This is a genomic window from Stenotrophomonas sp. (assembly GCF_035634915.1).
GTDB lineage: Bacteria > Pseudomonadota > Gammaproteobacteria > Xanthomonadales > Xanthomonadaceae > Stenotrophomonas.
On sequence record NZ_DASQCB010000001.1, the window covers coordinates 114,105 to 225,501 of the forward strand.

Here is a 111,397-nt window from a genome sequence, read left to right on the forward strand (position 1 = left end):
GCCACAAGGAGTCATCCATGTCCCGTACTGTTTCCGCCCGTGGCGCACTGGTCGCCTGGGCCTGCCTGACCGTGGCGATCCTCGCCGAAGTGGTCGGCACCTCGTTCATGGCCCATGCCGCCCGTGATGGGGGCTGGGTCGGCTATGCGGTGATGGCCGTCGCACTGGCGCTGTCCTATTACTTTCTGGCGCTGTCGGTGCGCCGCATCGCGGTGGGCGTGGCCTACGCCGTCTGGGAAGGCCTGGGCCTGACCCTGCTGACCGTGGTGGGCGTGTGGGTGTTTGGCGAACACCTGTCGCTGCAGCAGCTGGCAGGCCTGATGCTGGCGGTGGCCGGCATCGTCTGTGTCACCCTCGGGGAGGCGCACTGATGAACATGACCGCGCTGTTTTTCGTGATCGGTTCGGCCCTGCTGGATGTGGCCGCCAACATGATGGTGGCCCGCTCCGATGGCTTCCGCCGCTGGCGCTGGGGCGCAGGCGCCATCGTGCTGGTGTGGCTGGCCTTCGCGCTGCTGGGCCAGGCCGTGCGCCATATCGATCTGGCGACGGCGTACGCCTTGTGGGGCGCGATCGGTGTGATCGGTACGGCCACCTGCGGCCGCCTACTGTTCGGCAACCGCCTGCGTCCGATCGGTTGGGTCGGCATTGCCCTGGTCACGGCGGCAGTGCTGCTGCTCAGCACCGCCTGACCCACAAAAAGGGGACGGAGGGGATTAAGTCGCAATCGGCTTGGTTTGGGGGTTTGCTGCAGAAAGCGACTTAATCCCCTCCGTCCCCTTCTTGCGGTTGAGCGCGCGCGTGATAGCACGGGGACACTGTCCGTGGGCTGTCATCGCCACAGGGCACTTCATCCTGTGTCCACTGCCAGTCACGGAAAATCGGTAGGCTTATCCCTGAACGACCGGAGATGGCTGCCAATGGAAGCACTGGAGCCTCAACACACCCCGGTGCGCACCCTCCGGCCCGTCTTCGCCTTCGCGGCGATCGTCGTCGTTGCCTTCGCACTGTTCGTCAGCCTGTTCCCGCTTGGTGCGGGGCGTGTGCTGGTCAAAGCGCAGGACTGGGCCGCGCTCAACGTGGGTTGGTACTACCTGCTGGCGATGACCCTGTACCTGGTGTTCGTGGTCGGCGTGGCCCTGTCCAGGTATGGCGGCATCAAGCTGGGGGCCGATCATGACGAGCCGGAATTCAGCTATCTGTCGTGGGCCGGCATGCTGTTTGCCGCTGGCATCAGCATCACCCTCTTCTTCTTCTGTGTCTCCGAACCGCTCACCCATTACCTGCAGCCACCACAGGGCGATGCGGCCGCCGGCGAGGCGGGTGCGCGCCAGGCCATGCAGCTGCTGTTCCTGCACTGGGGCCTGCATGGCTGGGGCGTCTTCGCGCTGGCGGCAATGGCGATGGCCTACTTCGCCTACCGGCACAACCTGCCGCTGGCGCTGCGTTCGGCGCTGTACCCGCTCATCGGCAAGCGCATCAACGGGCCCATCGGTTACACGGTGGATGCGCTGGGCATCGTCGCCACCGTGTTCGGCATCGGTGCCGACATGGGCTTTGGCGTGCTGCACCTCAACGCGGGCCTGACCCATCTGTTCAACGTGCCGCACTCCAACCTGGTGCAGATCCTGCTGGTGGCCAGCATGATGGGAGCCGCCGTGGTCGTGGCCGTGTCCGGCGTGGAAAAGGGCGTGCGCTGGATGGCCAACATCAACATGCTGCTGGCCATCGCGCTGGTGCTGTTCATGCTGTTTGCCGGCCCCACCCAGTACCTGCTCGGCACGCTGATGCAGAACCTGGGCGACTACCTGGGCAGCGTGGTCGGCAAGAGTTTCGATGTCTACGCCTACGGCGGCCGCCCGGAATGGCTGGGTGGCTGGACGGTGTTCTACTGGGCCTGGTGGATCGGCTGGGCGCCGTTCGTGGGCCTGTTCATCGCGCGCATCTCGCGCGGCCGCACCATCCGCGAATTCGTATTCGGCGTACTGCTCATCCCGCTCGGCTTCACCCTGGCGTGGCTGTCGATCTTCGGCAACAGCGCGCTGGACCAGGTGCTGCACCACGGCCAGCAGCAGCTGGCACAGCTGGCGGTGGATGATCCGCCCACGGTGCTGTACGCACTGCTCGATGGCTATCCGTGGAGCAGGGGGGTGATCGCGGTGACCGTGATGGTCAGCTTCATCTTCTTCGTGACCTCGGCCGATTCAGGCGCGGTGGTGCTGTCCACGCTGTCCTCGCATGGCGGTTCGCCCGAGGATGATGGCCCGCGCTGGCTGCGGGTGTTCTGGGGCACGGTCATCGCGGTGCTGACCGCCGGCCTGCTGCTGGCCGGCAGTATCGATGCATTGAAGTCGGCGGTGGTGCTGGCCTCGCTGCCGTTCTCGGCGGTACTGCTGTTGATGATGTGGGGCCTGACCCGAGCGTTCAGCGATGAATCGCACCGCGAGCGTGCGCAGCAGTTCCGGCCCTCACCCCTGATCGGCGACGACCGTCACCACCAGGGCTGGCGCCAGCGCCTGAGCCAGGCCATGCACTTCCCGGTGCGCGACCAGGTCTACCGCTTCATGGATGACACCGTGAAGCCGGCCATGGAAGACGTGGCCGAGCAGCTGCGCGGGCAGGGCTGGGAAGTGGCCACGCGTTTTGAAGCCGGTGACATGGAACTGTCGGTCAACCACGGCGAGCAGCAGGACTTCCTGTACCGGGTGATCCTCAGCGGCTACCTGACCCCGTCGTTCGCCGCCCAGCAGCTGCGCAACCAGCGTTATTACCGTGCGGAAGTGCATCTGTTCGAAGGCAGCCAGGATTACGATCTGGTGGGCTACAGCCGCAAGCAGATCATCAACGACATCATCAGCCAGTACGAACGGCACCTGCAGTTCCTGCACCTGAGCCGGTGATGGCCGGGAGCCGAGCCCACGCTCGGCTCCACCCTCTGGCGATCAGGCCCGCAGCAGCACCTTGCCGCCACGGCCGGACTGCGCCGCCGCTGCCACCGCCGCTGCCACGTCATCCAGCGCGAAGATGCCGTCCACTGGCAAAGTGAGTTCACCGCTGGCCGCGCGCTGCAGCAGTTCGCCCACCAGGCGGCGCTTGTCTTCCACCGCCATCGCCTGGCTGACCTTGCTGCCCCAGAAGCCCTTCACCGTGGCTTCCTTGTAGATCAGGCCACTGGCCGGGATGCGCATCGCCTCGCCACTCATCACGCCGAACGACACCAGCGTGCCGTGCACGCCGAGCAGGTCGACCAGATCGGCGCTGGCTTCGCCGCCGATGGAATCGACGGCGGCCGCTGCCTGCGCTTCACCGGTGGCTTCGCGCACGCGGTCCTTCCAGCCGTCCTGCGAGGTGTCGAACACATGCTCGATGCCCAGCGCCTGCAGCTGCGCCACGGCCTTGGCATTGCGCACCAGGTTGGCCACCTTGACACCGCGCGCACGGGCCAGCATCGCCAGCGACTTGCCCACCGCGCCATTGGCCGTGTTCTGTACGATCCATTGGCCGGCGTCCACCTCCAGGAATTCCAGCAGCATCAGGGCGCTCAGCGGCATCGCGATCAGCTGTGCCGCGGTTTCGTCGGCGATGGCGTCGGGCATCGGGATGACCATGCGTGCCGGCGCGATGAAGGCCTCGGCCCAGGTGGCATGCACCGAAGCGGCGGCAACGCGCTGGCCGACCTGCAGGCCTTCAACCCCTTCACCGAGGGCATCGACCACGCCCAGGGCTTCGCTGCCGCCGACGGCCGGCAGGGTCGGCTTGTAGCCGTACAGGCCGCGCACGGTCAGCAGGTCGTGGTTGTGGATCGAGGCGAGCGTGGTGCGGATGCGCACTTCGCCCGGGCCGGGTTCGGGCAGGGCGACATCGGCGATGGCAAGGACGGTGGCGGGATCGCCGAAGGCGGAATAGAGGGCGGCGCGCATGGAAGCATCCATGAGTTGGGAATGTGCACTCGATCTGGGGATGGGCGCGCGCTCGACAAGGCACTGGTGGTGCAACACGGCATCCTGCGACGGATCGTCGCGGAATCTGTTCATCACCGCATCTTGTGTTGACGATCTGCAACATCCCCACTATGTTGTGGCCGTCACTCCCGGTCAGCCGCCGCCGCCGGACATGCAGCAAACGTCCCGCGGCCCGCCCCTGAAGGCTTGCCGTGTCGACGCGGCCGCCATCGTGCGGACGCAGATCGCCCCCACGGCCCGGATACCGGCCGCAGGCGCAGGCGCATTGCCGACGGTCTGACGTTCCCGCGCAATGGCACACCACCCGACCGCCCCGTGTGCCGGTATCGCGCGCAGGGCCGCCATGGCATCGACGCTTCGAGGCGTGCGTGCCTGGAGACGCAGGACAATGACCGACAGTACCTACCGCGCGGCCGATCTGGCCGGCGCCGGCGACGCCATGCGCGCCGGTGGCGAACGTGTGCCCACCTGGATCACCAAGGAAGCCGGCAACCGCCGCCTGCCGTTCGAGGCGGAGCGCCTGCAGCGCAGCATCGACGGCGTGCATGCCGAGTTCCCACAGCTGGACGTCAGCGACTACCGCCGCGTGGTGCAGGCGATGGTCGAGCGCAAGCCCAGCATCAGCGCCGATGACCTGGTCGACCTGCTGATCCGTGAGGCGGAATCGCGCGTGGACCTGGTGGCCCCGGAATGGGAGCAGTTTGCTGCACGGCTGTACCTGCGCCGGCTGTACAAGCGCGCCAGCCGCAACCGCTTCTACGATGTCAGCCTGAAGTACGGTTCCTATGTGGGCCTGCAGGAAAGCCTGGCCGACCGCGGCGTGTACAGCAACGACATCCTGCGCTGCTATTCGAAGGATGAACTGCAGCAGGCCGGGCAGATGATCGACCCCGAGCGCGACCGGCTGTTCGCCTACAACGGCCTGTACCTGCTGGCCACGCGCTACCTCGCCACTGATGGCAGCCGCGAGGTGTACGAACTGCCGCAGGAGCGCTGGCTGACCATCGCCCTGTACCTGATGCAGGACGAGGGCGGGCCTGGTGAAAGCGGGCGCGTCCGCCGCATGCAGCTGGTGGGCGAGGCCTATTGGGCGCTGTCCAACCTGTACATGACCGTGGCTACGCCCACGCTGGCCAACGCCGGCAAGGTCGGCGGCCAGCTCTCCAGCTGCTTCATCGACACGGTGGATGACAGCCTGCAGGGCATCTATGACTCCAATACCGATATCGCCCGCGTGTCCAAGCATGGCGGCGGCGTCGGTGCGTATCTGGGCTACGTGCGCAGCAGCGGCGCGCCGATCCGTGGCGTGCCCAATTCCTCCGGCGGCGTGGTGCCATGGATCAAGCAGCTCAACAACACCGCCGTGTCGGTCGACCAGCTCGGCCAGCGCAAGGGCGCGGTGGCGGTGTACCTGGACATCTGGCACCGCGACATCGAGGCCTTCCTCGATCTGCGCCTGAACAATGGCGACCAGCGGCTGCGCGCGCATGACGTGTTCACGGCGGTGTGCGTGCCGGACCTGTTCATGGAGGCGGTGGAGCGCCGCGCCGACTGGTACCTGTTCGACCCGCACGAGGTGAAGCAGGCCAAGGGCTGGTACCTGCAGGACTTCTACGACGAGACGCGGGGCGCGGGCAGCTTCCGTGACCGCTATGCCGAACTGGTGGGTGACGAGCGCATCAGCCGCCGCACCGTGCGGGCCATCGACCTGTTCAAGCGGATCATGGTCAGCCAGCTGGAAACCGGCAACCCGTTCCTGTTCTACCGCGATGAAGTGAACCGCAGGAACCCGAACAAGCATGCGGGCATGGTGTACTCCAGCAACCTGTGTACCGAGATCCTGCAGAACATGAGCCCGACGCGGATGATCCAGGAGATCGTCAGCGGCGACCAGATCGTCACCACGCGCCGCGCCGGTGATTTCGTGGTCTGCAACCTGTCCTCGATCAACCTCGGCCGGGCGATCACCGCGCCGGACGATCTGCTGGCCAAGGACGTGCTGGAGCGCCTGATCCCGATCCAGGTGCGCATGCTCGACAACGTGATCGACCTCAACGCGCTGCCGGTGCCGCAGGCCACCATCACCAATCGCAAGTACCGCGCCATCGGTCTGGGTACCTTCGGCTGGCACCACCTGCTGGCCCAGCAGGGCATCCACTGGGAAACGCCCGAAGCCGAGGCGCTGTCGGACACGCTGTTCGAGCGCATCAACTTCCTGACCATCCAGGCCAGCGCGCAGCTGGCGAAGGAGAAGGGCAGCTACCCGATGTTCGCTGGCAGCGACTGGCAGACCGGCGCCTACTTCCGTGACCGCCGCTACGAGGCCGCGGGCTGGGACAGCCTGGCCCGCGAGGTCGCAACGCATGGCCTGCGCAATGGCTGGCTGCTGGCGGTGGCGCCGAACATGAGCACCGCGCAGATCGCTGGTTCCACCGCATCGATCGACCCGATCTACAGCGCGTTCTACTACGAGGAGAAGAAGGACTTCCGCAGGCCTGTCGCTGCACCGGGGCTGTCGCTGGAGACGTGGCCCTACTACGAGAAGGGTGCCTACAAGGTCGACCAGTTCGCCAGCGTGCGGCAGAACGCCCGCCGCCAGCGCCACGTCGACCAGGCGATCAGCTTCAACCTCTACGTGCCCAGCACCATCCGCGCCAGCACGCTGCTGGAGCTGCACCTGAGCGCCTGGCGCGAGGGCCTGAAGACCACCTACTACGTACGCTCCAACGACATCGACATCAGCGAATGCGAGTGGTGCTCCAGCTGACCGCTGCGAATCCTGTAGAGCCGGGCCCACGCTCGGCTCAAGCGCAACGCAGCCGAGCATGGGCTCGGCTCTACAGATGCAACGCATGTAATCCGAAGGCAGACCACCATGGCAACCCCCCTCGACCGCATCAAGATCCTCGAACCGCGCCACCCCAACCGCAGCACCGGCATCATCAACGGCCGCACCAGCGGCATCCTCAACTGGAACGACATCCCATACCCGTCGTTCTATCGGGCCTACAAGGAACTATCGACCAACTTCTGGATCCCCGACGAGGTGGACATGAAGCTGGACGCGCGCCAGTACGGTGAGCTGTCCGGTCGCGAGAAGAACGCCTACGACTCGATCATCGGCCTGCTGGCCACGCTCGATTCGCCGCAGACCCGCTTCATCTACAACGTGGCCGAGTACATCACCGACCCGGCCGCGCATGCCAACGCGGCGATCATCGGCCAGCAGGAAGTGATCCACAACGAGAGCTACAGCTACGTGCTGGCCTCGATCACCGACCTGCCCAACCAGAACCGCATCTTCGAGATCGCGCGCACGCACCCGACCATCATCAAGCGCAACGCACCGATCATGGGGGCCTATGACGATTTCATGCGCGAGAAGACCGCCGAGACCCTGTTGAAGTCGCTGATCCAGTCGTCGATCCTGGAGGGGATCAACTTCTATTCCGGCTTTGCGTACTTCTACAACATGGTGCGGCAGAACCGCATGACCGGTACCGGCAAGATCATCAGCTTCATCAACCGCGACGAGCTGGCCCACACCAAGTTCATCAGTGAACTGATCCGCGCCATCATCGGCGAGAACCCGGAGCTGCAGACCAACGAGCTGACCGCGTACGTGCATGAAGCGTTCGAGCATGCGATCGCGCTGGAAACCCAATGGTCGTCGGAGGTGCTCGACGGCATCGACGGCATCGACGTGGAGGAAATGGTGCGCTACGTGAAGTACCGCGCCAACAAGATGGCCGGCATGCTCGGCATCGAGCGGCTGTACAGCGATACCACCGACAACGTGATGCCGTGGATCAAGGCCTACGCTGACAACTTCACCGAGACCAAGACTGACTTCTTTGAGATGCGCAATGCCAGCTACAAGAAGACCAACGTCGACAACGGTTTCGACGACCTCTGAGCGCGGCGTGGCGCTGCGCATCCTGCTGGTGGTGGCCTCGCTCAGTGGCAATACCCGCGAACTGGGTCGTCACATCCGCGCGCGCTGCCAGACGGCCGGGCATTCGGTGTACTGGCAGGAGGTTGACGACCTGCGATCGGTCGAAACCCTGGCCGCCGATGAGGCCGACCTGGTGCTGCTGGGCAGCTGGACCGACAACGCCGGGCGCACGCCTGCGGAGATGAAGGCCTGGGTGGCCGGCATTGCCGAGCGTGGCCAGCGTCCGCGCCAGCTGGCGGTGTTCGGCACCGGTGAGACGCAGTGGGGGCAGGAGTACTACTGCGGCGCCGTGCACCGGCTGACCCGCTACTTCAACAGCGGCTACCCACCGCTGGAGATCGAACAGATGCCGCATGGCGCACGCGATGCCGCGGCCATCGACGCCTGGACTGATGCGGTCCTGGCCCATTACTGGAGCAATCACGATGCAGATCATCGACGCCACCACGCCTGAGCAGTTCCAGCAGCTGCTGGCCGAACACCCGCGGGTGCTGGTGGATTTCCACAAGGACCAGTGTCCGGGCTGCCGGATGCTGGAAATGTCGCTGCACCGCGTGGCCAACAGCGTGGCAGGACAGGGTACGACCCTCCTGCGCGTGCAGCTGGAGGTGCTGGGCGAAGCCTTCTTCCGCGAGCTGGGGCTGCGGCAGACGCCGACCTTGTCGTTGTTCCGCGATGGCGACGAGCGGCAGCGGTTGGCCGGGTTCCAGTCGCCGCAGCAGATTGAAGCCGCGATCGCGTTGCACTTGTAGAGCCGAGCCCATGCTCGGCTGCCGTTCGCGCGGTGCGTGATAAAAGGCATCCACGCATGGCGTGGATCTACTGGCCGGCGAAGGTATCCACCAGCAGCTTCACGTTCAGCGCCACGATCACCAGGGCGATCACCCAGGCGACACTGCCCAGCCAGCGGGGCGCCACCAGTGCGCCCATCGTCGCCTTGTCGGTCACCAGCCGCACCAGCGGAATGATGGCAAACGGCAGCTGCATGGACAGCACCACCTGGCTCAGCACCAGCAGCTTCACCGCGCCCTGGTCGCCGAACAGCAGGATCACCACCACCACCGGAATGATTGCCAGCGCACGGGTGATCAGGCGCCGCAGCCACGGCGGCAGCCGCAGATGCAGGAAACCTTCCATCACGATCTGCCCGGCCAGAGTGGCGGTCACCGTGGAATTCAGGCCCGAGGCGAGCAGGGCAACCGCGAACAGGGTCGAGGCCAGGCCCACGCCCAGCATCGGTGCCAGCAGCTGGTGCGCCTGCTCGATGTCCTCCACATCCAAGCGCCCGTTGGCGTGGAATACCGCCGCTGCCAGGATCAGGATGCTGGCGTTGATGAACAGCGCCAGGGTCAGCGCGATGGTGCTGTCGGTCACCGCCCAGCGCAGCGCACTGCGGCGGCCTTCATCGGTGCGCGGGTAGGCGCGGGTCTGCACGATGGACGAATGCAGGTACAGGTTATGTGGCATCACCGTGGCGCCAATGATGCCGATGGCGATGTACAGCGCGTGCGGATCGGTGACCACCTGCGCACGCGGAATGAACCCGCCCAGCACCTCCATCACCGGCGGTGCGGCCAGCGCGATCTGCACCATGAAACAGCCGAAGATGATCATCAGCAGGGCGATGACGAAGGCTTCCAATGCACGGAAGCCGCGGTTCATCAGCAGCAGCACCAGCAGCGTGTCCAGCGCGGTGATCACCGCACCCCACAGCAGCGGCAGGTCGAACAGCAGCTTCAGGGCGATGGCGGTGCCGATCACCTCGGCCAGGTCACAGGCGATGATTGCTGCCTCGCACAGTGCCCACAGCGCCAGGTTGACCGGTTTCGGATAGCGGGCGCGGCAGGCCTGGGCCAGGTCCATGCCGGTGGCGATGCCCAGCCGCGCCGACAGCGCCTGCAGGATCACCGCCATCAGGTTGGAAATGAGGATGACCGAGAGCAGCAGGTAGCCAAAGCGCGAACCACCCGCGAGGTCGGTCGCCCAGTTGCCCGGGTCCATGTAGCCCACCGAGACCATGTAGCCGGGGCCGAGGAAGGCCAGCAGGCGGAACCACCAGTGGCCCTTGTCGGGCACGGCCACCGAGGCGTTGAGCGCGCCCAGGCTGGCTGCGGGGGCGGCCGGGGAGTCGGAAGGCGCGACGGTGTTCATGGCTGTAATATAGCCACGGCTATATCCATTAGCAATGTGAAACAATCGTCTTTGCTGCGTCACTGGTCCAGAATTCAGGTTCAGATCCGGAAGTCATCGGCAGGACAGGCACTCGCGTGGGCAAGACAGGCGCTTCGACATCGGCAAAGAATCCCCCCTTGATCGAGGCCGAGCGCCAGGTCGAGAGCTTCCGGCAGGTGCGCGAAGCCCACAGGATGGAGCTGGTCGAGGACTACGTGGAGCTGATTTCCGACCTGCTGGCCGACGGCGGTGAAGCACGCCAGGTCGATATCGCCACCCGGCTGGGCGTGGCCCAGCCGACGGTGGCGAAGATGCTGCGGCGCCTGGCGCGGGATGGCTGGGTGGTGCAGCGTCCCTACCGGGGTGTGTTCCTGACGCCGGAAGGCGAGGCGCTGGCCCATGCCAGCCGCGAGCGGCACCAGACCGTGGAGCGCTTTCTGTTGGCGCTGGGCGTGGATCCGGATACGGCGCGGCGTGATGCCGAGGGCATCGAGCATCATGTAAGCGAGCAGACGCTGGCGCTGTTCGAGGCGTTCGTGCGCAAGGCTGAGGGCGGGGCTTCTAAGTAGATCCACGCCATGCGTGGATGAATTCGTTCGATATCTGACAGATTTCATCCACGCATGGCGTGGATCTACTGGCCGCCGGCCGACCGCTGGTCGGCATGGGGTCAGAGCCGTTTCCCGTGGCAACGGATCCGACCCCGGCGCTTACCTGCCGCGGCGGAAGGCGGCGGGGGTGCGGGCGCCGACGATGATCATGCGGATCATCGTGGAAATCTGTTCGACCAGCTCCGGGTCTTTCTCCGGCGGCTGGTCCATCGCGGTGGCACCCATGGCGAACACCAGCCGGGTGATGGCGGTGGCCACCAGCTCCGGCTTGTAGAGCTTGGCGCCGTCCAGTGCGGCCAGGCGCACCAGGTCGTGCTGCAGTTCTTCTTCGAAGTAGTGCAGTTCGCGTTCGACGGCGTGCTTGAAGTCATCCGAGCCCACCGCGCCTTCGCGCAGCAGCACGTGCAGCAGCTTGTCGTCGGCGCGCAGCTGTTCCATGAAGGTCTCCATCGACACGCGCACCACGCTGGTCGCGCTGGAGGTGGCGCGCTGGCGGGCCTCGCCGATGATCGTGCGCAACGAGCGGCCGGCCACATCGATCAGGGCCACGGCCAGTTCGTCCATGTCGCGGAACTGCCGGTAGAAACTGTTCGGGGCAATGCCTGCTTCGCGCGCGACTTCGCGCAGGCTCAGCGTGGACAGGCTGCGGTGCGGGCCGATCAGTTTCAGGGCAGCGGCCAGCAGGTCCTCGCGGCTCACCGTACGGCGGGCCGGGCTGTTGGCATCTTCGGGCGGCGTCAGGGCGGTGGCGGCGGCCATGGGACTTCCGGGGGGACGAGGCTGAATCATACCCAATCCGGTTCAATATACACATGTATACACAGGTGTATGTGCGGCCGTATAGTGCGCCCATGAGCGCTGTGATCCGTCCGTCCCTGTTTTCCCCGTACCGCTGGCTCTCGCCGTCGCTGTTCGATTTCTGGGCGGGCCAGCTGAATCCGTTGTGGACCCTGCGCGAGCCCCTGGCCCGCCTGGTCCGGCGCGAGCCGGCCGGCGAGGGTGCCGCTACCCTGGTCCTGCGCTGCAACCGGCACTGGGCCGGCATGCGCGCCGGCCAGCACATCACCCTGGGTGTGGAGCTTGAAGGGCGCGTATTGCGCCGCAGCTACAGCCCGACCGCGCTGGGCCGCCGCGAGCTGGCCATCACTGTCAAGGCGGTGGAGGGCGGCACCATCAGCCAGCACCTGGTCCACCATGCCAAGCCGGGCGATCTGTTCCGCCTGGACGCGGCCTTCGGCGATTTCCATATGCCGGCCGCCGCGCCGGTGCTGTTGCTGGCCGCAGGCAGTGGCATCACCCCGATGCGCAGCCTGCTGCGCGAGGCCTGCCAGCGACCGCTGGCCGCGCCGGTGGACCTGTTCTACTGGGAACGCAACGCGGCCGCCTTCCAGTTCCGTGATGAACTGCAGGCGCTGGCCGCAGCGAACCCGAACCTGCGCGTGCACCTGCTGACCACCCGCGAAGGCGAGGTTCCGGCCGCGCGCATCGATACCCATTCGCTGGCCGTGGCCGGCGATGACACGCCGCTGGCGCAGCGCCACGTGCTGGCCTGTGGCCCGGATGGCTTCGTTGCCGCCGCGCGCCAACGCCTGGTGCACCAGGTGGCCGGCTTCCAGGCCGAGGCGTTTACCCCGCCGGCACCGCTCAACGATGCCGACAGCGCCGGTGAGATCGCCCTGACCCTGGCCCGCAGCGGCCGCCAGTTGAAGGTTGCCCGTGGCCGTTCGCTGCTGGAAAGCCTGGAAGCCCAGAGCATCAAGCCCAGGCACGGCTGCCGCATGGGGATCTGCAATACCTGCACCTGCGATCGCGTCAGTGGCACCACCCGTCACCTGCGCACCGGTGAAATGCAGTCCGAGACGGCGCAGCCGGTGCGGATCTGCGTGAGCGCACCGACCACCGACCTGACTTTGGATCTCTGAGGACCTGCTGCCATGACCCGCGCTTCCGACCGTGCCCTGAGCCCCGCCGAGATGAACGCCTTCGGTGCCGAGCTCGACGCGATCCGCGATCGTATCTTGGGCAGCCTCGGCGCCTCCGACACCCGCTACATCCGCCGCGTGGCCGCCGCCGTGCGCTGGTCTGGCGTGCTGGGCCGTGGCCTGCTGTTCCTTGGCGCGTTTTCGCCGCTGTTCTGGGCGCCGCTGCTGTGGCCGGCCTGCATCGCCGGCACCCTGCTGCTGGCGCTGGCCAAGATCCTGGAAAACATGGAGCTGGGCCATAACGTGATGCACGGCCAGTACGACTGGACCGGCGATCCCAAGCTCAACGGCAACACCTATGAGTGGGACATCGTTGCCACCGGCGACAACTGGCGCAAGACCCACAATTTCCGCCACCACACCTACACCAACGTGCGTGGCATGGACGATGACATCGGCTACGGCCTGCTGCGCATCTTCCCGGAACAGCGCTGGTCGCCGTTCTACCTGATGCAGCCGATCATCGCGCCGATCTTCGCGCTGCTGTTCCAGTGGGGCGTGGCCGCGCAGGACCTGCGCCTGGGCCGCTGGTTCAAGGGGCGCATCAGCAGCCGCGCGATGTGGCTGCAGACCCGCCCGGTGGCACGCAAGATGGTCCGTCAGGTGCTGAAGGATTACGTGTTCTTCCCGCTGCTGGCCGGTCCGTTCTTCCTGCCGGTGATGCTGGGCAACCTGGTTGCCAACGGCATGCGCAATGTCTGGACCTACGTGATCATCTTCTGCGGCCACTTCACCGCCGAATCGGAAACCTTCCCGAAGGAATGCCTGCGCAATGAATCGCGCGGCCACTGGTACCTGCGCCAGCTGCGCGGTTCTTCGAACATCAGCGGCGGCTTCATCATCAACGTGCTGTCGGGCAACCTCAGCCACCAGATCGAGCACCACTTCTACCCGGACCTGCCGGCCAACCGCTATGCAGCCATCGCCAAGGAAGTGAAGGAGATCTGCCGCCGCTACGGCCAGCACTACAACAACGGCTCGCTGCCGCGCCAGTTCGCGCAGGTGGTCTGGCGCATCCTGCGCCACGCTTTCCCGAGCAAACCGCGCCGCCTGCCGATGCCGGACATCCTGCCGGCACCGGCGCCCGCCAACGCGGGCTGAGGGTTTCAGCTGGCTTTGGCCAGCACAACCGGCGGATCGCCGTCCTGCGGGGCGCGGTCCAGCCGGCGCAGGAACACCTGCATTTCCCGGCGCGCCTGCTGGTCGCCCTTGCTGCCGGCCACGCTGAGCCCGCGCTGCCACGCCGCACGCGCCGCCTGCGGCTGGCCACCGGCCAACCAGGCCTTGCCGAGCAGCTTCCACGCCGCTGAGTAATCCGGATCCAGCGCCACGCAGCGCGCCAGGTGGGTGGCGGCGTGCACGGGCTGGCCGGCGTCCAGCCAGCTCTTGCCCAGGCCGAAGCGCAGCAGCGCGCTGTCCTTGCCGCTGGCGAGCATGGCCTCCAGTGCTTCGATGTTCATGGCTGTACCTCATGCAGGTGTTCAAGTGGCCCGGGCAGGAAGCGGCCGCGATGGAACAGCAGGGGTGCGCCGCCGGTTTCGTGCACCTCGATGATGCGACCGGCCAGCAGCAGGTGGTCGCCCACCGGCCACTGCGCGTGGCGGCTGCAGGACAGGTGTGCGACCGCACCGGCGATGCGCGGCGGTGTAGCTTCTTCGCCTTCCAGCAACGGCACGCCGTTGAAACGATCACGCACGCTCGGATCGGCGAAGCGTCGTGCCAGGGCTTCCTGCCTGGCTCCCAGTACGCTGAGAGTGAAACGGGGCGCATGCTGGAACACGCGCAGGCTCTTCGCGTGCAGGGCCAGGTTCCACAGCACCAGCGGCGGCTGCAGCGAGACCGGCACGAACGAGTTGATGGTCAGCCCGTGCGGGTGTCCCTGCGCGTCGCGTGCGGTGACGATGGCCACGCCGGTCGGGTAGTGGCCGAGCAACCGGCGCAGGGCGCGCGGCGGCAGGTCCACCGAGGGCGCCGGCGCCGGGGCAGGGAAGATCCCCGCCCATGGCCCGGCATAGGCACTGCCGCCGGCGTCCATCAGGCGAGCGCCTGGCGGTAGCGGCGGCCGACCTCGGCCCAGTCGATGATGTTGAAGAACGCACCGATGTAGTCGGGGCGACGGTTCTGGTAGTGCAGGTAGTAGGCGTGCTCCCAGACATCCAACGCCAGGATCGGTGTATTGCCGGACAGGCCGACCGCAGCTCCCATCAATGGGCTGTCCTGGTTGGCGCTGCTCTCGACCCGAAGGTGTCCGCCGTCATCGGTGGTCAGCCATGCCCAGCCGCTGCCGAAGCGGGTCTGCGCGGCCTTGCTGAAGGCGTCCTTGAAGGCTGCGAAACCGCCGAGATCGCGGTCGATGGCGGCTGCCAGTCCGGCATCCGGCGCGCCGCCGGCCGGGCTGAGCACGGTCCAGAACAGGCTGTGATTGGCGTGGCCGCCACCGTTGTTGCGCACCGCGCCGCGCACGGACTCGGGAAGCGCATCCAGGTCGGCGATCAGCGATTCCACCGGGGTGTCGGCGATGCCGGCCTGTTCCAGTGCGGCGTTGAGGTTGTTGATGTAGGTCTGGTGGTGCTTGCCGTGGTGGATCTCCATGGTGCGCGCATCGAAGTGCGGTTCCAGGGCGTCGTAGGCGTAGGGCAGGGCGGGAAGCGAGTAGGGCATTGCAACAGTCTCCGTGGGGTTGGCCAGGGGGTTGGCCTCGTGGAGACTGTTGTCGCACCTCAACTTTGGTTGAGGTCAAGGGTGGATTGGAAAGCGTGCGCTGATGGCGCTTTGATTCTTTTCGTGGTGCAGGGGCGGATGGGTCAGCGCAGGACACGCCGTAAACCCATCCTTGGGGGCTCGATGGCGCCATCCATGGCGCCAACGGTCCTGCGCTGACCCATCCGCCCCTGCCGGACAGTTTCACGCGCCGGCGCGGAGGTGGATTCAAAGGCAAATGCAAAAGCAAATGCAAAAGCAAAGCGGATTGGTAGTGCCGGCCGCTGGCCGGGAATCAGGGAGGGTCGGATTGCCGGCCAGCGGCCGGCACTACCCGAATCCTCACCGGCGCGGTGATGCGCTGCCCGCGCTCGCAGGAAACTGTCTGGAGGGGGCGGGGGCCGCTGGGCAGGACCGTTGGCGCCATGGATGGCGCCATCGAGCACCATGGAGGGGCTTTTGCGTGTCCTGACCAGCGGCCCCCGCCCCCTCCCACACGTATCAACAAAAGCGCCGGGCATCGCACCAACCCGCCAGCGCTTTCAAATCAAACTCAGCTCAACCAACCGCGGCACGCGCCGTCGCTCTGCTCGCCACACGCCTGCTGCATCCGCTGCTGCAACCGCGCCAGCGTCTCAGCGCCCTGGTGCTTGCCACCCCAGGCCTTCAACTGCACCGCCAGCCGCTCGAAACGTTGCTTCGTGCGCTGGTGGTAGCCCGACGGCTGCGCCTGCAGCTCGGCAATCAAGGCATCGGTGGCCTGTTCGATGCGCGGGGCATCGTCCGGGGCCAGCCGCAGCAGGCCTTCAACGTACAGCACGCCCCACTGCACGCGGGTGGCCGGGCCCTGCGCGCCTTCGTAGGCGCGCTTCAGCCATTCCAGCGCACCGGCGGTATCGCCGCGCTGTTCGGCCAGTTCGGACAGCTCCGGCATGTAGTAGTACGGCTGATCGCTGCGCTTCAGCTCGGCCAGCAGCAGTGCCTCGGCAGCGGCGTCATCGCCCACTTCGCGCAGGGCATAGGCCGCGCTGCTGATGGTCGCCTGGCGCGCGTGCGCATCCGTGGCCGCGGCATCGGCGGCGGCCACCCGCTGCTTCACCCGCTGCACCAGTGCCGCCGGCAGTGCACCTTCGGGCTGCTGCTGGCGGGCCAGCGAGACTTCGGTCAGTGCGCGCGACAACGCATCGTCAGCGCGATTGCCACGCTCGGCATCCGCGCGCTCCAGGGCCACCAGCAACTGCTGGCCCAGCGCGTTGCTGCTGGCCGGGCCTGCACTGGCCTGCTTGACCAGACCAGCACCGGCATAGCCCAGCAAGTCGCGGTTGCGGCGCACTTCGGTGGGCTGCGCCAGTGCAGCCTGCAGCAGTTCGCGTACCTCGGTCGGTGCCGTGGTTGGGCGCTCGGCAGTTGCCAACGCCAGCAGGGCGAAGCGACGCTGCAGGGCGGCATCCGGGGCGGCCGTGGCCAGCTGGCGCAGCACTTCATCTGTCCTGCGCTCACCGGCCAGGCGATTGGCGTCCACTTCCCAGCCGTAGTCGCCCAGCACCTGCCAGTCTTCGGCGCCCAGCGTCGCCGGCGTCGACAGGGCAGTTGCCAGGGTCTCGGCCACGGCGCTGCGGCGGCTGGCGGCCACGGTCAGGGTGCGGGTGAGTTCGGCGGCATCGTTGCCGCCGGCCACGCGGGTGATTTCGTTGCGCTGCGGGTCGAGCACGATCAGGGTCGGGTAGCCGCGTACACCGAAGCGCTCGCCCCAGGCCTGCGCCCCTTCCTCATCGCCATCCAGGTACACCGGCACGAACTTGCCGGTCAGCGCGATGAAGGCCGGATCCTTGAACAGGCCCGCTTTCAACTGGTTGCACGGCGGGCACCACACCGCGCCCCAGTACAGCAGCACCGGCTTGCCGGTCTCGGCGGCTTCGTTGAAGGCATCGTCGACATCGCCCTGGCGCCAGGCGATGGCCGCAGCCGGCGCGGCCTCGGCGGCCTTCGCGCTCGCCACCGGCGCCTGTGCGGGAGAACAGGCGGTCAGTGCCGTGGCCAGCAGCAACAAGGGGAAGGCAGCGCGCATCGGCAGCATCTCGAAGGGAGGGAAACGAAGGGCCATTGTAGGAACGCCGCCTGCCCGCGCTGATGCAGTTTGCTTATGTCCGGCATGCCCTGCGGAATATGCCGGGGGCGGTGCGGGGGATGCCGGCCAGCGGCCGGCACTACCCCTGCAGCTGCGCCGCCAGCAGGCCGGCCAGCCAGGTCATGAACGCTTCGACGCGGCGCGGCAGATGGCGGCGCTGCGCATAGACCAGGTTGACCGGCATCGGCTCGGCCGGGTAGTCAGGCAGCACTTCCACCAGGCGGCCGTCGCGCAGCGCCTGGCGTGCACCCATTTCCGGCACCTGGATGATGCCCAGCCCCGCCAGCGCGGCGGCACTGTAGCTCTCGGCGCTGTTGACCGTCAGTGCGCCGCGCATCGGCCAGCTGCGGTAGTGCTGGCCATCGAAATACTCAAAGCCGGGCGAACGCTGTCCCAGCGTGCCCACGTAGTGCACCAGCCGGTGCTGGTCGAGGTCGGCCAGCTGCCGGGGCGTGCCGTGCTCGGCCAGATAGGCCGGGCTGGCCACGTTGAGGATGCGCATCTGCCCCAGCGTACGCGCGATCAGGCTGCTGTCGTCCAGGGTGCCCACGCGCAGCACGCAGTCGAAGCCTTCGCGCACCACGTCCACGCGGCGGTCGGTGGCACTCAGCTCGACTTCCAGCCCCGGGTGCAGGGCAAGGAAGGCAGGCAGCTGCGGAATCACCAGGTTGCGGGCCATGCCACCGGGCATGTCCACCCGCAGTCGGCCGCTCAGTTCGCTGGTTTCGCGCCGGAACAGGTTCTGCAGCTCGTCCATGTCATCGAGCAGGTCATGCGCGCGTTGCTGCAGCTGGGCGCCGTCGGCGGTGAGGTGGACGCGGCGGGTGGTCCGGTGCAGCAGCTGGGTGCCCAGCTCGGCTTCCAGGCGGGCGATGGCCTGCGAAACGCTGGCCTTGGGCAGGCCCAGGCTGTCGGCGGCACGGGTGAAGGAGCCCAGTTCGGTGACGCGCAGGAAAACCCGCAGAGTGTCGAGGCGGTCCATTGATTGTTCGTCTGGAATGAACAGTAAAATCAGGATCGCGCGATTTATGTGCGCAGGCAATCCCAATAGTCTGGCCACACTTCCTCCCAGACAGGTGCGTGCCATGACTACTTCTTCCCGTGTCGTCCTCATCACCGGTGGCAGCCGCGGCCTGGGCCGCAATGCCGCACTGGCCCTGGCGGCCGATGGTGCCGATATCGTCATCACCTACCGCTCGCAGGCCGACGCCGCCACGCAGGTCGTGCAGCAGGTGCAGGCGCTGGGCCGCCGTGCGCTGGCACTGCCGCTTGACGTGGCCGACAGCTCGGCGTTTCCGGCCTTCGCCACGCAGCTGCGCGATGCGCTGCAGCAGTGGGGCGTCAGCGGCCTGCAGGGCCTGCTCAACAATGCCGGTGAAGGCCTGTATGCGCCCATCGCCGAAACCACCGAAGCGCAGTTCGACCATGCCGTGGCCGTGCACCTGAAGGGGCCGTACTTCCTGACCCAGGCACTGCTGCCGCTGATCGCCGATGGTGGCCGCATCCTCAACGTGTCCAGCGGCCTGGCCCGCTTCTCGCTGCCGGGCAGTTCGGCCTACGCGATGATGAAGGGCGGCATCGAAGTGTTCACCCGTTACCTGGCCAAGGAACTGGGCGCGCGCGGGATCAGCGCAAACACGCTGGCCCCGGGCGCGATCGAGACCGATTTCGGCGGCGGCCGCGTGCGAGACGATGCGCAGATGAACGCCATGGTCTCGTCGATCACTGCGCTGGGCCGCGCTGGCCTGCCTGACGACATCGGTCCGGTGGTGGTGGCGCTGCTGTCGCCGTCCACCGGCTGGGTCAATGGCCAGCGCGTGGAAGCCTCTGGCGGCATGTTCGTCTGACGCAGGACGCCGGTTACGGGGCGGCGAGGGTTAAGGGCTGGTAGACCAGTCCGTTGTACTCGCCGACCTCGCCATCGATCACGAAGCCATAGCGCTGGTAGGTCGGCACCGCATTCAACGAGGCACGCACGCTCATGGCCGGTGCGCGCAGCTGCGGCAGTACTGCCTGGAACAGGGCGTGGCCGATGCCCTGGCCCTGGCAGGCCGGGTCGACGAACAGCATCGCCAGGTGCCGGCCTTCCTTCAGTTCGACCACGCCGACGATCTCGCTGTCCTGCTCGGCGACCAGGATGTGGTTGTCACCGGGCAGCCGCCCGGCAAACGCACTGGCCGATGCCACCTGCATGAACGTGGCCACGCCCTGCGCGCTCAGTGAGGCCGCGACGGCTTCGTTGAAGGCGGCGATGCAGATCGCGCTGATGGCAGGCAGATCGTCGGGGCGGGCGGGGCGGATGGAATGCATGCAGTGTTCTTTCCATGGTGACGTGCAGGTGCGTTGCACACGATAAGCTCGGCGCATGAACCACTTCAATGCGGCCCATGCACGGGTATTCCCGCAACACGGCCTGAGTCTGGGCCTGATGACGCCGGTCGCTGCACACGGTCTTGCCGACGTTGCCGAAGCGCAACGCATCGCGCGCTTGGCTGACGATCTTGGTTTTGCTGCGCTGTGGACACGCGATGTGCCGTTGATGGTCCCGCAGGGCCCGGAAGCGACATCCAGTGCACTTGATGATCCTTTCCTCTGGCTTGCGCTGCTGGCCGGTGCCACCACGCGCATTGCGGTGGGCACGGCCGCCATCGTGCTGCCGCTGCGGCACCCGCTGCACGTGGCCAAGGCCGCCTTGAGCCTGGACCGGATCAGTGGCGGCCGCCTCGTGCTGGGCCTGGGTTCGGGCGACCGCCCGGAAGAATTCGCGGCGTTCGGGGAAGACCTTGAGGGCAGGGCAGCGACCTTCCGTGAGCGCTGGTCATTGCTGCGCGCGGCGCTGTCGCCGGATGAGACAGAACGCTCGCGGCTGCGTGACGCCACGGGCGGCTTCGACGTGCTGCCGGCACCGCCGACGCGTATCCCGATGCTGGTGGTCGGCACGGCGCGACAGAGTCTGCAGTGGATCGCCCGCGAAGCGGAAGGTTGGGCCACCTACCATCGCGAAGAGGCGGCGCAGGAAGGCCGCATCGGCCTGTGGCAGCAGGCGCAGGGCGCGGGTGTGGCCAAGCCGTTCGTGCAGTCGATGCTGCTGGACCTGCAGGCCGATCCGCAGGCACCGGCCGAAGCGCTGCCGTTGGGCCTGAAGGTGGGCCGCGATGGGCTGCAGGCCTATCTGCACCGGGTGCACGCGCAGGGCGTGGCGCACGTGATGTTCAACCTGGTGGACAACGGGCGGCCGGTGGATGAGGTGTTGCGGGAGATTGCTCTGGTAAGTGTCCACCTTGGTGGACACAGCGCTTGATGTGGCATCCGCCGACAGCAGTCGAGCATGGCTCGACTCTACAGGGCGCGTGCATCTGCGTATCATTCGCGTTTGATCCTGTTACCGGAGCCGCACGTGACCCGACGTAACCCCATGCATCCGACCGGGCGGCTGTTCGCCGTGGTCGCCTTCATCGAAGCGCTGACCTGGGCGGGTCTGCTCATCGGCATGTGGCTCAAGTACGGCCCTTACGGCAATGTTGCCCTGGTCAAGGTGTTCGGCCCGCTGCATGGCGCGGCCTTCCTGGTCTACGTGGCGGTGACCCTGTTCGCCGCCATCCGCCTGCGCTGGCCGTGGTGGGCCAGTGCACTGGCGCTGCTGGCGGCCATTCCCCCCCTGGTCACCCTGCCGCTGGAGTGGTGGTTCCGTCGGCGTGGCCTGCTGGAACTGCGCTCGCCGCGCTGAAGTGCTCCATTACTGGCCCGTTCAAGTGAATGGGTATCAAATGCAAATACGAGCCGTTATCATTTGAGGATGCCATCACTCCTGCCGGGGTGGGCTCCTTCATTGAAACGGCTGGTGTTCCATGCATGCACGTCCCGTCGTCGCCGGTCTGCCGGCTCTGGTCCTTGCCGCCCTGATCGGCACCATGGCGATGATGTCGTTCGTGGCGGTGATCGGGCCGGTGGTGCGCCTGCTTGGACTGTCCGAATGGCATGCCGGATTGTCGGTCACCGCGGCCGGCGTACTGTGGATGCTGGCCGCGCGCCCCTGGGGCCTGCTCAGTGACCGCATCGGGCGCAAGCGCGTGCTGCTGCTGGCGATGGCGGCCTACACCGTGGTCTACATCGGCCTGGCGGTGTTCATCGACGTTGCCCTGCAGGTGGTGCCGCCGGTGCTGGTCTCGGTGCTGGTGCTGGTGGGCACGCGCGGCTTGATCGGCCTGTTCTATGCGGCCGTGCCGCCCACCGCCGCCGCGCTGATCGCCGACCAGGCGCCCAGCGGCCAGCGTGCGCAGTTCCTGGCGCGACTGGGCAGCGCCAATGCGCTGGGCATGGTGCTGGGCCCAGCGGCCGCCGGTTGGCTGGCCTACCGCAATCTCCCGCTGGCCCTGTACGTGGCCGCATTGCTGCCGCTGGTCGCGCTGGCGCTGATCGCCTGGCGGCTGCCGGCCACGCCGCCGGTGGCGGCCGCGCAACCGCGCAACCGCGCACCGATGTCGCGGTTGGATGCCCGTCTGCGCCTGCCGCAGTTGGCCGCCTTCCTCGGCATGGTCTCGGTGACCATCGCGCAGGTCACCGTGGGCTTCTTTGCCATTGATCGGTTCGGCCTGGACGCCGCCGCTGGTGCGCGCATGGCCGGCATCGCCCTGACCGCCGTTGGCGTTGGCCTGATCCTGGCGCAGGTGCTGGTGATGAAACTGACGGTGCATCCGCGCCGCTGGATCATCATCGGTGCGCTGATCTCCGGACTCGGCTTTGCCTCGGTCGCCGCTGTGCAGCAGCCCTGGCAGCTGCCGCTGACCTACGCGGTGGCCGCCTTCGGCATGGGCTTCGTGTTCCCGTCCTTCCAGGCACTGGCTGCCGATGCGGTGGAGGCGCACGAACAGGGCGCCGCTGCCGGCACCGTCGCTGCCGCGCAGGGGCTGGGCATGGTGGCCGGCCCGATGCTGGGCACGGTGCTGTATCGCACAGGTGCCAGCCTGCCGTATCTGCTGGTGGGCGTGCTGCTGTTGCTGCTGTGTGGCCTTGCCCTGGCCCACCGGGAAAAGGAGACCACATGACTGATTCCCTGATGCAGGGTGCGTGGGCGGAGGCTGCACCACCCCCGGCCCATGCTGCTGACGAAGCGAACGTTTTCGTGCTGCAGCATGCCGACCAGCAGCTGCATGCGCGCGGCTGCCGGGCAGGCCTGCCCAGCGGCGCGTTGGCGAGCCTGGCCGAGCGGGTGGAAGCATTCTTCGCCCAGCAGCGCGGCGGACCGGGCCTGCTGGTGGGCGCGGTGCCGTTCGAACCGCGCGCAGACGATGCGCTGTACCAGCCCGAGCGTGTGCTGCCCGGCCTGATTCCGCAGCCTGTGCCCGCACCGTCCCTGCGAGGTGCGCTGCAGGCCCAGCCCACGGCGCAGGCCTATGCCACCGCCGTGGCCAGCGCCGTGCAGGCCATGCGTGGGCCCGATGCCACGCTGCACAAGGTGGTGCTGGCGCGCAGCCTGCTGGCGCAGACCGAACTGCCGCTGGCGCCCGATGCGCTGTTGGCACGCCTGGGGGTGGACCCCTCGGTGGCAACCTATGCGGTGCCACTGCCGGTCGAGCCGGGCCAGGCGCCGGCATGGCTGGTCGGCGCAACGCCGGAACTGCTGCTGCGCAAGCGCGGCGCGCAGGTGCTGTCGCATCCGTTGGCCGGCTCTGCCCGCCGCCACCGCGACCCGGTCGAAGACCAGCGCGTGGCGCAGGCGCTGCTGGCCTCGCGCAAGGACCATGACGAACATCGCCACGTGGTTGAGGCCATCGTCGAAGGCCTGGCGCCGTGGTGCCGCCGCGTCGAAGCGCAGGCACAGCCGGTGCTGCACGCCACGGCCAGCATGTGGCACCTCGGCACCCGCATCCACGCCACGCTGAAGGACACATCGACGCCGGCCGCAGCGCTGCTGGCCGAACTGCACCCTACGCCTGCGGTCTGCGGTACGCCGCGACAGGCCGCACTGCAGCGCATCCGTGAACTGGAACCGGTACCGCGCGGCTTCTACGCCGGTGCCGTGGGGTGGTTGGACGCGCAGGGCGATGGCGACTGGTACGTGGCCATCCGCTGCGCCCGCCTGCAGGGCACGCAGCTGCGCCTGTTCGCCGGCGCCGGCATCGTGGCCGACTCGCAGCCGGAGGCCGAGGCGGCCGAAACCGGCGCCAAATTCACTGCCTTGTTGAACGCCCTGGGTGTGCATGACCCGGCGGCCCTGATCGAGCCCATGCCATGAACAACGCTATCTCCCCGCGGCTGCCGCTGCAGCAGGTCTGGCCCGAAGACCGGGCCGCGCGCTACCGCGCTGCCGGCCATTGGCGCGGCGAGACCTTCCCGGCTTTCCTGCGTGACCGGGCAGAGCAGTACGCCGATGAGATCGCGGTGGTGGCCGGTGACGTGCGCCTGAGCTATGCGCAGCTGTGGCACGAGGCCGGGCGTATCGGTGCCGGCCTGCTGGGCCAGGGTCTGCAGCCGGGTGACCGCGTGCTGGTGCAGCTGGGCAACACCGCCGGCTTCATCACCACGGTGTGCGGGCTGTTCCGGGCCGGCCTGGTGCCGGTGTACGTGCTGCCGGCGCATCGCCTCACCGAACTGGTGCACTTCGCGCGCAAGGCCGAAGCCAGTGCCTACATCACCGCCGATGTGCATGAGAACTTCGACCACCGCGGACTGGCGCATGCGTTGCAGGCGCAAGTGCCGGGCATCGCGCATGTGGTGATCGATGGCGAGGCGGACGGGTTCATTGCCCTGGATGCGCTGCAGGGTGACCGCAGCGCATTGCCGCCCGATCCGGACCCGCAGTCGGTCGCCTTCCTGCAGATTTCCGGTGGCAGCACCGGGCTGTCCAAGCTGATCCCGCGCACCCACGACGACTACATCTATTCGTTCCGTGCCAGCAATGCGATCTGCGGCATCGACCGCGACAGCGTCTACCTGGTTGCTCTGCCGGCGGCGCACAACTTCCCGATGAGTTCGCCGGGCTTCTTCGGCGCGCTGTATGCCGGCGCCCGCGTGGTGCTCAGCCCCGGCCCCGGCCCGGACGCTGCCTTCCCGCTGATCGCCCGCGAGCGGGTGACCTGCTGCGGCCTGGTGCCGCCGCTGGCCCTGTTGTGGGCGCAGGCCGCGGCAACCAGCAAGCACGATCTGTCCAGCCTGCAGGTGCTGCAGGTGGGCGGTGCCAAGCTGGTGCCGGAAGCCGCGCGGCGGGTGATCGATGGCCTGGGCTGCACCCTGCAGCAGGTGTTCGGCATGGCCGAGGGCCTGGTCAACTACACCCGGCTGGATGACCCTGAAGACCTGATCGTTGCCTGCCAGGGGCGGCCGATCAGCCCGGATGACGAGGTGCGCGTGGTCGATGACCATGACCAGCCGGTGGCCGAGGGCGAGGTGGGGCATCTGCTGACCCGTGGCCCGTACACCATCGGCGCGTACCACAACGATGCGGTGGCCAACGCGCGCGCCTTCACCGACGACGGCTTCTATCGCACCGGCGATCGTGTGCAGCAGCTGCCGGGTGGCTACCTGGTGGTGCAGGGCCGCGCGGGCGACCACATCAACCGTGCCGGCGAGAAGATCTCCGCCGAGGAGATCGAAGATCATCTGCTGGCCCATCCCGCCGTGTTCGACGCGGCGGTGGTGTCCATTCCCGATGATTACCTGGGCGAGCGCAGCTGCGCCTTCGTCATCGCGCAGGGCGAGCCGATCAAGGGGCCTGCATTGAAGAACTGGATGCGTGGCCGCGGCCTGGCCGCGTTCAAGGTGCCCGACCAGGTGGTGTTCGTGGACAGTTTCGATACCACGGCGGTCGGCAAGATCAGCCGCCGTGAACTGCGTGCGCAGCTGCGCGCGCGTCATCTGCAACAGACAGGAGGAACGCGCTGATGGCGCTGCCCCGCATTACCCCATACCCCTTGCCGACCGCTGCCGAACTGCCGGCTCCGCGCGGCCCGTGGCGCCCGCAGCGTGATCGCATCGCCCTGCTGGTGCATGACATGCAGCGCTATTTCCTGGCAGCGTTCGACGCCGGTGCCGAGCCACTGCAGCCGGCGGAGGCCAACATCGCACGCCTGCTGGCGCATTGCCGTGCACACGGCATTCCGGTGTTCTATACCGCCCAGCATGGCGACCAGGACCGGCGTGACCGCGGGTTGCAGGCCGACCTGTGGGGGCCGGGCATGCGCCGCGGCGAGGAACATGAGCCGATCATCGATACACTTGTCCCGCAGGCGGGTGAGCACGTGCTGGTCAAGCATCGTTACAGCGCCTTCCAGCGCAGCAACCTGGAAACCCTGATGCGGGTGCGGGGCCGTGACCAGCTGCTGGTCACCGGCGTGTATGCGCATATTGGCTGCACGGCCACCGTGGTCGAGGCATTCCAGCGCGATATCGAAGCGTTCATCGCCGCCGACGCCGTGGCTGATTTCTCGCGCGCCGACCATGACCAGGCCCTGCACTGGATCGCCCGCACCAGTGGCGTGCCGATGACCACCGCGCAGCTGCTGGAGGTGCTCTGATGGCCACGACCCACGATGTGCTCGACCTTGAGCGCATGCGCGCCGACGTGGCGCGCGTGCTCGACTGCGCGCCGGCTGATATCGGAGACGACGACAATCTGATCGACCTGGACCTGGATTCGATGCGCATGCTCGGCCTGGTCCTCGCCTGGGGTAGCACGGGCCTGCCGCTGGAATTCTCGCAGCTGGCCGAATACAGCACGCTGCGCCAGTGGTGGGCGGTGGTGCAGAAGCTGCAGGCGGCACAGCAGGCATGAATGCCGCAGGGCTGGCCACGCCGGTGGCGCTGACCGAGGCCCAGTCGGGCCTGTGGTTCGCCCAGTGCCTGGCCCCGGACAATCCTTCGTTCAATACGGCCCATGCCGTGTGGATCGAGGGTGCGCTGGACGTCGACGCGTTCGTGGCGGCCGCAAACCAGGCCGCCGCAGAAGCGCAGGCGTTCGCACTGCGGTTTGCCGCAGGCAATGATGGCCAGCCGCTGCAGTGGCATGATCCGGCCCATGTGCCGCTGTTGTCGCTGCGCGATCTGACGACGGAAGCCGCCCCCGACGCAGTGGCACGCGCCGCGATGCAGGCCGACCGCCTGTCGCCAGTGGATCCCAGCCGCGATCGCATCAGCCAGCAGGTGCTGTTCGATCTGGGTGGGCAACGCTGGGTCTGGTACCTGCGCGTGCACCACCTGGCCGCCGATGGCTACGGCATGGCGCTGTTCAGTGATCGGGTCTGTGCCCTGTATGCCGGCCGTGGCGGCGAGCCGCTGCCGCCCTTGGCAGGCGTGCTGGCCGATGATGCTGCCTATCGTGAAGATCCCCGTCGCGGCTTGGCGGGCCAATGGTGGCGCGGACAACTGCAGGGTGCACCCGCCGGTGCGGGGCTGGCCGGGACGGTAGCGGCCAGCGACGATGCGCTGCGTTTCGTGCAGCCGCTCGACGCCTCTTTCCGCGACCTGCTGCTGCAGACCGCGGTGCGCTGGCTGCAGCCCTGGCCGGACGTGCTGGCCGCACTGTCGGCCGAATACCTTCGCAGGATGAGCGCGGCCGAGGAAGTCGTGCTGGGCGTGCCCTACATGGGGCGACTGGGCAATGCCTCGGCGCGGGTGCCGGCGATGGTGATGAACGTACTGCCGCTGCGGGTGGCAGCAGGCGAGGGCAGCGTCGAGGATTTCGCGCGCGGCATCGGGCGGCAGTTGAGCCAGGGCCGCAAGCACGGTCGTTACCGGGGCGAGCAGCTGCGTCGCGATCTGGGCCTGGCCGGTGCGCAGCAGCGCCTGCACGGCCCGCTGGTGAACGTGCAGCCGTTCTACAGGCCGCTGGCGCTGCCCGGCGCCGCGGCCATGCTGGAGGTGCTGTGCACCGGCCCGGTGGATGACCTGACCCTGGGCTTCCGTGGCGACGGCCAGGCCCTGCTGGACCTGGAGATCGAGGCCAATCCCGCGTTGTACAGCCGCGACGACGTGCAGGCGCACGCCACGAGGCTGCTGCATTTCGTGGCGGCCGCGCTGCAGGCGCCCTGTATGGCCGACGTGCCGTTGGCTACGCCTGAGGAGGCGCAGCGCACGGTGCACGGTTTCAATGCCACTGCCCATGCGCTGCCCGACACCACCCTGGTGGAGCTGCTGCAGCAGGGCATGGACCGGGATCCGCAGGCGACGGCGCTGGTCTTCGGCGATGCCTCGCTGGACCACGCGACACTGGAGGCGCGCAGTTTCGCGCTGGCCGCGCAGCTGCGCGCGATGGGCATCGGTGCAGGCAGCGTGGTCGCGGTGGCGTTGCCGCGCTCGCTGGAGCTGGTGGTCGCGCTGGTGGCCGTGTTGCGTGCCGGTGCCGCCTACCTGCCGCTGGATCTTGCCCATCCAGAAGAGCGACTGGCGCGCATCCTCGCCTCGGCCCGACCGGCCTGCGTACTGGCCGAGGCCGAGGTGCAGGCGCGGCTGGGCGAGGTGCCGGTGCTGGCGCCCGCGCAGTGGACCTCACTGAGCTTCGCCGCACGGTGGGCCCCACCATCGCCGGACGATGCCGCCTATGTCATCTACACCTCCGGCTCGACCGGTGAGCCGAAGGGTGTGGTCATTGAACACCGCGCCATCGTCAACCGCCTGCTGTGGATGTGGGCGCACCATGGGTTCGGCGCAGATGACCGCGTACTGCAGAAGACCCCGGCTACGTTCGATGTGTCGGTCTGGGAATTCTTCCTGCCGCTGCTGTGTGGTGCCACGCTGGTATTGGCCGGTCCGGATGCGCATCGCGACCCCATTGAACTGGCGCGGCTGATCCGCAGCCACGGCATCACCACGGCGCATTTCGTGCCGTCCATGCTCGACGTCTTCCTTGCCGCGCCGGCGTCTGAGGGTCTGCAGCTGCGGCGGGTATTCACCAGTGGTGAGGCGCTGGACGCCGCGCTGCGTGATCGTTTCCACGCCCGGGTGCAGGCAGAACTGCACAATCTGTATGGGCCGACCGAAGCGGCGGTGGATGTCAGCGGGTGGCCGGCCTCGGCCGAGGATCGCTCACGGCCGGTGCCGATCGGCTTCCCCGTGTGGAATACCCGCCTGTACGTGCTGGATGCGCGCATGCAGCCGCTGCCGGTCGGTGTGGCCGGCGATCTGTATCTGGGTGGTGTGCAGTTGGCGCGTGGCTATCTGGGTCGCGATGACCTGACCGCCGAGCGCTTCCTGCCCGATCCTTTCCTGCCCGGGGAACGCATCTACCGCACCGGCGACGTCGCACGCTGGCGCGCCGATGGCGCGGTGGAATACCTGGGTCGCAGCGATCACCAGGTGAAGCTGCGCGGCCTGCGTATCGAGCTGGGCGAGATCGAGGCCGCACTGCGCGAGCTGCCGGGCATGGACCGGGTGGAAGTGCTGCTGCGCCATGACGCACCGGGCGATGCGCGGCTGGTCGCGTACGTGCCCTCGTCGTGCGCCGATGCCGCGGTGCTGCGCAGCCATCTGGCCACGCGCGTACCGGACTACATGCTGCCTTCGGCCTTCGTCGGCGTGGACCACTGGCCAGTGACGGCCAACGGCAAGCTCGACCGAACGGCATTGCCGAAGCCGCCTCAGCAGGATGTCGTCGGGCTTGCGCCGCGTACGCCGCTGGAACAGGAACTGGCGGGGCTGTTCGCTCGCGCGCTGGGCCGCGAACTGCCCGTCGCCGTGGACGCGGACTTCTTCAGCCTCGGTGGTGATTCTCTGTCGGCCGTGCATCTGCTGCTGGCCATTGAACAGCGCTGGCGCTGCGATCTTGGTCTGGGCGCACTGTTTGCGCAGCCGACGGTCGCCGCGCTGGCCGCACGCATTGCCGAGCCTCCGGCGCTGGCCGACCACGCGCTGGGTCCGGTGATTGCACTGGCCACGGCGGAAACTGCCGCGCCGCCGCTGTTCGTGGTGCATCCGGCCGGTGGCATTGCCTGGAACTACCGGACGCTGGCACGCGCGCTGCAGCCGGCGCGCACCGTCTACGGCCTGCAGTCGCCGGCGCTGGACCCGCAGCAGGCGATGCCGTCCAGCATCGAGGTGCTGGCCAACGACTACGTGCGCCGCATCGCCACGCTGCAACCGCAGGGGCCGGTGCATCTGCTGGGCTGGTCAGTGGGTGGCATCCTGGCCCAGGCCATGGCGGTGCGCCTGCACGAGATCGGCCGCGAGGTGGGTGAGCTGGTGCTGCTGGATGCCTATCCCAGCGAGTGCTGGCGGGCCGAGCCGGAACCCGATGCCATCGCGGCGCTGCGCGCGCTGCTGGCCATCGCCGGCCATGATCCCGATGCCCACCCGGAACTGGACAGCCGCGAGCGCATCCTGGCCTTCCTGCGCCGTGGTGGCAGCGCATTGGGCAGCCTGCCCGATGCGGTGCTGGAGGGGGTGGTGCGTGCCGTCACGGGTACCAATCGCCTCATCCGTGAGCACCATCATCGACCCTTCGACGGCACCCTGGTGCATGTGCGCGCGGGGCGTGACCACCAGGCGCGGCCGCAGCTGCAATCGGCGCTGTGGATGGCGCATGCGCGCAAGGTGCAGGCGCTGGAACTGCCGTTCCTGCACGCCGAGCTGACGGGTCGCGATGCGGTGGCACAACTGGGCCCGTGGCTGTCGGCGCGGCTGCGTCAATGGGATGAAGAACAGGAGCGTGCAGCATGCAGCTGACCGGATTTGCAGGGCGCGTGGCGCTGGTGACCGGCGCCGCCGGTGGGATCGGCGCGGCGCTGGTACAACTGCTGGCTGACGCCGGCTGCACCGTGGTGGCCACTGACCGGGAATGTCCGGTGGTGGACGATGCGCGCGTGCGGGCGTTCGCGCTGGACGTGACCGACAGCACGGCGGTCGATGCGCTGGTGGACCGGGTGGAAGCAGAGGTGGGGCCGATTGCATTGGCGGCCAGCGTGGCCGGCGTGCTGCATGTGGGTGAGGTGGCCGGCACCGGCGATGATGACTGGCGACGTGTGTTCGCGGTCAACGCCGATGGCGTGTTCCATGTCGGTCGCGCGCTGGCGCGGGTGATGTCACCGCGACGGGAGGGCGCGATCGTCACCGTCAGTTCCAATGCCGCCGGCGTGCCGCGCCATGGCATGGCGGCCTACGCAGCCTCGAAGGCCGCCGCCACCATGTTCACCCGTTGCCTTGGCCTGGAACTGGCCCCGCTGGGCATCCGCTGCAACATCGTCGCCCCGGGTTCTACGCTGACCCCGATGCAGACCGGCATGTGGGAGGACGCGGGGGGCGCCGAGCGGGTGATTGCCGGCAACCTGGACACCTACAAAGCTGGCATTCCCCTGCGCAAGCTGGCCACACCGGAAGACATCGCCCACTCGGTGATGTTCCTGCTCTCCGAACAGGCCGGCCATGTGGCCATGAGCGACCTGTACGTGGATGGCGGCGCCACCCTGCGCGGCTGATGCCTGGGATTGCCGATTTCCGGTAGGTGCCAACCTTGGTTGGCACGCTCAAGGGTTGTCGATTTCAGGTACGTGCCAACCTTGGTTGGCACACAGAGCGTCGGCGTGCCAACCAAGGTTGGCACCTACCAAAGGTCCGGGCGGGATCAACCGGCGCTGCGGGGCTTGCGCGTGCGCTTGGGCTTCGTGCTTTCCGCCGCACTGGTCGCACCATCCTGCAACGCCTGCAGCCAGGACAGCGTATCGATGTAATCGATGAAATGCCGCAGGTAGCCGGGGCTGGTGGCCTGCATAGTGTCGAGCATGCGCTGCACCAGCACCGCGGAATTCAACGGGCCGCCATCGGCCGGTGCCTCGGTGCGCAGCGAGCGCCGCACCTGCAGTTCGCTGCGCAGCTCGGCCCACTCGCGGCGGACCTGGTCCAGCATCGGTACCTGCGGGTAATGCGGCAGGCTGCGCGAACCGGCATCCAGGTCCCGCACCAGTGCGCGCAGGTCTTCCCGCGGCGAGGGCGGTTTACTTGCCATCCGTGGCCTTCGGCTTGGGAATCGGTGCGATCTCCACGCGGCGGTTGCGCGCGCGGCCGGCTTCATCGGCATTGGAACTGACCGGCTGCTCGCTGCCGAACGCGGCGGCAAACACCGCATCAGCCGGAACGCCATCGGCAATCAGCGTGCGGGTCACTGTCAGCGAACGCTGCGCGGACAGCTCCCAGTTGTCGGCAAAGCGGCGGTTGCCATCGCGGATCGGCGCGTCATCGGTGAAGCCGCTGACCATCAGGATCTCTTCGCGCGAGCCCAGGTAGGCCGCCAGCGGCGCGGCCAGGCTGCGCAACAGCGCCTGGCCCTCAGGCTGCAGCTGGTCGGAATTCAGTGCGAACAGCACCTTGCCACTGATGCCGATGCGGCCATCGACCAGGGTTACCCGGCCGGCGGCCAGGGGGCCGGCCAGCGCTTGTTCCAGGGTCTGCAGGCGTTTGGCTTCGGCCTGGCGCTGCTTCACTTCCTGGTCCAGCCGCTGCGAGAGCTCCAGCTGCACGGCGACCACGCCGACCAGGATCAGCACGAATGCGCCCAGAAGCACCGACATCAGGTCGCCGAATGCGGCCCAGATCGGGGCGTGCGAGCCGCCGTCGACCTCCAGTTCATCGCTCATGCGGTGCCGGCCTTGCCACGGCGCGTGGCCAGCTGCTGCAGCTCTTCCATCACCTGCTTCTGCGACAGCAGGCTGAGGTCGACCACCTCACGCGCCTGTGCCACGTAATAGGCCAGCTGCTCATCGCTGCGCGCCAGCGACGCGTCCAGCGCGCCGCCGATCTGCTCCAGGCGCCCGGACAGTTCGGTGGAGGCCGCGCCGAACTGCTCGACCGCCGCGCCGAAGGTGCCGGCCAGCTGGCCGACCTCCGCTGCGCTGCCAGTGAGGTGCTCGGCGATGCCATCAAGCTTGCCGGTTTCGGCGGCAATGTGGTCGGTGAAGCGGCTGCCGACGCGTTCCAGCAGCTCGGCCGAGCCCCCCACCAGCGCGTCCACGGCGGTGCGCTGTTCGTGCGAGGCGTGGTTGATCGCTTCCAGCAGCGTCTGCACGGTGGCCAGCAGGTGGCCACGTTCTTCCAGCATCTTGTTGTCGCGCACCAGACTCTCGGACAGGGTGCTGCGCAGTTCGTTGATGACTTCGGCCGCGGCCCTGGGTGCGTCGGCGGCGGTCTGCAGCAGGGTGGAGACTTCGGCGAGCGTGGCACTGGCCTGTGCGCGGCCGTTCTCGCCGATCTGCTGGGCGGTGCTGGCCAAGGTCTCGCAGACCTGCTGCTGGCGCTCGGCCAGGCCCTGCGCAATGGCATCGAGAGCCGCACTCCACTGCTGCAGGCGCTGCTCGTCACCCGCCTGGAGCTGCGCCTGTAGTGCGGCGTGCGCCTGCTGCAGCTCGGCGGCCACTGCATCCCAGCGCGCCTGGCGCTGCTGCTCGCGTGCATCCAGGCCCGCCTGCAGTTCCGCATGCGCGCTGGCGGCGAGCGCCTGTGCGGCCTGCCAGTCCTGCGAACGCTGCGCTTCGTGATCCTGCAGCAGCGACTGGCCTGCGGCATGGCGCTCGTCCAGTGCCTGCAGCAGGGCCTGTGCCTGCGAATCCAGCTGTGCGCCGACCGCCTGCAGTGCCTGCTGCTGGCGCTCCACCAGCGCGGCGTTCACGGCCTGCTGCTGCTCGGCGGCAGCACGCCACGCCTCGGTGTTGCCGGCGGCATCGGCCTGCAGGCGCTCGCCGATGCGTGCGAGCACCGTCTCAGCCTGTGCGCCCTGGCCCTCGCTAAAGGCCTGCAGGTGCTGGCGCAGATCGGCCACCAGCGTCTGCTGGGCCTGGGTCTGCTCGGCCACGACCTTGGCCCAGCTCGCTTCAGTCGCAAGACGGCTGCGCTCGAAGCCTTCGCTGAGGCCGGCCAGCTGCTGCTGCACGGCGCTTTCGACACGCGCATGCAGTGCCTGGCCGTGGGTGGCCAGGCCTGCCAGCGTGGTCTCCGCCATCGGCTGCAGCGCGCCGGCAATGGCGGCGGCACTGGCCTCGGCGCCTTCGCGCAGCGATTGCTGCAGCGATACGGCCAGCCGTTCCTGCAATGCCTGGCTGTGGGTGAGGAAGTCGGACTGGCCGGTCAGCAGGCGCTCGTTGGCGGCGGTGCTGTGCTGTTCAAAGGCCCTGGTCATCGCCTGCAGGCGGTCCACCAGCGCGGGCAGGGCGGCCGACTGCGCCTGCAGCAGGCGCAGCGACTCGGCGCGCTGCCAGGCCTGCGAATACGGGTGCAGCTCGCCGGCGATGGCGCGGTCCAGCTGCTGCACGACCTGCAGGCGGTCGCGGCGCAGCAGCGCGGACAGCAGGCCGAGCATCGCCGAACTGGCCACACCGGCAATCGAGGTGCCGAAGGCCACGGCCAGGCCCTGTACCGGCGAAGCCAGCGAGCCGCGGATGGCGGCCATGTCGGTGGCGCTCTGCAGCGCGAGGCCGGTGCCGCGCAGCGTATCCATCATGCCCAGCAGGGTGCCGAGCATGCCCAGCAGCACCAGCAGGCCGACCAGGTACGGTGTCAGCACCGGCCCGGGCAGGGCGATGCGCTCGCCTTCCACGCGCAGGCGCACGGCATTGCGCAGGCTTACCGGTACACGCTCCAGCCACGGCGCCAGGGCGTCCTGTGCCGCACCCAGATCGTTCAATGCGGCGCGCAGTCCGTTGCTGGCTTGGCGGTAGCGGTACAGCTCCACGCCGCCGGCCAGGTAGCAGACTGCAATGATGGCCGCCACCGCCGCACCCAGAGGATGCACCGTCACGTAGCCGATGCCGATCCAGCACACGGCCAGCAGGCCGACAAGGAAAACAACGACATGGAATGCAGTTCTGGACATGGTGTTCCGGTCAGTGGGAGCGCAGGGCTGCAAGCAGCCCGTGGATCGGGTGGAAGCGCAGTTCAAGCTCGGCCAGCAGCAGGCTGCGCATGTCATTGCGGAAGGAGGCGCGCCAGCCGGGCTGGCCGTGCACGCGCTCGAAACGGGCGGCCAGCACCGTCGGCGCGGTGGCCAGCAGGCTGTGCTCGCGTGGGGTCAGGGTCTGTTCCATCACCGCGTCGACCTCGGCCAGCCGCGCCAGTTCCGGCGAGGCCTGCACCAGTTGGTCGCGCAGGCGGCCGCGCAGGCGTCCGGTGGCGGTCTGGATGGCCTGCTGCAGCACGCGGTAACGCTGGCGCAGCGAGGCGAAGTTGGCCTGCGCGGCGGCCTCGGCCAGGTCCAGCAGGCGCTCGGCCTCGGCATCCTCGCGGATCGAGGCCAGCAGGCTGGACTCGGCCTGGGCGCAGTCGGCCAGCAGGTCCTCCATCGCTTCGGCGGCCTCGCCCGGTTCGGGCAGGCGGCCGTCCAGCGCCCCGGACAGGGCCACGGCGCGGCTCCAGTCCACCCACTGGCCGAGGCGGTCGGTCAGGGCGGGACTGCTGGCCGGCATCGCGCCGTCGCTGAGACGGGCAAGCAGGCGGAGGAACTCCGGTCCACCCAGGACCGGCTGCGCGGCGTTCGCCATCAAGGAGCCAGGGGCCAAAAACCGTTGATTTTACAACCAGATGACCGCCTCTGGATGAAGGGGGCGGGCGGCCCGTGGCGGGCATGGCAGAGGAGGGTCTCGGCCGGGGCGGGCAGACGGCTTAGAATGGTCGGCTGCACTAACGCAACTGGACCTTCTGGAGCTCCTGCATGACCCTCGCGCCGTTCTATCCCATCGGTACCCCCGGCCAGCCCTGGGGCGATGCTGAACGCGCGAAGTGGCGGGCCGCCCAGCACCGCCAGCGCAGCTACCACGATGATGTGGTGGCCGCCCTGGAGCGCCTGGATGACGGTTTCGACGTGATCCAGTACGGCCAGCTCGACTATGCCCCCGACCACTACCCGTTGTTCGCGGTGGTCAACCATGACTGGAACCCGGCCCTGCCGACGGCCCTGGTGACCGGTGGCGTGCATGGCTATGAAACCAGCGGCGTGCATGGCGCCCTGCAGTTCCTGGAACAGCAGGCCGAGCGCTACCTGGGCCGGATGAACCTGATCGTGGCGCCGTGCGTCAGCCCCTGGGGCTACGAGCGGATCCAGCGCTGGAACCCGGATGCGATCGACCCCAACCGCAGCTTCCGTGACGGCGGCCTGATCGAGGAAGCCGCCTCGCTGATGCGCTGGGTGGCCGAGCGCAAGGCCGACATCCGCGTCCATCTGGACCTGCACGAAACCACCGACAGCGACCTGCACGAATTCGACCCGGCGCGCTGCGCCCGCGACGGCAAGCCGTTCGAGCGTGACACCATTCCCGATGGCTTCTACGTGATCGGCAACAGCGAAGACCCGCAGCATGAATTCCAGAAGGCGTTGATCGAGGCCGTTGCGCCGATCACCCACATTGCCCCGGCCGACGCCGAGGGCAACCTGGTGGGCCTGCCGCTACAGTCGCCGGGCGTGGTCTGGGGCGAATCGCGTTCGATCGGCGCCTGCGCCGGATTCACCGACGCACGCTATGCCACCACAACCGAGGTCTACCCGGACAGCCCGCGTACCCACCCGCAGGAATGCAACGACGCCCAGGTGGCGGCGGTGTGTGCGGGGTTGGATTACGCGCTGGCGTAGAGTCGAGCTTGCTCGACTGCTGGTGGCACGTAGAGTCGAGCAAGCTCGACTCTACGACGGCAGGGCGCAGCCGTCGCGCCGGATCACCCCTTCTGGCGCTGCTCCTGGATGGCCTTGTCCAGTGCGTCCAGGTCGTCGGTCGACGACTGCAGCCACTGCGGGTACTCGGCGGTTTCAACGAAACCTTCGCCACGCAGGACATCGTCCAGGTCCGGATCGTCCTTGCCGCTGTGCTGCAGGAAGCCTGCCATCAGGCCGGACAGGCGGTGCGCGGCCTCGAAGGCAGCCTGCAGCGAACCGGCCGGCTCCACGATGGTGCCGAGGAAGGCCGCGTAGGCGGCGTGGTCGACCTCGAAGTCGTCACGGTTCTTGAAGGCCTCGGCACCCAGCTGCGCTTCGCCGGAGTTGTGACGGGCGAAGCCCCACGTCCAGATGTCGAGGAAATGCAGCGCTTCCAGCTTCTGGCGTTCCTCCGGATCCAGATCGATCGCGCCGGAAAGGGCATATTCCATGGTGGCGGCCGAGAAGGCTTCGGTGCCGGAGTTCGCGTGGAAATCGCTGAGGCTGCGCAGCGCATCGGGCTGATGCGGGTCGAGCTGCAGCGCACGGTAGATCACGCGCGCGCCCTCGATGTGGCGGCCCTCGGCGATGAAGATGTTGAGGGCGTGGTTGGCCAGCTGGGCGGCGTTGAGTTCGGCGTAGGTCGTCATCGGAGGCTTGAAAGGAAAGGGCCGTCCGATGGTAGGTGCAGTATTCCGCCGCAACAAGGGTTTGCAGGGCATGGCTTGGCGCTACAACGGGCGCGTGCAACGCGTTGGTCCAGTAGATCCACGCCATGCGTGGATGCGTTCGCAACCCCTCGAGGCCAAACACTTCACAACCCACAAGCACGGCAACCGCGACCATGGGGCACCCCACGCCGGCGAGTTCCATCGAGGATGCTGCAGAACCTGCTCCATTTCGCTCCGCTGCTGACCGCGGTGATGACCTGCGTGACCGCCCTGATCTGGGTGGTCTACCTCAACTTCTTCCTGCGCAGCTACCGCCGCCAGCAGCGGCCCTCGATCCTCATCACCTCCGGTGCCGGGCGTAACCTGGACGCGCACTGTTTCGTGACCAACCTCGGCCTTGAGCCTGTGTACCTGCTGGACGTGGTGATCGACCTGATCGAGCCGGACGGCACGGTCGTGCGTGCGGTCATTCCCGAGCGCACCGAGCACTGGAGCAAGGCCGCGCCCAGCGAAGACGACGACATCCGCCGCGCCACCAATGTCGGCCCGCTCAGCAGTGGTGGCGAGCGCGACCTTGGCCGGTTCCGCACCCTCATCGAGCGCGCCGGCACCGAGAACCCGGATATCAAGACCGGCAACGCCTTCACCAGCCTGGAAATCACCGTGGTCATCGTTACTGCCAGCCAGGCCGAGCTGTGCGGTGCGTCGCGCTGCTATCGCATTGAATATGGCGACGATGGCGCGCCGAGGTTGAAGGCGCGGACCATCAAGGCCGCACAGCTGCAGGGGTATTTCGCACGCCGGAACCTGACGCGGCTGTTGACCACGCAGCTGGAAAGTTCGCGCCAGTAACGCCGGGCCATGCTGGACTGGTTCGCGCAGACCGCAGCCGAGCATGGCTCGGCTCTACAGAAGAGCGGACCGCAGCCGAGCATGGCTCGGCTTTACAGAAGATCGAAACGCAGCCGAGCATGGCTCGGATTTACACCTCACTCTGCGGCCGGGCTGCGCTCGTCACGTACCGAATAGATCACCGAAAAGATCTTCCAGCCCTGTTCGGTGCGGATCAGCTGCCACATTTCCTTGCCCCAGTTCTGCTTCACGCCATCGGACAGGAACGTGTAGTCGAAGGTCAGCGAGGCGGCGTCGCCATCGGTTTCGATCCTCGGGTTGGAGAAGATCTCTTCCTTCGGCGTGGGCGACGCAACCGCGCTGTCGATGAGCGAGATGAAATTGTTCGAGGGAATCTGCCGCGCCTTGATCGCGTCGGGCTTGGTCCTGCGGATGTCCTGCAGGCGCACGTCCTCGGAGACGAACTGCCAGCCGATGTCCTCGGGTTTGTCCGAGAAGAACAGGCTCATATAGGTGGGCTTGTCCTTGTTGACCAGCGCAGTGCGGAAGGTTTCCAGCACCTGTTCGATGGCCTTGATGTCCTCCGCGTGCGCGGTTGCCTGTGCACCGGAATGGCCGGCGGCGAGCAGGCCTGCACACAACAGCAGGGTGGCCGTGCGGGGGAAGCGTCCGACGGGGAGGCGCGCGCGCATCAGCGGGCGGGTGGTGCAGTCTTCCATGGCATCCGATCCTCACGTGCCTCCTGGCACCGGCGCCAATCTAGCATGCGGCTGAGCGCAGGCTGTGGTCGGTTCACCGCAGGCAGCATGTCGAACGCCTCGGGCGGCAGTTCGACGGCACTCACCCCGTGCGGGGGTTCCCGCCCCGTCCGCGCCGGGCCAGATACACACGGAAGAGCAGCAGCGCTGCAAAGGCGATGACCGCCGCCTGCGCTGCAGGCGAAGGGCTGGCCGCGCCTTGCGGCCAGAAGCACAGCCAGCCGGCGAATACGGCCAGCGCGGTCATTGCCAGCAACAGAAGCCCTTTTGCCAGCGGACGGGAAAAGGTCAGCGCGATCAGGGGGGCCGACACCAACAGCAGGCCGCCACCCGTGAGGCCAGCGCCGACGCGGCCCAGGCCCATCTGCCCGAAGACCGCGATGGCGATCATGCACAAGGCCATCAGTGCGGCGCAGCCACCGATGGTCAATGCCAGCGCGTTGCCAATCCTGCCGAGCGCACGGGGTGGCTTTGGATCCGTTGGGTCCTGTTCGAGCGGAGCGCGTCCGTCCATGAGATCCATCGTGCGCGGGGGTGTCGTGGGCAAGTCTGCCCGGAACGTCGGCCGGTGTCCAAGCTGCCTGAGTGTGCTTCGCGAAAGGCAGCCGAGCATGGCTCGGCTCTACCGAAGAGCGGGGAGCAGTCGAGCAGGCTCGACGCTACTCGACCGGTCGTGCCCGTGCGGTCACCTGCGCAGTCAGGGCCAGGCTTGCCATCATCAGGCCTTCCATCACCCGGTCGCCGAGGTACTCGCTGTCCGGGCCGTTCTGCCGCACGCGCTCGCACGCCAGGATGAGTTCGCCCACGATGCGCAGCCCGGCCAGAGCGCAATCGGCATCGGCCAGGGCGATGCGGCGGCCCGGCCGCAGGTTGGGCTCGGGCCAGGGCTGGCCGTCCGCCGCCGCGCCCGTACCAATGCGGTGCAGGGTATCGATGAAGCCGGGGCTGCCGTCACTGCGGTCGTCGGCGTTGGCCGGGCCGGGGAAGTGCTGCGGGTGCAGGTGCGGGGTCTTCGAGGTGCTCATGTTGATGGCTCCGTTACAGGACAAGCGGAAGCCGCCACACAAAGGTGGCGGGCGGTACGTGGTTCGAATCCGGGTTGATCCCAAGCCGGTGGGCATGAAGCCCCCACGCACCGCCCGCCATGGAGGCAGGCGAATTGCCAGCCGGCGCCACGCAAGGCGACGCCGGCTGGCAAGCGCTGTTACCAAGGATCAACACGGGATTCGACACCCGGCCACCCGTTTTCGGTGGCACGTCATCTGTACCGCTGCTGCCACGAGGTGCCAATGAGATAAGTTGCAGATTGCCTGCAGATCGCGTCGCTTTCGCAATTCTTGCATTGCGGCTGCGCCGCTCGAACGCCTGCTGCCGCAGGGCCCGCACCGATGCGTGCAAATTGCGACACGCATCGGTGTTTCGCAGTGTCCGTCCACCGCATCGCCGAGGCATTCGCGACAGTGCTTTACCCCTCAGCACAGCGGCCTGCGTTACAGCGGCAGCTCCCACTGCAGCCGCACGCTGGGAACCGAATGCCGTGCGCTGCGCACCACCTGCGTGCCGCCGTCATCGAAGCGCCACTGGCCGCTTTCGCTGTCCCGGCCGAGCAGGGTGCTGCTGGTCAGCCGCAGCGTGCCGTGTGCGCCGGTGCTGTACTGTACCCACGCTTCCAGCTCGCGCCGGTAGGCGGCGATGTCGATTTCACCCAGGCTGTAGCGGATGCGGCCGCCACTGCGCCAGGTAAATGCCAGGCCGCTGCTCCAGCGCGGGGCAATGCGGTAATCCATGGCGGCGCTGGCAGTGAACGGCACCTGGTCCTGGATGCGGTTGTCGGGCCCGGGGACACCGCGCACCCGTGACTGGTTCCAGGTGGCGTTGCCGCGCAGTTCGATTTCAGGTGCATCGGGCAGCACGCGGGCCAATGGCATCTGTCCGTCCAGTTCGATACCCCAGGCGGTGGCGCGGCTGCCGTTGACCGGGGTGGCGACCCAGCGCCCATCACGCAGCAGGGTTTCGGTGCGGATGGGCGAATCGATGCGGCGCAGGTAGCCGCCGATACTGCCCTGGGTGCCTTCGCGGCCGTGCAGTTCCCAGGCCGTGTCCAGGCCCCAGGCCAGTTCCGGGCGCAGCGCCGGGTTGCCGATCTCGTCCGGGTTCAGTGCGCGGTTGTTGGTGGAGGTGTAGGGCCGTGGCACCAGCAGACGCAGCTCCGGCGCGCGGAAGGTGCGGCTGAGCGACACGCGCAGCTGGTCCTTGCCCTTGGCCCGCTTCCACAGCCCCTGCAGCACCGGGGTGAACACGCTGGCGCGGTTGCGCACCGGGGCGAAGCCACGCCCTTCGCTGCTGGTCTGCAGCCGCTCCCAGCGGCCGCCGAGATAGAAGGCGCTGTGCTCGCCCAGGGCGAACTCATCCTGCGCGTAGACCGCAACACGCTGCAGGCGTGCATTGAAGGAGAGATCGCTCGTTGAAGCGGCTGCGCCATCGAAGCCCTGCAGCTGCTGCAGGCGCGATTCGCGACGGTTGTCCAAGCTGCCTTCGGCGCCCACCTGCAGGGTATGGCGGCCGCGCGCAGGCAGGGTCCACTGCGCGCGGCTGCTGCCGCCCAGGACATGCAGTCGGGCATCGGTGTGGTCGATCAGGTTGTCCTGCCCATCCTGCGCCTGGCCCTGCTCGCGGAAGCGATAGTTTTCGCGGTTGCCGTCCACGGCGCCGCGCACCGTGAGGCTGCCGCCGCGCTGCAGCTGGCGGGTCCATTCCGCGCTGGCCTGGCCCTGGTCCAGGCGCAGGCGCGTGCGCTGGCGGTAGTGCGGCGTGCGCAGGGCGGGCCCGTGCACGGTGTCCCAGTCGATCACCATGTCGCGACGGAAGTCGGACGCATCCAGCAGTGCCTGCAGCGAGACCGTATCGTCGGACGTGGCGTTGAGGGTCATCGAGGGTGACAGCGAAACGCTGTCGCGGCGACCGGTGGCGCGCAGCTGGCTGTGCCGCAGCAGCAGTGGCTGCCCATCAGCATCCCAGGCCTGTTCGCTGCCGCGCTCTTCCACCAGGAAGGCGCGTCCGGTGGCCGTGGCCGTGAGTGCGTGGTCGACCCGCGCGCCCTGGTGGGTCTGCCGCCAGCTGGCCGTGGGCGTGCTGCGTGACTGGCTCTCGGCCCAGGACAGGGTGAGGCGTTGGCTGTCCTTGGTTGCGGTCGCACGGGTGATGATGTTGAGGGTGCCGGCGATGGCGCCTGTTCCGTGATCGACCGTGGGCGCACGCAGGATCTCGACGCGTTCGACCTGATCGGTGGCCAGCGAATCGAGGCTGAACCCGGCGGGGGCGCGCTGGCCATCCAGCAGTATCTGGGTGTAACCGCTGCCCAGCCCGCGCAGCGATACCGTGCCCGGGCGTCCAGGTGCGCCGCTGGAGACGCTCACGCCGGGCAGGCGCTTGAGCGCCTCCAGCAGATCGGTATCACCGTGGCGCCGCAGGGTTTCGTGATCGACGACGATGCGGCTGGCCACATCATCACGCCGCGCGTCATAGCGCTGCGTCTGCACCTGCACGGCCTCCAGTTCGGTGGTGGCCGGCGCCGCCGGTGTGGTCTGTGCAGCAGCGGTGGCGGCGGGCCAGAGCAGGCAGCCGATGGCCAGGCGGGTGCCGGCCTGCGGGCGGCGTGGCGGTCGCTGCGTGGAAGAGCCTTGCATGATCGTTGGATTCCTTTCTGATTGCGATGCGGCGGGCAGCAGGGGGGCCTCCCGCGGCCGGGTGTCGAGTCACTGCGCTTCGGTGTGGCAACGCGCGGCGGGCGCGTCAGCGGGTTACTGCAGCCAGGCCTGCGGATCGACGCGCGTGCCGCTGCGCAGCAGTTCCATGTGCAGGTGGGGGCCGGTGGTGCGGCCGGTGTTGCCGGTGCGGGCGATGACCTCGCCTTTGCGCACGCGTTGGCCGACCTCCACCTCGTAATCCTGCAGGTGGGCAAACAGCGTCTGCCAGCCGCCGCCGTGGTCGATCACCACCACGGTGCCGTAGTTGGGGCCATCGGGGTAGGTGCGGGTGGCGGCGATGATCGTGCCATCGGCCGGCGCCTGCACGGCAGTGCCACGGCGCGCTGCAAAGTCCACGCCACGGTGGGCGCGTTGGCGGAAATCCGACGTATGGCCGAACACGCTGGTGACCCGCGCATGGGCAACAGGCGTGGCAAAAGCGGGGGCCGGCGGCACAGTGGCTTCCAGCAGCGTGACCGATGCGGCCTGCAGCGGTACGGCCAGCGATGGCGGGACAGCGGTGGCCGCCGCCTGCACGGCAGCCAGGCAAAGGGTGGCGGTCACACCGGACGCGGCCAGCAGCAGCGTGATGGCCTTGCCGGGGCGGCGGCCTGCATCGCCCTGCAGCATGTGCCGCAGGCGCAGCTGGTGGCCGCCGGGATCGCGGTGTGACAGTGCGCTGGCAGGCCGCAGCGCGGTGGCATGGCGCAGCGTTTCCACGTACGCCTGTGCCAGCAGGCGGCCATCGCCAGCGGCGGGTGCTTCCGCCAGCGCACGGGCATCGCATTGCAGTTCCGCCGCCAGCTGCACGCGCGCGGCGATGCGCTGCACGAACGGGTTGAACCAATACAGCGCAGCGACCAGGCGCATGAGGGTGGCGCGCAGCGGATCACGGCGGTGCAGGTGCGCGGTCTCGTGGCCGATGACCAGGCGCAGTGCGCGGTCCGGCAGGGCGAGACTGGCTGCGGGCAGGAGAATGCGTGCATGGGGCCAGCCGACGGCGAACGGCGTGCCACCGCCTTCAGTGCGGCGGACAGCGATGCCTGAGGCCTGCAGCCGCCGTACCGCCTGCCGTGACTGTGGGCCCGGCAACTGCGAGGCCTGCACGGAACAGCTGCTGCGAAGCACCGCGCGCAGGCGGTGTGTGGCCAGTGCCCAGCGTGCCAGAGAAAGCAGCACGCCAGCGACATACAACGCCCACAGACAGAGCGGCACGACCTCCGCGAGGGACACGTCGATACCGGTTGTTGCGGCCGTGGCAGGCAACAACTCCTGCGGCAGGGAATTCAGCGCGACCGGCAAGGCGCCGGTCAGCTGCGGCAATGGTGCGCGCGGCAGCGGCAACAGCAGTGCCAGCCCCGGTGGCAGCACGGCACACATCCAGGCGACCAGCCAGTAGCGCGACGCTGCGTGGGAAAGCTGCAGCCAGCGCTGCAGGGCCTGCGCGGCGTACCAGGCCAGGCCGGCGCTGAGCACGCTGGTTGCAAGTGCGGTTCCCCAGGCCGCTGCCGGCAGGCTCATGGCTGGCCCTCGTCATGTGCGCGCAGCAGGGCCTCCAACTGCTCGATTTCCTGGCTGCTGAGCAGCCGGCTGTCGGCGAAGGCCTGGCTGGGCAGCGGGCCGTCAATTTCCAGCACGCGGCGCGCGAAGTCCGTGCTGAGGGCAGCCAGCGTGGCCAGCTTGCTGACCTTGGCACTGTAGACATTGAGGCCGTGCTGGCTGCCTTCCTTTACCAGGCCCTTGTCGACCATGCGCTCCAGCGTCTTGCGGGTGGAGGAGTACGACCAATCCAGCGTCGCGACGGCGGCGTTGTGCAGTTCGCGTGCGCTGCAGGCGCCGTCACGCCAGAGGCACTTCAACAGTTCCAGTTCGGCATTGGAGGGCGTCGGTGCGGGCGACATCGTCAGTCCTGGCGTTTGATCGATGTCGCAAGCGTGCGACATTTGTCGCACGCGCGCAAGCCGGCACGTCAATCGGGCGGTGAGTCGCGCATCACGCTGTCGATCCAACCTGCATAGCGCGAGATGCGAACGTTGTGCACGACCTGGCCGTAATACCCGGCATCCAGCGCATGCTCGGGCACGGCTGTTATCCACGAACCGAGGCCGATCAGCTGCCAGCCATCCGGGTCGCCGATCAGCAGGGGACCACCGCTGTCGCCGCTGCCGATCACGCCCTCCAGCGGCAGGCCGCGTTCCGGGCCATCGAAGCGATACCAGAGATAGCGATCGTTGCCGCCGGTCACTCTGTTTTCCGCGCGGCGCAGCACGTCCCGATGTGAAGCGCCCGGCGCCAGCCCGGTGCTACCGGTGCCGGTGGCACCCTTGCCGACCAGGGTGGCGATCATTCCTGCTTCAGCCTGCCCGCGGTAGAGGCGAACCGGTGCAACGTCGCTGACCGGCGTGACCAGCCGGATCAGGGCGATGTCATCGGAAGCGGCAAGAAAGGCATGGATCGGGCCCGGGTTGCCGGAGGCCAGCGCCGCCTGGCCCAGTGCGTCGGGCAGGCGTCGGTAGCCCGGATGCACGACCACGCGTTCGACCCGGTAGGGGCGTCCATTGATCTGCACGTCGGCATCCATGCCCGCCATGGGTGCGGCATGTGCGGCGGTGACCACCCAATGCGGTGCGATGAGCACGCCGTGGCCTTCGCCGGGCATGTCGGCCAGAGCAGGGACTGTGGATGCCGGAATGCGGTAGGCGCTGTCATCGACATCGCTGCGGATGACGATGGCGCCGGCGGCGAAGGGCAGGGTGGCGAGGGCCAGAAGAAGCCAGCGGTGCATGGGTCGGTGCAGTCCTGTGCGGGGCAATCCGCACGGTAGCCCGGTTCCGGCTCACCGAACACCGGTGTGCGACGAAACGGCTCTTCGGTGTGATCAACCGGGCGCAATGAGGAGTGACGACCGCCACTCCGGCAGACCGACCGCGCAGCGGGTACGCGTCACGATCGCGGCGATCTCTGCCTCGAAGCCGCCGCCGGGGTGCAGCAGTGGCGTGAGTTCGGCACAGCGCTGCTTCAGCACATCGACCCATGGCGCCGCGTGGCTTTCCTCAGCGGCCAGGGCCAAGTGCCGGCGACCTTCGTCGTACGCGCCGGCCAGCCCGGCGGTTATGCCGGCATGCATGTGTTCGCGGATGCCCGGTCGAGGGTGGCGGCTCATCAAGGCACGCACCTGCTCCGGGCTGGGGAAGCGGTCACGCAGGGCCAGCACCTCGGCGGCCGCCTGCTCGGCCAGTGCCTGTGCGGCGGAGGTAAATTCGGCGGTATTGGTGAAGGGCTGGAAGGGGGCGACGCGGTAGCCCGCATCGAAGGACAGGAAATCCTTCTCTTCCCAGAGCCAGCACGCGCCGACATTGAGATAGCTGCCTCTGCTCCATGCCGAGGGCTGGAACTCGATCACCCCGACCCACCAGCCCTGGTCATCAAGCCAGGTGCGCGAGCGGCCTTTCTGCACGCAGCCCAACGGGCGCAGTACGGTTCTTGCTGCTGCAGTCAGCAGGCGGGTGTGTTCCGGAGTTGGCATCCCCAGCGTCCTTGCGAGTGGCGTGCCGAGGAGTATCGCAGAGCACCTCGTGAGTGTGGCCCCGGCGCGTGCGAGGGCTGCTGGATGTGGAGGGTCAGGTCGCAGTCGAGGACACCGGCACGCAGGCGGTCGTTGAAGACCAGCAGCAGGCGCGGCGCGGGATGGACCGCAGCTCCTGGCCTTGGACGATGAAGGGTCCAGGACGGATGTTGCAGTAGCGTCGAGCTTGCTCGACTGTTTTTCTGTAGTCGAGCAAGCTCGACCCTACCGGGCCAGCGATTTCCAGTCCCGTTCCGGCTGCATGCCGAGGCTTGTGATGAAGGGCCGCAGATCCTGATACAACGCCTGTGGCACCGGATTCTTTGCACCGTCCCACTGCAGTTCATTGCACTGGAAACAGACCTCCAGCGTATGGGTGCGTTGCTTGCCCGTGTAGAACTCGAAGCGGTGATGGGGCTCGAAGATGCAGGCAGTGGCCCACATGCTCACGTAGGGATCGACGCCTTCCAGCGTGGCAATGAGAGACTGCCTGGCCTGCCCGGCCAGCACCACCTGCCGGTAGGTACGTTCCTGGGGGGGCGTGGCGCTGTGGATGCCCTCGGCCGTGTCGTACTCGCTGGAGTGTTCGATGACCACGATGCGGTCGGCATTCCGGGCGGTGCGCACCAGGTCATCCAGCAGGGGCTTTCCCTCGGCGTTGGGCGGGTTGTCGTCGACGGCGAGCGGGCCTTCACTCGGCATCGTGGTTCCGGGCGCTTGCGGTGACGGCGTGCAGCCGCAGGCAAGCGCCAGCAGGGCAAGGGTGGCTGTCGGGCGCAGCAGGCGCATGATGGGTCACTCCTTGCGGGTGGCAGAGTAGGTGCTGGCACCGCGCTTCAGCGCGAAGCCAGCCACCTTTCCGGCCGTCGCGGGCGGAAACGCGATGGTCATGTCCTGCGCGGTCATGAAGTACTCGCGGCCGGACTGACGGAACAGCTCCATCGGACGTGCGCCGAACAGGTCGCTCTGGAAGTACAGGCGATCCCCTTCGCGGGTGACGCGGGCCGGGGTGTCCATCAGTACATAGTCACCCGCCACCTCGGCGCTCACTGCGGCATCGGGGGCCAGCGCGGTCTTCTCCACGATCTGGAACTCGGGCCAGCCGTACTCGGCGGCCACGCTCACCAGGATCTCATCGACCAGTGCTGCACCGCTGTCGCTGTTGGTCAACACGACGATGCCCTGGCCGGTATGGGTGTAGCCGTAGATCTGGGCGCGGTAGCCATGGGTGCCCCCGGTGTGGGCGAAACTGGTACCGGCGCCGATCGGTTCGACGTACAGCCCCAGCCCGTAGTCGCCCTTGAGGCGGGTCAGCATCTGCCGCGCCATCGCACTGGTCAGCACCTTGCCCTGGGCGCCATGTCCGCTCTGCTGTATGTCCAGCACCACCCTGGCCAGGTCGCTCGCCGTCGTCCACAGACCGGCGGCAGCCGCCTCGGGATAGACCCGCCAGCCGCCCGCGACGGGCTGGCCATCGCTGGGGTGGGCATGGGCCGTACGCGAGCGAAGGGCAGGCGGCAGATCGGTGGCATAGGTGCTGTCGCGCATCTGCAGCGGCCCCAGCACGAGGTGCTGCATCAACTGTGGGTATGGCTGTGCGCCGGCATCGGCCATCATCTGCTGGATGATGGTGTAGCCGCCACCGGAGTAGGTCCAGGCACTGCCGGGTACTGCCTCCACGCGGATCGGATCGGAGTTGGCCGGCGCAGTGCCATCGAGAATCTGCAGCAGCGTGGGCAGGCGCTCGCCCTGCGCATGGCCGAAGAAGCCGTGCACATTGATGCCCGCGCTGTGGTTGAGCAGGGCGCGCAGGGTGACCGGATGCTGTGTGGTGAGCGTGTTGTCGGGGATCTTCCAGTGCTGCAGTTGTGCGTTGGCCGGGGTGTCCAGAGACAGGTGGCCCTGTTCGACCAGGCGCAGCGCGCCCAGTGCCGCGACGGTCTTGCTGACCGAGCCGGCCTGGAACAGGCTGTCGGGCGTGGCCGCGTGGGTGCTGCCCGGTTCGAGCACGCCGTAGGCGCGTGCCCATTCAATGCGCTGGCTGTTGATGAGGGCAATGCTGACCGCCGGCACATCGTGGAAGGCCATGCGCTCGGCCAGGGTCATCTTCTGGTCGGGCCGGTCCTTGACGACGATGCGGCTCGAAAGCCCGTGCTCGACGCGGTCGATGCGTGCCTGGAGGTCGGCCGGTGGAGTCTGCGCGAGCGCGCCGGGAGCGAGCAGCAGGGTGATGAGGGCGGGATAGAGGCGGGTAGCAGGCAATCCGTTGCTGGTGCTGGGCATGGTGGGCGTCTGAAGAGGGAGCGTAGAGTCGAGCCTGCTCGACTGTGGGTGGAAGCAGTCGAGCAGGCTCGACTCTACCGCGCCCGATTGCGGTTTAATGGGGGTTACAACGGTTGTCCGGTACCTGATCCCATGTTCCACGTCTCTGTCGTCCCCCTTGCCTCATCCCGGTTCCTGGAGCCCGCCGCATGAAGGTGCTGCTGCAGGAACAGTACATGCAGGTGGGGGTGCAGAAGGCCGAACTGGCCCAGCTGCTGGCCGGTGAGAGCGTGGAGAACCTGACCCGCTTTGGCGGCAGCGGCGGCTGGGCGCTGGCGCTGTCCCTGCACGACGGTGACCAGGCGGTCCTGCTGGACGGTGGCACCTATTGCAGGCTGGTGCTTCCACGCGCTGCGCTGCAGGCGCTGGGCGATGGGCCCGGGTTCCAGCGCACGCTGGACCTGGATGACGGCACCTTGCTGCACCTGCACGTGGAAGTCGCACCGGGTGAGGGTGGCGGCTGACGACGCGTGCCCACCCATTGGGCCAACCGATCAGCCCATGACATAGCGCAGCACACCTGCCGACGCCACGCCGATCAGTACCGTCGGCAGCATCGACAGCCGCGTGGCGGCCAGCAGGGTAATGGCCAGCGCGGCCAGATCCGCCGGTTGGTGGGAGACGAAATCCGGTGCGATGACCGAGATCAGCACGCAGCCCGGTGCGGCCTCCATCACGGTCACCGCGCGCTTGCTCAGCGTGCGGTTGCGCAGCGCCAGGAAGCCCACGATGCGGGTGAGGTAGGTGACCGCAGCCATCAGCACGATGGTCAGCAGCGAGGCCCAGTGGATCAATCCGCCGAGGATCATGCCGCGTCCTCGGCCAGCAGCCACGCCGCGGCCAGGCCGGCCAGGGCACCGCTGGCCACGTACCAGGCACCGGGCACCAGCAGATAGGTGCCCGCGGCCACCAGCAGGCTGACCAGCCAGGGGCGTGCGGCCTTCATGCCCTGCCACATGCCGCGCAGCAGGACCAGGAACACGGCCGGGAATGCCATGTCGAAGCCATAGGCGTGGATGTCGCCCAGCAGCGGCCCGACCAGCGCACCGACCGTCGTGCATGCCACCCAGACGGTGTACAGGCCAGCCGACACGCCCAGGTAGTAGGCCAGGCTGAAGCCCAGCGCGCGCCGCCGGGCATCGGCCACGCCCAGCGCCCAGCTTTCATGGGACATGAAGAACAGCGCCGGCAGCACGCGGCGTCGCGGCAGCTGCTGCAGCAAGGGGGCGAGGCTGGCACCCATCAGCAGGTGCCGGCTGTTGACCAGTGCGGTGATGGCCACGATCAGGGCGATGTGCGGCGGCGAGGTCCACAGTTCCACGGCAGCGAATTCCGAGCCGCCGGCGAAGTTCAGGCCGGTCATCAGCGGTACTTCGATCGCGGTCAGGCCCTTCTGTGCGGCCTGCGCGCCCAGCACCAGGGCGAACGGCAGGAACCCGATCATCACCGGGATGGCGGCGCGCAGGCCGCGCAGGAATTCGGCACGCGGCGCGGTGTCGCAGGCGGGGTCGGGCAGGGGCAGGCGGGTGCGGGCGTCCATCGAGCGATCATCGGTCGTCAGTGTGGGGACGCTCATGCTAACGGCGATGGCGGCGAATCGGGTTGCGTTGGTGCCGCATGGCGCGGATTATCTGAAACTTCGTGCGGCCAAATGCCATTCTGGTGAAATCCAATGCAGAACGACCTTGATGCCCTTGACCGCCGCATCCTCGGCGCCCTGCAGCGCGATGGCCGCCTGCAGAATCTGGAGTTGGCGCGCCAGGTGGGCCTGTCGCCCTCAGCCTGCCTGCGCCGGGTGCGGCTGCTGGAGGAAGGCGGCTACATCGACCGCTACGTGGCATTGCTGAACCCGGCCAAGGTGGGCAGAGGCTTCACCGTGTTCGTGCGGGTGTGGCTGCGCGGGCAGGATGAGGACACCACCAACCATTTCATCAACAGCATCAAGTCCTTCCCGGAAGTACTCGAGTGCCATCTGATGGCCGGCGACTGTGACTTCCTGCTGCGCGTGGCAGTGGCGGATCTGGATGCGTACCGGCAGTTCCAGATCCAGCACCTGAACCGGATTGCGGGGGTGCAGAGCACCAAGACCGAGATTCCGATGCAGCGCATCAAGCAGACCACCGAGCTGCCGCTCTGAAATCCGGCCCTCAGCCGGCCGGGCCGCGTTCGCTGGTGATGCGTGCGCCTTCGCGCATCACCAGGGTCACCGGGGTCTTTTCCACCACCTCCAGCAGCCGCGACCACTGAGCGTCGCTCAGGTCGGCACTGGCGTGCAGCACGCGGTGCACGTGCAGGCGACCATCGCTGTCGCGCTCGGAGCGCAGTTCGGCCTGGAACTCGCCCAGTTCCCAGCCCTTGCGCTGGGCGTACATGCGCAGGGTGATGGCAGTGCATGAGGCGAGCGAGGCCAGGTACAGATCGAAGGGCGCGAAACCGCGGCCCTGGCCACCCAGGGTGGCGGGCTCGTCGGCATCGACACTGAAGGTGCCGTTGCTGATGTGGTGCAGGTAATTGTCGGCGGTGGAGGTGATGCGGGCATAGGCCATGAGTGGCTCCGGGGCGGCGGATAGGGTTTCCGGGCGATTCTCGCCGATCCGCTGGGCATGTGTAGGGCGCCAGGCAGGAATGCCGCGCGGTCTGTGCGATGATTCAACGGCCGGTACACCCGTCACGGAGGACACCATGCGCGCACGTCACGCCGCCTGCCTGCTTGCCACGCTGGCACTTGCCCTGCAGGTGTCATCTCTGCAGGCGGCCACAGCCCCGTCGTCTCCCACGCCGCCCAGCCTGGTGCAGGCGTTGAAGGCGGCCGAGGCGTCTTTGCGGCTTATCCCAGGTGATGATATCGAATCGGATTTTCGCCCGGCCTGGACCGGTGTGGCTGATCTTGATGGCGATGGCCGATCCGAGATTGTGTACTTCTACACGTCCGATTACACCGGTGGCTCGTTCGCGCAGCGCAACGCGGTCACGGTAATGACCGCGCTGACGCCCGATGATCCACGCGGCAAGGAGAACCCCAAGAGCCTGTCACCGGTGGATGCGGAAGACTATGCAGCCATCCGCGAATCAGGCTACGCCAATGATGCTGACCTGCAGATTCCAGGTGCGGTGCAGTCCATCCGCATCGAGGGCAAGCGCATCATTGTCAGCTTCATCGTCACTGCGGGCGCGACGGTCTGCGAGATCCCGCGCAACTTCCGCCACGTCTGCCCGCCGGAGGGCGCGTATGAGTGGACCTTGCACTGGACGCCCGGCAAGCTGATCCGGCAGGAGCCGTAGCGTCGAGCTTGCTCGACTGATCCGGCAACCGCAGTCGAGCACGCTCGGCATCTACGATGCTGGCGCCGGGCAGCATGAGCATGCCCGGCGCCAGCGGTTGCCACTCGACCGTCAGGCCGGCTTCGGCGCCTCGCCCTCACCCGACTCAGGCAGCGGCGGCAGGGTCGGGTCCACCGTCACCGGTACGTCGCTCTTCAGCAGGGCGGCGGCCTCCTTGTCGCTGGCCACGGCCGGCGGTGAACCGCGCAGCGGCAGCCCTGCGGTTTCCTTGACGAACAGCATGGTCACCAGGCCGATGACCGCTGCACCCATCAGGTAATACGCCGGCACCAGCGGATCGCCCGTGCGTTCCACCAGCCAGGCGGTGACCAGCGGCGTGGTGCCGCCGAACAGCGAAACCGACACATTGAACGCAATGGACAGCGCGCTGTAGCGAACCGGGGTGTAGAACAGGGCGGGCAGGGTGGAGGGCATCGAACTGGTGAAGCACACCAGCGCCAGGCCGAGCAGCATCAGGCCGAGGAAGATCAGCCAGTCGTTGCCGCTGCCCACCAGCAGCAGGCAGGGCACGGCCAGCACCAGCAGTGCGATGCAGGCACCGATGATCATCGGCCGCCGGCCGAGCTTGTCGCTGAAGAGCCCGCCGACGATGTTCAGCGGCATCATCACCAGCATCACGATGATGATCAGCAACAGGCCCTTGCTCTCCGCATAACCCATGGTCACGCTCAGGTAGCTGGGCATGTAGGTCAGCAGCATGTAGTCGGTGACGTTGAACACCAGCACCAGGCCCATGCACACCAGCAGCTGGCGGCCATGCACGCGGAACAGGTCACCCAGCCCCGGGCGGTCGTGCTCGCGCTTCTCGGCTTCTTCGGCGAACGCGCGGAAGGCCGGGGTTTCTTCCAGTTTCATGCGCATGTACAGGCCGAGCAGGCCCCAGCGGGCCGGCCACCAGGAAGGGGATGCGCCAGCCCCAGTCCAGCATGTCTTCGCTGCTGAGCATCATGTGCAGCGCGGTGACGGTGCCTGCACCGGCGATGTAGCCGCCCAATGTGCCGAACTCCAGCCAGCTGCCCATCAAGCCGCGGTTGCGGTCGGTGGAATACTCGGCGATGAAGGTCGCCGCGCCGCCGTATTCGCCGCCGGTGGAAAAGCCCTGCACGACGCGCGCGAGCAGCAACAGGACCGGTGCCCAGATGCCGATGCGTTCGTAGGAGGGAATCAGGCCGATGGCAAAGGTGCCCAGCGCCATCAGGATCATGGTGAAGGCCAGCACTTTCTGCCGGCCATAGCGGTCACCCAGCGGGCCGAACACCAACCCGCCGAGCGGGCGCACCAGGAAGGCCACGGTGAAGGTGGCAAAGGCGGCGATCACCTGCGCGGTGGGGTTGCTGGAGGGGAAGAAGACCTGGCCGATGGTCACGGCAAGGTAACCGTAGACGCCGAAGTCGAACCATTCCATCGCATTGCCCAGTGCAGCGGCACCGACGGCGCGCTTGAGCATGGGCTTGTCGACCACGGTGATCTCGTCGACCTTCAGGTGGCGGCGGCGTTTGAACCAACCGAAATGGGCATGGGCATCGGGGTTGTCCTGCATGGGGACGTCCTTTCTGTTCTTGGATGGGGAGTGCGGAATAGGCGGTGTGGTGTGTCCCGGAAATCGGAAACGGCGATGCTGGCGCAACTGGCGCAGGGGCATCGATGCGGGCGGTCCACGCTGGACCAGGACATGCGGGAAAAAACCACGCACGCGAAACTACGCCAGGGAGTGGCGAAAGACGGTGAGGATCGAAATCAGCCTGGCTGCATCAGGCCGGAGGCGTGTTGCACAGCGCTGCAGCAATCAGGGCCTGCGCGGCGTCATCCACCCGGGTCCTGCACGCGGCGGAACACTGAGCGGGTGGGGGCGGGTGTGGCAAGCGGTACGCCGGTCGGCCGTGCTTCCCACGTAACAGGCGCGCCTGCCACGTAGTTCGTCGTGTCGATCATCCGTTCATGATAACGGTTACGGCGTGAACGTGCAGCGACGCACACGGCGGCGGACGCTGTGTTCCAGCGTGCCTGTTCATGCGTGCGCCGCAATGACATGCTGTGAACACTGTCTGGCCGCACCGCTCACAACGCAGTCCTTACGGTGGTGGCGAACCAACGCAACCGGAGCATCGCATGACCCGTCGCATTCCCGAAGGTACCTTGGTTGTCGTCACTGATGGCGGCTCGGCCCGCGTGTTCACCAACGTTGGCAGCGACCATCAGCTGACGCTGAAGCAGGAGGGCGAGCTGCGCCTGCAGGACATCAGCGAACAGGGCGTATCCGGGCAGGGGCCTTCAGGGGCAGTGCCCAAGGACATGTCCATCTCCCAGCTCAACGAGGCGACATTCGCCAAGCAGGTGGCCGAGCAGTTGAACGAGGATGCACTGAAAAACCGCTATTCGCACCTGATCCTCGTGGCCGATCCGATCACGCTCGGCCGCATTCGTCCGCTGCTGCACAAGGAAACCCAGGCGCGGCTGCTGGATGATCTGGCCAAGAACTTCACCAACGCACCGCTGGAAGACATCCAGCGCGCGCTGGCGGCGTAGCCGCATGCCGTTCATGCGCGACCACCAGGCCGTCGAGCCGGCCCCCAGCGATGTTGATGCACAGGCCGGCTGGCTGCTGATTGAATTCGGCGCACCGTGGTGTGGCCACTGCCAAGCCGCGCAACCAGCGCTGCAGCAGTTCGTGGACGCGCATGATCTGCCGCACTGGAAGATCGAGGATGGCAAGGGCAAGCCACTGGGCCGCTCGTTCCAGGTGAAGCTCTGGCCGACCGTGGTGCTGCTGCGCGATGGCGAGGAAGTGGCGCGGGTTGTGCGGCCGGTGGGGAGTGCGGATCTGTCCGCGCTGGTGTCCGCCTTGCCATCCTCGTAGAGTCGAGCTTGCTCGACTGCTGTTCGCGCAATGCGGGAAATCAACGCTGTTGTAGAGCCGAGCCCGCGCTCGGCTGCTCTTCGCGGATCGCGCCAGGTTCAAAGGCAGTCGAGCAAGCTCGACTCTACCGGACGAATTGCTCCGGCCAATCCCGGTACAGCGCTACCTGACCGTGATGGCGCACCGCCGAAACGGCCGCAGCGTCGATCTGGCCGATCAGCCATCGGCTTTCTTCGGTGAACACGCGCTCGCTCTCGCACAACACGCCATTGGCCGGCATGCCACGGTCGGCAGGCACATACAGCGCGGCGCGGCCGAAGTTCACATCCACGGATGGACTCCACGGGGCCATGCCGGCAGTGGCCGAGACCAGTACGGGCAGCTGGTTTTCCAGCGCACGCGCCTGCGAGCCGATGCGCACGCGGTAGTAGCCTGCCTCGGTATCGGTACAGCTGGGCGCCAGCAGCAGGTCGATACCCGCCTCGGCCAGCTCCCGCGCCAACATCGGGAATTCGGTGTCGTAGCAGATCAGGATGCCCAGCGTGCCCAGTGGCGTCTCGAACGTACGCAGGCCATCGCGACCACCGGCGATGTGCCATTCCTCGCGCTCGAAACGGGTCATGATGAGCTTGTCCTGATGACCCAGAAGCCCCTGCGGGCCAAACAGGAACGCGCGGTTGCGGTACTGGCTGTCGTCGTCCAGCACCGGCGCCGTGCCGGGGCAGAGCCAGATGCGATGGCGCCGCGCGATCTGCGCACACAGGGCCTGCCAGCGCGGCAGCAGCGGCTGGATGCCGGCAATGGACGCGGCCAGGTCGCTGCGTTCGGCCGGCGGCAGCTGGCCGGTCAGGGCCATTGCCGCGTATTCGGGCAGCAGCACGAGCTGTGCGCCGGCCGCGGCGGCTTCGGCGACGTGTGCGTCCAGGTGTGCGGCGTACGCGTCCCACTGTTCGATCAGTTCGATGGCGTACTGGCTGGCAGCGAAGCGGATCATGCCGGCAGTTCCTTCAGCCAGAACGACATCGGCTTGGCGGTCTTTTCGTGGTGGCCGACGTCGCGCCAGGTGAAGGACGTGCTCAGCTCGGGGTGATGGACGTAGCCACGGTTGTGCCAGAACGCGTCCAGTGGCTGGTAGTCGGCCGGGCGCAGCGGATGGTCCAACGGGCGCTGCACTGCGCTGAAGCAGCACAGGTCGAAGCCGGCGTGTCGGGCATGCGCTTCGCGTGCCTCGAAGAAGCGCACGCCCAGGCCCTGGCCCCGGTATTCCGGCAACAGTACCGATTCGCCGAAGTAGAAAATGCGGTCGGTGTCCCAGGCGCCGGCGAGGAACGGTGCCTGGAACTGGGTGGTTTCCTCGCGCATGGGGATGCCGGTGGACGCGCCGACTACGAGGTCACCGTCCTGGGCCAGCACGATGATGCTGCCGCTCGCCGCCGCGTAGGTAGCTACGTAGTCACGCTCGTAGCCCAGGTCGCCTTCGTACAGGTAGGGGAAATCGCGGAAGACGCGGATGCGCAGGCGCGCCAGATCATCGAGGAACGGGAGTGCCGCCGGCCCTTGCAGCGTGGTGATGCGCACGTTGGTTGCTGCCCCATGGATACTGGGGGTGAGTATAGGCTATGCTCCCGTCCCCGCCCATCCCCAGGACTGCCCCATGAGTGCCACCGACGTCATCCGCGCCTACTACGATGCTTTCAACAGCGGTGACATCGAGGCATTTGTCGCCCAGGTGACCGACGATGTGGTGCATGACATCAACCAGGGCGGCCGCGAAGTGGGCAAGGACGCGTTCCGCGCGTTCTGCCAGAAGATGGCGCGTTCCTACCGCGAGCAGCTGACCGACATCGTGGTGTTCGGCAGTGCCGATGGCAGCCGTGGTGCCGCCGAATTCACCGTCAACGGCCAGTACCTGGCCACCGACGAAGGCCTGCCCGAGGCGCACGGCCAGCCGTACGTGCTGCCGGCGGGTGCGTTCTTCGAGATCCGTGACGGCAAGGTCGCGCGCATCACCAACTACTACAACCTGCCGCATTGGATCGAAGCGGTCAGCCGCTGAGGCCGGCGCCACGGCTTTGGTAGGTGCCAACCTCGGTTGGCACAGAACCGCCGACCAACGTCGGCCTCCACCAGCGCACGGCCCCGGCAACCGCAGCGCAGCATGCGGCGTGCGCACCCCGGTGCTACGATCAGATCACCACCTGAATCGATCCAAACGCCGATGCCCCTGCTGGACCGTCGCCTCCTGATCGCCGTCGCCGCCACCGCAATGCTCGCCTCCGGCGTCGGCATTGCCGCCACGCCGAAGTCCGCCGCCGACAAGGCCTATGCCTCGGTCGACCCCTTCATCGGCACCGGCGGGGAAGGCCATACCTACCCGGGTGCGACCGTACCGTTCGGCATGGTCCAGCTCAGCCCGGACACGCGCATCCAGCCGCGCGAAAAGGCCTATGGCTGGGCAGCCGGCTATCGTTACGACGACAGCAGCATTGTCGGCTTCTCGCACACGCATTTCTCCGGCACCGGCCACTCGGACCTGGGCGACATCCTGGTGATGCCGTTCACCGGCGAGCCCGGCCTGGAACGCGGCGATCCGGAAAAGCCGCGCAGCGGCTATGCCTCGCGCTTCCGCCATGACGACGAGAAGGCCGAGCCGGGTTACTACGCGGTCACCCTCGACGACTACAAGGTGCGCGCCGAGCTGACCACCAGCGCCCGCGTCGGCGTGCATCGGTACACCTTCCCCAAGGGTACCGAGGCGAAGATGCTGCTGGACATGCGCACCAGCATGTACGACTACCCGGGCAAGATCCTGTGGTCGCGGGTGCGCGTCCGCGACGACGGGACCGTCACCGGCTTCCGCGAAACGCGCGGCTGGGCGGCAGGCCGCCAGCTGTACTTTGCGATGCGCTTCTCGCGGCCGCTGGCCGGCCACGAACTGCACAGCACCGAGAAGGACATCGTCTACAAGGGCTTTGCGCCCCCGGGTGAGAAGGATCCGAAGCAGCGGGCACAGATCGAGGGCCGGCAGCTGGTGGGCACCTTCGATTTCGGCAGGCTGGACGCGCCGCTGATCGTCAAGGTCGCGATCTCGCCGGTGAGCGAGGCCGGTGCCATCGCCAACCTCGATGCTGAAGTGGCCGACTTCGATTTCGACCGCGTGCGTGCGCAGGCGAAGCAGGAGTGGACCCAGGCGCTGTCGGTGCTGGATATCGACGCGCCCGAGCATGCACGGCGCAGTGCCTACACCGCGCTGTACCACACCATGCTGGGGCCGACGCTGTTTATGGATGCCGACGGCCAGTACCGCGGCGCCGACAACGCGGTGCACAAGGCCGAGGGCTACACCAACTACTCGACCTTCTCGCTGTGGGATACCTACCGCGCCCTGCATCCCTTGCTTACCCTGGTGCAGCCGGAGAAGCGCAACAGCGATTTCATCAATTCGATGCTGGCCCACCACGACCACAGCCCCTACGGCATGCTGCCGGTGTGGTCGTTCCACGGCCTGGAAGACTGGTGCATGATCGGCTACCACGCGGTGCCGGTGATCGCCGATGCTTATGTCAAGGGTATCCGCGGCTTCGACGCCGACAAGGCGCTGAAGGCGATGGTCGAGACGGCCAACTACGGCCCCTACGACGGCATCGCGCAGTATCGCGAGCTGGGCTATGTGCCGATCGATGAGGAAGGCGAGGCCGCCAGCAAGACCCTGGAATATGCCTTCGACGACTGGACCATCGCGCGCATGGCGCAGGCGATGGGCAAGACCGACATTGCCAGCGCCTTCGACAAGCGTGCCGGCAACTGGCGCAACGCCTTCGACAAGGACACCGGCTTCATGCGCGCGCGCAAGCGTGATGGCAGCTTCCGCACGCCGTTCGACCCCAGTGCCAGCGGCTATGGCACCGACTACACCGAAGGCAATGCCTGGCAGTATTCCTGGTATGTGCCGCAGGACGTGGCCGGTCTGGCCGCAGCGCACGGTGGCAGCGATAAGCTGCTTGCACGGCTGGATGAGGTGTTCAACGCCAAGGTCGATCCGTCCATCTTCGAGCACATGGAAGACATCACCGGCCTGATCGGCTGGTACGCGCACGGCAACGAACCCAGCCACCACGTGGCCTACCTGTACTCGTACGCCGGCCAGCCGTGGCGCAGCCAGGCCCGCCTGAAGCAGATCATGGACACGCAGTACGCCGACCGCCCCGATGGCCTGGCTGGCAACGATGACGTCGGCCAGATGTCAGCGTGGTACGTGTTCACCGCACTGGGCTTCTATCCGGTGGCACCGGGTTCGGGCGAGTACATCCTCGGCCGTCCGTTCCTGCCGAAGACCGCGATGCGCCTGCCGAACGGCAAGACCTTCACGATCGTGGCCAATGGCCTGGACGACAAGCACACCTACGTGGGCAGTGTGAGCCTCAACGGCAAGCCGCTGCAGCGCACCTTCCTGCGCCATGACGAGATCCTGGCCGGTGGCGAACTGACCTTCACCATGCAGGCCGAACCGAACAAGGACTGGCCGGGGCAGGGCGCGCAGGCGCCGTACTCCATGAGCCGTTGATACGGCACGCATGACGCTGCTTGGTAGGTGCCAACCTTGGTTGGCACACGGGGAATCACGGCGCCAACCAAGGTTGGCGTCTACAGGCCGCGGAACCGCATCCCCACCCGTGCGCCACCCATCGGCGCACTGCCGATCTCCAACGCGGCTTCATGCCGCTGCGCGATCTCGGCCACGATGGCCAGGCCCAGTCCGCAGCCATCGCCCTGGCTGCTGGCGCGGTAGAAGCGTTCCGTGACGCGGCCACGCTCGGCCGCGTCGATGCCGGCGCCATCATCATCCACCCAGACCTGCACGCCGTCCGCATCGCGTTGCACGCTCAGGGTGATCATTCCACGCACGGCGCCATAGCGCAGCGCGTTGTCCAGCAGATTGCCCAGCGCCTCGCGCAGCAACGGTGCATCGCCCCGCACCGGCACGCCTTCGTCCGGCCCCTCGTACCCCAGGTCCCCGCCGGCAGCCAACGCGCGGTCGGCATAGCGCTCCACCACGGTGCGCGCCAGCATGGCCACGTCCAGTACCTGCAACGGCAACGAAGCGCCCTGTGTATTTTCCGAACGGCTGAGCAGCAGCAGCTGGTTGACCAGGTGCTGCAGCCTCGACAACCCAGCCAGTGTTCCGGACAGCGCCAGCTGCTGCGCCTGTGGATCCTGCTGCCGCAGCGAACTCTCCAGCTCCACCTGCATGGCCGCCAACGGCGTGCGCAGCTGGTGTGCGGCATTGCTGACGAAGCGCCGCTGCGCCCCCTGCATTGCATCCAGCCGCTGCAGCAGTGCGTTGTAGGCCTCCACCGCGGGCCACAGCTCGCGCGGTGCCTCCTGCTGCGGGTCCAGAGGCGCAAGCGGGTCCGGTCGCGGGCTCGCCAGTCGCCGCGCCACCTGGTTGGCATGGCGCGCCGCCGCGCCGGTGCCTGACCAGGCCAGCCACGCCGCCAGCGCAAGTATCGCGGCCTGGAACGGCACGCTGGTCATCAGCAGCTTGCGCTCGAGCCGGTGCCGTTTGCGCAGCGTCTCGGCCACGCGCAGGCGCACCTGATGCCCGCCCGTGGTCGGCACCAGCACCTCCACCATGCGCACCGCTTGCCCGCGCAGCCGCGCATCGTAGTAGACCGCGTCTTCATCGGCGGTCTATGCGGGCCGCGGCAGTGCCTCGGCCAGATCGCCATACAGCCGCGCGCCGCTGGCATCGACCACTTCGCCATGTACTTCATCCACCGTGTCCCAGGTGAACATGCGTGACATGGCCGGGGTCACGTCCATCACCGCGCGACCGTCCTGCTCCTTCACCAGCTCGGACAAGGACATCGCCGAGTCCAGCAGCCAGCGGTCATAGACCTGGCCGGCAAAGTAGCGCGCCAGCGCGAACGAGCCCACCGCACTGCAAAGCAGCAGCACCAGCAGCGGCAGCCACAGCCGTCGCAGCAGCAGCCCACGCAGGCTCGCCACGCGCTCAACCATCGATGGCCTCCAGCCGGTAGCCGAGGCCACGCAGCATGCGGATGCCCACATCCGCGCCGGCCTGTTCGAACTTGCGCCGCAGGCGGCTGACATGCACCTCGATCACGGAGAGATTGGCCTCGTGATCCCAGCTGTACAGCGCGTCGAACAGGCGCTGCTTGGTCACCGTACGTCCGGGCTGCTGCATCAGCGCATCGACCAGGGCCAGCTCGCGCGCGGTCAGCTCGATGCGCTGGCCGTCCACCTGCACCTCCTGGAGGATGCTGTCCAGGCACAGGCGGCCCAGCCGCTTCTGTGCGGGCGCATCGCTGCGGCGTCGCGCCAGCGCACGCAGGCGCGCTTCCAGTTCGCCCAGCGCGAAGGGCTTGGCCAGGTAGTCATCGCCACCCCGGTCCAGGCCGAGGATGCGGTCCTCCACGCCATCGCGTGCGGTGAGGATCAGCACCGGCAGGCTGATGCCCTGGTCGCGCAGGCGCGACAGCAGGTCGAGGCCATCGACATCGGGAAGCGACAGGTCCAGCACCATCACGTCATACGGCGCAGCAGCGAGTGCCGCGGGCGCCAGCAGGCCCTGCGCCAGGTGGTCACACAGATGCCCAGCGCCCTGCAGGGCGCGCACCAGGCCGTCGGCCAGGGCCGCGTCGTCTTCGATCAACAGGATTCGCATTGCAAGCTTCGCGCAAGGTTCGGGAAAGTTTGGCGCAAGTGCGTCACCTTACCGTGGCGCGCATGAATTTCCTCCCTCGTTCGGCGGCCCTGCTGGCCGCACTGGCGTGTGCACCTGCGGCGTGGGCGATCAGCCTGCAGGACGCGCAACGTGCCATGGATGCACACAACCCGGACCTGCGCGCGGCGGCGCTGGAACTGCGCGGTGCGCAGGGTGATGCGCTGACCGCTGCGTTGCGGCCTGCACCGGAACTCTCGCTGGGCACCAGCAAGATCAGCCCGAAGCACGGCGTCGGCAGCGGCCGATGGCAGGACAAGCGCGTGGACAGCACCGTCGGCCTGGGCTTCACCTGGGAACGCGGCGGCAAACGAAACCTGCGCATGCGCCAAGCCGATGCGCTGGTGGAGGCGGCCGGGCTGGAACAGCTGGACATGCGTCGCCGGCAGCAGGTGGCGCTGCACGAAGCCTATTTCGGGCTGAAGGCCGCGCAGGATGTCCGCGACATCGCCGAGGCCAACCGCCGCAGTTCGGCCGAGCAGATGGCCGCTGCGGAGCGGCAGGTCGCCAGCGGCGCGATGGCACCCGTGGATCGTGCCCGCCTTGCCGTGGATGATCTCGCGGTGGCCGATGCGGCCCGCGAGGCGTCGCTCGACCTGCGCGATGCGCAGCACATCCTGGCCCTGCTGCTGGGCAGGGAGGAAAGCGCCTCTCTCAGTGCGGACGACGCGTGGCCCGACGCCAGCAGGGAAGCGGCTCGCAGCGCCGCCGATCCGCAGCAGCGCGTGGACCTGCGCGCGGCACGCTCGCGCCTGGCCGCGGCCGATGCGGGCGTGGCACTGGCCCGCAGCGAACGCCGTCGCGACATCCAGTGGGGCGTGGAGGCCGAGCGCGAGCCGACCGACATCAACGGCGTGACCTGGGGCGTGTCGGTGACGATTCCGCTGGGGGCGCCGTCGCGCGCACAGGGCGGTATCCAGCGTGCCGAGGCCGACCGCGATGCCGTCGCGCTGGAACTGCATGCGCTGCAGCGCCAGACCTGGGCCGAGTTGGACCAGCTGCAGGCCGGCGCCGAAGCCGCCGCGCAGCGCCGCCGGGATTACGAGGGGCTGCAGGCCGACAGTGCACGCAAGGCTGTGCAGGGCATCGAACTGGCCTATCGCCGCGGCGCCGCCAGCCTGACCGACCTGTTGGACGCGCGCCGCAGCTGGCGCGAGTTCGAAGCCGCGCTGATCCAGGCGCGTGCCGACCATGCAATTGCACTGGCGCGCTGGAGCGCCGCCACGTCCGTTGCCGAAGGAGAGACCCTGTGATCCTGCATGCTGCCACTCAACCGCGTGCGCGCCGCGCATTGCTGCCTGCGCTGCTCGCGCTGGCCCTGCTGTCCGGCTGCGGGCGTGAACCGGCCACCTATGCCGATGGCGCGCCGGTGGTCAGTGCCGGGCAGATCCAGTTCCCGGCCGACAGCCGCCAGCTGGACGTGCTGCGCAGCGAAGCCGTGAGCGAGGGCGCCAGTGCCTCGCTGCAGCTGCCGGGCCGTGTGGTCTGGGACGAAACCCGCTCCAGTGCGCTGCGCGCGCCGTTGCCGGGCCAGGTCTCGCGCATCGAGGCTCAGCCGGGGCAGAAGGTCAAGGCTGGCCATGTCATTGCCTGGATCACCTCGCCGGAGTTCGGCCAGGCGCAGGCCGAAGGCGTGCGCGGGCGCGCCGAGCTGCAGCAGGCCCGCCGCGAGCTGGAGCGCACCCGCGAGCTGCATGCCGCGGGCGTGGCCTCGGGCCGCGAACTGGACGAGGCCGAAGCGCATTTCGCTGGCAGCCAGGCCGACCATGCACGCGCCGCCGCGTTCGCCACCGCCTATGGCAATGGCAACCGCGTGGACCAGCGCCTGCCGCTGCGCGCGCCCATCGACGGCGTTCTGGTGGAGCGGCGGATGAGCCCGGGCATGAACGTGGGCCCCGATAGCGAACAGCCGCTGGCGGTGATCGGTGATCCCGACCGTCTGTGGCTGTTGCTGGACATTCCCGAGAGCCTGGCCGGGCGCCTGCGGCCGGGCATGGCGGTGCGCGTGCCGGCTGCCGATGGCAGCACGCTGCAGGCGACCCTGCAGCATGTGGATGACTTCGTCGACAGCGAGCGCCGCGTGGTGCAGGCGCGTGCCGAGCTGGACAACCACGGCCGCAGCTTCAAGGCCGGCCAGTACGTACGCGCTCAGGTGGCGCTGCCGGCGCAGGGCGGCGTGTCGCTGCCGGATGCTGCGGTGCTGCTGATCGAGGGCAAGCAGGTCGTGTTCGTGGACGAAGGCAAGGGCCACTACGCGCGTCGCGCCGTGCAGGCCGAGGAGCTGGGTGACGGACGCCTGTGGGTGCGCGAAGGGCTGGCGGCCGGCAGCCGCGTGGTGGTCGAGGGCGGCCTGCTGCTGCAGCAGCTGGTGGACAGCGCACCGGCCCCGGCAACGGCGGCCTCCGCAACCGCGGCTCCCGCGATGGGGCATGCCGCACCATGATCGATCGCCTGATTGCCTACTGCCTGCGTCAGCCGCTGATGGTGATGCTGGCGCTGCTGCTGTTCATCGGTGCCGGCATCGCTGCGTTCCGCGTACTGCCGGTGGAAGCCTTCCCCGATGTGTCCGACACCCAGGTGACCGTGGTCTCGCTGCACCCGGGCCGCGCCGCGGAGGAGGTCGAGCGCGAAGTCACCATGCCGCTGGAGGTGGCACTGTCGGGCATCCCGCACTCGGTGCGGGTGTTCTCGCACACCCAGTTTGGCCTGTCGATGATCATCCTGACCTTCGACGACAAGGCCGATGACTATTTCGCGCGCCAGCAGGTGATGGAGCGCCTGCAGGGCGTGGACCTGCCCGAGGGCGTGACGCCCGAGCTGGAGGCGATGAGTTCGGCGGTGGGCGAGATCTACCGCTACGTGCTGAAGGCCCCGCACATGAGCCCCACCGAGCTGCGCACCGTGCAGGAGTGGGTGATGGAACGTGGCCTGCGCACCGTGCCTGGCGTGGCCGACGTGATCAGTTTCGGCGGCTATGCGCGTACGTTCCAGGTCAAGCCTGACCTGGACAAGCTGCGTGATCGCGGCATCAGCCTCGGCGAGTTCTCAGAAGCGCTGGAGAAGGGCAGCTCCAATGCCGGCGGCGGCTATGTGGAGCGTGGCCAGCAGCAGTTCCTGATCCGCGGCGTCGGCCTGATGCGCTCGCCGGCCGATATCGGCAGCGTGGTGGTCGCGCAGAAGGGCGGAACGCCGGTGCTGGTGCGCGACCTGGCCAGCATCGCCGATACCGGCCTGCCGCGGCAGGGCCTGGTCGGCCAGGACGACAACGACGATGCAGTGTTCGGCATGGTGTTGATGCGCAAGGGCGAGAATCCGTCCGATGTGCTCGACGGCCTGCATGCGCGTGTGGCCGAGATCGAAGCCAACCAGCTGCCGGCAGGCGTCAGCATCGAGCCGTTCTACGACCGCTCCTGGCTGGTCTCGACCACGCTGAAGACGGTGTTCCGCAACCTGCTGGAAGGCGCGGTGCTGGTGTTCCTGGTGCTATGGCTGTTCCTCTACAACGCCCGCGCCGCGCTGATCGTGGCGGCGATGATGCCGCTGGCCCTGCTGTCCACCTTCCTCGGCCTGCACCTGTGGGGCGTGCCGGCCAACCTGCTGTCGCTGGGGGCGATGGATTTCGGCATCATCATCGACGGTGCGGTGATCGTCACCGAGCACATCGTTTCGCGCCTGTCCGCGCTGCCGCGTACGGCGGACCGGAAGACACGGTTCTCCACCGTGCTGTCGGCGGCCTCGGAAGTCGGGCGGCCGACGTTCTTCTCGATGCTGATCATCATCGCCGCGCATATCCCGATCTTCACCCTGCAGCGGCAGGAAGGCCGGATGTTCGCGCCGATGGCCTATTCGGTGACCTCGGCCCTGATCGGCGCGCTGATCCTGGCGCTGACCGTGGTGCCGCTGTTCTGCTACTGGTGGCTGCGGCGCGACCGCATGCGCGGCGAGAACCCGCTGATGGACCGACTGACCGGCTGGTACCAGCCGGTGCTGGAGCATGCGCTGGCCCGCCCGCGGGCGGTGGTGCTGACCGCCGTCGCGTTGCTGGTCGGCACCCTGGCGCTGGGCACGCGCTTGGGCTCGGAGTTCCTGCCGGAACTGGATGAGGGCTCGATCTGGCTGACCGCCACGCTCGACCCCAGCACCAGCCTGGCCGAGGCGCAGCAGCAGTCACGGCGCATCCGCGAACTGGTGAACACCTATCCGCAGGTCTCCACGGTGGTGGCCAAGCTGGGCCGTCCTGAAGATGGTTCCGATGCCAAGGGCGCGAACCAGATCGAGGCGCTGGTGGCGTTGAAGCCGGAGAAGGAATGGCCGAAGGGCGTGGACAAGCGGCAGCTGATCGCCGACCTGCAACGCACCCTGGAGCAGCGCATTCCGGGGCCGGAGTTCTCGATCTCACAGCCGGTGCGCGACAACATCCTGGAGAGCATCTCGCAGATCAAGGGCCAGGTCGTGATCAAGGTCAGCGGTGCCGAACTGGATGTACTGAACCGGGAAGCCCAGGCCATCCTCGGCCAGGTCCGCGGCGTGGACGGCGTGGAGAGCGCCTTCATCGACCGCGATGGCTCGCTGCCGCAGCTGCAGGTGCAGATCGATCGTGATCGTGCGGCGCGCTATGGCCTGAACGTGCGTGACATCGACGAGGTGATCGAGACCGCGCTGGGCGGCCGTGAAGTGGGTGAGCTGTGGGAGGGCGACCGCAAGTTCCCGATCACCCTGCGCCTGGACGATGCCGACCGTGACCTGCAGCGCCTGCGCGTGGTGCCGGTGGGCATCGGCGATGGGCATGCCGTGACCCTGTCCGACGTGGCTGATTTCCAGATGGCCAGCGGTGCGATCAACATCTCGCGCGAGAACGCGCAGCGGGTGAAGGCGGTGAGCATCTTCATCGCCGGCCGTGACATGGGCAGCGTGGTGGCCGACATGCGCTCGCGAGTGGATGCCAGCGTGAAGCTGCCCGAGGGCTACCGCCTGGAATGGTCGGGTGAGTTCGAGAACCAGCAGCGCGCGATGAAGCGGCTGGGCTGGGTGATCCCGCTGTCGGTACTGATCATCTTCGTGCTGCTGTTTGATGCCTTCAAGGACATCAGCAGTGCGGCGCTGATCCTGGCCAACGTGCCGCTGGCGATGATCGGCGGCATCCTCGCCCTGTGGTTGACCGGCATTCCGTTGTCGGTGTCGGCGGCGATCGGCTTCATCGCGTTGTTCGGGCAGGCGGTATTGAATGGCGTGGTGATGCTCAGCCGTTTCGCGCAGCTGCGCGAGCAGGGCATGGACCTGCTGCAGTCGGTGGTGCAGGGTTCGCTTCAGCGCCTCCGCACGGTGCTGATGACCGCGTTGCTGGCGATGTTCGGGTTGCTGCCGATGGCGACGTCGCACGCGATTGGCGCCGAGACGCAGAAGCCGCTGGCGGTGGTGGTGATCGGCGGCCTGCTGTCGGCGATGCTGCTGACCCTGCTGGTGCTGCCGACGCTGTATTACTGGGTGCACAGCCGCCGCGCCGCCAACCGGTAGGTGCCAACCTTGGTTGGCACGCCGCCATGATCCGGTAGATGCCAACCTTGGTTGGCACGTTGGGAACGTCCACCAAGGTGGACGGCTACCAGAACCTGCCGCGCCGCGAACCGGTAGGTGCCAAGGTTGGTTGGCACGCCGCCATGACCCGTAGATGCCAACCTTGGTTGGCACGGTGGGAACGTCCACCAAGGTGGACGGCTACCAGTGCGCGCGGTCCTTACCCCACCACCAACGTCTGCGCTTCCAGGAACGCTTCCATGCCCCACGCGCCGCTCTCGCGGCCAATCCCCGACTGCTTCATGCCGCCGAACGGGGCCATCGGCTCGTGCCGCAGCGTGTTCACCAGCACCCGGCCAGACTGGATCTGCCGCGCCACCGCCGCCGCATGTGCTTCATCCGCACCGATCACCAGCGCACTCAAACCGTAGGGCGTGTCGTTGGCGATCGCCACCGCCTCGGCTTCATCGCGGTAACCGATCACGCACAGCACCGGCCCGAAGATCTCCTCACGGGCGATCATCATGTCGTTGCGCACGCCGGTGAACAGCGTGGGGCGCACGTACCAGCCACGCGACAGACCCTCGGGGCGACCTTCGCCGCCGGCCAGCAGCTGTGCGCCTTCCTCGAGGCCGGTACGGATGTAGCCCTGTACGCGTAGCCACTGCCGCTCGCTGACCATCGGCCCGACCGTGGTCGCAGCATCCTTCGGGTCGCCGCTGCGCACGGCCTGCACCGCCGCCGACAAGGCACTCTCGAACTCCGCCCTGCGTGATTCCGGCACCAGGATGCGGGTGCCGGCGATGCACGCCTGGCCACTGTTGATGAAGCCGGCCTGCACGGCCAGCGCCGCTGCCGTCTGCGCATCGGCATCTTCGAGAATCAGCGTAGGCGATTTGCCGCCGAGTTCCAGGGTGACACGCTTGAAGGTCTCCGCCCCCGCACGCAGGATCGCGCGACCGCTGGCGGTCGAGCCGGTGAAGGAAATCTTGGCGACATCCGGCGATGCACTGAGCGCCGCGCCAACCTCCTGGCCAAGGCCGTTGACGATGTTGGCCACGCCCGCCGGCAACTGCGCCGCGTGCAGTGCCTCCATCACCACCTGGGTCTGCAGCGCCGACATCTCGCTGGGCTTGACCACCGCCGTGCAGCCGGCGGCCAGGGCGGTGGCCAGCTTGCCGCAGATGAAGGAGGCATTGCTGTTCCAGGGCGTGACCAGACCGGCCACGCCCACCGGCAGCAGATGCACCTGGGCCTGGCCAACGCTGCGCTCGAACGGGAAGTCGGCCAGCACGCGCATCGCATCGTCGATGACCTGGACCGGGTGTTCGACCATCCAGCGCGAACGCGCTGCGGGCGCACCATACTCGGCCAGCACCGCAGCGTGCAGGGCATCCTGGCGCTCGGCCATCGCATCCCGGAAGCGGCCGAGCATGGCCAGGCGCTCGGCCACGCTGCGGGCGGCCTGTGCGGGGAGGGCGGCCTTGGCGGCGGCGATCGCGCGTTCGGCGTCCACGCCGTCACCCAGACGGACCGTGCCGATGACATCCTCAGTGGCGGGGTTGTGCAGGTTAGCCATGTACTGGCCGTGCGAGGCCACGAAGGCGCCGTTGATGTAGTGCTGTTCGATGCGTTGCATGAGCGGTTCCTTGCGAGGCGGGAAGGTGTGGGCAGAGTCTGGCCCGGCTCGACCGTGCAGGGAATCCGGTCTATCGTGGATGGGGTGTCCCTGTTTTCGGGACTATTGGAGGCATGCCGTGCATCGTTCCGGGCTGGTTGAACTCGATGCGGTCCTCGCCGTGGCCCGGCGCGGCAGCTTCCGTGCGGCCGCACGCGAGCTGGGCATGTCGACCTCGGCGCTGAGCCATGCGGTGGCCAGCCTGGAGGCACGGCTGCAGGCGCGGCTGTTCCACCGCACCACGCGCAGCGTGGCCCTGACAGAGGCCGGCGCACGCTACGTCGCGCGGATCGGCCCCGCCGTGGCCGAAATCCAGGCTGCGGCGGAGGAGCTGCATGGCGATGCGCTGCACCCCAGTGGCACGCTGCGCATCAGCGTGCCGCCGGAAAGCACGCGCATGCTGTCCGGGCTGGTGGCGGCCTTCGTGCAGCGCTACCCGCAGGTGCGGCTGGAGCTGTCTGCCGAGGCGCGTCTGGTGGACATCGTTGCCGATGGTTTCGATGCGGGCGTGCGCCTGCATGAGCAGCTGCCGCAGGACATGGTGGCGCTGCCGCTGTACCGGCAGCAGCGGATGCGCGTGGTCGGATCGCCGGCCTACCTGGCCGAGCACGGCACGCCGGCCACGCCCGATGCGCTGGGCGAGCACGGGGCGATCCGCATGCGGCTCTCGCACGGGGGTTTGTACCGCTGGGAACTGGAACACCGCGGCCAGGTGCTGCAGGTCGATCCGCCGCCGCGGCTGGTGGTGGGCGAACTGCAGGCAGCGCGCGCGGCGGCCCTGGCGGGTGTCGGCCTGGCGTTCCTGTCCGAATGGCATATCCGCGAGGACCTGGACAGCGGCGCGCTGGTACCGGTACTGGATGCCTGGTGCCCGCCGTTCCCGGGGCTGTACCTGTATTTCCCCGGCCACCGCCATCTGCCGCCCGCACTGAAGGCCTTCGCCGACCTGCTGCGCGAACGCGACGCGCAGGGTCTGGCCCCTGACGCCGGGTAGATGCCAATCCTGGTTGGCGCTTTGCCCGGATCTGGTAGATGCCAACCTTGGTTGGCGCGCCGCGATGATCTGGTAGGTGCCAACCTTGGTTGGCACATTGGGACCGTCCACCAGGTTGAACGACAACCAGAGCCTGCCGTGCCGCGGATTGCTAGGTGCCAACCTTGGTTGGCACGGTGGGACCGTCCACCAAGGTGGACGACTACCAGGGCCTGCCGTGCCGCGGATTGGTAGGTGCCAACCTTGGGTGGCACGGTGGGACCGTCCACCAAGGTGGACGACCACCAGAGCCTGCCATGCCGCGGATTGGTAGGTGCCAACCTTGGTTGGCACACTGGGACCGTCCACCAAGGTGGACGACTACCAGGGCCTGCCGTGCGGCGGATTGGTAGATGCCAACCTTGGTTGGCACGGTGGGACCCTCCACCAAGGTGGACGACCACCAGAGCCCGCCATGCCGCGGATTGGTAGGTGCCAACCTTGGTTGGCACATTGGGACCGTCCACCAAGGTGGACGACTACCAGGGCCTGCCGCGCCGCGGATTGGTAGATGCCAACCTTGGTTGGCACATTGAGAACGTCCACCAAGGTGGACGACGACCAGAGCCTGCCGTGGCGCGGATTGGTAGGTGCCAACCTTGGTTGGCACGGTGGGAACGTCCACCAAGGTGGACGACGACCAGGGCCTGCCGCGCCGCGGATTGGTAGATGCCAACCTTGGTTGGCACATTGAGAACGTCCACCAAGGTGGACGACGACCAGAGCCTGCCGTGGCGCGGATTGGTAGGTGCCAACCTTGGTTGGCACGGTGGGACCGTCCACCAAGGTGGACGACGACCAGAGCCTGCCGTGGCGCGGATTGGTAGGTGCCAACCTTGGTTGGCACATTGGGAACGTCCACCAGGGTGACGACTACCTGGGCCTGCGGCGAAGCGCCCGCCGGTTGAGGATGTGGGCGGTGGCCAGCAGCACGCCACCGCATGCGGTCGCTACGCCGTGCCAGCCCAGTGATTCCTTCAGCGGCATGTACAGCGAGGACGCCAACAGTGCGGTGGCGCCACAGGCGGCCAACCACAAGGGCCAACCGTTGTGGTGCCGGCGCCCGCCGGAGGCCGTGCTGGCCATGGCCACGGTGGAAGCCACCAGGGCGAACACCCATTCCCAGCGCGACATCACCAGCAGCGCGGTCATCGCGCCGTGGGCCGGGTGCTGGAACGAGCGCAACGCCATCATCGCCGCGGGTACGAAGGCCAGCAGCAGGGGCAGGGTGATGCAGTGCGCGGCGCAGGCCAGGGACAGCCAGGCGCCGGCGAGGTCGAGACGGGGGTGCCAGCGTGCCGAAGCTGGCGGCTGGGGCAGTGCCCTTGCAGGCGGAGTGGGGATGTGGTCCATAATGTTACATAGTAACAATAATGGAGTCCCCCATGAAGCGTTCCGTTCTGCTGCTCCTGTTGTTTGCCGCTCCCGCCGTGCATGCACACGACGTGCGCCAGCTCGGCGCCCACGTGCATGGCCAGGCCACGGTCGACCTGGCCGTGGACCAGGGCACCCTGGAACTGGCCGTGCAGGCGCCCGGCATCGGCATCCTCGATTTCGAACGGCCGCCGGCCAATGCCACCGAACAGGCGGCACTGGACGCGGCACTGGCCACGCTGAAGCGCGGCGACTGGCTGACCCTGCCCACCGCAGCGCAGTGCACGCCGCTGAAACGTGACGCGCGCGCCGAGGGCTTCGCTGCCGCTGCAGCCCCGGCTGCCGGCACGCCAGCCAGACACACCCATGCCGGGTTCACCGCCGAGTTGCGCTATCAGTGCGCCAACCCGGCTGCGCTGCGCGTGCTGGTGCTGGCATTGCCGAAGGCCTTCCCGAACCTGCACGAGGTTATCGTCAACAGCGCGACGGCGGCTGGCCAGAGCCGCACCGTGCTCAACGCCGACAACCTGCGCGTGGTGCTGGCCCATGAATGACGCCGCGCTGATCGCGCTGGAACGGGTGCGTTTCAGCTATGGCGGGCGCACCGTGCTGGACATTCCCGAGCTGCGCATCGCCGCCGGTAGCAGCGTGCTGATGCGCGGTGCCAGTGGTTCGGGCAAGAGCACGCTGCTGGGCCTGCTGGCCGGCGTGCTGCGCCCCGGGCAGGGCGAGGTGGTGGTGGCCGGCACGGCCTTGCACGCCCTGAAACCGGCTGCGCGCGACCGCTTCCGCGCCGATCATCTGGGTGTGATCTTCCAGCAGTTCAACCTGCTGCCGTTTCTCAGTGTGCGCGACAACATCGCGCTGGGCGTGCGCTTCGCGCCCGCGCGCAGCGCACGACTGGGCCGGCCGCTGGAGGATGAGATCCGCAGGCTGCTGCAGGCCCTGCAGCTGGCCCCGGACCTGTTGCAGCGCCGTGCCGGCACGCTGAGCGTGGGCCAACAGCAGCGTGTGGCGGCCGCGCGCGCATTGATCGGCCGCCCGGCGGTGCTGCTGGCCGACGAGCCGACCTCGGCACTGGACCGCGAAGCGGCAACCGCCTTCCTGCAGCTGATGGCCGCGCAATGTGCGGCGGCCGGCACCACCGCAGTGGTGGTCAGCCATGACGACAGCCTGCAACCGCTGTTCGACCGCGTCGTGCAGCTGCAGGAGATCAACCACGCCGGAGCCGCCCATGTTTGAACTTGCCTGGGCCAGCCTGCGCAGCCGTGCGTTGAGCGTGTCCCTTACCGTCCTTGTCATCACCCTCAGCGTGACCCTGCTGCTGGGCGTGGAGCGCGTGCGCGTGCAGGCCCATGAAGGCTTTGCCAGCACCGTTTCGGGCACCGACCTGATCGTCGGCGCGCGCTCGGGGCCGGTGAACCTGCTGCTGTACTCGGTGTTCCATATCGGCGACCCGACCAACAACGTGTCCTGGCAGTCCTACCAGGAACTGTCGACGCTGCCGCAGGTGAAGTGGGCGGTGCCGCTGTCGCTGGGTGATTCCTGGCGCGGCTACCGGGTGATCGGCACCACCGGCGGCTATTTCGAACACTACCGCTACGGTGCTGGGCATGCGCTGGCCTTCGCCGAGGGCAAGCCCTTCGATGACCTGTACGACGCGGTGGTCGGCGCCGATGTCGCCCGCGCGCAGGGCGTGCAGGTAGGCGACGCGATGGTGCTCGCCCACGGTACCGGCGCAGTGACCCTGGCCAGGCATGCCGACAAGCCGTTCCGCATCCGCGGTGTGCTGCAGCGGACCGGCACGCCGGTGGATTCGTCGGTGCTGGTGTCGTTGCCGGCGATCGAGGCCATTCATGTGGACTGGCGTTCGGGCGTGCAGCTGCGCGGGCGCAAGGTCAGTGCCGAGCAAGCGCGGCACCTGGACCTGACCCCGACCAGCATCACGGCTTTCATGCTCGGTCTGAATTCGCGCATCGCCACGTTTTCGGTGCAGCGCGCGATCAATGACTACCCCGACGAGGCACTGCTGGCGATCCTGCCCGGAGTGACCCTGCAGCAGCTGTGGCAGTCGCTGGGTACGGCCGAACGGGCGCTGCAGCTGATCAGTGCGATGGTGGTGCTGCTGGGCCTGGTCTCGCTGGTGGCGCTGCTGGTGTCGACCCTGCAGGAGCGCCGCCGCGAGATGGCGGTGCTGCGCGCCACCGGTGCGCGGCCACGCTACATCGCCAGCCTGCTGGTGCTGGAAGCGGCGGCGACCAGCGGCATGGCCTGCGTGCTGGCCCTGGCCGTGCTGGTGGCCGCCAGCCTGGCCGGTCGCGGCTGGGCGCTGGCCAACTTCGGTCTGTCGATCACCCATGTCTGGCCGGATCTGCGCGAGCTGGCCTGGGTGGGCGGGGTGCTGGCGCTGAGTGCCGTGGCCGGTCTGGTGCCGGCCTTGCTGGCCTATCGGCGCACCTTGGCCGACGGCCTGTCGGCGGGAGCCTGAGCGATGCGCGCGTGGCTTTTCCTTGCCGTGATTCTGCTGCTGGCCGGCTGCGAACGTCCGCTGGATACCGGCGTGCAGGCCCTGCCGCCGACGCCTGTGCAGGACGGGGCGACAACGCAAGCTGCTGCTGAGCAGGAACTGGACTGGCTGCAGATGATGCCCGCCGACGAACTGGCCGCGCTGGAGCGTGGCGATGGGCCGGAAGTGAAGCACAACGGCAACCGGCGCATGGCCCAGTTCGGCACGTTCCGCACGGTGGACACGGTGCTGGATCGCGCCGTGCGTCTGCCCGGTTACGTGGTGCCGCTGGCCAATGCCAGCGATGGCCGGCTGACCGAGTTCCTGTTCGTGCCGTACTACGGCGCCTGCATCCACGTGCCGCCACCGCCGCCGAATCAGATCGTGCACGTGCGGTTGTCGCGGCCGATCGACATGCCGGACATGTATTCGCCGTTCTTCCTCGCCGGCACCCTGCGTGCCGAACGCGTGGATGACGACCTGGCCGGTTCGGCCTACACCATGGCAGACCCCGCGTTGAGGCCCTATGAACCGTAACGCCAGTGTGCTGCTGGTGATGCTGCTGGCCGCTTGCAGGCGGCCTGGTGGCGATGTACCCGAACCGTCCACTGCGCCTGCGCCCGCCGCAGCCGCAGCGGCGGGCGATGCGCCGGCGCAGGCAGCGCATGAAGCGCCTGCCGCCAGCGACGGCGCGATCACGGCCTGGAACGCCTTGATGCCCGAGGACGATGCGTTCCTGCGTCCGCCGCCGCAGATCGGCATCGACCGCAGTGGCGGCATGGGCGCGATGTCCGGCGTCGGTGGGCTGATCGATGACAGTGGCTCGGGCACGCCGCCGGGCGCGGCCATCGATCACTCCAGCCCCGACCGCGCCCAGCAGTTCGGCTCCGCGGCCGTGGTCGATGATGTGGACGGTCGCGAGGTCGACCTGGATGGCTATGTGGTGCCGTTGGGTATGGATGATGCCGGGGCGGTGAACGAGCTGCTGTTCGTGCCGTTCTATGGCGCGTGCATCCACGTGCCACCGCCGCCACCGAACCAGATCATCCACGTGACCCTGGCCAGGCCGATTGCACTGGGCAATCTGTGGGATGCCTATCGGTTGTCGGGCCAGCTGCGGATCAAGCGCTTCGAGGCCGACATCGCCAGTGCGTCCTACGATGCGGACGCCGCCACGTTGACGGCGATCGGCAGCTGATGCGGCCGGCGCACTGGCTGGGGATCGGAGCGGTGGCACTGTTGGGCGGCGTCGCGCTGCTGGTCTGGCAGCGCTGGGCCCCGCAGGGGCGCCCGCCATCCGTGGCGTTCCCCGCACCGGCGCCAGCATTGCAGGCCGACATCGAGCGGCACCTGCGCGAAGACCGCGCGTTCCGTGATGACGTGGTGTTCCTGCTGGCGGCCACCGTGCGTGACCGCTGCGTCCCCGCCGAAGCGGGTGTGCTGGCACGCATGGCCAACCGCGCCGCGCTGCCGATCCTGGCTGCGGTCAGTGCAGTGACCGCGCAGGACCGTCGGCTTGACCGGCCGATCTACCAGTTCATCCAGCACCGGGCCGACAGCACGCAATGCGGTGAGTCCCTGCGGGTGCCCGACTCTGGATCGGTGCTACTGCAGGTGGACATCGAACAGTACGCGCGCAGCTTCCCCGACAGCTACTACGACCCCACGCACAGCAGCGTGCCGCGCGACTTCGGCGGCCGTCGGCTGGTTGAGCGTGCAGGCAATGCCTGCAACAGCGTGGTCTATTCGGTGCTGCCGCTGGGCCCGGTGGACTGGCGCTGCAGCATGCTGCGGGCCAATGCGCGCAGCCGCGTGCGAGATGCCTGCGAGAGCGAGCTGCAACGCCAGCACGGCAGCACCGGCGGCGAGCTGGACATGGCCGTGGGGCAGGGCATGCAGGGGGCGGTCGCGGCGGCGATTGCCGCCTTGCCGGACGGCTGCCGGTAGCCGGCTTTTGTAGAGTCGAGCCAGTCGAGCAGGCTCGACGCTACCGGGCCAGGGCTGTGTCGAGTTTCTGCTCTGCCGCATCCGCGTATTCACCGCAGGTCTTTGCCTTGGCGCCGGCCGCTGCACCGGCCGCGTAGTCCCAGCCACTGCCGTCCGGGTGCGGGGTCAGCAGCACATCGCAGGGCAGGGTGCGTACGGTGGCGAAACTGCGGCGGTAGTCCTCAACCAGGTGCGGGTAGCGCGGGTTGTCCTTCAGGGTGTAGCCCGGTGCGCTGAGGCTGTCGGCGTAGGCAATCTGCACCGGCTTGCCGTTGCGGGTGTCGGTCCAGGTCCAGGCCGTGCTGCCGGGGGTGTGGCCCGGCACGAAATGCGCGGTGAAGCGCATGCCGCCTACGTCCACCGTCTCGCCATCCATGATGATGCGATCGACCTGCGCGGGTGGATAGGTGATGTCGTCGCCGAAGTGCAGGTCATCACTGCCACCCCGGGCAAGCAGCACCGCCGATTCGGCATTGGCCAGCACGCGTGCGCCGGTACGCCGCTTCAGTTCGGCCACCGACCCGGCATGGTCGGCGTGGGCGTGGCTGAGCAGGATCACCCGAAGGTCGGCCGGGGCAACACCACGAAGCTGCAGGTTGTGCAGCAGATGGTCGGCCATCTGCGGCATGCCGCCGTCCAGCAGCACCGCCCCCTGCGGGGTCTGCACCAGCAGCGAGGTGAGATTGGCGGTGCCGATCTGCCAGGTGTGGTCGGCAATCTGCAGCGGGGCAATCGGCTGCAGCCAGGAGGGATCGACGGTGTAGGCCTGCAGCTGCGGCAGCACCGGTTCGGCGGCATGGGCGGCCAGCGGCAGGCAGGTGGCAAGGACGAGGGCAAAAGGCAGCAGGCGCATGCGCAAGTGTCACGAGTGAAGGTGCAACGACGCTATCACGGCCCCTTCTTTTCCCGTCTCGCGTATTGCTCATGGGTGCAATAAGCGCGATGGTTGGCTCGGCCAGCGAACAGATGTCTCCATGGACCACGACCGCAGGTCTTCCGACGGGAACAGCGCTCAGGCCAGCTTGGCCGCCATCATCGCCAGCTTGCTGACGGTGTTGAGGTTGCGTGCGGTGCCATGGGCAGCGCAGGGAATGCGCAGCCTGGAATCAGCCATGCCGTCACCGTAGTGCACGTGCAGTGCGCGCGGCCCAAGCGCCAGCTGTTCGCCGTTCAGTCCTGCCACGCCCTGCAGGGGGTCACGGGGCAGCGGGCCATCGACAAACAGCGCCACCACGCGGTTGCCGGCCGCATCCGGGAACGGATTGCGTGCAGCTACCTCGGCGATCTCCGCAGCACTGCGCACCAGCACGCCTACCGGTCTGCCGGCGTAGGCCTGCAGTCGCGCCGCCAGCGCATCGCGTACCGTCGCTTCGTCCAAGCGGCTGCGGAACACCACGTTGCCGCTGGCAATGTAGGTGCGCACCTCGTTGAAGCCGGCGTCCTCGCACATCCCCACCAGCGCGGCCATGGGCAGCTTGCCGGTACCGCCCACGTTCACCGCGCGCAGCAGGGCCACGTAGGCACTCATGGCGAAGCCGCCTGCAACCGGTCGTACATGCGCACCAGATCGACCAGGCTGCGCGCTTCCATCTTGCGCATCACCTGCGCGCGGCGCACCTTCACCGTGATCTCGCTGACGCCCAGGTCGGCGGCGATCTGCTTGTTGAGGCGCCCACGCACGACGCCGTCGACTACCTCTCGTTCACCGGCACTGAGCGTCTGCCAGCGCGCCTGCAGTTCGCCCAACGCCTCGCCCTCGCGGCGGCGCCCGCGGTCCAGCGCGATGCCCCTGTGGATGGCGTCGAGCAGTTCCTGGTCGCGGAAGGGTTTGGTCAGGAACTCGATGGCGCCGTCCTTGATTGCGTTGACGCCCATCGCGATATCGCCGTGGCCGGTGATGAACACCACGGGGAGCTGCAGGCCAAGGCTGGCCATGCTGCGGTGGAAATCCAGGCCGCTCTGGCCGGGCATGCGCACGTCCAGCACCAGGCAGGCCGGGGCATAGTCGCGCGGGTGGTCGAGGAAGGCCTGGGTGGAGGCGAAGGCGCGCACCAGCAGGCCCATCGAGGACAGCAGATCCTCCAGCGCCGCGCGCACGGACGCATCGTCGTCGACGACGTAGACAATGGGTGCCGGTTCGGCCGACGGTGTCACTGGCTTACGCATGGTCATCCTTGCCGGCGGCCGGCAGTTCGAAGGTGAAACAGGCTCCGCCACCGGCCGCGCGCGTGGCGCCGATGCGGCCGCCATTGGCCTCGATCATCGAACGGCTCAGGCTGAGGCCCAGGCCGAGCCCGTGGTCCTTGGTCGTCCAGAATGCATCGAAGACGCGGTCAGGCTGTTCATGGGGCAGACCCTGGCCACGGTCGCGGACACTCAGGCTGACCTGGCCGCGCCCATCGCGTGCGGTCAACAGCGACAGCCTGCGCTCGCCGGCCGGCACCTGGGCCATGGCGTCCACGGCGTTCAGCAGCAGGTTGCCGATGACCTGCTGTACCTGCACCGGATCGGCGAAGACCGGTGGCAGGTCGGCATCCAGCAGCAGCGCGACATCCACCTGGTGCTGGTCCAGTTCGCTGCGCGACAGGGCGAGCATGTCCTGCACGGCCTGGTTCAGATCGAAGACGCGGCGCTCCGGTGCGGCGCCCTGGGTCAGTCCACGGATGCGGGCAATCACGTCACTGGCGCGGTGCGCATCGGACAGGATCCGGGCGATGGCCTGCAACGCCCTGTCGACATTCGGGGGCGATTGCGCCAACCAGCGCTGGCCGGCCTCGGCGCTGCTGGCGATGGCGGCCAATGGCTGGTTCACCTCATGGGCGATGGAAGTGGTCAGCTCACCTACGGTCGAGGCCCGTGCGACGCGCAGCAGGCGGGCCTGGGCTTCCTGCACCGCGGCCTTGGCGGCCTCCATCTTCAGCACCAGCCAGGTGGTGATGCCGATGACCAGCATGCCGATGGCCGAGTTGACCAGGCCGATGCGATAGGTGCCGAACCGGGTGAGGAAAAAGCTCAGCCCGGTGAGTGCGATGCACGCCGCGGCCAGCAGCAGCAGCCCGCGCGGCGGCAGCAGCCGCGAGGCGGCGAGGATGACGGCCGCGTAGAAGCACGCTGCGGCCACGGCGTAATCGGTCAGCGTGTCGAGCAGGAAGATCGCCGTCACCACCACGATCAGGGCGAGCAGCGCCAGCGGGCGGCGGGGCGACAGCGAGGGCATCGGGAACAGCTCCCTGGCGGGTGGTGGGGGGATGATAAGCGGCGGTGCCGGGAGATGCCCACCGTGGTGGAGCGGTTCTGCTAGATGCCCACCTTGGTGGGCAATGCCGGCCATCGGCCGGCGCTACCGGGGATGGGTCACTCTTCGAGGCTGGCGTTCCAGAACCCCTGCAGCACACCCGGCGTCGCGGCGAGGTTGGCCAGCACCGCATCCAGTTCCGCCGCGTCGACGCAGGTGGCATACAGCACCGCTTCAATTTCCACATCGCGCTCGCCGAATGGCCGCTGGTCCACCGCCCGCACCGGGTACTGCGCCTGCTCGAGCAGCAGCAACAGCCGGTCCAGCACCTCGGCCTGCTGCTCGCGCTGGCAGACCACGTTGATCGCATAGGTTGCCTCGCTGAAGCCCTCGGCCAGCGGTTGCCGCTGGATACGGTTGACCACCGGCCGCAGCAGGGTGTTGGCGGCCAGCACGAACAGGGCAGCCATGAATGCCTCCGGCAGGAGCTTGATGCCGGCGCAGGCGCCGACGGCTGCAGAGCCCCACAGGGTAGCGGCGGTATTCAGGCCAGATACCTGCGCGCCATCCTTCATGATGGCCCCGGCGCCGAGGAAGCCGACGCCGGAAATCACATAGGCCACCACATGCAATGGCGAGGGCGGGCCGCCGTACAGGTCGTGGAAGCGGACCGCCAGATCGACGAACACCGCCGCTCCCACTGCAACCAGCGTGTTGGTGCGCAGCCCGGCGGTACGCTGGCGCAGCTGCCGCTCCAGCCCGATCGCCGCGCCGAGCACGAAGGCTACGCTCAGGCTCAGCAGTGAGCCCAGCGTGGCGCCGGCGTCGAACGGAGGCAGGTTCAGCTGCAGGCCCAGCATCACTGCCACCCGTAGCGGCGGATGTAGAGCCGCTTCATCGCCGTGGTCAGCACCGCGTAGCCGAACAGGATCGCCACCAGGAATGGCCAGTAGCCCAGCGGCAGTGCCTGCAGCTTGAAGTAGCCGGCCAGCGGGCTCATTGGCAGCAGCACGCCGATGGCCATGATCGCCGCGGTCATCAGCAGCAGCGCCGGCGCGGCGATGCTCTGCAGGAACGGCACCTTGGGGGTGCGGATCATATGCACGATCAGGGTCTGGGTGAGCAGGCCGACCACGAACCAGCCGGACTGGAACAGGCTCTGGTCAGCCGCCGTGCGCGCGTCGAAGACATGCCACATCAGGGCGAAGCAGCACAGGTCGAAGATCGAGCTGATCGGCCCGAAGAACACCATGAAGCGACCGATGTCGGCCGGGTTCCACTTCAACGGCTGGCGCACCAGTTCCTCATCCACGTTGTCGAACGGAATGGCGATCTGCGAGATGTCGTACAACAGGTTCTGCACCAGCAGCTGCAGCGGCAGCATCGGCAGGAAGGGCAGGAAGGCCGAGGCCACCAGCACTGAGAACACGTTGCCGAAGTTGGAGCTGGCGGTCATGCGGATGTACTTGAGCATGTTGCAGAACGTGCGCCGCCCCTGTACCACGCCGTCCTCCAGCACCATCAGGCTCTTTTCCAGCAGGATGATGTCGGCCGCCTCCTTGGCGATGTCCACCGCGCTGTCCACGCTGATGCCGATGTCGGCCGCGCGCAGGGCCGGCGCGTCGTTGATGCCATCGCCCAGGAAGCCGACCACTTTGCCCTGCGCGCGCAGGCTGCGGACCAGGCGTTCCTTGTGCAGCGGCGTAAGGCGGGCGAACACGCGGTGCCGCTGCAAGGCCTGCGACAGGGCCGCATCGTCCATGCATTCGGTCTGCGGGCCGGTCACGATCGCGTCGACGTCCAGCCCGACCTGGGCGCACACGCGTGCGGTGACCAGCTCGTTGTCGCCGGTGAAGACCTTCACCTCCACACCATGCGCGGCCAGTGCCTGCAGCGCCTGCGCGGCCGACTCCTTCGGCGGGTCGAGGAAGGCGACGTAGCCGACCAGGGTCAGGCAGCGCTCGTCGGCCTGCGAATAGACCGACTGGCTGGCCGCGGTCTCCTTCATCGCCACGGCCACCACGCGCAGGCCCTGTTCGTTGAGTTCCTCGGTGGTCTGCCGCACCCGCGCCAGCCGCACCGCGTCCAGTGGCTGGTCGATGTCGCCCTCGCGCACGGTGCTGCATACGGCCAGCATCTCTTCCACCGCACCCTTGCAGATCAGTTCGTGGTGGTCCTCACGCTCGGCGACCACCACCGACATGCGGCGGCGCTGGAAGTCGAACGGAATCTCATCGACCTTGCGGTAGTCCTGCGACAGACGCAGCGAACTCTGCAGCTCCACGTGCTCGAGTACGGCACGGTCGAGCAGGTTGATCAGGCCGGTCTGGAAATGGCTGTTGAGATAGGCAAACTTCAGCACGTCCTCCGAGTCGTGGCCGAACACATCGGTATGGCGCTCCAGTGCGATCCGGTCCTGGGTGAGGGTGCCGGTCTTGTCGGTGCACAGGACCTCCATCGCGCCGAAGTTCTGGATGGCATCCAGGCGCTTGACGATCACCCGCTGCCGCGACAACAGCACCGCCCCCTTGGCCAGCGTGGAGGTGACGATCATCGGCAGCATTTCCGGGGTCAGGCCTACCGCCACCGACAGCGCGAACAGGAAGGCCTCGGTCCAGTCGCCCTTGGTCCAGCCGTTGATGAGCAGCACGAACGGCACCATCACCAGGGCGAAGCGGATCAGCAGCCAGCTGACACTGTTGACCCCGGCCTGGAAGGCGGTGGGGGCGCGTTCGCTGGCGGTGCTGCGCTGGGCGAGGGTACCGAAGTAGGTGTGGTTGCCGGTGGCCAGCACCACGGCCGTGGCCGTGCCGGAGACCACGTTCGTGCCCATGAACAGCAGGTTGGCCTGCTCCATCAGGCCGGCGTCAGCGTTGCCGGGGCTGGCGAATTTTTCCACCGGCAGTGATTCACCGGTCATCGCGGCCTGGGCGACGAACAGATCCTTGGCGCTCAGCACACGGCAGTCGGCCGGGATCATGTCACCGGCCGAGAGCACGATGTGATCGCCCGGCACCAGTTCGCGGATGGGAAGGTCGAGCAGGCGGGCGGGGCGGCGGCTGTGCAGATGTGCGCCGAAGTACTGGCCCGCCACGTCCGCCGCCTCGGTCCCGGCGCTACGGCGCAGCACACGCGAGGTGTTGCCGACCAGGGCCTTCAGCCGCTCGGCTGCACGGTTGGAACGCCCCTCCTGGACGAAGCGGATGAGGGTGGACAGCAGCACCATCGCGCCGATCACCACCGTGGCCTTGGCGTCCTCGGTCAGCCAGGACACGGCGGCCAGCACGCTCAGCAACAGGTTGAACGGGTTGCGATAGCACTGCCACAGGTGGCGCCACCAGGGCAGCGGCTTTTCGTGGTCGACTTCATTGGGGCCTAGGCGGGCCAGGCGCTCGCTGGCCTCCTGCGTGCTGAGGCCATCGCCGTGCGAGTCCAGTGCGGCCAGCAGGCGGGCGTCGTCGAGGCGGGCCAGGGTAAGCAGGCCATCGGTCAGCGCGGCCGGCGCGGCCTGAGCGGCGCCGCGGCCGAAGCCGGCTTCGGGCAGGGCGCGGCGGCGGAACAGGCTGCCCGCGCGTCGGCTGCGCAGGAAGGCGTTGAACCAGGCGTTGAGCAGGCTCATGGGATGTCCTCGGAATGTCGACCCGGCGCGGGCCGGGTCGGAAAGTGGCGTGGTTCAGGCGCGGCGCAGGGGCGGCACCGACGGTGACCAGGGCTGCAGATGCAGGCGCTGGCTGCCGCCGATGCACAGCGGCTTCATGGCATTGCGCAGGGAAGGGGGCAGGTGGCGCAGCACGTTCATGCGCTCGCTGATCGTCAGCAGTGACAGTGCATCGGCAACGACGCGTGGTGAACCCAGCGCAAGCGAGCGGGCGAACATGACCGGGCCGTGCTGCAGCAGGCGGCTGCGCAGGCCGGCGCCATCGCGCTCACCGATCAGACGGCGCAGGCTGATGTAGAGGATCTTGTAATGCATGGGGATTCTCCGGGCAGGCGACGCCCGGGGCCCTCATCACGCGTGCGGACAGGGACCAGCGGCAGGCGCCGTCAGGGAACAGGGGGCTGCAGGGCAGGGCGCGGTGCGCTCGGCAGGGTCGGGGTCCATCAGCGTCTCCGGGGGCAGGGGCCTGTGTGGGCCGGTGGCGCTATTGTCCGCACGTGGATGCAGCGGGCCTAGATGCCCGTGGGTAAGCGCGGCTATACGTTGGTATAGGTGTCGTGCGTGATGCGTGGCGAACGCCATCCACGCGTGGCGTGGATCTACCAATCCGCGGATCGGTCGGCGAAGGCGTCGGTGGCGCGGACCAGCGCATCGGTGGTGGCGGGCTCGGTGGCGCTGTGTCCGGACAGGACCATCTCCAGCCGGGCTTCCGGCCAGGCGCAGGACAGGTCCCAGGCGCTGCGCGCCGGGCAGATGATGTCGTAGCGCCCCTGCACGATCACGCCGGGCAGATGACGGATGCGGTCGATGTCGCGCAGCAGCTGGGCATGCTCGAGGAAGGCATTGTGGCGGAAGTAGTGTGCTTCGATACGCGCCTTGGCCAGCGTGTCCAGCGGGTCGGCCTCGGAGATCGCATCCACCTCGTGAACCAGGGTGGCGGCGTTGTCTTCCCAGCCGAGCCAGGCCAGTGCGGCGGCAATCCGGGTGGGCTGATCGGCGCTGTCCAGCCGCTTCCAGTAGGCGGCGATCAGGTCGCCACGCTCGTCTTCGGGAATATGGGCCTCGTAGCGCGCCCAGCGCTCGGGGAAAATCCAGCGGGCGCCGCCTTGGGCCTGGTTGAACCATGCGTTCTCCTCGGCCCGGCCCAGGTAGACGCCACGCACGATCAGCCCGGTCGCGCGATGCGGATGGGCCTGTGCGTAGGCCAATGCCAGGGTGGAGCCCCAGGAGCCGCCGAACACCAGCCAGCGTTCGATGCCCAGGTGGGCGCGGACCTTTTCAATGTCCTCCACCAGATGGACGGTGGTGTTGTCGCGCAGTTCGCCGAATGGCGTGGAGCGGCCACACCCGCGCTGGTCGATCAGCACGATGCGGTAGCGCGATGGATCGAAGAAGCGACGATGGACGGGCGAGACGCCTGCACCCGGGCCGCCATGCAGGAACACCGCGGGAATGCCTTCGGGATTGCCACATTCCTCGACATGCAGCGTGTGCAGGGCGTCCACCGCGATCGTATGTTCCCGGTACGGCATGATCGGTGGGTAGAGCGTGCGCATGGTCTGTCTCACAGGCAGGTACGCACAGCATAGCGGGGCCTGCACCCGGACGTCTTGGCGGGGGTACGGCGGGTGGATGGGCGAGTGAGGCAGCCGGGCAGGCTCGACTCTACAATGCAGGCCATGCCTACCCTGGATGACCTGCGCCGCTACGCGGTGGCGCGTACGCTGTTCACGCCGACCACCCTGTTGGCGGCGATCCGCCGCTTGGGCTTCGTGCAGGCCGATCCAATCCGGGCGCCGGCCCGCGCCCAGGATCTGACCCTGCGGCATCGGGTGAAGGGCTACAGGGCCGGTGATCTGGAGCGGCGTTATGCACGTCTGCCGGTGGAAGAAGACTGCCTGGTCAACTATGGTTTCCTGCCACGCGAGCACCTGGCGTTGATGCACCCGCGGGTGTCATCCCGGGCATGGGACGCAGCGACCCGGCGCAGGGCTGCCGAGGTGCTGGCATTCGTGCAGGCGCGCGGCAGCGTGCATCCGCGCGAGGTCGACCAGGCATTCGCCCATGGCCGTGTGACCAACTACTGGGGCGGCACCAGCAATGCCAGCACCCACCTGTTGGATGGGATGCACTATCGCGGCATGCTGCGGGTGCAGCGTCGTGACAGCGGTACCCGCATCTACAGCGTGGCGTCCCACCCGACCGTTGCCGGTGGCGCCGCCGCAGAGGCCGAGCGCGCCGCAGCCTTGATCGACCTGGTGGTGCGCAAGTACGCACCGCTGCCCGCCGCCAGCCTGACCTATCTGGTCCGCTTGCTGGGCTATGGCGCGCCGCACCTGCGTGTGGCCCTGCAGCGTGCCTTGCAGGGGGCACGGCAGACGCTGGCCAGTGCCAGCATTGAGGGCACGACGTGGTACTGGCCGGCGGGCGAGAATCCTGGTTCGCGGCGCTTCCAGGTCGATGATCAGGTGCGCCTGCTGGCGCCTTTCGATCCTGTGGTCTGGGACCGCCGCCGGTTCGAGCTGCTCTGGGGCTGGGCCTACAAGTTCGAGGCGTACACGCCGGCTGCCAAGCGTCGGTTCGGGTACTACGCGCTGCCGTTGATGTGGCGCGGCGACGTCCTTGGCTGGGCCAATGTCAGCTGTCGTGACGGCGTGCTGCAGCCCAGTTTCGGCTATATTCGCGGCAGGGCACCGGAAGAGGTCGCGTTCGTCAATGCACTGGACGATGAACTGCAGCGCCTGGGCGATTTCCTGCAGGGCCAACGGTCGGTCTGAGGCTGGACAGGCGCAGGACGTCAGCCACGCCCGCGCCCGCCAGGTGTGGGCGGGGAGGTGGCGAGCGAGGCGGTGGTGGAGGTAACGGCCATTACGTTATCGCATTCCTCCAAGCGTGCATTGGCCACGGCCTGGGTGGCCCCGCAGTGGACACAGGCGAGAATGGTGCCCCCTTCCAGATGGGCGATCTGCGCGTCCGCGGCGCGGGTGACCTCACCACACGCCTCGCAGCGCAGCGCCATGGACCGGATCTGCACGATGGCCCCTGCCGGATCCCTGTCTGCATCCAGGGCCAGGACGAAAAAGCGACCGGTATTGGGCATGCCATTGTCTCCGTGGAACGTGCGGACAGCGTGCCTGCCGCAGCGGCTGCAGGACGTGATGGAAGGCTCAATCCGGTGTGGACGTCGATGGCGCAGCCTTGGCGTGCCCGCCAGCGCGGCGGCCACGCCGCACGCGATCGCGGGCGCCATACAGGTCGCTGTCGGCACGATGGATGGTGTCGGCCACCGCCTCGCCGCGCGCGTGGGCCGCCGCGCCCATCGAGAATGCGATCGGGGCAAGCGCCGCGTTGCCCTGGTACCAGTCGAGCAGCGCCTGCAGCCGCGCCTCTGCCGGCTGGATCAGCACGACCATGAACTCATCGCCGCCCAGCCTCACTTCGCTTTCACCTGCTCCCAGCGGAGAGCGCAGGAAAGCAGCGAATTCGACGAGGATGGTGTCGCCGCGGCGATGCCCCTGGGTATCGTTGACCTGCTTGAAGTGGTCGAGGTCGAACACCACGCAGGCCCAGGATTCGGTATCGAGCTGCTCCAGCCGGTGCAGGTAGCGCCGGTTGTGGCAGAGCGTGAGCGGGTCGCGTTGTGACAGTTCGCGCAGGCGCTCCTCCTGTTGGCGCAGGGCCGTCACATCCTGCGCATGGCCCAGCACGAAGGGCGGATGCGCTTCGCTGTCCAGCACGTTGTGATACGCCCAGTAGCGGCGGCCACCATCGGCGGCAATCAGTTCGATGACGCCGGCATCGGTGTGGTTGACCTCGATCCGCGACAGATAGGCATTGAATGCCTCGCGCCGCTCGGGCGGCATCAGGTCGCAGAGGCTGCGCCCGACCATCTGGCTTTCGGGATAGCCCAACGACTGCACGGCCGCCGGGTTCACCGAGGTGAGCGTGCCGTCCAGGGTGTGCGTACAGATCAGCCCCAGGCTGTAGTGGAACAGCCGCCGGTAACGCACTTCACTGGCCTCCAGCGCGTCCAGCACCGCGCGTTCCTCGGTGATGTCCTGGATGGCCCCCACCAGGCGCGGCCGGCCTTCCACCTGCTGGCGGCTGCCGACCACCCGGGTCCAGATCGCGCGGCCATCGGCGGTGGTCATCGGCAACTGCACCTCCCATGGAGTGCCGGCGTCGATGCCACGCTGCACCGAAGCCTGGATGATCGCCCGGCTGTCCTCGCGGTAGAACGACAGCGCACTGTCCAGGGTGGGCTGGTAGCTGGAGCGCACGCCGTGGATCTGCTTGGTCTCGCGGGTCCAGCGGACCTCGTTGCTGGTCAGGTCCAGCTCCCAGCCACCAACCTTGGCTGCGGTATTGGTGCGCTCGAGGAAATCCTCGCTGCGCTTGAGTTCGCTGTGCAGGCGCTGGGCCTGTTCAACCTTGTGCAGCAGCGCCGCGCGCTGTTCCAGCGCCTGGGTGGTTACCCGCCCCAGATGCACCATCAGTTCGCGCTGGGAGGGCGAGAGTACGCCCGGCAGGGTGTCCAGCAGGCACAGGGTGCCGATGCGGGCACCGTGCGCTGTGCCCAGCGGAATGCCGGCGTAATGGCGGATGCGCGGCCCGGAGGTGACCAGCGGGTTGCCAGCGAACAGCGGGTCCTGGCGCGCGTCGGGGATCTCCATCAGCGCATCCTGCTCGATGGCGTGGGTGCAGAACGAGATGTCGCGTGGCGTTTCGCTGGTTCCGGGCAGGCCGATGTTGGCTTTGAACCATTGCCGGTGTTCGGCAACGATGGAAATCAACCCCATCGGCATGCCAGTCGCTGCCCGGGCGGCGGCCACGATGGCATCGAAGACGGGCTCAGAGGGCGTGTCGAGCACGCCCAGGCGGTCGATCTCGCAGAGTCGGAAAGCTTCATCCATGGTGTGCGCGCTGGCTTCTTCGGGGAAGGGCGGGGCGAGGCCTACGCTAGAGTGGCAATTGTTAGCGCGATGCGTTTTTTCGTGATGCTGCCGTGATGCCTGATCGCGCGGCTCAGCTGTTGCGCTTCAGTGCCGCCTGCCGCGCTGCGAAGACTTCCGGAGTCTGTGGCTTGACGAACAGGGCCACCAGTTCGGGAAATTCTTTCTTGACCGCGGTCTCGATACGGGTGATGCAGGCTTCAATCTGCGGCGTGCGGCGGTCGTCCTCGAATTCCGCGCTGAGCATGGCCACCACTTGTTCCGGGCCCATCTGCAGGGTGGTCACGCCATTGGCACGCCGCAGGTCAGGATCGGTAACCGCCACGGCCATGATCCGCTGCGCCACCGCCGGGTGCGCCGGCTCGCCCACCAGCAGGCCCTTGGTTTCCCGCGCCAGCAGGAAGGCGGTGACGGCGAGAACGGCGGCGATGCACAGCGAAGCCACCCCGTCCAGGACCGGCATGTCCAGCAGCTGGGCGGCCAGCAGGCCGGCGAAGGCGAAACCCAGGCCGAGCAGTGCCGCACTGTCTTCCAGCAGCACGGTGAAGGTGGAAGGATCCTTGCTGCGCCGGAAGGCTTCGAAGTAGCCCATTCGTCCCTTGCTGCGGCGGAACTCGCGCAGGGCGATGTACCACGAGGTCCCCTCGAACAGCATGGACACTCCCAGTACGGTGTAACTGAGCGCATGGTTGCTGGCCGGTTGCGGATGGCGGATGTGCTGGACGCCCTCGTAGGCCGAGACGCCCGCACCGGCAGCGAATACCAGCAGGGCGACGATGAAGCTCCAGAAATACAGCTCACGCCCGTAACCGAAGGGGTGCAGCGTATCGGGCTGCTTCTCCGAGCGGTGCAGGCCGTACAGCAGCAGGACCTCGTTGAGCGTATCGACCAGCGAGTGCACGCCTTCACTGAGCATGGCCGAGCTGCCGGAGATGCCGGCAGCAATGAATTTGGCGATGGCGATGGCGAGGTTGCCGAGCAGCGCTGCGTAGACGACCAGGCGGGAGCCTGTGGGAGCGGCCATGTGCGGTATCGATGGAGGCGAGCGCTGATGGTGCGATGCCGGGTGTCCGCAGCGTGTCTACGGCTCGCCCGGTGCTACCTGGGATTGAGGTAGATGCGGCTGCCATCCGACTCGCGTCGGCCTGACCAGCGCCCGCCACCGCCCTGTCGGAAGCGCCCGATGACCTGGTTGTTGGTATCGGTCAGCAGCAGCTCGTTTCCCGACAGCAGCCAGCGGTTGACGGCGAAGAAGCCATCCGGGCACCCCGCCGGCACCCAGGCGCCGTAGCCGCCAAACCACTGGCTGTCCTTCAGGGTGATGGTGCAGCTGCTGCCGTTTTCCTGGCCCAGCGTCCAGTCACCAGGCAGGTCGCTGTCACGTACCGATCCGCGCTCGTGGTGGCGGCCGCTGTGCCAGTCATCGTCGCTGTCGTCGTGGTAGCGGATGTCCACTTCGGCGTCGCTGCTGTGGCTGCGCGACTCCGAATGCGCGCTGCCGGTGGTCGTGGTTTCGGTGGTCACCGCGCCCATGTTGGCGAAGTCCGAATCGTCCTGGCCACTGCCGGTGGTTGATCGGGTGGTTTCGCTGGTCTGTGAGCGGTTGGACGACTGCGTGGTGGTGGACTGGCCAGCGCCGAAAGAGGCGTCCTGCGCCCCGGCCGTGGCGGACAGGGCAAGGCTGCACAGTGCCAGCAGCCCTGCATGCGGGAAGCGTATGGCCATTCCGGGATCCTCGTCTGGGACTGCGCGAACCGTTGATCCGAGCGGCGGCAGCCTGCCGCGCGGCTGCAGGATAGCGCCGGGCTGGCGGCCCGGTGTGAGGAATCTGTGTACAGGCGGCCGCTGCGCCTGGCCTGGCGCAAGCGGGTCTCAGCTGCTGCCGGCCAGCACCGCGCGTACCCGTGTGGCCAGTTCGCCGATGGTGAACGGCTTGCCGATCAGCTGCACGTGCGCGTCGAGCACGCCGTCGTCGACCAGGGCATTACGGCTGTTACCGGTGGCAAACAGAACCTTCAGCTGCGGGTGGCGCGCCCGTGCCTCATCGGCCAGCTGGCGGCCATTCATTCCCGGCATCACCACGTCGGTGAACAGCAGGGTGATGCCCGGATGGGCCTGCAGCAGCGGCAGGGCGCTGGCGGCGCCGTCGGCCGACAGCACCTGGTAGCCCAGTTCGGTCAACGCATCCACCGAGAAGGCGCGAACCGCCGCATCATCGTCCACCACCAGGATCTGCTCCGCGCCGCCCCCGGCCAGGGGAGCGGGCGCGGCGGGCGTGGCGGGCAATGCGTCCGCTTCGGCCAGCAGGCGTGGCAGGTAGATGGCCACGGTCGTACCTTCGCCGGGCAGCGAGTGCAGGCGCACATGGCCGCTGGTCTGCTGCACGAAGCCGTAGACCTGCGACAGGCCCAGGCCGGTGCCCTGGCCGACCGGTTTGGTGGTGAAGAACGGATCGAAGGCGCGCGCCATCACCTCCGGCGGCATCCCGCTGCCCGTGTCGGCCACCGTGATGCGGACGTAGTCACCGGCAGGAACGCCGTCGTGTTCAAGGGCATTGGCCAGGTCGACGTGGCAGTTGCTGGTCTGCAGGTTCAGCCGCCCACCGCCAGGCATTGCATCGCGCGCGTTTACCGCCAGGTTGAGAATCACGTTTTCCAGCTGGCTGGCATCGGCGTGCGTCCACCACTGGCCGCCGCCCAGCTCGGTCTGCAGGATCACGCTGCTGCCGAGCGAATGCACCAGCAGGTCGGTCATGCCTGCAACCAGATGGTTGACGTCCAGTGCCACCGGCTGCAGCGGTTGCTGGCGCGAGAAGGCCAGCAGCCGCTGGGTCAGCTGGGCGGCGCGCTGGGCACCATCCAGGGCCATTTCGATGTAGCGCACGGCGCGTGCGTCACTGTCGCCGATGCGCAGGGCCAGCAGGTCCAGCGGACCGATCACCGTGGCCAGCATGTTGTTGAAGTCGTGCGCGATGCCGCCACTGAGCTGGCCCACGGCCTCCATCTTGCGGCTCTGCCGCAGCGCATCCTCCACCCGCAGGCGTTCGGCCACTTCAGCGCGCACGCGTGCTTCCAGCTGTTCGTTCAGTTCCCGCAGGCGTTCGTCCGCGGCCTTGCGTGCGGTGATGTCGATGGCCACGCCGAGCATGCGCACGCAGCGACCGCCCTCGAAAATGCCGCGGCCTTTGGCCGCGACCCAGCGCACGATGCCATCTTCCTTGCCAACCGTGCGGTACTCCACATCGTAGTTCGCGCGCAGCTGCGGATCGGCCGTTGCAGCCAGGCTGGCCAGGGTGGCCTGGCGGTCATCGGGGTGCAGGCCGTTGCGGAAATCATCCAGGCTGACCCCGGCGCTGGCGGAAATACCGAACATGGCCTTGGTCCGTGGCGGCCAGATCAGGGTGTCCTGCAGCATGTCCAGATCCCAGAAACCCAGCCCGCCGGCCTCGGTCGCCAGGCGCAGGCGCTCCTCACCCTCGGCCAGGGCGGCTTCGGCGGCCTTGCGTCCGGACAGGTCGAGCATGGCCCCGATCATGCGCAGCGGGCGCCCATCGGCGTCGCGCAGCACCGCGCCACGGTCGAGTACGTCTGCGTAGCTGCCATCGGCCCGGCGGAAGCGGTACTCAGAGATCCACGCGGTGCCATCGCCGTCGATGACCGCGTGGATGTCGAGGTCGATGCGGTCACGATCATCGGGATGTATATGGTCCAGCCACCACTGCGCGCTGCTCTCCATCACCGGGTGGCCGAACAGGCTGCACAGCGCCTCGTTCCAGACCACATGGCCGTCGGACATGCGCCAGTCCCAGACGGCATCGTTGGTGGCCTGCGCAGCCAGCCGGTAGCGCTCCTCGATGTCGAGCCGTTCGGCTTCGGCCGATTTGCGGTCGGTGATGTCCAGCGAGGTACCCACCAGGCCGATGACTTCGCCGTCACCGTTGCGCAAGGGTGCCTTGGTGGACAGCCACCAGGCGCGACGTCCATCGGCGAAACTGATCTCTTCCTCCAGCTGTTCGCCCTTGCCGCTGGCCATGATCCGCTCGTCGGTGGCCATGACCGCAGCCGCCTGTGCGGGATCGGCCAGCAGTTCGGCATCGGTGCGCCCGACATAGTCGGCGGGCGGGCGGCCGATCAGCTCGGAGGCGCCGCTGTTGCCGATCAACAGCCGCCCTTGGCGATCCTTGGCGTACATCACGCCGGGTGCGGCTTCAACGAACGAACGCAGCAGGGCCTGCGCCTGGTCGCGCTCGGCCTGGATGCGCAGTCGCTCGCTGATGTCGATGAGCACGCCCGGAAAGCCCTTGGCCTTGCCGTGTTCGTCCAGGTCGACGCGGCCGATGCTTTCCAGCCAGTGGTACCCGCCATCGGTGTCGCGCGTGCGGTACTGGTGGGCAAAGCGGCCGCCGTGCTGCACGGCGTGTTCAATGGCCGCCATCAGGCCGGGCAGGTCGTCGGGATGAACTGCGCCCAGTACGTCATGCAGCTGCAGCCGTCGCTGCGCCAGCGCCGGGTCCAGGCCGAACGCCCGTGCCAATGCTTCGTCGACGGTCAGCTGGTCGCGCGGAACATCCCAGAACCAAGTGCCGACGATGGCACCCGCGGCCAGGGCCATGTTCACGCTTTCGGTGGCATGCGCGGTCTGCGGCAGGGAAGCGGAAGGCTGGTTCACGAACGATCTCGAACGGCAGGCGATCGGCTGCCACGGACCGTGACAGGCAGATCAAGGGCCGCCAGTCTAGATCAAGGGCGCGTCACGGCCGCGTGGTGCCGGCTCAACTTCCGTCGGGTTTCACCCGCATCACGCGCTTGCGATATTCGTAGACGTTGTCGCCGCGAACGCGCCGCTCCTGCGTGCCGGTGATTGAATCGACACGCCGGTCCGAGCCGGTGACCGGCTTGGCGTCAATCGCGGTTTCATGTTCGAACGAATGCGATTTGTCGGTGTTGCGGTAATAGCGGTACAGCGCCCAGTAAAGCGCTGTTGCGCCGGCCGGGCCGGCCGCCAGCAACCAGAGACCACTGTCGTCACTCATGTTGTCGCCACCAGGAATGCAATTGCGAGGCCTTCGATGACCGTACCGGTGGCCAGTGCAGCCAGCAGCATCTTCCACTGCTGCACGGGCACGCTGCCCATGGTCTCACCGGTGCGGCCGTTCACCGCGATGTAATGCAGCATGCCGCCATTGGCGCCGGGCTGGTGGTAGGAATACAGCCACACCGGCAGGTACATCGAGACCCAGCGGCTGCCGTGCACCTCCAGCTGTTCCTGTTCCCAGCGCACGCCACGGTCGTAACGGCGCACACTGGCTTCCACCTGCGCGCGGGCGATCGACAGCAGCTGGTCTTCCAGCCGCGGGCGCAGCTTTTCCACATCCAGGTTGCGCTTTTCGGAGGTGAAGCCCGCCAGATAGGACGCGTTCCACTTCACCGCGTTCTTGGTATCGAACGGCAGGATGGTGTTGATGATGTTGTTGGTGTTGGTGCGCGTGTCCAGATTGCCGCGGTCGGCTGAAGACTCCAGCGGCAGGTCATCGACGGTGAACGCTACCTGGCGTTCGACCTGGTAGATGTCGGCGTCGTAGTAGGTCTGCTTGTTCTTCTCGGTGCCGCGGGTGTACTCGCGGGTCTTGATCTCGCCCTTGCCGGCCACGGCCGCGCTGACATTGCTGTCCACGATCATGTAGGGCAGGTACACACCCACCACGTTTTCCGGGGTGAACTGGTCCTTGAAGGCCTTCAGCGCGAACATCCGCCGCTTGTCGACGAACTGGCGGATGCGTGCGACCGCATCGTCCTTCTTGATATGGAAGGGCAATACCGCATCGGGCACGGCGCCATTGCTGATCTGCTCGTTGACGCCGAACACGTGGCGGCACCAGTGGCAGCGCGCGGTCATGGTGCTTTCGGTATTGACGGTGACCTCGGCGCCACAGCCGGTGCATTTGAAGGTCATCAGCGCCGACGCGTCGGCATCGATGTCGCGCGCACCGGAGGCAACCACCGTGCCCTGCAGCTGGTCCAGCGCGTCGCCCAGGCCGAACTCCTCCTCCACCCGCGCGCCATGCCATTCATGGCGGCAGTACTGGCAGACCAGGATGTCGGTGCCGAGCCTGGGGCGGATATCGGTGGCGCCGCACTTCGGGCAGCGGTTCAGCCCGTCCTTCAGCTCGCTGGCCGAGGTGTCAATGGCCAGCGGATCGGGGGCTTCGACTTCATCGCGGATGGCCTGCGGCAACGTGCTGGTATCCAGCGGGAAGCTGCCGGGCAGGGGCGGGACGTCCTGCGGTGACCCCGGGCCATCCAGCTTCGCCGCCGGCAGTGGCGGGGGTGAAGCGGGAGCAGCCTGGGGCAGCGGCGGTGGATCGTTTCTGGGGTCGGACATGGTGTCTGCGCGTCCTGCGTGTTACAGGCCCAGTGCCTTGGCCTTCAGTGCGTCGTAATCGCTCTGGGTGATCAGGCCCAGGTCCAGCATCTCCTTGGCCTTCTTCAGCTTGGCCACCGGATCATCGGCGGCCGGTGCCGTTGGCTGCTGCAGGCTGCCTGCACCGAACATGCCCGAGGCCATGCCGACGCCGACCAGGCCGGCCGCGCCGCCGTTTTCGCCGGCCGACTGGATGCCCTGGGCCACGCTGGCCTGCAGGTTGGAATTGCCGCGCGAACCGGACAGCGCATCGGCGCGCTGCACGGTCTTCAGCAGTTCACGGGTGTTGGCGTCGTACTCGATCGAGACGATGGCGGTCTTGACGATGGCCAGGCCACGGTCGGACTTCCACTGGTAGGCCTGCTCGACGGCGGCCGACAGGCTCTGGGCGAAGCCGATTGAATCCTGCTGCAGCTTGGTGATGCGGTTGCCCTTGGAAGGGTCGTTGCTGTACAGGCTGAAGGCCGGTGCCAGCGAACCCACCACTTCATTGAACAGCTGGGTGGCGGCGGCATTGTCCATGTCGGTGAAGTCGAACACCTGGCCCGGGCGCAGGTAGCTGGCCGGCACGAAGTTCTTCACGAACAGGATCGGGTCGACGATCTTCAGCGTGTACGAGCCACGGGTGACCGCGCCGACCTGGGTGTTGAGGAAGGCATCGTCCCAGTAGATTTCCGACTGGGTGCCGAAGCGGTTGTCCGGCAGTTCCTTCAGCGAAACGAAGAAGGCGGCCTGCTGCGAGCCCGGCTGCCCGCCGAACTTGAAGCGTTCCCAGCTCTGCTTGATGAAGGTGCTGACCAGGCCGTCGCCGGCGAAGATCGACTGCGAGTTCAGGTCGTCCGAGCGCCACTCGTAGCCACCCGGCTCGGCCACGAAGGCGGTGATCGCGCCGTCCTGGAACAGCAGCAGGCCGTAGCCTTCGGGCACGACGATCTTCGAGCCGTTGCTGATGATGTTGGACGAGCCGCTGGTGTTCGAGCCACGGCCGGCATTGGTGCCCTGTGGCACGGCCGCAAACAGCGCCGCGGTCGACGGCAGGCCCGTCGGTACGGTGTAGAAGTCTTTCCACTGGTCGGCCAGAACACCGCCCACCGCACCCTTCACTGCCTGTACCAGACCCATGACCTGCTCCCTGTGGTTGCCGGACAGGCACCGCGCCTGTCGTCGGCTGACTATAGAGGAGCAGGGCGGTGCCTCGCCAGCGCTGCCAGGGGTGCCCATTCATGCAGGGCGCGTGACTGTCCGTGCAGCCCGCAGGCGTCAGATCATGGCCCGCTTGATCAGCGCGTAGGCCACCAGCACGACGAGCAGGGCCGGCAGGGTTACGAAGGACGCGATCATCCAGCGAAGCGCTTTGCGCGAGGTGATCGCGGCCAGGTCGTTCTGGCCGGCGGCATTGAGTCCTGAAGTCCTGCTGGCGTAAACGGTGGCGACGATGCCGAGCGGCCAGACGCCACAGAAGATGCTCAGGATGGCCAGGCCAAGGTAATCCCTGGGTGGGGTGTTCGCTGCTGCACTGTCCATGTAAACGTTTCCTCCTTGATGGAGGCGGCATTATGCAGCGGCGCAGACGTCGCGGCCAAGGATTCAACCGTGGTCAGCGTACCGATTGCGGAACCCGTCGTAGTCTGCGGGTGTCATACCCCATCGCGGCTATGCGCTCGACCGCAGCCTGGTAGTCCTTCTGTGAAACCTGCGGCGTGCGCGCCATGTACCAGACGTAGTCGCGCTTGCTGCGCCCGACGATCGTCTGCTGATAGTCCTCATCCAGCCAGGCGATGATGTACTCGGCCTGGATGGGCCAGATGAACTGCATGCCCCACACTGCGCCGGCGCCTTCCTTTTCCACCCGGCCCACCGGATGCATGCGCTTGGACGGCGCCTGGAAGCTGCCCTTGCGGTAGGTGAACGTGGTCTGGATCCGGCCGTCCGGCTGCAGGGAATAGCTTTCTACGGCGTCGAAGGCTTCGCGCTCGGGCCAGGACGGGATGTGGGCGATCACGTACCAGTCGCCCATGAAGCGCGGCACGTCCACTGACGCAGCACGTGGCAATGGCCGGGTGTCCTGGCTGCTGCAGCCGCTGCCGAACAGGGCCACGGCCAGTAGTGAAAGCAAGGGCAGGGTGCGCATGGCCGTGGCTCCTTCAGCGGGGGCGGAACAGGTAGTGGGCGACCAGCCACTGCTGGCCGTTGTCGTAGCCGAACAGCTCGGCACAGGCCATCCAGAACATGCGCCAGCGCTGCCACCAGATGCGCGCGGCCGCCTCGCCATAGGTGGCCTGCAGCACCGGCATCAGCTGTGCGCGGGCGGCGTCCTGGTTGTCCAGCCAGTGGTTGGCGGTGCGCTGGTAGTGCGTGCCATCCAGCAGCCAGCGCTGGTCCAGCTGCAGGTGCTGCTGGAAATGCAGCAGCGTATCGGCGGCCGGCATCAGGCCACCGGTGAAGAAATGCCGGCCCATCCAGTTGTCATCGCCTTCGGTCTCGAACGGGTACATCAGCGTGCGGTGGGCGAAGATGTGCACGAACAGTGCGCCGTCGGGGCGCAGCCAGCCGGCAATGCGCTGCAGCAGCTGCTGGTAGTTGCGCACGTGTTCGAACATCTCCACCGAGACGCAGCGGTCGAAGCGCTCGGCCGGCAGCTCAAGCTGGTTCACGTCGCGGGTGAGCACTTCGACGTTGCGCAGGCCACGTGCCTGGCACTGGGCCAGGATGTGCCCGCGCTGGCTGTGCGAATTGGATACCGCGGTGATGCGTGCATTCGGGTAGCGCTCGGCCATCCAGAGGGTCAGCGAACCCCAGCCGCAACCCAGTTCGAGAATGTCCTGGCCGTCACGAAGCCCCGCGCGCTGCCCATACAGTTCCAGCATCGCCTCTTCAGCCTGGTCCAGCGTTTCGTGACCGGTGCGGTAGTAGCAGCTGCTGTACTTCAACCGCTTGCCCAGACAGGCCTGGAAGAACGCGGCCGGCACTTCATAGTGCTGGCGGTTGGCGGCATCGACGTGCAGCGCCAACGGGCTGCCGGCCAGTTCGGCGATGCGTCGCTGGAACCGCGCGGACTGTGCTGACAGGCCGCCCTCGACCTCCTCCTGCAGGCGCTGCGCGCACAGGCGACGGATGCCCGCGCGCAGGGCTGCGTCCGGGATCCAGCCGCGCTCGGCCCAGCCGGTCAGGCCGCCTTCAATCTGGACGGGAGGGTGCAGCGTGCTGGTGGCATTCATGGCGTGCGGTCCTGGGAAGGGGAAGTGCGGGGGAACCACGGGAAGAACATCGAGGTGCTGCGCTGGTACTGGCGGTAGTCCTCGCCACGGCTGCGCAGCGCCTGTTTCTCGGTGAAGGGCACACCGCTGAGGTAGCGCAGGAACAGATACATCACCACCGGGCCAGACCACGCCAGCCACCACAGCGGCGAGCCGACCGCCAGCAGCACGTAGGTGAACCAGTGCAGCCATTCAAAGAAGTAGTTGGGGTGCCGCGAGTAGCGCCACAGCCCCTGCCGGCAGGTCTTGCCCTTGTTGGCGGGGGCGGCGCGGAAGCGCGCGAGCTGGCGGTCGGCCAGTGCTTCGCCACCAACGCTGAGCAGCCACACCGCCACCGCCGCGGCGATCCAGCCGCCATGGCCGGTGGCCGGGTTGTGCGCCACGGCCAGGAACGGCAGCGCGAACAGCACCACCAGCAGGGCCTGGGCCATGAAGAAGCCGAAGATCTTGCCTTGGTGGCCGTGCCAGTGTTCGCGCAGGTAACGGTAGCGACCGTCCTCGTCTTCACTGCGCACGCGGTGCCACAGATGCAGGGCCAGGCGGCCGCCCCACAGGCCGCCGAGCACGGCCAGTGCGATGCGGGGCTGGACCGCGCCGTCGCCCAGCCAGGCCAGCAGCAGCGCGCCCGCGGCCACGCCCTTGGCCCACAGCACGTCGACTACGCCGATGTTGCGGTGGCGGCGCTGCCACGCCCAGCCCCAGCACATCACCAGCACCGCGTAGAGCAGCACCCAGCCGAGCAGGTTCATGCGGAAGCTCCGTTGTGTGTGCCCTTCTGTGCGTCCACTCCCGCAGGGCCGGTGCCGCGTCGTGCCAGCGCGCACAGCAGGGGCAGGGTGATGCTCCAGCCCACGCCGAGCAGCACGACACCGCGCCACGCGGGGGCGCTGAACTGCACGGCGTCGAAGCCGCGCGATGCCGACAGGTAGGCCAGCGGTGCCAGCAGCAGGCCGAACATCACAGGCAGCAGGCGATGCCACTGCAGGAAGGTCATGGACCCGGTGAGTGTCATTGCAAACGCCGCCCACAGCGCCATGATCCACGGCGGCGGTGCCCAGCCCAGCGGCGCGGCGGCATAGCGCACGGTGCCACTGGCGGCCGCCGTGCCATCCACCAGCCAGGCACAGGCAAGGGCAAGCAGCAGCAACCGCAGGTCCACGCGTGGCACCGGGCTGGTCAGCAGCTGGCTGGCGACATAGATTGCTGCTGCCAGCAGCGCCGGCCATTGCCAGCCGCGCGCCGCACCGGCCACCGCGCACAGCCAGACCAGCTGGTTGCCGAGCAGGTTGGCCCAGGTCCGTTTCATCTCAGAGCCCACCGCCGCTGGGGACATCCGTGCAATGGCCTGGCCGCGCCATCAGCAGGTGCGATACACCGATGGAGCGCTCCAGGAAGCCGCCCTCGCAGTAGGCCAGATAGAACTCCCACAGCCGGCAGAAACGTTCATCGAAGCCCTGCGCCAGCACCGCGGCGCGCTGGGCCAGGAAGCGTTGGCGCCAGGCGCGCAGGGTCAGTGCATACGAGTGGCCGAAATCCTGCTGGGCGATCAACTGCAGGTCGCTGGCCCGGGTCTTGGCCGCCATGATCGCGTTGATCGAGGGAATGAAGCTGCCGGGGAACACGAAGCGCTTGATGTAGTCCACGCTGCGCCGGGCCTGCTCATAGCGATGGTCCTCGATGGTGATCGCCTGCAGCAGGGCCAGGCCATCGGGTTTCAGCAGGCGCTGCAGGGTGCCCATGTAGGTATCGAGGAACTCCGCACCGATGGCTTCGATCATCTCGATGGAGACCAGCTTGTCGAACTGGCCCTGCAGGTCGCGGTAATCCTGCATCAGCACGGTCACCTGTTCCTGCAGGCCGGCGTCCTGCACGCGCTGCACGGCCAGTGCGTGCTGTTCGGCGGAGATGGTGGTGGTGGTGACATGGCAGCCGTAGTGACGGGCGGCATGCACGGCAAAGCCGCCCCAACCGGTACCGATCTCGACCACACGGTCACCTGGCTGCAGCTGCAGCTGCTGGCAGATCCGGTCCAGCTTGCGTGCTGAAGCCACCTCCAGCGTTTCGTCGGCGTGGGCGTACAGGGCCGAGGAATACATCAGGTCCGGTGACAGGAACAGGGCGAAGAAATCGTTGCCGAGGTCGTAGTGGGCGGCGATGTTGCGACGGCTGCCTTCGCGGCTGTTGCGGCGCAGGCGGTTCCAGCCGCGCAGCAGCCAGCCAGCCGCGCGCGCCGGGCCACGTTCCATGCCGTCCAGCAGATCGCGGTTGCGCACCAGCAGGCGGACCAGCGCGACCAGGTCATCGCAGCGCCAGTCGCCGTGGATGTAGCTTTCGCCCGCGCCGACGCTGCCCTGCGCGGCGACCTTGCGGTAGAAGGCCGGGTCGTCGATGGCCACCGTGGCCTGCAGCGGCCCCTGGCCATCCCCCAGCAGCACCTCGCCGAAGGCATCGCGGACGCGCAGCTGGCCGTGGCGCAACGGGGCCAGCTGGGCCAGCAGGCGACGGCGCAGGAAGGCGTCCAGTGCACTGGCACGGGGCAGGGCCACCGAAGGCGTCAGGTTGTTCATCGCGGTTTCTCGGCAAGGGAAGGGTGGTCGTGCACAGGGTTGCGTTTGAGCCACAGGCGCAGCGCGTGCCAGTGGATGGCGGCGACCACCTGCACGGTCATCAGCGGGTAGGCCAGCAGCACCCGCGCCAGGCCGCGGCCATCCAGCGGATGGCGCTGCATGGACTGGGTGGCATCGAACTGGCGCACGCCGTCGCGCCAGACCTGCATGTGCACGCGCAGCACCTCGCCAGGAGCGTTGAAGCGCCAGTCGTAGCGGCAGTCCATCGGCATGAAGGGCGACACGTGGAAGCACTTGTCGAACTGCCAGCGCAGGCTGCCGCCTTCGTGCTGCGCCTGCTCGACCGCCAGCACGTACGCGTGCCGTTCCTTCCACGGGGTGTTGGTGATGTCGGCGACGATGCAGTCCAGGGTGCTGCCATCAGCGTGGTAGCAGTAGTAGAAGCTGACCGGGTTGAATACGTGGCCGCCGAAGCGCAGGTGGGTCAGCAGGCGCACCGGGCCCTGCGGGCGGCGGCCCAGCACGCTCGCGGCATGGTCGCGCACGGCATCAGCCAGCGGCACCTTCGCATCGCCCAGGTAGTCGCTGCGGCGGAACTCAGCCACGTTGCGGCGGTTGACCGACCACAGCCAGCGCCCGGCAAAGATCGTGTCCAGTTCGTCCAGGTCCAGCAGCAGCTGCGCCACCGGGTAGCGGAAGGCGTGTGCATGCGGATGGTGCCGCCGATGCCGCACCTGCCCGACATAGAGCGCACTGGCGGTCATGCGGTGATCTCGGTCGGCCGCAGCGGCGATGCGATGCCGGTGCGGGTGCGCAGCGCATCGACCATGCGCCGTGCGCTGGCGATGCCATCCTCGTGGAACCCCCAGCCCCAGTAGGCGCCGGCAAACCAGGTATGGCGATGGCCCTGGATTTCACCCCAGCGCTGCTGCGCGCGCACGGCGGCATGGTCATGCACCGGGTGCGCATAGTGCAGGCGGTGCAGCACCTTGGCCGGGTCGATGGCATCGCTGCGGTTGAGGGTCACCACCAGCGGCGTCTGGACGGGCAGGCCCTGCAGCAGGTTCATGCAGTAGCTGACCGTGCACGCCGCGGCCGGGTCCTGCGGAACGTGGGCGTTCCACGCTGCCCAGGCCTTGCGGTTGCGCGGCAGCAGGGAGGCATCGGTGTGCAGCACGACTTCGTTGGGCTGGTAGCGGATCGCGCCCAGCACCGAGCTTTCAACCGGGTCAGCATCGGCCAGCAGCGCGAGGGCCTGGTCACTGTGGCAGGCCAGGATCACCTCGTCGAAGCCCTCGATGCCGGCGGCGCTGTGCACGCGCGCGCCCCACGGCATGCGCTCGATGGCCAGCACCGGTGTTTCCAGCCGCTCATGCACCCGCCAGCGCCCACGCAGCGCGTCCACGTAGCGCGCCGAGCCGCCCTTGACCACACGCCACGGCGGGCGTCCGGTCATCTGCAGCATCTGGTGGTTGGCCATGAACTGCACCAGGTAGCGCGCCGGGAAATCCAGCACGGTGGCGGTCGGCGAAGACCACAGCGCCGATGCCATCGGCAGCAGATGCTCCTCAACGAATGCATCGCCGAAGCGCCGCTGGCGCAGATACTCTCCCAGCGTCGGGCCTTCGGCCCCGGCCAGCAGCAGCGGTGCGTCCCGGTAGAAGCGGCGCAGGTCGGCCAGCATGCCCCAGAAGCGCGGCGACACCAGGTTGCGGCGCTGGCAGAACAGGCCATCCAGCGAGGTGGCGTTGTACTCCACGCCACTGCGGTCACTGTGCATCGAAAAGCTCATCGTGGTCGGCTGGGAGACCACGCCCAGCTCGTCGAACAGAGCGCTGAGCAACGGGTAGTGCTGCGGATTGAAGACGATGAAACCGGTATCCACCGCCAGCTGGCGCCCCTCCACCTCCACCTGGTGGGTATGGGTATGCCCGCCCAGGTAGTCGTTGGCTTCATACAGGGTGACTTCGTGCTCGCCATCCAGCCAGTACGCGCTGGCCAGCCCTGCGATGCCCGAACCGATGACCGCGATGCGCATGCTCAGTCCTTCGCCTTGGCCAGCACCCAGCCGGGTATCGGCTTGAGCCCGTGGACCAGGCCCAGGGCAGCCATCAGCCGCAGTCCGTACCAGGTCAGGTCCACTTCCCACCAGCGGAAGCCCTGGCGGACGGTGCCGGGGAAGAAGTGGTGGTTGTTGTGCCAGCCTTCGCCAAAGGTCAGCAGCGCGAGCCAGAGGTTGTTGCGGCTGTCATCGCGGGTTTCGAAGCGGCGGCTGCCGAAGCGGTGCGCCAGGGAGTTGATGGTGACGGTGGCGTGGAACAGCACCACGGTGGAAATGAAGAAGCCCCAGACCAGCAGCTGCGGGCCGCTGGTGTGCAGGCCGGGGGCCACGCGTTCCAGCAGCGCACCGAGCGCATACAGGCCCGCAGCCAGCAGCACGGGCACGGCGATGTCGAAGCGGTCCAGCCAGCGCAGCTCGGGAAAGCGCGCCAGGTCCGGTACGCGGCTCAGATCGGTGGCAAAGGCTTCGCGGGTGAGGAACCAGCCCATGTGGCTGCGCCAGAATCCGCCCTCGTTGGGCGAATGCGGATCCTGCGGCTGGTCGGCGTGGCGATGATGGTGCCGGTGATGTGCGGCCCACCAGAGCGGGCCGCGCTGCACGCTGGCGGCGCCGATGAGGGCGAAGACGAACTGCACCGGCCGGGAGGCCTGGAACGTGCGGTGCGAGAAGTAGCGATGGTAGAAGCCGGTGATTGCAAACATGCGGACCGCATACAGGGCCAGCGCTACCAGCACTGCGGTCCAGGACACACCCACCCAGATCACCCCCAGGCAGGCCACGTGCAGCAGGGCGAACGGGACCGCCCGCAGCCAGTCGATGCGGCCGCGCTGCGCGGTCTCCACCTCGACCGCGGCGGCGTCGGTGTCGAACCACCGGCGCAGGGTGCGCAGCAGGCGCTGACGTCGTCGTGGAAGGGGCGCGGCAGCGGACATGGGCGAAGTCTCGAAGGCGTGTCTGTCCATCTCTACGCGACAGCGCGTCAATTGGATGCAGCGCAGGTGCATCCGGCGGGCTTTCACCTGGCGGTCACGGCACAGCTCGCCACCAGTGGTTGTGCCCAGGCCTGCTGCCACTGCACCGCGGGCTGCGGGGCGGCGGGCATGGCGAAGCGGACGGTGACGATCGGATAGCTGCCACCTGCATCGCGCAGATTGCTGGTGCCGCGGAACTCCAGCAGCCGCCGGTCGGCATCGGCATAGACCAGCGACAATCGCGGGGCTACCGCGCCATACCAGGTGTCCAGCCGGACCTCGATGGCCTGTGCCGGCACGCCCTGCCAGCGCACCGCAGCGCTGCGGCGCACCCTGACGGGATAGAAGCGCTGGCGCGCAGGTACCAGGAACGGGAGGCGCACCTCGTCGCCCTGCATCAAGGCCTGCCAGTGCGCGCGCACCGCCGCATCGAAGCCGGCGTCGATCACCGCGCCCGGTGGCAGGGCCAGACGTGCCTGCCGCTCGGGCTCGCCGGAGCTTTCCTTCCAGTTGATGCGGATCTGGCTGCCTTCAACGGCCACGCGCGCGGCCTGGCCGCTGCGGCCATCCTGCAGCTGGTAGCCCCGGGCCTGGGCTTGGGCGGTGCCTGGCAGGGTCTTGCGCGCGAAGGGACGCCCATCCGGACACAGGTACTGCACCCAGCGCGGGGAACCCTCAGCCGCCTCGCGCCGCCAGTGCAGTTCGCGGTAGGCCGGGGTGCCGTCGCTGAGGGTGGCTACGCCCTCGCTGTACAGCAGCGGCGCGGCGCTGGCCACGGTGGCGAGGTGGAGCAGCAGGCCGGCGGTATGCATGGTGATCCTCGCGGAGTGGCTTGCACGGCATACGCGCAGAGCCGGGAACTGGATGCAGTGCGGCCGCTGCATCCAAACCGGCCTCGGCTGCGTACAGCACCCAGACACCCTTCACCTGCCCGATCACCGCCCGGATGTACCCTGACGCCGCCAGCCCTCCCTTTGACTTCGACACCGCGCGCATCGTGTCCAGTTCCCAGCAGCCGAGCAACGAGCCGACGAACTGGACCGGTGACATGGACGGTGTGGCGCGCCTGCGCGACCGCAGCTGTTTCATGCGCATCTACGACCATTTCATGCCGCGCCTGTGTGTCTACCTGCGCGGCCTGGGGGCACCGGAGGCGGTGGCCGAGGAACTGGCCCAGGAAAGCCTGCTTCGCCTGTGGCTGCGGGCGGCCGACTACGATGCGGCGCAGGGTGCGCTGAGTACCTGGCTGTACCGCATCGCGCGCAACCTGCAGATCGACCGGGTGCGCCATGAGCGCAGCTGGATGCAGGTACAGGCCGCCGTGGAAGCGGCGGCCTGCGGCGATATGCCATCACACAGCAGCGCCGAGCATTACGCCGACCAGGCGCGCCTGCGCCAGCGGATCAACGAGCTGCCGGCCGTGCAGGCGCGCTTGGTGCGCATGTCTTACTTCGAGGCCAGGAGCCACGGCGAGATCGCCGAGGCGCTGGGCATGCCGCTCGGCACGGTGAAGTCGCACCTGCGCCGGGCGTTCCTGCAACTGCAGTCGAAGGTGGGGGGCACACCATGAGCCCGCACCATCACCTGGACGAATCCACGCTGCTGAGCTACGCCGCCGGTGCGCTGCCGGCGCCGTTGAGCGTGGTTGCCGGCGCGCATCTGGAACAGTGCGGGCATTGCCGCCAGCGCCTGCGCGAGGCTGAGGCCATCGGTGCGGCCCTGGTCGAACAGACCCAGCCCGTGGCAGTGGGCGGGCGCAGCCAGGCGCTGCGTGCGGCCATGCTGGCTGAGATCGAGCGCCCGTTGCCGGTCGTGGCTGCGGTGCCGGTGGCACGCCCGGTGGAGCCGCCGGTAACGCGCACCGAGGTGGATCCGGATCACCTGCCTGTTTCGCTGCACCCGTACTTCGGTCGCTCGCTCAGCGGCCTGCACTGGCGCTGGATGGCGCCGGGCGTGCATTGCATCCGCGCAGCACAGATGCCCTCGCTGATCATGCTCAAGATCGCACCGGGTAAATGCCTGCCCATGCACAGCCATGGCCGCAGCGAGCTTACCCAGATCCTGCGGGGTGCCTACAATGATGCCCTGGGTCTGTTTGCGCCGGGCGATGTGGCCGATCTGGACGAGGATGTCGAGCACCAGCCGGTGACCGCGCCGGGCGTGCCCTGCATCTGTGTGTCCGCGCTGGATGCGCCACTGGTGTTCAGTGGTTGGTTGGCGCGGAAGATCCAGCGGTTCGTCAAGCTCTAGAACGCTGGAGGGAATGCCCGATGGGCGACAGCAAGGCAATGCGGGTGCTGCTGGTGGGCGCCAGCGGACTGGTCGGGCAGGGCGTGATGCAGGCCTGCCTGGAATCGCAGCACGTCGCACAGGTGGTGGCGCTGGTACGCAGGCCCGGGAGTCTGCCCGCTGATGTCGATGCGATCGTGCTGCCCGATTTCCTGCAGTGCACTGCGCTGGGCGAGGCGCTTTCCGGTTTCGATGCCTGCTTCTACTGTGCAGGCGCGCCGCCCGTGGGTACGCCGGAAGCGGAGTATCGCAGGGTCACGCTGCAGGTCACCCAGGCGGTGGCCGAGGCATGGTCGGCAGCCAATCCTGGAGGATTCTTTCTATATGTGTCCGGCGCGCAGGCCAACCCGCGCAGCCGCATCATGCCGCTGAGGGTGAAGGGTGAAATCGAGCAGGCGCTGGCCCAGTTGCCGCTGCGTGCGGTGATGCTGCGCCCGGCCGGCGTACGTCCGGTGGCTGGCACCGGCACGCGGCACGTCGTGCTCAAGCCGTTCTATCTGCTGGCCCGGCCACTGATGGCGATGGCCGAGGTGCTGCTGCCCATGCTGACCACCAGCAACCGTGCCATCGGCCAGGCGATGATCGCACTGGCGCGCATGCCCGCACCACCGGCAGTGGTGGAGTGTGCGGAGATCAACCGGCTGGCGCGCGCATCTTCAGCACGCTGACCACCGATTCGGCCAGATCGCTGCGGGTGAACGGCTTGGACAGCAGCGGCGCGGTGCGTCCCTTGCTGCCGGCAGCGTCGTGGTCTCGCGGATAGCCGGAGGTGAACAGTACGGCGACCTCAGGCCAGCGCTCGCGCACCTCCCGCCCCAGTTCCCAGCCGGACATGCCCGGCATCACGACGTCTGAGAACAGCAGGTCGACCCTGGCGTCCGGGCGCTCCAGCAGGCGCAGCGCAGAAGGGCCATCGTGTGCTTCCAGCACCCGGTAGCCCAGCTGACGCAGGGCCTCGACGGTGTACGCGCGCACATCGTCGTTGTCTTCAGCGACAAGGATGGTCTCTTCGTGGGGTTCGTAGTCGGCCAGCCCGGTGCTGGGCGCGACGGTGTCGCAGGGCAGCGCCATCGCTGAGCGCGGGAACATCATGGTGATGCTGGTGCCGCCGCCTTCCACCGAATCGATCAGTACGTGGCCACCGGACTGCTTGACGAAGCCGTGGACCATCGACAGCCCCAGGCCCGTGCCGCGGCCCACCTGCTTGGTGGTGAAGAAGGGTTCGAATACCTTGGCGAGCGTATCGGCTGACATGCCGTGGCCGTTGTCGCGGACGCGCAGCATGACGTACTCGCCGGGCAGCGCATCGGGGAACAGGGCGGCATAGTCGTGGTCGAGGTGGCTGTTGTCGACCTCCACCACCAGGCGGCCGCCACCGGGCATGGCGTCGCGCGCGTTCACGGCCAGGTTCAAGACCGAGGCTTCCAGCTGGCTGACGTCCAGCTCGATGCACCAGATCCCTTCGCCGGTACGGATATCCAGCTGCACCAGCTCACCGAGGGCGCGCTGCAGCATGTCCTGCATGCCGAGCAGGGCATCGTTGAGGTTGACCGCCTGGCTGCGCAACGGCTGCTTGCGGGCGAAGGCCAGCAGGCGCTGGGTGAGGCTGGCGGCGCGGCCGACACCCTTCAGGGCATTGTCCAGTGCACGCGCGGTCATGTTGCCGGGCTGGCTGTCGCGCTGGCTCAGCAGCAGGGCGTGCTCGATGTTGCCGGCAATCACGGTGAGGATATTGTTGAAATCGTGGGCGATGCCACCGGTCAGCTGGCCTACGGCCTCGATCTTCTGGGCCTGGCGCAGCGCGTGTTCGGCGTGGATGCGCGCGGTGGTTTCCACCGCCTCGGAGACCACGGCGGTGATGGCGCCGTCTGCGCCCTGCAGCGCGCGGAAGGAAAAATCAAAGCTGCGGCGACCGGTCGGCAGTTCAAGATCCATGGCCTGCACGGCGCTGCGCCCACGCGCCGCCTCGGCCACGGCCTGGTCGACCGCAGGGGCGAGTTCCGGCGTGCCGGCGAACCACGGAGATTCCCAGAACGGCAGGCCGACGACATCCGCCTTCTCGGCAAGCACGGCCGCCAACGAGGCGACGTTGGCGTCGACGATGAGGCCTGCAGTGTCGAGCAGCACCTGGTGCTGGAAGCTGGATTCGAAGATTGCCTGCAGGCGCCGCTTGCTGCCCTGCAGTTCGACGGTACGCGCCTGCACCTGGCGCTCGAGGGATTCGTTGTCCTCGCGCAGGGCCAGTTCGGCGCGCTTGAGCGAGGAAACATCGCTGCCCAGGCAGGTGTAGCCGGTTACCGTGCCATCGGCAGACCGCTCGGGCACGCAGTCCATCTGCACGAAACGTGACTCGCCACTGCGGTGCACCAGCGTGGTCTGGAAGCTGGCGCGTTCGCCGGCCAGTACCCGTTGCAGGCTTGGCAGGGCGTTGGCGAAGGCTTCCGCGCCGCTGATGTCCTCGGCGCTTCGGCCAAGAATGCTGTCCAGCTCAACGCCATGCCAGTCGAGGAACGCTTTGTTGGCGAAGCGGTAGCGGTGCTGGGTGTCCAGGTGGGCGATCAGCGCGGGGACTGCATCGGTGATCTGCTGCAGCTGCGCCTGGCTCTCGTCCAGCGCGGCCTTGGCCTGCGCCAGCTGGCCGCGTTCGGTGGCTTCCTGGCGCGCGCGACGGATCGCATCGGGCAGTCGCTGCAGGCGCTGCTTGACCACATAGTCGCGCGCGCCGCGGGTCAACGCCTGTACCGCCAGCTCTTCAGTGAGCGTGCCGGAGACGAAGATGAAGGGAATGTGCGGTGCGCGCTCGCGCGCCAGGTCGAGGGCGGCGTCGCCGTCGAATCCCGGAAGCACGTGGTCGGCCAGGATGACGTCGAAGCGGTCGCTGTCGATCGCCGCGATGAAGGCATCACGGGTCCACAGGCGCTCGACCTCGAAGTTGAGCCCGGCCCGCTTCAGCTGCGCGGTGATCAGCTCTGCGTCCAGGGCGCTGTCTTCCAGCATCAGGATGCGCAGGTGTGCGGGGCGGTGCATGCCATCACGCATTGGACGTGCCAGCTCCAGAGAAAGGGTGGGGCGGCGGTTGGTTGGTGATGCCCCAGAACATGCCCAGCCCCTGGATGGCGTCGAAGAACTCCTTGAAGTCCACCGGCTTGACTACGAAGGCGTTCACGCCCAGCTGGTAGCTGCGCACCAGATCCTGCTCTTCGCGGGAGGAAGTCAGCATGACGATGGGGGTGCTGCTCAGGGCGGCATCACCGCGCACCTGTTCCAGCACTTCCAGACCGTTGACCTTGGGCAGCTTCAGGTCCAGCAGCACGACCACCGGGCCGCCATGATGGGTACCGGCATAGGCGCCCTCGCAGCGCAGGTAGTCCAGCGCCTCGGCACCGTCGCGCACGTGCACGACGCCGTTCAGCAGCTGGCAGCGCGCCAGCGCAGCCATGGTCAGTTCGGCATCCTTGGGGCTGTCTTCAACCAGAAGGATGGGCCGCAGATCCCTCATGGGTGTTCTCCGTTGTGATGGGGCAGGGTGAAATGCAGGGTGGCGCCCTTGCCCAGTTCGCCTTCGGCCCAGGTACGGCCGCCGTGGCGGCCGACGATACGGCGGACATTGGCCAGGCCGATGCCGGTACCTTCGAATTCTTCAACGTGGTGCAGGCGCTGGAATACGCCGAACAGCTTGTCGACATAGCGCATGTCGAAGCCGCAGCCATTGTCGCGGACGAAGAAGATGTCTTCCTCCCCGTCGCGTTCGCAGCCGACCTCGATGACCGCGTGCTCGCGCTCGCGGGTGAACTTGACCGCATTGGACAGCAGGTTCTGCCAGACCAGGCGCATCATGGTCGGGTCGGCCTCCACGGCGGGCAGTTCGCCGACCTTCCAGTCGATCTGGCGCCCGGCGTAGTCGAAGGCAAGCGTGCGGCGCACATCGGCGACCAGCGCGCCCATGTCCAGGTGCATGCGGCCGAGGGTGGAGCGACCCATCTGCGAGAAGCTCAACAGGTCATCGACCAGGGTCCCGGCCGACTTTGCCGATTCGACGATGGTGTCCAGGAAGCGGCGCTCGGTGTCGTCCAGCCGGTCACCTGCCGAACTGCCCAGCAGTTCGGAGTAACCCACGATGTGGCGGAACGGCGCGCGCAGGTCGTGGCTGACCGAGTAGGAGAATGCTTCCAGTTCCTTGTTGCTGCGCAGCAGCTGTTCGTTGAGTTCGGCCATCTCTTCGGCCTTGCGCAGCACGATGTCGACGATGGCCGTGCGCATTTCGTGCGCGGCATCGCGGTCGGCATCGGTCCAGGGCAGGCTGCGCTGCTGCACGGTTTCCTTCCATGCTTCAAAGGAATGGCGTGGTGACAGCACCGTCCCCGGTGCCGCAGTCTTGCGCGGGTCGCCGCCCCAGCGCACGGTGCGCACCACCTCGGGGCGGAACCACATCAGGAAACTGTCGTGCAGCTGCGAAATGGACACCGCCAGCACGCCGCTGGCCAGCGCCGACAGCCCGGCACCGGGTGCCCATTGGCTGGCAAGATGGTCGGTGGCATAGACCTCGTCACCCGCATGGCCTTCGGCCAGCCAATGGGCGATATCGAGCACAGCGCCGGGTTCGGGGCACTGCCCGACACGCAGGCAGTCACCCTTGTGCACGATGGCCGCACCGGCGGCATTGGTCAGCGACATCAGGCTGACGGGATCCTGCCGCAGCGCCGCCATGAACTCTTCGTCGCCGGCCATGCGGCCCAGCAGCTTGACCAGCACCGAGCGGCGCTGGATGCGTTCCTCCACGGCATGGGCGCGCTGCTTCAGCGCGATCTGCAGCGAGACGATCTGGCCCATGAACTCGCAGGCGGTACGCACCGGGTAGGGCAGGCGGCGCGGTGCGGCGCTGTGGCACGACACCAGGCCCCACAGCTGGCCCTCGTGCATCAACGACACCGACATCGACGAGCCGGTGCCCATGTTGCGCATGTACTGCAGGTGCACCGGCGAGACACTGCGCAGCACCGACAGGCTGAGATCGGTCGGCGCGGCGTTCGCATGCTCCGGCGTACGCAGCAGCGGCACTGCCGTGTAGTCGGCATCGGCGATCAGGCGCACGCGGTTGCGGCGATAAAGCTCGCGCGCCTGCGCCGGGATGTCCGACTCGGGAAAGCGCAGGTCGAGGTAGGAGGGCAGCACGCCGTTGCCGTCTTCGGCAATCACGATGCCATTCCAGCCGCTGTCGAACTGATAGACCAGGGTCCGGTCGAAGCCGGTCATCGCACGCATGTGCTCGGCGGCGATCTGGCAGAGGGATTCGACGGTGGCAGCGGTTTCGATGGCGGCCATCAATGCGCGGATGGCCGGATACAGCGCTTCCAGCGAGGTCGGCTGGCCGGCCACGGGCGATTCCAGCTCCAGCAGCAACGCCTGCGGTGAGCGGTGTGCCAGCAGCTGGTGCAGGCCACTTCCGGGCAGCTCGATGGCGCCAAGATGTGCCGAACCGTCGAGGGGAACCTGGCCGGCGCGCTCGATGCAGCCCGCAAGCGCACCGCCCAGTACGTCCGCCACGCCCTGGCCCAAGGGATCGCCGAAGCGCTCCAGCAGTGCCGGGTCGCTTATGGCGCGCTCACGCACCTGCAGGCTTTGCGGGTCGATGACCAGCAACACGCCGTAGGGCTGGATCGCACCCGGGGTATGGATGGGTTCACGCGCGCACAGATCCAGCGCGGCATCCTCGGCGCTATCAGCAATGGGCATCACTCGTGCTGCTCACGATTCGGAGCACACGCCAAGCGCCGGCATGCGCGCCGTGGTGCTCGTGGGTTGGAAGATGAATCCATGCGGATATGGTGAAGCAAAATGCGTGATTCGCATACCATTCATTGAAGCAGAAGCGCGGGAGTGAAGCGCTGAACAATTCAGGAAGAACCTCTTGCCATTCCGCCATGTCTTCGCAGCCGCTGCATCTGTACTGCACGCATGCTGCACGCGGCGCTGCCTACAGTGGAGCGACTCTCTCTCTGGCGACGCTTCGTGGACCTGCACAACTCCGTTCCCTGCGCTGGGCAGTACCGCCCGTTCCCCCGCCGCGCGATGCCAGACAGTGCCTGCTTCGAGCTGATGGATGTCAATGCGCTGCAGGACCCCTGCAGCGGGCGGATCGTCCACCTGTACGCGCTGGTCGCCCGCTGCCTGGCCTGCGAAACAGTGTTCAAGGCAGAAGAAGGTGCAGGGTTGATCAGTACGTCGTCGGCCAGGCTGCTGCGCTGTCCTTCGGGCTGCGGCCAGCAGGCGTTCACGGGGGCTGCGCTGCGGCGGTGGCGTGCCGTTGTCGGACCTGCCGTATCGCCCATGGCTACAGCACTGCAGGATTGAGCTGCCAGACGGTGTAGCAGAGCGCCGATGCGAAGCTGACCCAGGCCAGGTAGGGCAGCAGCAGCCATGCCGCCAGCGGCGTGCGGCGTGCGAAGGCCAGCATCGTTGCCACGATCAGGACCAGTAACAGCAGGATGTCGACGAACGCTGCCGCGCCGAGCTTCCACGCGAAGAACAGCCAGCTCCACAGCACGTTGACCACCAGCTGTGTGACATAGAGCCCCAGCGTGGCGCGGTGGCTGCGCCAGCCGCCGCGGCGCCACACCAGCCACGCGCTGATCGCCATCATGAGATACAGCGCCGTCCAGACAGGGCCGAACACGCTGGCAGGTGGCGCCCAGCCGGGCAACGCCAGTTGGCCATAGAATGCCGCCGCTTCAATCGAGGCGCGCGCCCCGAGTGCCGCCGCGGCCAGGGTCAAGCCCAGCCAGCCGAGCAGGCCGAACACCTGTCTTCTGTGATTCATCACTGATCCTCAACTTCTGGTTCTGCTGCAGTCTGTCTACGCACTGCGTGGGGCGATTGGATGCACCACGTTCCGCTGCGTCAGTCAGGTGCAGCAGACGCTCCATCGGCAGGCAG

The 111,397-nt window shown here is 67.8% G+C and carries 107 protein-coding genes and 2 pseudogenes (1 of these 109 running past the window's edge); 44 read left to right on the plus strand and 65 right to left on the minus strand.

From position 1 onward, the window contains the following. Positions 1–17 precede the first annotated feature (17 nt). The 3 genes from VER16_RS00515 to betT all read left to right on the plus strand — a co-directional run bounded on the left by VER16_RS00515 (position 18) and on the right by betT (position 2,899). Positions 18–371: a DMT family transporter gene (locus VER16_RS00515; RefSeq protein WP_324804915.1), complete on the plus strand. Its 354-nt coding sequence runs from the start codon at positions 18–20 to the stop codon at positions 369–371. Next, the gene (locus VER16_RS00520; RefSeq protein WP_324804916.1) at positions 371–691 is read left to right on the plus strand and encodes a multidrug efflux SMR transporter; all 321 of its coding nucleotides are present in this window, start codon (positions 371–373) and stop codon (positions 689–691) included. Before VER16_RS00515 ends, VER16_RS00520 begins: the two co-directional genes overlap by 1 nt. Before the next feature lie 228 nt (positions 692–919). After that, complete coding sequence (betT, locus tag VER16_RS00525; protein ID WP_324804917.1) at positions 920–2,899, plus strand: choline BCCT transporter BetT; 1,980 nt, start codon at positions 920–922, stop codon at positions 2,897–2,899. Positions 2,900–2,941: 42 nt separating this feature from the next. On the opposite strand, the gene VER16_RS00530 is transcribed toward betT, so the two are convergent. Beyond that, on the minus strand, positions 2,942–3,919 hold the full coding sequence (locus VER16_RS00530; protein WP_324804918.1) for a zinc-binding dehydrogenase: 978 nt from the start codon (positions 3,917–3,919) through the stop codon (positions 2,942–2,944). 481 nt (positions 3,920–4,400) lie between these two features. Here VER16_RS00530 and VER16_RS00535 point away from each other — a divergent pair, with 481 nt between their 5' ends. The 4 genes from VER16_RS00535 (at position 4,401) to VER16_RS00550 (ending at position 8,668) form a co-directional block, all read left to right on the plus strand. Further along, positions 4,401–6,728 carry a ribonucleoside-diphosphate reductase subunit alpha gene (locus VER16_RS00535; RefSeq protein WP_324805056.1) on the plus strand — a complete coding sequence of 776 codons (2,328 nt, stop codon included), beginning with the start codon at positions 4,401–4,403 and terminating at the stop codon, positions 6,726–6,728. Positions 6,729–6,836: 108 nt separating this feature from the next. Beyond that, positions 6,837–7,877, plus strand: coding sequence for a ribonucleotide-diphosphate reductase subunit beta (locus VER16_RS00540; protein WP_324804919.1), 1,041 nt, complete (start codon positions 6,837–6,839; stop codon positions 7,875–7,877). A 13-nt stretch (positions 7,878–7,890) separates the two neighbouring features. Beyond that, on the plus strand, positions 7,891–8,370 hold the full coding sequence (locus VER16_RS00545) for a flavodoxin (RefSeq protein ID WP_324805057.1): 480 nt from the start codon (positions 7,891–7,893) through the stop codon (positions 8,368–8,370). Next, positions 8,342–8,668, plus strand: coding sequence for a thioredoxin family protein (locus VER16_RS00550; RefSeq protein ID WP_150454143.1), 327 nt, complete (start codon positions 8,342–8,344; stop codon positions 8,666–8,668). Before VER16_RS00545 ends, VER16_RS00550 begins: the two co-directional genes overlap by 29 nt. A 67-nt stretch (positions 8,669–8,735) precedes the next feature. On the opposite strand, the gene VER16_RS00555 is transcribed toward VER16_RS00550, so the two are convergent. Beyond that, positions 8,736–10,067, minus strand: coding sequence for an Nramp family divalent metal transporter (locus tag VER16_RS00555; protein ID WP_324804920.1), 1,332 nt, complete (start codon positions 10,065–10,067; stop codon positions 8,736–8,738). 116 nt (positions 10,068–10,183) lie between these two features. Between VER16_RS00555 and mntR the strand changes: the two genes are divergently transcribed. Further along, positions 10,184–10,657: a manganese-binding transcriptional regulator MntR gene (mntR, locus tag VER16_RS00560; RefSeq protein WP_324804921.1), complete on the plus strand. Its 474-nt coding sequence runs from the start codon at positions 10,184–10,186 to the stop codon at positions 10,655–10,657. A gap of 141 nt (positions 10,658–10,798) precedes the next feature. Here mntR and fabR read toward each other — a convergent pair whose 3' ends face one another. After that, positions 10,799–11,458 (minus strand): HTH-type transcriptional repressor FabR, encoded by a 660-nt coding sequence (fabR, locus tag VER16_RS00565; RefSeq protein ID WP_324804922.1) that lies wholly within the window; start codon positions 11,456–11,458, stop codon positions 10,799–10,801. Between the two features lie 92 nt (positions 11,459–11,550). On the opposite strand from fabR, the gene VER16_RS00570 reads away from it, so the two are divergent. Together VER16_RS00570 and VER16_RS00575 are read left to right on the plus strand one after the other, a co-directional pair. Continuing rightward, positions 11,551–12,621, plus strand: a complete 1,071-nt coding sequence (locus VER16_RS00570; protein ID WP_324804924.1) for a ferredoxin reductase — start codon at positions 11,551–11,553, stop codon at positions 12,619–12,621. Between the two features lie 12 nt (positions 12,622–12,633). Beyond that, entirely contained in the window at positions 12,634–13,782 is a 1,149-nt protein-coding gene (locus VER16_RS00575) for an acyl-CoA desaturase (protein WP_324804925.1), read from the plus strand. A 5-nt stretch (positions 13,783–13,787) separates the two neighbouring features. Here VER16_RS00575 and VER16_RS00580 read toward each other — a convergent pair whose 3' ends face one another. From VER16_RS00580 to VER16_RS00600, 5 genes are all read right to left on the minus strand, one after another. Next, the gene (locus tag VER16_RS00580; protein ID WP_324804926.1) at positions 13,788–14,141 is read right to left on the minus strand and encodes a tetratricopeptide repeat protein; all 354 of its coding nucleotides are present in this window, start codon (positions 14,139–14,141) and stop codon (positions 13,788–13,790) included. Further along, positions 14,138–14,716 carry a flavin reductase family protein gene (locus VER16_RS00585; RefSeq protein WP_324804927.1) on the minus strand — a complete coding sequence of 193 codons (579 nt, stop codon included), beginning with the start codon at positions 14,714–14,716 and terminating at the stop codon, positions 14,138–14,140. Before VER16_RS00585 ends, VER16_RS00580 begins: the two co-directional genes overlap by 4 nt. Then, entirely contained in the window at positions 14,716–15,342 is a 627-nt protein-coding gene (locus VER16_RS00590; protein ID WP_324804928.1) for a superoxide dismutase, read from the minus strand. The genes VER16_RS00585 and VER16_RS00590 overlap by 1 nt, the downstream gene beginning before the upstream one ends. A gap of 592 nt (positions 15,343–15,934) precedes the next feature. After that, positions 15,935–17,458 carry a thioredoxin family protein gene (locus tag VER16_RS00595; protein WP_324805058.1) on the minus strand — a complete coding sequence of 508 codons (1,524 nt, stop codon included), beginning with the start codon at positions 17,456–17,458 and terminating at the stop codon, positions 15,935–15,937. 130 nt (positions 17,459–17,588) lie between these two features. Then, entirely contained in the window at positions 17,589–18,557 is a 969-nt protein-coding gene (locus VER16_RS00600; RefSeq protein WP_414715999.1) for a LysR family transcriptional regulator, read from the minus strand. A gap of 37 nt (positions 18,558–18,594) precedes the next feature. Between VER16_RS00600 and VER16_RS00605 the strand changes: the two genes are divergently transcribed. Further along, positions 18,595–19,356, plus strand: coding sequence for an SDR family NAD(P)-dependent oxidoreductase (locus tag VER16_RS00605; protein ID WP_324804931.1), 762 nt, complete (start codon positions 18,595–18,597; stop codon positions 19,354–19,356). A gap of 13 nt (positions 19,357–19,369) precedes the next feature. On the opposite strand, the gene VER16_RS00610 is transcribed toward VER16_RS00605, so the two are convergent. Continuing rightward, positions 19,370–19,819 (minus strand): GNAT family N-acetyltransferase, encoded by a 450-nt coding sequence (locus VER16_RS00610; RefSeq protein ID WP_324804933.1) that lies wholly within the window; start codon positions 19,817–19,819, stop codon positions 19,370–19,372. A 55-nt stretch (positions 19,820–19,874) separates the two neighbouring features. Between VER16_RS00610 and VER16_RS00615 the strand changes: the two genes are divergently transcribed. From VER16_RS00615 to VER16_RS00655, 9 genes are all read left to right on the plus strand, one after another. Beyond that, on the plus strand, positions 19,875–20,810 hold the full coding sequence (locus VER16_RS00615; protein ID WP_324804934.1) for a TIGR03571 family LLM class oxidoreductase: 936 nt from the start codon (positions 19,875–19,877) through the stop codon (positions 20,808–20,810). 114 nt (positions 20,811–20,924) lie between these two features. Next, entirely contained in the window at positions 20,925–21,236 is a 312-nt protein-coding gene (locus VER16_RS00620) for a DUF3817 domain-containing protein (protein ID WP_324805059.1), read from the plus strand. A 121-nt stretch (positions 21,237–21,357) separates the two neighbouring features. Further along, positions 21,358–22,554, plus strand: coding sequence for an MFS transporter (locus VER16_RS00625; protein ID WP_324804935.1), 1,197 nt, complete (start codon positions 21,358–21,360; stop codon positions 22,552–22,554). Then, the gene (locus tag VER16_RS00630) at positions 22,551–23,744 is read left to right on the plus strand and encodes an isochorismate synthase (protein WP_324804936.1); all 1,194 of its coding nucleotides are present in this window, start codon (positions 22,551–22,553) and stop codon (positions 23,742–23,744) included. Before VER16_RS00625 ends, VER16_RS00630 begins: the two co-directional genes overlap by 4 nt. After that, positions 23,741–25,390 (plus strand): (2,3-dihydroxybenzoyl)adenylate synthase, encoded by a 1,650-nt coding sequence (locus VER16_RS00635; protein WP_324804937.1) that lies wholly within the window; start codon positions 23,741–23,743, stop codon positions 25,388–25,390. Before VER16_RS00630 ends, VER16_RS00635 begins: the two co-directional genes overlap by 4 nt. Then, the gene (locus tag VER16_RS00640) at positions 25,390–26,022 is read left to right on the plus strand and encodes an isochorismatase family protein (RefSeq protein WP_324804938.1); all 633 of its coding nucleotides are present in this window, start codon (positions 25,390–25,392) and stop codon (positions 26,020–26,022) included. The genes VER16_RS00635 and VER16_RS00640 overlap by 1 nt, the downstream gene beginning before the upstream one ends. Further along, entirely contained in the window at positions 26,022–26,279 is a 258-nt protein-coding gene (locus VER16_RS00645; protein WP_324804939.1) for a phosphopantetheine-binding protein, read from the plus strand. Before VER16_RS00640 ends, VER16_RS00645 begins: the two co-directional genes overlap by 1 nt. Further along, positions 26,276–30,163 (plus strand): amino acid adenylation domain-containing protein, encoded by a 3,888-nt coding sequence (locus tag VER16_RS00650; RefSeq protein ID WP_324804940.1) that lies wholly within the window; start codon positions 26,276–26,278, stop codon positions 30,161–30,163. Before VER16_RS00645 ends, VER16_RS00650 begins: the two co-directional genes overlap by 4 nt. Then, on the plus strand, positions 30,154–30,912 hold the full coding sequence (locus VER16_RS00655; protein WP_324804941.1) for a 2,3-dihydro-2,3-dihydroxybenzoate dehydrogenase: 759 nt from the start codon (positions 30,154–30,156) through the stop codon (positions 30,910–30,912). The genes VER16_RS00650 and VER16_RS00655 overlap by 10 nt, the downstream gene beginning before the upstream one ends. A gap of 146 nt (positions 30,913–31,058) precedes the next feature. Here VER16_RS00655 and VER16_RS00660 read toward each other — a convergent pair whose 3' ends face one another. From VER16_RS00660 to VER16_RS00675, 4 genes are read right to left on the minus strand one after another with little or no spacing between them, the layout of a single operon-like run. Continuing rightward, positions 31,059–31,439, minus strand: coding sequence for a DUF2894 domain-containing protein (locus VER16_RS00660; protein ID WP_324804942.1), 381 nt, complete (start codon positions 31,437–31,439; stop codon positions 31,059–31,061). Then, positions 31,429–32,067 (minus strand): OmpA family protein, encoded by a 639-nt coding sequence (locus VER16_RS00665; RefSeq protein WP_324804943.1) that lies wholly within the window; start codon positions 32,065–32,067, stop codon positions 31,429–31,431. The genes VER16_RS00660 and VER16_RS00665 overlap by 11 nt, the downstream gene beginning before the upstream one ends. Beyond that, the gene (locus tag VER16_RS00670) at positions 32,064–34,295 is read right to left on the minus strand and encodes a DUF802 domain-containing protein (RefSeq protein ID WP_324804944.1); all 2,232 of its coding nucleotides are present in this window, start codon (positions 34,293–34,295) and stop codon (positions 32,064–32,066) included. The genes VER16_RS00665 and VER16_RS00670 overlap by 4 nt, the downstream gene beginning before the upstream one ends. A gap of 10 nt (positions 34,296–34,305) precedes the next feature. Continuing rightward, positions 34,306–34,959, minus strand: coding sequence for a DUF3348 family protein (locus tag VER16_RS00675; RefSeq protein ID WP_324804945.1), 654 nt, complete (start codon positions 34,957–34,959; stop codon positions 34,306–34,308). Between the two features lie 170 nt (positions 34,960–35,129). Here VER16_RS00675 and VER16_RS00680 point away from each other — a divergent pair, with 170 nt between their 5' ends. Then, entirely contained in the window at positions 35,130–36,044 is a 915-nt protein-coding gene (locus tag VER16_RS00680; RefSeq protein ID WP_324804946.1) for a M14 family metallocarboxypeptidase, read from the plus strand. Positions 36,045–36,127: 83 nt separating this feature from the next. On the opposite strand, the gene VER16_RS00685 is transcribed toward VER16_RS00680, so the two are convergent. After that, positions 36,128–36,754: a hypothetical protein gene (locus VER16_RS00685; RefSeq protein WP_324804947.1), complete on the minus strand. Its 627-nt coding sequence runs from the start codon at positions 36,752–36,754 to the stop codon at positions 36,128–36,130. Between the two features lie 228 nt (positions 36,755–36,982). Between VER16_RS00685 and VER16_RS00690 the strand changes: the two genes are divergently transcribed. Continuing rightward, positions 36,983–37,627, plus strand: a complete 645-nt coding sequence (locus tag VER16_RS00690; protein WP_324804948.1) for a hypothetical protein — start codon at positions 36,983–36,985, stop codon at positions 37,625–37,627. Between the two features lie 137 nt (positions 37,628–37,764). Here VER16_RS00690 and VER16_RS00695 read toward each other — a convergent pair whose 3' ends face one another. The 10 genes from VER16_RS00695 to VER16_RS00740 all read right to left on the minus strand — a co-directional run bounded on the left by VER16_RS00695 (position 37,765) and on the right by VER16_RS00740 (position 47,979). Beyond that, positions 37,765–38,319, minus strand: coding sequence for a nuclear transport factor 2 family protein (locus tag VER16_RS00695; RefSeq protein ID WP_414716000.1), 555 nt, complete (start codon positions 38,317–38,319; stop codon positions 37,765–37,767). A gap of 148 nt (positions 38,320–38,467) precedes the next feature. After that, on the minus strand, positions 38,468–38,899 hold the full coding sequence (locus VER16_RS00700; protein WP_324804950.1) for a hypothetical protein: 432 nt from the start codon (positions 38,897–38,899) through the stop codon (positions 38,468–38,470). Between the two features lie 145 nt (positions 38,900–39,044). Further along, a complete protein-coding gene (locus VER16_RS00705; RefSeq protein ID WP_324804951.1) occupies positions 39,045–39,410 on the minus strand; it encodes a hypothetical protein in 366 nt (121 codons plus the stop codon). Positions 39,411–39,875: 465 nt separating this feature from the next. Continuing rightward, positions 39,876–42,071, minus strand: a complete 2,196-nt coding sequence (locus VER16_RS00710) for a TonB-dependent receptor (RefSeq protein WP_324804952.1) — start codon at positions 42,069–42,071, stop codon at positions 39,876–39,878. Between the two features lie 114 nt (positions 42,072–42,185). Continuing rightward, the gene (locus tag VER16_RS00715) at positions 42,186–43,652 is read right to left on the minus strand and encodes a M23/M56 family metallopeptidase (protein ID WP_324804953.1); all 1,467 of its coding nucleotides are present in this window, start codon (positions 43,650–43,652) and stop codon (positions 42,186–42,188) included. Beyond that, complete coding sequence (locus tag VER16_RS00720; RefSeq protein ID WP_324804955.1) at positions 43,649–44,032, minus strand: BlaI/MecI/CopY family transcriptional regulator; 384 nt, start codon at positions 44,030–44,032, stop codon at positions 43,649–43,651. The genes VER16_RS00715 and VER16_RS00720 overlap by 4 nt, the downstream gene beginning before the upstream one ends. 68 nt (positions 44,033–44,100) lie before the next feature. Continuing rightward, on the minus strand, positions 44,101–44,916 hold the full coding sequence (locus VER16_RS00725; RefSeq protein WP_324804956.1) for a S1 family peptidase: 816 nt from the start codon (positions 44,914–44,916) through the stop codon (positions 44,101–44,103). A 93-nt stretch (positions 44,917–45,009) separates the two neighbouring features. Beyond that, positions 45,010–45,588 carry a hypothetical protein gene (locus tag VER16_RS00730; protein WP_324804957.1) on the minus strand — a complete coding sequence of 193 codons (579 nt, stop codon included), beginning with the start codon at positions 45,586–45,588 and terminating at the stop codon, positions 45,010–45,012. A gap of 333 nt (positions 45,589–45,921) precedes the next feature. After that, positions 45,922–46,485 carry a hypothetical protein gene (locus VER16_RS00735; protein ID WP_324804958.1) on the minus strand — a complete coding sequence of 188 codons (564 nt, stop codon included), beginning with the start codon at positions 46,483–46,485 and terminating at the stop codon, positions 45,922–45,924. A 6-nt stretch (positions 46,486–46,491) separates the two neighbouring features. Then, complete coding sequence (locus VER16_RS00740; protein ID WP_324804959.1) at positions 46,492–47,979, minus strand: serine hydrolase domain-containing protein; 1,488 nt, start codon at positions 47,977–47,979, stop codon at positions 46,492–46,494. Positions 47,980–48,167: 188 nt separating this feature from the next. Here VER16_RS00740 and VER16_RS00745 point away from each other — a divergent pair, with 188 nt between their 5' ends. Further along, on the plus strand, positions 48,168–48,482 hold the full coding sequence (locus tag VER16_RS00745; RefSeq protein WP_324804960.1) for a hypothetical protein: 315 nt from the start codon (positions 48,168–48,170) through the stop codon (positions 48,480–48,482). Positions 48,483–48,512: 30 nt separating this feature from the next. On the opposite strand, the gene VER16_RS00750 is transcribed toward VER16_RS00745, so the two are convergent. Continuing rightward, positions 48,513–48,827 (minus strand): AzlD family protein, encoded by a 315-nt coding sequence (locus tag VER16_RS00750; RefSeq protein WP_324804961.1) that lies wholly within the window; start codon positions 48,825–48,827, stop codon positions 48,513–48,515. Continuing rightward, positions 48,824–49,558, minus strand: coding sequence for an AzlC family ABC transporter permease (locus VER16_RS00755; protein ID WP_324805060.1), 735 nt, complete (start codon positions 49,556–49,558; stop codon positions 48,824–48,826). Before VER16_RS00755 ends, VER16_RS00750 begins: the two co-directional genes overlap by 4 nt. A gap of 132 nt (positions 49,559–49,690) precedes the next feature. On the opposite strand from VER16_RS00755, the gene VER16_RS00760 reads away from it, so the two are divergent. After that, positions 49,691–50,155 (plus strand): Lrp/AsnC family transcriptional regulator, encoded by a 465-nt coding sequence (locus VER16_RS00760; protein WP_324804962.1) that lies wholly within the window; start codon positions 49,691–49,693, stop codon positions 50,153–50,155. Positions 50,156–50,165: 10 nt separating this feature from the next. Here the strand turns inward: VER16_RS00760 and VER16_RS00765 are convergent, their stop codons facing one another. Then, a complete protein-coding gene (locus VER16_RS00765) occupies positions 50,166–50,564 on the minus strand; it encodes an OsmC family protein (protein ID WP_324804963.1) in 399 nt (132 codons plus the stop codon). 136 nt (positions 50,565–50,700) lie between these two features. Between VER16_RS00765 and VER16_RS00770 the strand changes: the two genes are divergently transcribed. Further along, complete coding sequence (locus VER16_RS00770) at positions 50,701–51,300, plus strand: hypothetical protein (protein ID WP_324804964.1); 600 nt, start codon at positions 50,701–50,703, stop codon at positions 51,298–51,300. Positions 51,301–51,411: 111 nt separating this feature from the next. Here VER16_RS00770 and proP read toward each other — a convergent pair. Continuing rightward, positions 51,412–52,900 (minus strand): annotated as a pseudogene (gene proP / locus VER16_RS00775) (glycine betaine/L-proline transporter ProP). Positions 52,901–53,469: 569 nt separating this feature from the next. Between proP and VER16_RS00780 the strand changes: the two are divergent. Both VER16_RS00780 and VER16_RS00785 read left to right on the plus strand, forming a co-directional pair. After that, positions 53,470–53,886, plus strand: a complete 417-nt coding sequence (locus tag VER16_RS00780; RefSeq protein ID WP_324804965.1) for a host attachment family protein — start codon at positions 53,470–53,472, stop codon at positions 53,884–53,886. 4 nt (positions 53,887–53,890) lie between these two features. Beyond that, positions 53,891–54,217 carry a thioredoxin family protein gene (locus VER16_RS00785; RefSeq protein WP_324804966.1) on the plus strand — a complete coding sequence of 109 codons (327 nt, stop codon included), beginning with the start codon at positions 53,891–53,893 and terminating at the stop codon, positions 54,215–54,217. A 124-nt stretch (positions 54,218–54,341) separates the two neighbouring features. Here the strand turns inward: VER16_RS00785 and VER16_RS00790 are convergent, their stop codons facing one another. Together VER16_RS00790 and VER16_RS00795 are read right to left on the minus strand one after the other, a co-directional pair. Continuing rightward, positions 54,342–55,211: a carbon-nitrogen hydrolase family protein gene (locus VER16_RS00790; RefSeq protein WP_324804967.1), complete on the minus strand. Its 870-nt coding sequence runs from the start codon at positions 55,209–55,211 to the stop codon at positions 54,342–54,344. Continuing rightward, positions 55,208–55,795: a GNAT family N-acetyltransferase gene (locus tag VER16_RS00795; RefSeq protein ID WP_324804968.1), complete on the minus strand. Its 588-nt coding sequence runs from the start codon at positions 55,793–55,795 to the stop codon at positions 55,208–55,210. The genes VER16_RS00790 and VER16_RS00795 overlap by 4 nt, the downstream gene beginning before the upstream one ends. A 76-nt stretch (positions 55,796–55,871) precedes the next feature. Here VER16_RS00795 and VER16_RS00800 point away from each other — a divergent pair, with 76 nt between their 5' ends. Both VER16_RS00800 and VER16_RS00805 read left to right on the plus strand, forming a co-directional pair. Next, positions 55,872–56,273, plus strand: a complete 402-nt coding sequence (locus tag VER16_RS00800; RefSeq protein ID WP_324804969.1) for a ketosteroid isomerase-related protein — start codon at positions 55,872–55,874, stop codon at positions 56,271–56,273. A 162-nt stretch (positions 56,274–56,435) separates the two neighbouring features. Then, positions 56,436–58,781 (plus strand): GH92 family glycosyl hydrolase, encoded by a 2,346-nt coding sequence (locus VER16_RS00805; protein WP_324804970.1) that lies wholly within the window; start codon positions 56,436–56,438, stop codon positions 58,779–58,781. A gap of 80 nt (positions 58,782–58,861) precedes the next feature. Here VER16_RS00805 and VER16_RS00810 read toward each other — a convergent pair. Continuing rightward, positions 58,862–60,238: pseudogene (locus tag VER16_RS00810) on the minus strand (sensor histidine kinase). Continuing rightward, positions 60,231–60,905 carry a response regulator gene (locus tag VER16_RS00815; protein ID WP_324804971.1) on the minus strand — a complete coding sequence of 225 codons (675 nt, stop codon included), beginning with the start codon at positions 60,903–60,905 and terminating at the stop codon, positions 60,231–60,233. Before VER16_RS00815 ends, VER16_RS00810 begins: the two are co-directional and overlap by 8 nt. Positions 60,906–60,967: 62 nt before the next feature. Here VER16_RS00815 and VER16_RS00820 point away from each other — a divergent pair, with 62 nt between their 5' ends. Genes VER16_RS00820 through VER16_RS00830 form a run of 3 tightly spaced genes read left to right on the plus strand, consistent with a single transcriptional unit; the run spans position 60,968 to position 66,476 of the window. Next, positions 60,968–62,215: a TolC family protein gene (locus tag VER16_RS00820; protein ID WP_324804972.1), complete on the plus strand. Its 1,248-nt coding sequence runs from the start codon at positions 60,968–60,970 to the stop codon at positions 62,213–62,215. Further along, a complete protein-coding gene (locus VER16_RS00825; RefSeq protein WP_324804973.1) occupies positions 62,212–63,405 on the plus strand; it encodes an efflux RND transporter periplasmic adaptor subunit in 1,194 nt (397 codons plus the stop codon). Before VER16_RS00820 ends, VER16_RS00825 begins: the two co-directional genes overlap by 4 nt. Further along, positions 63,402–66,476, plus strand: a complete 3,075-nt coding sequence (locus VER16_RS00830; RefSeq protein WP_324804974.1) for a CusA/CzcA family heavy metal efflux RND transporter — start codon at positions 63,402–63,404, stop codon at positions 66,474–66,476. The genes VER16_RS00825 and VER16_RS00830 overlap by 4 nt, the downstream gene beginning before the upstream one ends. Positions 66,477–66,696: 220 nt before the next feature. On the opposite strand, the gene VER16_RS00835 is transcribed toward VER16_RS00830, so the two are convergent. Continuing rightward, positions 66,697–68,115 carry an aldehyde dehydrogenase family protein gene (locus VER16_RS00835; RefSeq protein ID WP_324804975.1) on the minus strand — a complete coding sequence of 473 codons (1,419 nt, stop codon included), beginning with the start codon at positions 68,113–68,115 and terminating at the stop codon, positions 66,697–66,699. A gap of 118 nt (positions 68,116–68,233) precedes the next feature. On the opposite strand from VER16_RS00835, the gene VER16_RS00840 reads away from it, so the two are divergent. Next, positions 68,234–69,148: a LysR family transcriptional regulator gene (locus tag VER16_RS00840; protein WP_324804976.1), complete on the plus strand. Its 915-nt coding sequence runs from the start codon at positions 68,234–68,236 to the stop codon at positions 69,146–69,148. 912 nt (positions 69,149–70,060) lie between these two features. On the opposite strand, the gene VER16_RS00845 is transcribed toward VER16_RS00840, so the two are convergent. Continuing rightward, the gene (locus VER16_RS00845; protein ID WP_324804977.1) at positions 70,061–70,540 is read right to left on the minus strand and encodes a MerC domain-containing protein; all 480 of its coding nucleotides are present in this window, start codon (positions 70,538–70,540) and stop codon (positions 70,061–70,063) included. Positions 70,541–70,572: 32 nt separating this feature from the next. Between VER16_RS00845 and VER16_RS00850 the strand changes: the two genes are divergently transcribed. From VER16_RS00850 to VER16_RS00875, 6 genes are read left to right on the plus strand one after another with little or no spacing between them, the layout of a single operon-like run. Then, the gene (locus tag VER16_RS00850; RefSeq protein WP_324804978.1) at positions 70,573–71,115 is read left to right on the plus strand and encodes a ZrgA family zinc uptake protein; all 543 of its coding nucleotides are present in this window, start codon (positions 70,573–70,575) and stop codon (positions 71,113–71,115) included. After that, positions 71,108–71,803: an ABC transporter ATP-binding protein gene (locus VER16_RS00855; RefSeq protein ID WP_324804979.1), complete on the plus strand. Its 696-nt coding sequence runs from the start codon at positions 71,108–71,110 to the stop codon at positions 71,801–71,803. The genes VER16_RS00850 and VER16_RS00855 overlap by 8 nt, the downstream gene beginning before the upstream one ends. Beyond that, entirely contained in the window at positions 71,796–73,049 is a 1,254-nt protein-coding gene (locus tag VER16_RS00860) for an ABC transporter permease (RefSeq protein WP_324804980.1), read from the plus strand. The genes VER16_RS00855 and VER16_RS00860 overlap by 8 nt, the downstream gene beginning before the upstream one ends. Before the next feature lie 3 nt (positions 73,050–73,052). Continuing rightward, on the plus strand, positions 73,053–73,604 hold the full coding sequence (locus VER16_RS00865) for a DUF3299 domain-containing protein (RefSeq protein ID WP_324804981.1): 552 nt from the start codon (positions 73,053–73,055) through the stop codon (positions 73,602–73,604). Continuing rightward, complete coding sequence (locus tag VER16_RS00870) at positions 73,594–74,265, plus strand: DUF3299 domain-containing protein (RefSeq protein ID WP_324804982.1); 672 nt, start codon at positions 73,594–73,596, stop codon at positions 74,263–74,265. Before VER16_RS00865 ends, VER16_RS00870 begins: the two co-directional genes overlap by 11 nt. After that, positions 74,265–75,014 carry a hypothetical protein gene (locus tag VER16_RS00875; RefSeq protein ID WP_324804983.1) on the plus strand — a complete coding sequence of 250 codons (750 nt, stop codon included), beginning with the start codon at positions 74,265–74,267 and terminating at the stop codon, positions 75,012–75,014. The genes VER16_RS00870 and VER16_RS00875 overlap by 1 nt, the downstream gene beginning before the upstream one ends. A gap of 40 nt (positions 75,015–75,054) precedes the next feature. On the opposite strand, the gene bla is transcribed toward VER16_RS00875, so the two are convergent. The 8 genes from bla to pip form a co-directional block, all read right to left on the minus strand. After that, positions 75,055–75,906 (minus strand): subclass B3 metallo-beta-lactamase, encoded by an 852-nt coding sequence (gene bla / locus VER16_RS00880; protein WP_414715997.1) that lies wholly within the window; start codon positions 75,904–75,906, stop codon positions 75,055–75,057. Between the two features lie 159 nt (positions 75,907–76,065). Next, a complete protein-coding gene (locus tag VER16_RS00885) occupies positions 76,066–76,581 on the minus strand; it encodes a DUF1697 domain-containing protein (RefSeq protein WP_324804985.1) in 516 nt (171 codons plus the stop codon). Beyond that, positions 76,578–77,219, minus strand: a complete 642-nt coding sequence (locus VER16_RS00890) for a response regulator transcription factor (protein WP_324804986.1) — start codon at positions 77,217–77,219, stop codon at positions 76,578–76,580. Before VER16_RS00890 ends, VER16_RS00885 begins: the two co-directional genes overlap by 4 nt. Continuing rightward, entirely contained in the window at positions 77,212–78,270 is a 1,059-nt protein-coding gene (locus tag VER16_RS00895; RefSeq protein WP_324804987.1) for a sensor histidine kinase, read from the minus strand. Before VER16_RS00895 ends, VER16_RS00890 begins: the two co-directional genes overlap by 8 nt. Before the next feature lie 137 nt (positions 78,271–78,407). Next, entirely contained in the window at positions 78,408–79,148 is a 741-nt protein-coding gene (locus VER16_RS00900) for an MgtC/SapB family protein (RefSeq protein WP_414715998.1), read from the minus strand. Continuing rightward, a complete protein-coding gene (mgtA, locus tag VER16_RS00905) occupies positions 79,148–81,907 on the minus strand; it encodes a magnesium-translocating P-type ATPase (protein ID WP_324804988.1) in 2,760 nt (919 codons plus the stop codon). Before mgtA ends, VER16_RS00900 begins: the two co-directional genes overlap by 1 nt. A 54-nt stretch (positions 81,908–81,961) precedes the next feature. Continuing rightward, positions 81,962–82,261, minus strand: a complete 300-nt coding sequence (locus VER16_RS00910; protein WP_324804989.1) for a hypothetical protein — start codon at positions 82,259–82,261, stop codon at positions 81,962–81,964. A 284-nt stretch (positions 82,262–82,545) separates the two neighbouring features. Continuing rightward, positions 82,546–83,502, minus strand: coding sequence for a prolyl aminopeptidase (gene pip / locus VER16_RS00915; protein WP_324804990.1), 957 nt, complete (start codon positions 83,500–83,502; stop codon positions 82,546–82,548). Positions 83,503–83,616: 114 nt separating this feature from the next. Here pip and VER16_RS00920 point away from each other — a divergent pair, with 114 nt between their 5' ends. After that, positions 83,617–84,723 carry a DNA glycosylase AlkZ-like family protein gene (locus VER16_RS00920; protein WP_324804991.1) on the plus strand — a complete coding sequence of 369 codons (1,107 nt, stop codon included), beginning with the start codon at positions 83,617–83,619 and terminating at the stop codon, positions 84,721–84,723. A gap of 20 nt (positions 84,724–84,743) precedes the next feature. On the opposite strand, the gene VER16_RS00925 is transcribed toward VER16_RS00920, so the two are convergent. From VER16_RS00925 to VER16_RS01010, 18 genes are all read right to left on the minus strand, one after another. After that, entirely contained in the window at positions 84,744–85,046 is a 303-nt protein-coding gene (locus VER16_RS00925; RefSeq protein ID WP_324804992.1) for a hypothetical protein, read from the minus strand. A 67-nt stretch (positions 85,047–85,113) separates the two neighbouring features. Then, positions 85,114–86,859, minus strand: a complete 1,746-nt coding sequence (locus tag VER16_RS00930; protein ID WP_324804993.1) for a PAS domain S-box protein — start codon at positions 86,857–86,859, stop codon at positions 85,114–85,116. A 112-nt stretch (positions 86,860–86,971) separates the two neighbouring features. Next, positions 86,972–87,922 (minus strand): cation diffusion facilitator family transporter, encoded by a 951-nt coding sequence (locus VER16_RS00935; RefSeq protein ID WP_324804994.1) that lies wholly within the window; start codon positions 87,920–87,922, stop codon positions 86,972–86,974. Between the two features lie 74 nt (positions 87,923–87,996). Further along, positions 87,997–88,623 (minus strand): AprI/Inh family metalloprotease inhibitor, encoded by a 627-nt coding sequence (locus VER16_RS00940; protein ID WP_324804996.1) that lies wholly within the window; start codon positions 88,621–88,623, stop codon positions 87,997–87,999. A 147-nt stretch (positions 88,624–88,770) separates the two neighbouring features. Further along, the gene (locus VER16_RS00945; RefSeq protein WP_324804998.1) at positions 88,771–91,566 is read right to left on the minus strand and encodes a PAS domain-containing hybrid sensor histidine kinase/response regulator; all 2,796 of its coding nucleotides are present in this window, start codon (positions 91,564–91,566) and stop codon (positions 88,771–88,773) included. 103 nt (positions 91,567–91,669) lie between these two features. Then, positions 91,670–91,930, minus strand: a complete 261-nt coding sequence (locus tag VER16_RS00950) for a hypothetical protein (protein ID WP_324804999.1) — start codon at positions 91,928–91,930, stop codon at positions 91,670–91,672. Then, entirely contained in the window at positions 91,927–93,279 is a 1,353-nt protein-coding gene (locus VER16_RS00955) for a TFIIB-type zinc ribbon-containing protein (RefSeq protein WP_324805000.1), read from the minus strand. Before VER16_RS00955 ends, VER16_RS00950 begins: the two co-directional genes overlap by 4 nt. Positions 93,280–93,300: 21 nt before the next feature. Further along, positions 93,301–94,440 carry an SPFH domain-containing protein gene (locus VER16_RS00960; protein WP_324805001.1) on the minus strand — a complete coding sequence of 380 codons (1,140 nt, stop codon included), beginning with the start codon at positions 94,438–94,440 and terminating at the stop codon, positions 93,301–93,303. 138 nt (positions 94,441–94,578) lie between these two features. Beyond that, entirely contained in the window at positions 94,579–94,842 is a 264-nt protein-coding gene (locus tag VER16_RS00965) for a CD225/dispanin family protein (RefSeq protein WP_324805002.1), read from the minus strand. Positions 94,843–94,915: 73 nt separating this feature from the next. After that, positions 94,916–95,449, minus strand: coding sequence for a lipocalin family protein (locus VER16_RS00970; RefSeq protein WP_324805003.1), 534 nt, complete (start codon positions 95,447–95,449; stop codon positions 94,916–94,918). A 13-nt stretch (positions 95,450–95,462) separates the two neighbouring features. After that, positions 95,463–96,536 carry a cyclopropane-fatty-acyl-phospholipid synthase family protein gene (locus VER16_RS00975; protein WP_324805004.1) on the minus strand — a complete coding sequence of 358 codons (1,074 nt, stop codon included), beginning with the start codon at positions 96,534–96,536 and terminating at the stop codon, positions 95,463–95,465. After that, positions 96,533–97,324, minus strand: coding sequence for a DUF1295 domain-containing protein (locus VER16_RS00980; RefSeq protein WP_324805005.1), 792 nt, complete (start codon positions 97,322–97,324; stop codon positions 96,533–96,535). Before VER16_RS00980 ends, VER16_RS00975 begins: the two co-directional genes overlap by 4 nt. Continuing rightward, positions 97,321–97,881: a DUF2878 domain-containing protein gene (locus tag VER16_RS00985; protein ID WP_324805006.1), complete on the minus strand. Its 561-nt coding sequence runs from the start codon at positions 97,879–97,881 to the stop codon at positions 97,321–97,323. The genes VER16_RS00980 and VER16_RS00985 overlap by 4 nt, the downstream gene beginning before the upstream one ends. A gap of 1 nt (position 97,882) precedes the next feature. Next, positions 97,883–99,142: a cyclopropane-fatty-acyl-phospholipid synthase family protein gene (locus VER16_RS00990; RefSeq protein WP_324805007.1), complete on the minus strand. Its 1,260-nt coding sequence runs from the start codon at positions 99,140–99,142 to the stop codon at positions 97,883–97,885. After that, a complete protein-coding gene (locus tag VER16_RS00995) occupies positions 99,139–99,906 on the minus strand; it encodes a DUF1365 domain-containing protein (protein ID WP_324805008.1) in 768 nt (255 codons plus the stop codon). Before VER16_RS00995 ends, VER16_RS00990 begins: the two co-directional genes overlap by 4 nt. Then, complete coding sequence (locus VER16_RS01000; protein WP_324805009.1) at positions 99,903–101,180, minus strand: NAD(P)/FAD-dependent oxidoreductase; 1,278 nt, start codon at positions 101,178–101,180, stop codon at positions 99,903–99,905. Before VER16_RS01000 ends, VER16_RS00995 begins: the two co-directional genes overlap by 4 nt. Before the next feature lie 2 nt (positions 101,181–101,182). Beyond that, a complete protein-coding gene (locus tag VER16_RS01005) occupies positions 101,183–102,136 on the minus strand; it encodes an acyl-CoA desaturase (RefSeq protein ID WP_324805010.1) in 954 nt (317 codons plus the stop codon). Positions 102,137–102,219: 83 nt separating this feature from the next. After that, positions 102,220–102,987 carry a hypothetical protein gene (locus VER16_RS01010; protein WP_324805011.1) on the minus strand — a complete coding sequence of 256 codons (768 nt, stop codon included), beginning with the start codon at positions 102,985–102,987 and terminating at the stop codon, positions 102,220–102,222. Positions 102,988–103,121: 134 nt separating this feature from the next. On the opposite strand from VER16_RS01010, the gene VER16_RS01015 reads away from it, so the two are divergent. From VER16_RS01015 to VER16_RS01025, 3 genes are read left to right on the plus strand one after another with little or no spacing between them, the layout of a single operon-like run. After that, positions 103,122–103,745 carry a sigma-70 family RNA polymerase sigma factor gene (locus VER16_RS01015; protein ID WP_324805012.1) on the plus strand — a complete coding sequence of 208 codons (624 nt, stop codon included), beginning with the start codon at positions 103,122–103,124 and terminating at the stop codon, positions 103,743–103,745. After that, entirely contained in the window at positions 103,742–104,425 is a 684-nt protein-coding gene (locus VER16_RS01020; RefSeq protein WP_324805013.1) for a ChrR family anti-sigma-E factor, read from the plus strand. The genes VER16_RS01015 and VER16_RS01020 overlap by 4 nt, the downstream gene beginning before the upstream one ends. A gap of 20 nt (positions 104,426–104,445) precedes the next feature. Next, a complete protein-coding gene (locus VER16_RS01025; RefSeq protein WP_324805014.1) occupies positions 104,446–105,132 on the plus strand; it encodes an NAD(P)H-binding protein in 687 nt (228 codons plus the stop codon). Here VER16_RS01025 and VER16_RS01030 read toward each other — a convergent pair. From VER16_RS01030 to VER16_RS01040, 3 genes are read right to left on the minus strand one after another with little or no spacing between them, the layout of a single operon-like run. Continuing rightward, positions 105,098–107,503 carry a response regulator gene (locus tag VER16_RS01030; RefSeq protein WP_324805015.1) on the minus strand — a complete coding sequence of 802 codons (2,406 nt, stop codon included), beginning with the start codon at positions 107,501–107,503 and terminating at the stop codon, positions 105,098–105,100. The two genes, VER16_RS01025 and VER16_RS01030, sit on opposite strands and share 35 nt — an antisense overlap. Continuing rightward, entirely contained in the window at positions 107,496–107,963 is a 468-nt protein-coding gene (locus VER16_RS01035; RefSeq protein WP_324805016.1) for a response regulator, read from the minus strand. Before VER16_RS01035 ends, VER16_RS01030 begins: the two co-directional genes overlap by 8 nt. Next, entirely contained in the window at positions 107,960–110,197 is a 2,238-nt protein-coding gene (locus VER16_RS01040) for an ATP-binding protein (RefSeq protein ID WP_324805017.1), read from the minus strand. Before VER16_RS01040 ends, VER16_RS01035 begins: the two co-directional genes overlap by 4 nt. A gap of 336 nt (positions 110,198–110,533) precedes the next feature. Here VER16_RS01040 and VER16_RS01045 point away from each other — a divergent pair, with 336 nt between their 5' ends. Further along, complete coding sequence (locus tag VER16_RS01045; protein WP_324805062.1) at positions 110,534–110,815, plus strand: hypothetical protein; 282 nt, start codon at positions 110,534–110,536, stop codon at positions 110,813–110,815. Here VER16_RS01045 and VER16_RS01050 read toward each other — a convergent pair. Together VER16_RS01050 and VER16_RS01055 are read right to left on the minus strand one after the other, a co-directional pair. Further along, on the minus strand, positions 110,796–111,281 hold the full coding sequence (locus VER16_RS01050) for a TspO/MBR family protein (protein WP_324805018.1): 486 nt from the start codon (positions 111,279–111,281) through the stop codon (positions 110,796–110,798). The genes VER16_RS01045 and VER16_RS01050 overlap by 20 nt on opposite strands. Before the next feature lie 80 nt (positions 111,282–111,361). Next, a protein-coding gene (locus VER16_RS01055; protein WP_324805019.1) for a hypothetical protein crosses the window boundary here: on the minus strand, positions 111,362–111,397 show its 3' portion. Its footprint extends 2,151 nt past the window's final position; 36 of the gene's 2,187 nt are visible here — the last part of the coding sequence; its start codon lies off the right edge, out of view — the gene reads right to left on this strand; its stop codon occupies positions 111,362–111,364.

Bases quoted from the DNA above. Each gene is read 5' to 3' on its own strand.
- VER16_RS00515 (WP_324804915.1), top strand. From the start codon at position 18: ATGTCCCGTACTGTTTCCGCCCGTGGCGCACTGGTCGCCTGGGCCTGC.
- VER16_RS00520 (WP_324804916.1), top strand. From the start codon at position 371: ATGAACATGACCGCGCTGTTTTTCGTGATCGGTTCGGCCCTGCTGGAT.
- betT (WP_324804917.1), top strand. From the start codon at position 920: ATGGAAGCACTGGAGCCTCAACACACCCCGGTGCGCACCCTCCGGCCC.
- VER16_RS00530 (WP_324804918.1), bottom strand. From the start codon at position 3,919: ATGCGCGCCGCCCTCTATTCCGCCTTCGGCGATCCCGCCACCGTCCTT.
- VER16_RS00535 (WP_324805056.1), top strand. From the start codon at position 4,401: ATGCGCGCCGGTGGCGAACGTGTGCCCACCTGGATCACCAAGGAAGCC.
- VER16_RS00540 (WP_324804919.1), top strand. From the start codon at position 6,837: ATGGCAACCCCCCTCGACCGCATCAAGATCCTCGAACCGCGCCACCCC.
- VER16_RS00550 (WP_150454143.1), top strand. From the start codon at position 8,342: ATGCAGATCATCGACGCCACCACGCCTGAGCAGTTCCAGCAGCTGCTG.
- VER16_RS00555 (WP_324804920.1), bottom strand. From the start codon at position 10,067: ATGAACACCGTCGCGCCTTCCGACTCCCCGGCCGCCCCCGCAGCCAGC.
- fabR (WP_324804922.1), bottom strand. From the start codon at position 11,458: ATGGCCGCCGCCACCGCCCTGACGCCGCCCGAAGATGCCAACAGCCCG.
- VER16_RS00570 (WP_324804924.1), top strand. From the start codon at position 11,551: ATGAGCGCTGTGATCCGTCCGTCCCTGTTTTCCCCGTACCGCTGGCTC.
- VER16_RS00575 (WP_324804925.1), top strand. From the start codon at position 12,634: ATGACCCGCGCTTCCGACCGTGCCCTGAGCCCCGCCGAGATGAACGCC.
- VER16_RS00580 (WP_324804926.1), bottom strand. From the start codon at position 14,141: ATGAACATCGAAGCACTGGAGGCCATGCTCGCCAGCGGCAAGGACAGC.
- VER16_RS00585 (WP_324804927.1), bottom strand. From the start codon at position 14,716: ATGGACGCCGGCGGCAGTGCCTATGCCGGGCCATGGGCGGGGATCTTC.
- VER16_RS00590 (WP_324804928.1), bottom strand. From the start codon at position 15,342: ATGCCCTACTCGCTTCCCGCCCTGCCCTACGCCTACGACGCCCTGGAA.
- VER16_RS00595 (WP_324805058.1), bottom strand. From the start codon at position 17,458: ATGCTGCCGATGCGCGCTGCCTTCCCCTTGTTGCTGCTGGCCACGGCA.
- VER16_RS00605 (WP_324804931.1), top strand. From the start codon at position 18,595: ATGACTACTTCTTCCCGTGTCGTCCTCATCACCGGTGGCAGCCGCGGC.
- VER16_RS00610 (WP_324804933.1), bottom strand. From the start codon at position 19,819: ATGCATTCCATCCGCCCCGCCCGCCCCGACGATCTGCCTGCCATCAGC.
- VER16_RS00615 (WP_324804934.1), top strand. From the start codon at position 19,875: ATGAACCACTTCAATGCGGCCCATGCACGGGTATTCCCGCAACACGGC.
- VER16_RS00620 (WP_324805059.1), top strand. From the start codon at position 20,925: ATGCATCCGACCGGGCGGCTGTTCGCCGTGGTCGCCTTCATCGAAGCG.
- VER16_RS00625 (WP_324804935.1), top strand. From the start codon at position 21,358: ATGCATGCACGTCCCGTCGTCGCCGGTCTGCCGGCTCTGGTCCTTGCC.
- VER16_RS00630 (WP_324804936.1), top strand. From the start codon at position 22,551: ATGACTGATTCCCTGATGCAGGGTGCGTGGGCGGAGGCTGCACCACCC.
- VER16_RS00635 (WP_324804937.1), top strand. From the start codon at position 23,741: ATGAACAACGCTATCTCCCCGCGGCTGCCGCTGCAGCAGGTCTGGCCC.
- VER16_RS00640 (WP_324804938.1), top strand. From the start codon at position 25,390: ATGGCGCTGCCCCGCATTACCCCATACCCCTTGCCGACCGCTGCCGAA.
- VER16_RS00645 (WP_324804939.1), top strand. From the start codon at position 26,022: ATGGCCACGACCCACGATGTGCTCGACCTTGAGCGCATGCGCGCCGAC.
- VER16_RS00650 (WP_324804940.1), top strand. From the start codon at position 26,276: ATGAATGCCGCAGGGCTGGCCACGCCGGTGGCGCTGACCGAGGCCCAG.
- VER16_RS00655 (WP_324804941.1), top strand. From the start codon at position 30,154: ATGCAGCTGACCGGATTTGCAGGGCGCGTGGCGCTGGTGACCGGCGCC.
- VER16_RS00660 (WP_324804942.1), bottom strand. From the start codon at position 31,439: ATGGCAAGTAAACCGCCCTCGCCGCGGGAAGACCTGCGCGCACTGGTG.
- VER16_RS00665 (WP_324804943.1), bottom strand. From the start codon at position 32,067: ATGAGCGATGAACTGGAGGTCGACGGCGGCTCGCACGCCCCGATCTGG.
- VER16_RS00670 (WP_324804944.1), bottom strand. From the start codon at position 34,295: ATGTCCAGAACTGCATTCCATGTCGTTGTTTTCCTTGTCGGCCTGCTG.
- VER16_RS00675 (WP_324804945.1), bottom strand. From the start codon at position 34,959: ATGGCGAACGCCGCGCAGCCGGTCCTGGGTGGACCGGAGTTCCTCCGC.
- VER16_RS00680 (WP_324804946.1), top strand. From the start codon at position 35,130: ATGACCCTCGCGCCGTTCTATCCCATCGGTACCCCCGGCCAGCCCTGG.
- VER16_RS00685 (WP_324804947.1), bottom strand. From the start codon at position 36,754: ATGACGACCTACGCCGAACTCAACGCCGCCCAGCTGGCCAACCACGCC.
- VER16_RS00690 (WP_324804948.1), top strand. From the start codon at position 36,983: ATGCTGCAGAACCTGCTCCATTTCGCTCCGCTGCTGACCGCGGTGATG.
- VER16_RS00695 (WP_414716000.1), bottom strand. From the start codon at position 38,319: ATGCGCGCGCGCCTCCCCGTCGGACGCTTCCCCCGCACGGCCACCCTG.
- VER16_RS00700 (WP_324804950.1), bottom strand. From the start codon at position 38,899: ATGGACGGACGCGCTCCGCTCGAACAGGACCCAACGGATCCAAAGCCA.
- VER16_RS00705 (WP_324804951.1), bottom strand. From the start codon at position 39,410: ATGAGCACCTCGAAGACCCCGCACCTGCACCCGCAGCACTTCCCCGGC.
- VER16_RS00710 (WP_324804952.1), bottom strand. From the start codon at position 42,071: ATGCAAGGCTCTTCCACGCAGCGACCGCCACGCCGCCCGCAGGCCGGC.
- VER16_RS00715 (WP_324804953.1), bottom strand. From the start codon at position 43,652: ATGAGCCTGCCGGCAGCGGCCTGGGGAACCGCACTTGCAACCAGCGTG.
- VER16_RS00720 (WP_324804955.1), bottom strand. From the start codon at position 44,032: ATGTCGCCCGCACCGACGCCCTCCAATGCCGAACTGGAACTGTTGAAG.
- VER16_RS00725 (WP_324804956.1), bottom strand. From the start codon at position 44,916: ATGCACCGCTGGCTTCTTCTGGCCCTCGCCACCCTGCCCTTCGCCGCC.
- VER16_RS00735 (WP_324804958.1), bottom strand. From the start codon at position 46,485: ATGCGCCTGCTGCGCCCGACAGCCACCCTTGCCCTGCTGGCGCTTGCC.
- VER16_RS00740 (WP_324804959.1), bottom strand. From the start codon at position 47,979: ATGCCCAGCACCAGCAACGGATTGCCTGCTACCCGCCTCTATCCCGCC.
- VER16_RS00745 (WP_324804960.1), top strand. From the start codon at position 48,168: ATGAAGGTGCTGCTGCAGGAACAGTACATGCAGGTGGGGGTGCAGAAG.
- VER16_RS00750 (WP_324804961.1), bottom strand. From the start codon at position 48,827: ATGATCCTCGGCGGATTGATCCACTGGGCCTCGCTGCTGACCATCGTG.
- VER16_RS00755 (WP_324805060.1), bottom strand. From the start codon at position 49,558: ATGGACGCCCGCACCCGCCTGCCCCTGCCCGACCCCGCCTGCGACACC.
- VER16_RS00760 (WP_324804962.1), top strand. From the start codon at position 49,691: ATGCAGAACGACCTTGATGCCCTTGACCGCCGCATCCTCGGCGCCCTG.
- VER16_RS00765 (WP_324804963.1), bottom strand. From the start codon at position 50,564: ATGGCCTATGCCCGCATCACCTCCACCGCCGACAATTACCTGCACCAC.
- VER16_RS00770 (WP_324804964.1), top strand. From the start codon at position 50,701: ATGCGCGCACGTCACGCCGCCTGCCTGCTTGCCACGCTGGCACTTGCC.
- VER16_RS00780 (WP_324804965.1), top strand. From the start codon at position 53,470: ATGACCCGTCGCATTCCCGAAGGTACCTTGGTTGTCGTCACTGATGGC.
- VER16_RS00785 (WP_324804966.1), top strand. From the start codon at position 53,891: ATGCCGTTCATGCGCGACCACCAGGCCGTCGAGCCGGCCCCCAGCGAT.
- VER16_RS00790 (WP_324804967.1), bottom strand. From the start codon at position 55,211: ATGATCCGCTTCGCTGCCAGCCAGTACGCCATCGAACTGATCGAACAG.
- VER16_RS00800 (WP_324804969.1), top strand. From the start codon at position 55,872: ATGAGTGCCACCGACGTCATCCGCGCCTACTACGATGCTTTCAACAGC.
- VER16_RS00805 (WP_324804970.1), top strand. From the start codon at position 56,436: ATGCCCCTGCTGGACCGTCGCCTCCTGATCGCCGTCGCCGCCACCGCA.
- VER16_RS00815 (WP_324804971.1), bottom strand. From the start codon at position 60,905: ATGCGAATCCTGTTGATCGAAGACGACGCGGCCCTGGCCGACGGCCTG.
- VER16_RS00820 (WP_324804972.1), top strand. From the start codon at position 60,968: ATGAATTTCCTCCCTCGTTCGGCGGCCCTGCTGGCCGCACTGGCGTGT.
- VER16_RS00830 (WP_324804974.1), top strand. From the start codon at position 63,402: ATGATCGATCGCCTGATTGCCTACTGCCTGCGTCAGCCGCTGATGGTG.
- VER16_RS00835 (WP_324804975.1), bottom strand. From the start codon at position 68,115: ATGCAACGCATCGAACAGCACTACATCAACGGCGCCTTCGTGGCCTCG.
- VER16_RS00845 (WP_324804977.1), bottom strand. From the start codon at position 70,540: ATGGACCACATCCCCACTCCGCCTGCAAGGGCACTGCCCCAGCCGCCA.
- VER16_RS00850 (WP_324804978.1), top strand. From the start codon at position 70,573: ATGAAGCGTTCCGTTCTGCTGCTCCTGTTGTTTGCCGCTCCCGCCGTG.
- VER16_RS00855 (WP_324804979.1), top strand. From the start codon at position 71,108: ATGAATGACGCCGCGCTGATCGCGCTGGAACGGGTGCGTTTCAGCTAT.
- VER16_RS00860 (WP_324804980.1), top strand. From the start codon at position 71,796: ATGTTTGAACTTGCCTGGGCCAGCCTGCGCAGCCGTGCGTTGAGCGTG.
- VER16_RS00865 (WP_324804981.1), top strand. From the start codon at position 73,053: ATGCGCGCGTGGCTTTTCCTTGCCGTGATTCTGCTGCTGGCCGGCTGC.
- VER16_RS00870 (WP_324804982.1), top strand. From the start codon at position 73,594: ATGAACCGTAACGCCAGTGTGCTGCTGGTGATGCTGCTGGCCGCTTGC.
- VER16_RS00875 (WP_324804983.1), top strand. From the start codon at position 74,265: ATGCGGCCGGCGCACTGGCTGGGGATCGGAGCGGTGGCACTGTTGGGC.
- bla (WP_414715997.1), bottom strand. From the start codon at position 75,906: ATGCGCCTGCTGCCTTTTGCCCTCGTCCTTGCCACCTGCCTGCCGCTG.
- VER16_RS00885 (WP_324804985.1), bottom strand. From the start codon at position 76,581: ATGAGTGCCTACGTGGCCCTGCTGCGCGCGGTGAACGTGGGCGGTACC.
- VER16_RS00890 (WP_324804986.1), bottom strand. From the start codon at position 77,219: ATGCGTAAGCCAGTGACACCGTCGGCCGAACCGGCACCCATTGTCTAC.
- VER16_RS00895 (WP_324804987.1), bottom strand. From the start codon at position 78,270: ATGCCCTCGCTGTCGCCCCGCCGCCCGCTGGCGCTGCTCGCCCTGATC.
- VER16_RS00900 (WP_414715998.1), bottom strand. From the start codon at position 79,148: ATGCTGGGCCTGCAGCTGAACCTGCCTCCGTTCGACGCCGGCGCCACG.
- mgtA (WP_324804988.1), bottom strand. From the start codon at position 81,907: ATGAGCCTGCTCAACGCCTGGTTCAACGCCTTCCTGCGCAGCCGACGC.
- VER16_RS00910 (WP_324804989.1), bottom strand. From the start codon at position 82,261: ATGCATTACAAGATCCTCTACATCAGCCTGCGCCGTCTGATCGGTGAG.
- pip (WP_324804990.1), bottom strand. From the start codon at position 83,502: ATGCGCACGCTCTACCCACCGATCATGCCGTACCGGGAACATACGATC.
- VER16_RS00920 (WP_324804991.1), top strand. From the start codon at position 83,617: ATGCAGGCCATGCCTACCCTGGATGACCTGCGCCGCTACGCGGTGGCG.
- VER16_RS00925 (WP_324804992.1), bottom strand. From the start codon at position 85,046: ATGCCCAATACCGGTCGCTTTTTCGTCCTGGCCCTGGATGCAGACAGG.
- VER16_RS00930 (WP_324804993.1), bottom strand. From the start codon at position 86,859: ATGGATGAAGCTTTCCGACTCTGCGAGATCGACCGCCTGGGCGTGCTC.
- VER16_RS00935 (WP_324804994.1), bottom strand. From the start codon at position 87,922: ATGGCCGCTCCCACAGGCTCCCGCCTGGTCGTCTACGCAGCGCTGCTC.
- VER16_RS00940 (WP_324804996.1), bottom strand. From the start codon at position 88,623: ATGGCCATACGCTTCCCGCATGCAGGGCTGCTGGCACTGTGCAGCCTT.
- VER16_RS00950 (WP_324804999.1), bottom strand. From the start codon at position 91,930: ATGAGTGACGACAGTGGTCTCTGGTTGCTGGCGGCCGGCCCGGCCGGC.
- VER16_RS00955 (WP_324805000.1), bottom strand. From the start codon at position 93,279: ATGTCCGACCCCAGAAACGATCCACCGCCGCTGCCCCAGGCTGCTCCC.
- VER16_RS00960 (WP_324805001.1), bottom strand. From the start codon at position 94,440: ATGGGTCTGGTACAGGCAGTGAAGGGTGCGGTGGGCGGTGTTCTGGCC.
- VER16_RS00965 (WP_324805002.1), bottom strand. From the start codon at position 94,842: ATGGACAGTGCAGCAGCGAACACCCCACCCAGGGATTACCTTGGCCTG.
- VER16_RS00970 (WP_324805003.1), bottom strand. From the start codon at position 95,449: ATGCGCACCCTGCCCTTGCTTTCACTACTGGCCGTGGCCCTGTTCGGC.
- VER16_RS00975 (WP_324805004.1), bottom strand. From the start codon at position 96,536: ATGAATGCCACCAGCACGCTGCACCCTCCCGTCCAGATTGAAGGCGGC.
- VER16_RS00980 (WP_324805005.1), bottom strand. From the start codon at position 97,324: ATGAACCTGCTCGGCTGGGTGCTGCTCTACGCGGTGCTGGTGATGTGC.
- VER16_RS00985 (WP_324805006.1), bottom strand. From the start codon at position 97,881: ATGAAACGGACCTGGGCCAACCTGCTCGGCAACCAGCTGGTCTGGCTG.
- VER16_RS00990 (WP_324805007.1), bottom strand. From the start codon at position 99,142: ATGAACAACCTGACGCCTTCGGTGGCCCTGCCCCGTGCCAGTGCACTG.
- VER16_RS00995 (WP_324805008.1), bottom strand. From the start codon at position 99,906: ATGACCGCCAGTGCGCTCTATGTCGGGCAGGTGCGGCATCGGCGGCAC.
- VER16_RS01000 (WP_324805009.1), bottom strand. From the start codon at position 101,180: ATGCGCATCGCGGTCATCGGTTCGGGCATCGCAGGGCTGGCCAGCGCG.
- VER16_RS01005 (WP_324805010.1), bottom strand. From the start codon at position 102,136: ATGTCCGCTGCCGCGCCCCTTCCACGACGACGTCAGCGCCTGCTGCGC.
- VER16_RS01010 (WP_324805011.1), bottom strand. From the start codon at position 102,987: ATGCATACCGCCGGCCTGCTGCTCCACCTCGCCACCGTGGCCAGCGCC.
- VER16_RS01015 (WP_324805012.1), top strand. From the start codon at position 103,122: ATGTACCCTGACGCCGCCAGCCCTCCCTTTGACTTCGACACCGCGCGC.
- VER16_RS01020 (WP_324805013.1), top strand. From the start codon at position 103,742: ATGAGCCCGCACCATCACCTGGACGAATCCACGCTGCTGAGCTACGCC.
- VER16_RS01025 (WP_324805014.1), top strand. From the start codon at position 104,446: ATGGGCGACAGCAAGGCAATGCGGGTGCTGCTGGTGGGCGCCAGCGGA.
- VER16_RS01030 (WP_324805015.1), bottom strand. From the start codon at position 107,503: ATGCGTGATGGCATGCACCGCCCCGCACACCTGCGCATCCTGATGCTG.
- VER16_RS01035 (WP_324805016.1), bottom strand. From the start codon at position 107,963: ATGAGGGATCTGCGGCCCATCCTTCTGGTTGAAGACAGCCCCAAGGAT.
- VER16_RS01040 (WP_324805017.1), bottom strand. From the start codon at position 110,197: ATGCCCATTGCTGATAGCGCCGAGGATGCCGCGCTGGATCTGTGCGCG.
- VER16_RS01045 (WP_324805062.1), top strand. From the start codon at position 110,534: ATGCCAGACAGTGCCTGCTTCGAGCTGATGGATGTCAATGCGCTGCAG.
- VER16_RS01050 (WP_324805018.1), bottom strand. From the start codon at position 111,281: ATGAATCACAGAAGACAGGTGTTCGGCCTGCTCGGCTGGCTGGGCTTG.